The organism is Acetobacter sp. DmW_125128 (assembly GCF_008704325.1).
Taxonomy (GTDB): Bacteria; Pseudomonadota; Alphaproteobacteria; order Acetobacterales; family Acetobacteraceae; genus Acetobacter; species Acetobacter oryzifermentans.
On record NZ_VHOP01000012.1, the window covers coordinates 114,099 to 199,748 of the forward strand.

Here is an 85,650-nt window from a genome sequence, read left to right on the forward strand (position 1 = left end):
CCGCCTATTTCACGCCGCAAGACGTGGACTGTGATTTCCCGCAACGGCGAAGTCGTTGGTGCGGAAGCCGGTGCATCGGCCTAACGTAAGGATATTTAGGTTATGATCCATCCCGAGACCAACCTTGACGTCGCCGATAATTCTGGCGCACGTCAGGTGCAGTGCATCAAGGTGCTGGGCGGCTCCAAGCGGAAGTCCGCCTCGGTCGGCGACGTGATCGTCGTTTCCGTCAAAGAAGCTATCCCCCGCGGGAAAGTGAAGAAGGGCGACGTTCACCAGGCTGTTATCGTGCGGACTTCCTATCCAGTCCGTCGGCCTGATGGTAGCGCGATCCGTTTCGATAAAAACGCAGCTGTGCTGATTAACAAGCAGCAGGAACCGATTGGTACGCGTATTTTTGGACCGGTTGTGCGTGAATTGCGTGCGAAGAAGTTCATGAAGATCATCTCTCTCGCGCCGGAGGTGTTGTAATGGCTGCCCGTATTAAAAAAGGCGATACGGTTGTCGTCATCAGCGGTTCCTCCAAGGGGACGCAGGGAGAAGTTCTGGAGGTTCGTCCTTCCGGAAACCGTGCTGTTGTGCGTGGTGTGGCGCTAATTAAGCGTCATCAGCGTGCGCGCCGCATGGGTGAAGAAAGCGGGATTATTACCCGTGAAGCACCCATTCACCTTTCTAACCTGAAGCTGATTGATCCAGCCTCTAAAAAGCCGACACGAGTTGGTTTCCGAGTGCTGGAAAACGGCAAAAAAGTTCGCATCGCTAAGGCGACCGGCGAAGCTATTGAAGGTTGAGGGGCTACGAATGAGTGCGAAACAGGAAGGTCGTTCCCTGCCGCGCTTTCAGCAGCGGTATGAAAGCGAACTGCGTGCCAACCTGCGTAAGCAGTTTGGTTACAAAAATGAAATGCAGGTGCCTCACCTCGAAAAAATCGTCCTGAATATGGGCGTGGGTGAGGCTGCTGGCGATCAGAAGAAGCTAGATGCTGCTATTGCAGAAATGGCGCTTATTGCTGGTCAGAAGCCTGTTAAAACAGTGGCGAAGAAAGCTATCGCTGGCTTCAAGATTCGTGAAGGTCTGCCGATTGGCTGTAAGGTCACTTTGCGCCGTGCACGGATGTATGAATTCCTTGATCGTCTGGTAACTATTGCTATGCCACGCATCCGCGATTTCCGCGGTCTGCCGGCTACCAAAGGTTTTGACGGTCGTGGTAACTTTGCTCTGGGCTTGAAAGAACAGATCATCTTCCCCGAAATCGAATACGATAAGGTAGATGAAATCCGCGGTATGGACGTGGTGTTCGTAACCAGTGCAAAGACAGATGCAGAAGCCAAGGCCCTGCTGAAGGCGTTTGATCTTCCCTTCGTGGGGTGATACAGACCCCGCTGGGTGTTTTAATGTGTGATCTTGGAAAACCGTCGAAGGTTTTCGAAGGGTTCCGGAGGTAATTTGTATGGCTAAGACTTCTGCCATTCTGCGTAACGCAAAGCGCGCGCGCATGGCGGCACGGGATAAAGAGAAGCGGGTAGCTCTCAAAAATATCGTTATGGATCGTTCTCTTCCCGTGGAGGATCGGTTTGATGCGTCTTTGAAGTTGGCTGAACTGCCGCGCAATGGTTCTCGCGTGCGGGTTCGTCTGCGTTGCAAACTGACAGGTCGTTCTCGCGGTAACTACCGCAAGTTTGAGCTGTGCCGTATTGCTTTCCGTGATCTGGCATCTGAAGGTCAGATTCCGGGCGTGGTTAAAGCAAGCTGGTAAGGGCGCGAGATGTCACTTTCTGATCCTTTGGGTGATATGCTCACCCGTATTCGTAATGCTCAGCGCGCGCGTCACAATGCTTGTGTTGCTCCGGCCTCTAAGCTGCGCGTGAGTGTTTTAGAAGCTCTGCAGCGTGAAGGCTACATTCGTGGCTATAAGCGTGAAGACGTCCGTAAGGGTATTGCTCAGTTGCATATTGAGCTGAAATACACCGACGGTGAGCCGGTTATTCGCGAAATTCAGCGTGTTTCACGCCCTGGTCGTCGCGTATATTCCAAAATTAAGGAACTTCCTCGCGTTTGTGCAGGTTTGGGTGTTTCTATCCTTTCCACACCGCGTGGTGTTCTTTCCGATGTTGAGGCTCGTGCTGCCAATGTTGGCGGTGAAGTCCTCTGCCGTGTTTTCTAAGGAGGGGTAAATGTCACGCGTAGGCAAGTATCCTGTTGAAGTGCCGGCAGGGGTAACCATCGCTATTGCAGATGGTGTTCTGAAGGCCAAAGGAAAATTGGGGGAGCTGGCTCTGCCGCTTTCTTCACATGTTTCCGTTGATGTGCAGGATGGTAAGGTTGTTGTGCAGCCAGTGGGTACTGCTGCTGAGGCTCGTATGATGTGGGGCACAACACGTGCTCTGATCGCAACGGCTGTTAAAGGGGTTTCGGAAGGTTTTTCCAAAGCTCTGGAAATTAACGGCACAGGTTACCGTGCAGCTGTGCAGGGTTCTAATCTGGTGATGAACCTTGGGTTCTCCCATGATGTTGTGTATCCGATTCCTGCAGGTATCAAGATTTCTACGCCGCGTCCGACGGCTATTGTGGTGGAGGGGATCGATAAGCAGCGGGTAGGCCAGGTGGCTCTTGATATCCGCAGCTTCCGTAAGCCTGAACCTTACAAGGGCAAAGGTGTTCGGTACGAAACGGAAACCATTCGTCGTAAGGAAGGCAAGAAGAAATAATGAGCACTCAGCAGGAATTGCGGAACCGCCGTCGGGCGCGTCTCCGTTTTCAGCTGCGCCGCAAGGCAGGTGGGCGTCCGCGTCTGTCTGTTTTTCGGTCTGGCAAGAACATTTATGCTCAGGTGATCGACGATGCGCAGGGCCGTACTTTGGCCTCAGCGTCCTCCTTGGATAAGGAGCTGCAGACGGATCTGAAAAAAGGTTCCACGCAGGAAAGCGCTGGCGCTGTCGGTAAGCTGGTTGCACAGCGCGCCGTTGCTGCAGGTGTATCTCAGGTCGTGTTCGACAGGGGGTCTTATCTTTATCACGGGCGCGTCAAGGCCCTGGCAGAGGCGGCCCGTGAGGGCGGTCTCTCCTTCTGAGGAAAGGATCACGGAATGGCTCGTGAACCAAGAGAAGGCGGTCGAGGCGGCCGTGAGCGTGAACGCGAAGGGGATGAACTGGTCGATAAGCTGGTAACCATCAATCGCGTTGCGAAAGTGGTTAAGGGTGGTCGTCGGTTTGCTTTCGCTGCTCTGGTTGTTGTTGGTGACCAGAAGGGGCGTGTTGGCTACGGTGCAGGTAAGGCGCGTGAAGTTCCTGAAGCAATTCGTAAGGCTACGGAACGCGCCAAACGTGGCATGATCCGTGTCCCGATGAAGGAAGGCCGTACACTGCATCATGATGTTGCTGGTCACTTTGGTGCCGGTAAGGTTGTGCTGCGGTCTGCCGAAGCAGGGACGGGGATTATCGCTGGTGGTCCTATGCGTGCTGTATTCGAAAGCCTTGGTATTAACGATGTGGTTGCGAAGTCTCTGGGTACCCGGAACCCGCACAACATGGTTAAGGCAACTTTTGATGCGCTGGCACGTTGTGCAAGCCCACGTTCTGTAGCTAGCCGTCGCGGTAAGAAGGTTGCTGAAATCTTCGGTAAGCGTGAACAGGCTGTTGCTGCGGAGGCCGCTGATGTCTGATAAAAAAACCTTTAAGGTTGTGCAGATTGCGTCCGGTAACGGACGTAAGCCTGGACAGCAGGCAACTTTGATCGGTCTGGGTCTGAACAAGATTGGCCGTGAACGCGTTCTGGAAGATACTCCGTCTGTCCGGGGTATGGTGCGCAAAGTGGCCCACCTGGTGAAGGTGGAGGATTGAAATGAAGCTCAACGAACTTCGTGATAACGAAGGTTCCCGTTACCGGAAAAAGCGTCTTGGGCGCGGTATTGGTTCTGGTAAGGGTAAGACGTCTGGTAGGGGTGTAAAAGGCCAGAAAGCACGTGAAGGGGTTTCCCTGAACGGGTTTGAAGGTGGGCAGCTTCCTATCTATCGTCGTCTGCCTAAGCGTGGCTTCAAAAACATCTTCCGCAAGGTTTATGCTCCTGTAAACCTTGGTGCGGTGGAAAAAGCCTTGGCTGATGGCAAACTGGCAGCAGGCACACCTGTTACTGAAGAAGCTTTGAAAAAAGCTGGTCTGGTTGGCACTGGCAAATATGCTGGCGTGCGCATTCTGGCCGAAGGTGAGCTGACAAAAGCTGTTACGTTTGAAGTCTCTGGTGCATCAGCTTCTGCTGTTGCTGCAGTAGAAAAAGCCGGAGGTAGCGTTAAGCTGCTGCAGCCTAAAGCTGCTGAAGCCAGCGCTTCCTGATGTTGCAAAAAGGAGAGCAGTGTTCGCACTGTTCTCCTTTCTTGTTCCTTCTCAGAATGTTGTCTGAATTTTTCAGGCGATTGTGCCAGCGTCTCCACAGCCGTGGTGGCGCTGTTTGTATGAAAGGACGGATGCATGGCTTCCGCGGCCGAACAACTGGCTGCCAACTTTAATGTAGGCTCTTTTGCCAAAGCGACTGAACTTAAAAAGCGAATCTGGTTTACACTGGGTGCGCTGATTGTTTACCGCTTGGGCACATACATCCCGGTTCCGGGGGTGGATGCCACAGTTATGGGGCAGCTTCTGGCGCAGCATCAGGGTGGCATTCTGGGCATGTTCAATATGTTCACGGGGGGTGCGCTTGGGCGTATGACCGTGTTCGCGCTGAACATCATGCCATATATCTCTGCGTCTATTATTGTGCAGCTTATGTCTACTGCTGTGCCTTCTCTTGAGGCTCTCAAGAAGGAAGGTGAACAGGGGCGTAAAAAGCTTAATCAGTATACACGTTACCTGACTGTCCTTATTGCGCTGTTTCAGGCGTATGGGATAGCTGTGGGGCTGGAGAACGTGCATAGCGCTGCAGGCGCTGCCGTTGTTCATCCCGGTATGTTCTTTTTGCTTTCATGCGTAACCACGCTTGTTGGCGGAACCATGTTTCTGATGTGGCTGGGTGAGCAAATTACCGCGCGTGGTGTGGGTAATGGGATCTCGCTCATTATCTTTGCTGGTATTGTGGCAAACCTGCCGCATGCATTGGCAAGCCTCTTCCAGCTTGGTTACACGGGCGCGCTTTCGCCGTTCTTTGTGCTGCTTTTCTTGGTTCTTGCAGCGCTTACCATCATGTTTATTGTGTTCATGGAACAGGCGCAGCGTCGGGTTGTTATCCAGTATCCAAAGCGCCAGATGGGGCAGCGGATGTTTGGGGGGGACACAACCCATATGCCACTGAAAGTGAATACGGCTGGCGTTATTCCACCGATTTTTGCCTCTTCAGTGCTCCTGATTCCGGTAACGATTGCTGGTTTTATGAATGGCAAATCACTGCCGGGCTGGCTTTCCTTTCTGGGGCAGGAACTTGGGCAGGGGCAGCCACTGTATATGCTGTTCTATGCTGCCATGATTGTATTTTTCTCATACTTTTATGCGGCCGTTACCTTCAATCCGACGGAAACAGCCGATAATTTGAGAAAGCAGGGTGGTTTTATCCCTGGTGTGCGCCCAGGTGCTTCTACAGCATCGTATTTTGATAAAATTCTCACCCGTCTGACCACGATCGGTGCAGCGTATATGGTGGCAGTCTGTCTGTTGCCTCAGATCCTGATCAGTCACTACAACGTACCGTTCTATTTTGGTGGAACGAGTCTGATTATTATTGTGTCTGTAACTATTGATACGGTCACACAAATTCAGTCTCATTTGGTGGCGCATCAATATCAGGGGCTTATGCGTAAATCGCGCGGCGGTAGGAAGCAGAGGATCATCAGACGATGAATATTATTTTTCTGGGCCCTCCCGGCGCGGGAAAAGGTACACAGTCCAAACTTCTTGAAGAGCGGTATGGGCTGATTCAGATTTCTACGGGCGATATGCTACGCGCAGAAGTGGCTAAGGGATCTGAAACAGGAAAGCAGGCAAAAGCTCTTATGGATGCCGGGAAACTGGTTCCTGATGAGTTGATTATTGCGATGCTGAAAAGCCGGATTGCGCAGGCAGATTGCCAGAATGGTTTCATTCTGGATGGTTTTCCGCGCACGCTGGCGCAGGCTGAAGAGCTGGACAGCATGCTTTCTTCAGATGGGAAGAAAATTGATACTGTTCTCTTCCTGGATGTGGATGAAGAAATTCTGGCAGATCGGATTTCCGGTCGCTTTACTTGTGGCAACTGCGGCAAGACGTACAACGAGGTCTCTAACCCACCCAAGGTGGATGGGGTCTGTGATTCTTGCGGTAGCCATGAGTTCAAGCGCCGGGCGGACGATAAGCGGGAAACCGTTGTTGAACGGCTGAAAGAGTACCGGAAACTGACGGCACCGATTCTGCCGTTTTATGAAAAAACCGGACGGCTGCACAAAATTAACGGCATGCTGTCGGCCCCTGAAGTGACAGGCGAAATCGAAGATGCGCTTGCCAGCGAGGGGTTGATCACGAAAAAGTGATCCGTTTTCGTTGACTTGTGGCGGTGGCCGGTATATTTCGCGGCCACCAAGTGAAATCTGCCCCAAGGGCTATGAGCGTTCGTGGTTAAGGCGGGCGAACAGGAGTATAAGGCGTGGCACGTATTGCCGGCGTGAATGTCCCGACCAACAAACGGGTTGTTATCGGGCTTCAGTATATTTACGGGATTGGCGCAACTAAGGCTGCTGAAATCTGCAAAGCTCTGGAAATTCCAGAAGCAAAGCGGGTAAACGAGCTGAGCGACGACGAAATCCTGAAGGTGCGTGAACTGATCGACAGCAAGTATCGCGTTGAAGGCGATCTGCGTCGTGAAATCGCAATGAACATCAAGCGTCTGATGGATCTGGGCTGCTACCGCGGTCTGCGCCATCGTCGCGGTCTGCCTGTGCACGGTCAGCGCACACACACCAATGCTCGCACGCGCAAGGGCAAGGCTGTGGCGATTGCAGGCAAGAAAAAAGCAACGCGCTAATCCAACTGGTTAGGATGTCTAACCCTGCTGCGGCAGGCTCTGGGCAGGGACTGAGGTAGAAAAGACATGGCGAAAGCCGCAACTCCGCGTATTCGCAAAAAAGAGCGTAAGAACATTATTTCTGGCGTGGCGCATGTGCTCTCCACGTTCAACAACACCATGATCACCATCTCTGATGCACAGGGGAATGCCATTTCTTGGTCTTCCGCTGGCGCGCAGGGTTTTAAGGGGTCTCGGAAATCTACGCCTTATGCGGCGCAGGTTGCGGCGGAAGACGCAGGTCGCAAGGCTCGCGAACATGGTATGGAAACTCTGGAAATCGAAGTTTCCGGTCCTGGGTCAGGGCGTGAAAGCGCACTGCGTGCTTTGCAGGCTGTTGGTTTCACCATCACCTCCATCCGCGATATGACGCCGGTTCCGCATAATGGTTGCCGCCCGCGTAAGCGTCGCCGCGTCTAAGTCCTGAGCAGGAAGGCAGCTTACAATTTAAGCTGTCTTCCGGTTGTTGTGTCCACTTCAGAGAAATCGCTGCGATTGCAGTGGTTTTTCGTATTGAAAGGCCGGTACCTTGGTCCTTCAGAAAAACTGGCAATCTCTGATCAAGCCTGAAAAGCTTGAGGTCGAATCCGGTGTGGAGCCAGCACGCATCGCAACCGTGGTTGCAGAACCTCTGGAACGCGGGTTCGGGATGACACTGGGGAATGCGCTGCGGCGTGTTCTGCTGTCCTCGCTTCAGGGTGCGGCTGTTACTGCTGTGCAGATTGACGGCGTGCTGCATGAGTTCTCGTCTGTTGCGGGCGTTCGGGAAGATGTCACGGACATCGTGCTAAACATCAAGCAGCTGGCACTGCGTATGCATGGCGAAGGGCCAAAGCGTATGATGCTGACGGCCACGGGCCCCGGCGAAGTGCGCGCCCGCCAGATCCAGACCGGCCATGATATCGAGATCATGAACCCCGATCTTGTTATCTGCACGCTGGATGATGGCGTTAAGCTGGGCATGGAATTTATTGTTAACATGGGTAAAGGCTATGTGCCTGCCGCGGCTAACCGCCCGGAAGATGCACCAATTGGCCTGATTCCGGTGGATGCAATTTATTCCCCCGTAAAGCGCGTGTCTTATAAAGTTGAGCCTACCCGCGTGGGGCAGGTAACAGACTATGATAAGCTGCTGCTGACGGTTGAAACCAATGGTGCTGTAACACCTGAAGATGCTGTGGCTTTGGCTGCACGTATTCTGCAGGATCAGCTTCAGCTGTTCATTAACTTTGATGAGCCGCGCCCTGTGCAGGCTGAAGAGCCTGAAGATGATCTGCCGTTCAACCGTAATCTGCTGCGTAAGGTGGATGAACTTGAACTGTCTGTTCGTAGTGCAAACTGCCTGAAGAACGACAACATCATCTACATTGGGGATCTGGTGCAGAAGAGCGAGCAGGAAATGCTCCGTACTCCGAACTTTGGCCGGAAATCCCTGAACGAAATCAAGGAAGTTCTCACTTCTATGGGGCTGTCCTTGGGTATGAATGTGCCGGCTTGGCCGCCGGAAAATATTGAAGAGCTGGCAAAGCGGCTTGATGAGCCGTTTTGATCTGACTTTTCACACGATACGTAGGAACTGAACTATGCGTCACGGGATTGCCGGCAGAAAGCTCGGCGTTACTTCTTCTCACCGCGCAGCCATGTTTCGCAATATGGCTGTTGCACTGATCAAACACGAACAGATCACTACCACGCTGCCTAAAGCTAAGGAACTGCGTCCGGTTGTTGAAAAGCTGATTACGCTGGGTAAGCGTGGCGATCTGCATGCGCGCCGTCAGGCTTTTGCCATGCTGCGTGATGATGTGATCGTGAAAAAGCTGTTTGCTGCTATTGCAGAACGCTACAAGGCTCGTAACGGCGGTTACACGCGCGTTCTGCGTGCTGGCGTGCGTTATGGCGATGCCGCACCTATGGCTGTTATCGAACTGGTTGATCGCGATGTTTCTGCCAAAGGGCAGGACAGCGGCCCACGTCCGGAAGCAGAAGAAAAGCAGGATCTGGCTGCATAAGCCACGTATCTGGTTTTTAGAAAAAAGGCTGGCTCAGAAATGGGCTGGCCTTTTTTTTATGCTCTCATAATTGCATGAGTGGTGCGATTTTATATCGTGAAATTGGCTGGAAAATTTACACCATTTCAACATGGTATATTGACAATATAGCCTTCTGGCACGTTAGTAATTGCAAAATGAATGGCGCAAACAAACACGGTGGCATTATGAGGCAAGTTTTTCTGCGGATTATGCTGGTGGTCAGCCTGCTTTTTGTAGGGCTGACACAGCAGGCACGGGCCGGAACCCCGGTGCGTATTGGGTATATTCCTGTTCTGGGTTCATCCGCCCTGTTTGTTCTGGATGGTGAAGGCTGGGCCAAGCAGGCTGGTTTGGATCTGCAACTTGTGCGCTTTGGTTCTGGCCCTCAGGCTATTCAGGCTTTGGTGTCTGGGCGTATTGATGCCTACGTGGCAGGTGTGTTGCCGTTGTTGCAGGCGCGTGCGCATGGTGTGGATGTTAAGGTTGTGGCTTCTGGTTCGGTGGAGGAACTGGAGCTGGTGGCCCGTGGCCCGTTGGCTCAGATCGTGCCAGAAGGGCAGGAAGGTGGTCTGTCTGCTCAGATCATTAAGGATGGCTTTGCCAAGTTCAAGCAGGAACAGGGGCATTTGCCGCGTGTTGCCGCACAGCCAGCCGGTTCCGTGCCGGATATCATGCTCCGTTACTGGCTGCAAAAACGCCTTAATATTGCGCAGCCTGCCTCTGTTATCAATATTGCCGGTGTGGATATTGATGCCGCACAGCAGGCTTTTCTGGCTGGTGCGGTAGATGCCGCCGTATTGCGCGAACCTTCTTTAACAGTTGCAAAAATGCGTGTGCCGGAAGCCAGAATTCTGGCCACGGGGCATGATATGCTGCCCGATCAGCCGGGCTCTGTTCTGGCTATTGTAAAGCCAACAGAAGTGCCATGGGCAAAAACGCTTACAGGCCTGTTTGTTAAAGCCAACACTTTGGTGTCTCAGCATCCGGATGAAGCAGCTCCTTTCGTGCGCACGGCACTGGGTGGCGGTATGCTGAAGGAAGAAGTGTTGCAAAAAGCCCTTGCACGTTCTGCCCAGCATTTTGTGAGTGATCCTGCACGTATTGTAGAAGGCGTGCGCCAGTTACAGGATTTTGAGGTTGAACAGGGGCTTTTGCGTAAGGCCGAGCCAGTGGATAGCCTGTTTGATCTGGAGATGTGGAAGCAGAGCCAGCAGTGAGGGATAAAGTTTCGTTTTCAACAAAATGGGCGTTAGGTCTTATCGGGCTTATCGTCTTTTTTGGAGGGTGGGAGGCAGCAGTCCGAACAGGATTGCTGCCTTCTGGTATGGTGCCTGCTCCCAGTTCACTAGGGCCAGCCTGGCTGGATGAAGTGCGCGGGGGCTTTTGGCAGCAGGCCATTTTAGACAGTCTGCACCATTATCTGTTGGGCTTGCTTATTGGTTCCGTGCTGGGTGCTGGTTTAGGCATTCTGTGTGGCATGGCGGCTGTTGTGGATGGCTTGCTGGAAGGTATTGTCCGGCTGCTGCGGCCTGTGCCGGGCTTGGCGTGGGTGCCTTTTGCCATTTTGTGGTTTGGCCTGAACACATCGGGCGCCACCTTTGTGATTGCCATTTCAGTTTTCTGGATCAACTTTTACGCGGCCCACAGTGCCGTGCGCGGAGTGGACCCAGAACTGTATGAACTGGCAGCCGCTTTTGGGCATGGCAGTTTTTTGGGGCGTTTGTTCAAGGTGGTGCTGCCTGCGGCTTCTCCCGGTCTTATGTCTGGCTTGCGCACAGGTTTGGGGCAGGGCTGGATGTCTGTTGTGGCGGCGGAACTGTTTGGCGTTCCCGGTATTGGTGCGCGGATGATGCAGGCATCCAGCTTGTTGGCAACCGATGTTGTGGTTGTTTATATGCTCACCATGGCTTTGCTTTATGCGGTAACTGATTTTCTGTTCGGGTTTGTAAGAAAACGCGTGCTGAGGTGGCAACCATGAGCGACAAACACAGCGTTGCCAGCTTGGATAATGTCGGCCTCTCGCACGATGGCGGAGCTAATTTTGTGTTGCGCAATGTGAGCCTCACATTGGAGCAGGGTGAATTTGTTGCGCTTTTAGGCCCATCTGGTGTGGGGAAATCCACGCTTCTGCGCGTGTTTATGGGGCTCATGCAGCCTACGGAAGGCACAGTGGGTGGTTCGGCCTGCATAACAGATGCAGAGGAAACAGGCACCAAACGGCGTAGGCGGGCCTTGGTCTTTCAGGATGCGCGGCTGATGCCGTGGCGCTCTGTGCTGAAAAATGTTGAGTTCGGGCTGGAAGGCTTGGGCCTAACGCGTGAAGAAAAGCACACACGCGCCATGGATGCGCTTAAACTGGTAGGGCTGGAGGAAGCAGCAGATAGATGGCCCCGCCGTATGTCTGGTGGGCAGCGGCAGCGTGTAGGGGTTGCGCGTGCTTTTACAGTCAATCCTGATCTGCTGCTGATGGATGAGCCTTTTGGCGCCCTAGACCCTATTACACGCAGCAGCTTGCAAGAGGAGCTTCAACGTATCTGGCAACAAACGCATAAAACCGTGCTGTTTGTAACGCATGATATTGAGGAAGCCTTGCGCCTTGCTACCCGTGTAGTGGTGCTTGCGGGCGGCCCACCAGCAGGTATTACGGGTGAAATTGCCATTACGATGGATGAAAGAAACCCCGAAAGCACGGTGTTTAGAACCTATGCGGCCCGTTTGCGCGCCATGATTGCGGGGGAAAAAGACCCCGGTGGTGCTCCGTACTGGCGTTCTGCTGAAATTTAGTTGAAAAGCATATAAATAAAAGTCACACGCATCCTTTCTGGGGTGTCGTGCGTTCACATGCAACAAAATGGGGAGACATCGCATGAGCGATGACAACACAAAGGATTACGCGCTGGAAGAAGGTATTGGCCGTGTTCAGGATGGTGCGGAAGGCTTGTTCAGCCAGCTCCCCAGTTATGATGAAATGAACCCGGCCAAGCGTTGTGCTGCAACGGAAGCTGTTCGGGATGTGGTGATTGACCAGCCCTTCCTGATTCTGCCGGTTGTGGGAATTTTCAGCTTTATTGTTGGTGGCCTGCTCCGGCGGCGACGTTAAAATTTTGATAGATTTTCAGTCAGAAAACTCTGCCTGAAGGTGTGAAGGAGATGATTACATGCTGAAGCTGGCACTGTTTTTTCTAGTTATTTCCCTTATTGCGGGACTGTTCGGTTTTGGTGGTATTTCCTCCGCAGCCGCGGGAATGGCAAAAATCCTGTTCTTTATCGCAATTATTCTGTTCGTTGTTTTTCTGGTGGTGGCCCTGTTGGCTGGGCGTGCCATTACAAAATAACCGCTTCTGAATAACCAGAGCATGAAAAAACCCCCGGTCTAAAAAGGTCGGGGGTTTTTGTTTGTGCAGCTAAAAAGCAGGCCGCCCTAGTTTTTATCTTTTTGGATAAAGGACGGCAGAAGCGGGTTGTCTGTTTGCATGGAATCCTTGCTAGGCAGCGAGGATGCATCCCACCCACCACCAAGAGCTTCGATAAGCGTGACGGAATCCAGAATACGGCTTTGCTGAATTTGCAGTGCCGTTTCCGCATTGGAAAGAGCTGTTACTTCCGCCGTAATAACCGTGGTGTAAATCTGGGTGCCAGCCATGTACTGGTTGAAGGAAATCTGCACAGCCTTGTTGGCGGCTTCTACAGCAACAGCCTGTTGGTCTGCCTGGTCTGCTAGTACGCGCAGGTTGGCAAGCTGATCTTCTACTTGTTGCAGGGCTGTCAGCACGGTTTGGCGGTAGGCGGCTACGTAGTAATTATAATTGGTGTTGGCTTCACGCACAGCGGCGGTACGTGCGCCCCCCTCAAAGAGGGTTTCCGTAGCGGAAGCACCTAGCGCCCAGATACGGTTTGCTACCTGCACCAGTGCTCCCACCGGGTCACCACTGTAGGAGTAGCTGGCTGTTAATTTTACGTCCGGGTAAAATGCAGCAAGTGCTGCGCCAATCTGGGCGTTATATTCCTCCATCCTGCGTTCTGCGGCAGAAACATCTGGGCGGCGCTGCAAAAGCTCTGAGGGCACGGCAACAGGAATGGCCGGAATATCCCGCGTAAGCGCACCGTGGGGAATGGAAAGATCCGCCGGAGATTTGCCCATCAGAATGGCAATGGCATGTTCATACCCTGCGCGGGCGGCATCTGTTGCGGTGGCTTGGGCGCGTGTTTGCTCAAGCTGGGTTTTGGCCTGCATCAGTGTGGTGGGGTCAGCCGTGCCTGCATCATACTGGTTTTTGGTAATCTGGTAGGAGCGTTCGTAAAAATCTACGTTCTTTTGTAGCAGATCGTGCAAGCTATCCTGATACCGCAGGTTAAAATAAGCTGTTGCCAACTGCGCCTGATAGGAGAGTTTGGCATTGGCCAGATCAGCCGCAGAAGCCTGAGCCTCTGTTACCTGAGCCTGAATCTGACGGCGGATATTGCCCCACAAATCCAGATCCCACGAGGCGGAAGCACCCATTGCATAGGTATTTTCTGTGGTGTTGGAGGCAATGGAGGATGTTGTATCTCCGTAGTTAATAATCGTGCCTGATGAGCGCGAGCCACGGCCAGAACTCTGCCGGTTGAAGGAGAGGGCTCCGCTTAATGTAGGATACAGCTCTGCCCGTATGGCGTTAATGGCGGCGCGAGCATTGCGGTATCTGGCCTCATACTGTGCGACGTTCTGGTTGTTGATTTCCACCTGAGATTCAAGCTGGTTCAGTAGCGGGTCATTATAAAGTGTCCACCATGCGCCTTTGGGAATGGCCGCCAAGCTGGGCTGTGCATAGTTCCACCCAGCCGCAGGCCGTAGCTCCTTGAACTGCGGAGAGATAATGGCCGAAGGGCGTTTATAATTGGGGCCAACCATGCAGCCCATAAGCGCCAGTGGTGCCATAAGGCTGGCAGCGCGGCGGGACAGTTTTTTGTGTTTGAGCATCATGCTGGAAAAAGAAGGCGAAACCATCAGCTATCCTGCCGGGAGGTGCGAGAAAAGAAAGAGCGCAGGCGTATTTTCTGAACACGCAGCCGCCACGTATCAAGCGTAAGATAAATAACAGGGGTGGTGTAAAGTGTAAGAGCCTGACTGACGAGCAACCCGCCCACAATGGCAATGCCCAACGGGTGGCGTAGTTCTGCCCCATAGCCATTGGTGATCATTAGCGGGGCCGCCCCCAGCGCTGCGGCAGCGGATGTCATGATAATAGGGCGGAAGCGGAGCAGGCAGGCTGTACGGATGGCCTCAAGCGAAGACATGCCATGTTCACGCTCTGCCACAAGAGCAAAATCCACCAACATGATGGCGTTTTTCTTTACAATGCCAATCAGCAGAATCACCCCGATCATGGCGATAAGCGAGAATTCTTCCCCAGCCAGTTGCAGCGCCAACAGTGCTCCCACACCAGCAGAAGGAAGGGTGGAAAGAATGGTGAGCGGGTGCAGATAGCTTTCGTACAGAATACCCAGAACAATATACACGGCAGCCAAGGCGGCGAGTATCAGCAGGGGTTCATCATTCACGGCTTTCTGGAACTGTGCGGCATTTCCCGCAAAACTGCCGTGGATGGTGGATGGCATATGCAGCGTAACCTGTGCGGCGTTGATAATCTGCGTTGCCGTACTAAGCGAAACACCCTTGGCCAGATTGAAGGAGATAGTGGAAGCCACAGCCATACCCTGATGGTTGACCGAAAGGGGTGTACGTGTCTGCACAATCTGAGAAACCAGCGTAAGCGGCACCATGCTTTCTGACGATGTGCTGACAGCAGACCCGTTGGAAGCCCCGGCGCCTCCCGCCAGTGCGTTGGCAATCTGGTTTTTGAAGGATTCCGAACTTAGGGAAGATGCTGAACTGCTTCCGGCCTCATCCAGCCCACTGGTGTTGCGCACGCGTATGGTGTTGGATTGTGTGCCACCGCCCGCTGTGCCACCGGCCACACTGACCCACACCTGCATCAGGCTATGGGGGTTGGACCACAGCACCGGGTCAGCTTCCATCACCACGCGATACTGATTGAGCCTGTTGTAGATGACAGAGGCCGCACGTTGCCCGAAGGCATCGTACAGTGTGTTGGAAAGCAACTGCGGCGTGATGCTGACACGTGCGGAGGTATCACGGTCTATATCCACGCTCATGGCGGAACCACCCTGCTGCACGTCGGATGAAAGATCGGTCAACTGTGGGTGGCGGCGTAATTCACTTTGGAGCTTGTCTGTCCATGTATAAAGCTCAGATGCGTTTTCCCCTTCCAATGTGTACTGGTAGGAGGCGTTGCTCTGCCGGGCGCCCGCACGTACGGCGCCGGGTTCCATCAGAAAGAAATCAGCCCCCACCAGTTTGCTCAGCCGTGTGCTGATACGGTTGATAAGGTCTGTGGGGGTATCCGAACGCTCGCTTTTGTCCTGCAACTGCAAGAACAGATTGGCTTGGTTGGAAGAGCCGCGGCCACCAATAAAGGAGGAGACACTTTTAACTTCTGATTCCGCCAGAATAGCCTTTTGCACATCAGCCAGTTTTTTGCTGAGTGCGCCAAAAGAGATAGACTGATCCCCCTGCAAATGTCCCATCAACAGGCCCGTATCTTCTACCGGGAAGAAGCCCTTGGGCATGAGAATAAACAGCGCGACAATCAGCGCCAGCGTAAAGGGCAGGCTCAGCAACACCAGCTTGCTATGCCGCAGCGCAACATCGAGTGAATACGCATATCCAGCCTGAAGTTTATCTAGCGCACGGGTAATACGTGCCGCTACACGGGCAGAAAAAAGTGCGTGTTCCTGCGTTTCAAGCGCGGGCGCACGTGGGGCCAACAGGTAAGCAGCCATCATGGGGGTAAGCGTGAGAGATAGCACCATGGAAATAATGATGGTGATGCTGACCGTCATGGCGAATTCATGGAACAACCGGCCCGCAAGGCCACCCATGAGCAAAATGGGCAGAAAAACCGCAATCAGCGAAATGGAAATGGAGAAAACGGTAAAAGCTACCTCGCCGCTACCTTTTATGGCGGCTTCTCGCGGGGGAAGGCCCTGTTCTATGTAGCGGGCAATATTTTCCACCACCACAATGGCATCATCCACCACAAAGCCGGTGGAAACCGTAAGCGCCATAAGGGACATATTGTCCAGCGAATAGCCAAGCAGCGCCATCACCCCAAATGTGGCCACAATAGAAGCTGGCACCACAATGGCGGGAATAAGCGTCATTCTAACAGAGTGCAGAAACAGCCGCACCATTAGCACAACCAGCACCACGGAAATAACCAGTGTAAGCTGTGTATCGGCCAGAGAGGCGCGGATGGTAAGGGAACGATCCAGCCCAATATGCAAATCCACCCCGCCGGGCAGAGCGGCCTTGAGCATGGGCAGCTTAGCGTTGATCTGATCCACCGTATGGATCACGTTGGCCCCAGCCTGCGGGAACACGATGGCAATAACCGAGGGCTGGCCATTGTAATATCCGGCGTTGCGCAGGTCTTCCACGCTATCACGCACTTGGGCAATATCCGCCAGCCGCACGGGCCGATTATTGCGCCATGCGATAATCAGATCCCGATAATCCTGCGCTTTGCTTACCTGATCATTCGTATCCAGGGTAAAGCGCATGCCGCCTTGGTCAATAATACCTTTGGGGGTATGGGCATTGGCCGAGGCCAAGGCTGCGCGCACGTCTTCAAAGCTGATGCCGTAGCGGTAAAGCGGCAGAGGGTTTATTTCTGCACGGATAGCTGGCAGCGCACTCCCGCTGATTTCTACCTGACCAACACCTTCTACAGATGAAAGATGCTGCACCAGTACATTGGTGGCGTAATCATAAAGTTGTGGGCGCGTATGGGTGTCTGATGTCAGGGTTAAAATCAGAATAGGCGCGCCGTTAGGGTTGGCTTTGCGGTACGTCGGGTTTTGCCGCAGGGAGGACGGCATATCCGCATGGGCTGCCTGAAGGGCGGCTTCCACATCTCGCGCAGCGCCGTTGATATCGCGCGAGAGCGAGAATTGCAGCATGATGCGCGTGGTGTTTTGCGAGGATTGTGACGTCATTTCCGTCACATCCGCAATCTGCCCCAAATGTCGCTCCAGCGGGGCCGCTACAGAACTGGCAATTTCTTCCGGGCTGCCGCCAGCCTGCGTGGCCTGCACCATAATCACCGGAAAATCCACATTCGGCAGGTCAGATACCGGTAGGGTGCGGTAGCCTAAAATGCCCCCCAGCAACATGGCCACCGTAAGCAGAATGGTGGCCACGGGCCGGTCAATAAACAGCCGGCTTATGCTCATGGTGTGGAATGTCCATCAGCCGGAGGTGGGGCAGAAGGCTGGCTGTGCCGGTGCCGCATGGCGTTGAACTTGTGGGCCAGCGTATCCAGCGCCAGATAAATAACCGGCGTTGTAAACAGCGTAAGCAATTGGGAAAGTGCCAGCCCGCCAATAATGCTCAGCCCCAGAGGGTAACGCAGCTCGGACCCCGTGCCATGAGAGATGACCATGGGCACAGCACCCAACATGGCGGCAAGGGTTGTCATTAAAATAGGGCGAAAACGCAGTGTGGCGGCAGTGCGGATGGATTGAAGGGAGTCCATGCCATGCACGCGTTCGGCTTCCAGTGCGAAGTCGATCATCATGATGGCGTTTTTCTTAACAATGCCAATCAGCAGCACAATGCCGATAATGCCCATAATATCCAGATCCACACCCGCAATCATCAGCGTTAACAGCGCTCCAATGGCGGCGGAGGGCAGGGTGGAGAGAATGGTAACCGGATGCACAAAGCTTTCGTAAAGAATGCCCAGCACGATGTACACGGCAATCAACGCCGCAGCTACAAGGAACAACTCATTGCTGAGTGAGCCTTCAAACGCGGCTGCCGTGCCTTGGAATGATGTCTGGAAGGTGGAAGGCAGCCCAATTTCTTTTTCCACCTTGCGGATGGCGGCCGTGGCATCCCCCAGCGCATAGCCATCGCTCAGATTAAAGGAAATGGTGGTGGCGGGGAACTGCCCAAAATGTGTGAGAAGCAGGGGCGCTGTTTCCTGCGTAACGGTGGTAACGGCATCTAGCGGCACCATGCCGGAAGTGGGTGAACGCGTAGGGCCAGAAACACTTTCCCCCGAATTGCCGCTGATACCCGGCAGATAAAGTTGGGAGAGTGAGGAAAGGTTGGTCTGGAACTTGGGGTCTGCTTCCAGAATAACGCGATACTGGTTGGACTGCGTATAGATGGTAGAAATCTGCCGCTGACCAAAGCTGTCATACAACACGTTATCAACGGTTTGCGGCGTGATAGAATAACGTGCCCCGGTGGCTCTATCCAGCGTAACCTTTGCCACCAGCCCAGATGCCTGCAAATCCGATGTGACATCAGAAAGCGCAGGTTCCTGCTTCAGGCGATCCAGCAGCTTTGGCACCCATGTCTCAAAGGCACTGTATTCTGGGTTTTCAAGCAGGAACTGGTATTGCGTAGCCGTAACTGTTGTATCCAGAGAAAGATCCTGAATAGGCTGCATATACAGCTTGATACCGGCTACCTGTGAGGTTTCATCGGCCAGCCGCCGGGCAATTTGCGCCGCTGTGCTTGTGCGGTCATCATGCGGTTTCAGGTTGATAAGAAACCGGCCCTGATTAAGCGTGGCGTTCTGCCCATCCACCCCAATAAAGGAAGAAAGCGAGACCACATCCGGGTCTTTCAGCAGCACTTTGGCAAGTTCTTGCTGATGCTCTTTCATGCTCTCAAACGAGATGGTTTGTGAGGCAACAGAAATACCCTGAATCACCCCCGTATCCTGCGCGGGAAAGAACCCTTTGGGTATAACCCACGCCAGCACACCTGTAAGCAGCAGTGTACCTACGGCCACGCACAAGGTTAGCACGCGGTGGGCCAGCACCACATCCAGTATGCGGTCATATCCGGCAATCAGCTTTTCCGTGTAGTCTTCCATCCGGGCAGACCAGCGCTGGAATGCTGTTGTGGCAGAACTGGCATCATGCACACGTTCAGAAAGAATACGCGCACACATCATCGGCACCAGTGTAAGCGAAACCACAGCAGACAGAATGATGGTAACGGCCAGTGTAAGCGCAAATTCATGGAACAGGCGGCCCACAACATCGCCCATAAACAGCAGTGGAATGAGCACCGCAATCAGCGAGATGGTGAGCGAGATAATGGTAAAGCCAATTTCCCCGGCCCCTTTCAGGGCGGCTGTCATACGGTCTTCTCCCGCTTCCACGTAGCGGGAGATGTTCTCGATCATAACAATGGCATCATCCACCACAAAGCCGGTGGCGATGGTAAGCGCCATAAGCGAAAGATTATCCAGCGAGAAATCCAGCAGATACATCACTGCCAGCGTGCCGATAATGGAAAGCGGCACAGACAGGCTGGGAATAATGGTGGCAGGGATATTGCGCAGGAATACAAAAATAACCGCTACAACCAGCGCGAGGGATAAAAACAGTTCGCCCTGCACATCGGAAACAGAGGCGCGAATGGTGGTGGTGCGGTCTGTTAGCGGGGTAATATCAATACCCGGAGGCAGCGTTTCCCGCAGGGCAGGCAGGGTGGCTTTTACGTTGTCCACCACGGAAATTACGTTGGCGCCGGGCTGGCGCTGCACGTTCATGATCAGCGCGGGCGTAAGGTTGGACCACGCCGCAAGCTGCGTGTTTTCCGCACCGACAACCACCGTTGCGACATCACGCAGGCGGATAGGGCCGTTGTTCTGATAGGCGATAACCTGATTAAGCAGCACATCCGCACTGGTAATCTGCCCATCCACCTGCAACGTGGCGGCCTTTTGCGGGCCATCAAACGTACCGGTGGGGGAGTTTACGTTCACGTTGCCAATGGTGGTGCGCAACGTGTCCAGATCCATACCGTAGGATGTAAGCTTGGGAATGTTAACCCGCACCCGAATGGCTTTGCGGTTGCCACCAGAAAGCGTTACCAGCCCCACGCCGGAAATCTGGCTGATTTTTTGCGCCAGGCGCGTATCCACGTAGTCTTCCACTTCTGGCAGCGGAATGGTGGAAGATGTAATGCCCAGTGTTAGCACAGGTGTATCCGCCGGGTTTACCTTGGCGTAAACCGGAGGGGCTGGCAGATCTGTTGGCAGCAGGGAGTTGGCCTGGTTAATGGCTGCCTGAACTTCCTGCTCCGCCACATCTATGGAAGTATCCAGCGCAAAACGCAGGGTAATAACCGATGCCCCACCAGATGAGCGTGATGTCATCTGGTCCAGCCCCGGCATCTGGCCAAACTGGGTTTCCAGCGGGGCAGTTACAGAGGTGGACATGACATCTGGCCCAGCGCCGGGGTAGAATGTTTCAACCGTAATGGTTGGATAATCTACCTGCGGCAGGGCGGAAACGGGCAGAAAATGGTAGCCCAGCAGGCCAGCCATAAAAATGGCCAGCATAAGCAGAGTAGTGGCAACCGGCCTGCGAATAAAAAGGGCTGAGGGGTTCACTTTGCCGCGGAATCCGATGCTGGAGTGGTTTGTGCAGGAATGGTGACTTTAATGCCGGCACGCAGATGGTCTGTGCCATCTGTTACCACTCTGTCACCATCCTTCAGGCCAGAGGGAACAACAATGTTGGTGCCATCTGATGTGCCAGTGGTAACGGGCCGTACTTCAACGGTGTTATCGGCCTTTACAACGTAAACAAATAGGCCATTGGGGCCAGTTTGTACTGCTGTTGTGGGCAGTAGCAGCACATTGTTAAGTGTTTTAACCAACAGGCGGGCATTTACAAACTGGTTGGGGAATAGATGCTCATCCGTGTTGGGGAAGATGGCACGCAGGCGTACAGTGCCGGTGGAGGTATCTATTTCACTATCCAACGTGCTAACGGTGCCATCCGCAATTTTTTGCGTATTGGAACTGTTCCATGCCTCTACGGAAAGGGATTTTTGGGTGCGTAGCTCTTCCGCCACTTCAGGAAGCTGATCCTGCGGGAGTGTGAAGATAACAGAGATAGGCTGCATCTGCGTTAGAATAGCCAACCCGCCAGATTGACCCGCCGTAACGTAATTACCCTTATCCACAGCACGTATGCCAATACGGCCATCTACAGGTGCAATAATATGGCAGTAAGTGATCTGGAGCTTCTGGTTATCCACCAAAGCCTGATCGGATTTTACCGTGCCTTCCAGTTGCTGCACGATAAACTGCTGATCCTTGGCCGTTTTAGCATCAATACTGTCCTGTCGGATCAGGCGCTGGTAACGCGCGCTATCTACGCGTGCCTGTGCAAGCTGGGCTTTATCTGCGGCAAGCTGGCCTTCATATTGGGCTAGCAACACCTCATAAGGGCGGGTGTCTATCAGCGCCAGCAGATCACCTTTGTGTACGTGCTGCCCTTCCGTAAACAGCACGTTCATCAGGTAGCCTTCCACGCGGGTTTGCACGGTTACGTTGGTAATGGGGATAACCGTTCCCAGCTCGGTAAACACCACGGGCATGGAGCCACTATGTACCGTTTGTACGGCAACGGGCTGCGCCTGAGATGTATCAGCCGTGTGGTGTTTGCCCTTTTTATGCGTTCCGCTGCTGGTGTCTCCATGCGGGCGCAGGAAGGCAAAGGCCAGCACGCATGCACCTGCCAGAGCTATGCCTGCAAGTAACATCCGTTTTTTACGGGGAGGGCGCGGAGATGGTGAAGACGGAGAAACGGGAGAGGCTGGCTGATGTTCATCCATGTGGCGCGCTGCGTATTACCTAAAAATAAGGAATATTGGTTCAGACAGGAAAATAAAGGCCAGAATAAGGTTTTATAATCCATCTGAGAGAAGTGATGGGAGCCGGAAAGCAGGAAGTTCTGCTTTCACCGTAAAACGTACCACATGGATATGGGAAGGGGTTGTTACGTTTTTTAACGTTTGTTTCCGCTCATGGAGGCCCCGGCAGAAGGTGCAAGGCTTGCCGCAAATGGCACAGCCAGAAGAGATACAGCCCCAGTTGCCAGAAAACCTGCGGAAAAATCGCCCAAAGTGGGTGTTGTGTGGCCATATATTTGCCCCAGCACGGTAAGCGTGCCCGCAGCAATACATATGCCAGCAGAAAGCATGATCTGCTGCATGGTGGAATACAGGCTGGTTGCAGCGCTCATGTTACTTGCTGGCACATCAGCATAGGCAATGGTGTTGTAAGCGGAAAACTGGATAGCTTGCGCAGCCCCGGCACATGCCAAAATAAGCGAAAAAAGCCACAAGGCATGCGGCAGCCGAAAGCTCGCTACCAGTGTAAAAACGACAGCAGCGGAAATGCCATTGAACATCAGCACCTTCCGAAAGCCCCAGCGCCGCAAAATGGCGGGTACAAAGGGCCGCGTTATTAACGCCCCAATGGGGGCTGTAAATGTGACCAGCCCGCTTTGGGCAGCGTTGAGCCCCATGCCGATTTGCAGAAAGGATGGCATGAGAAAGGGCAGCGAGCCCACTGCCACGCGTGAGGCCGCGCCCGCTAAAACAGAAATCCGAAATGTGGGAATGCGCATAAGCCGGAAATCTAGCAATGGCGCGGGAATGCGGAAGGCATGGATGCAGTAAAGGGCCATCAGAAGGCTGCCTGCGCCTAGCATAACCACGCGCAAAGTTATTGAACCTTCTGCGTGGCTGAACAGTTCTGCAAAAATAGAAAGCAGCGCCAGCCCACCCCCGGCCAGCACCATGCCCTTTAAATCAAACGGCGCAGGTGAGGGCTCGCGAATTTGTGGAATAAAGCGCCACGTAAGCCCTAGCCCGACCAGCCCGATAGGAATGTTGAGGTAAAAATTCCACCGCCATGAAAACCATGTGGTGATAAATCCACCAACCACCGGGCCAAGCAAAGGGCCAAGTGTTGCGGGCAACATCATCCACGTCATGGTGCGCACAAGCTGATCACGCGGTGTGCTGCGGATAATCACAAGCCGCCCTATGGGCACCATAAGGGCGCCGCCAATACCTTGCAGCGTACGCATACAGGCCAGAAAGGGAAGGGAGTTTGCTTGAGCGCAAAACAGAGAGCTGGTGACAAAAATGCAAATGGCCACCATCAGCACAGAACGGCTGCCCAGCCTGTCTGCCAACGCACCAGAAGCCGGTATGAAAATAGCTAACCCAATAATATAGGATGTGAGTGCAACAGAGGTTGCAACTGTATCAACGTGTAAACTGTTAGCAATAGAAGGCAGAGCTGTTGCCAGAATGGTGCCATCAAGCTGTTCCATAAACATCATGGAGGCAACGATCAGGGCGGTGAACTGCGCTTTGGTCGGGCGTGGCATGCCTAGTCAGAAACGTGTTTTTGCGGTCTGATGCAACCTATGATCCTGCAAGCACTGTTTTGTTACGGCAAGCAGGCGGGTAGGATTGCACTCAAAGTTTAAGGAAAAAGTCATGGCTGAAGATAAAATCAAGAATGTTGAAAGCAAGGTTGAAGGCGCAGCAACAGATGCCAAAGGCCATGTTAAAGATGCCATCGGCGGTTTGACAGGTAATATTGGCATGCAGGCCGAAGGTAAGTTCGATCAGTTTGCTGGCCACATGCAGCAGGATTTTGCAGATCTGTACGAAGAAGGTGAAGGCGTGCTGGAAAAGGCAGCAACCTTTGTGCGGGATAAGCCCCTGCTTTCATTGGGTATTGTATCCGCTATTGGCCTTGTTCTGGGCTGGCTGATCTTCCCCCGTCGCAAGCGTTCTTGAAAAATTAGTTTACCGGGACTCTTGCGCTCCTAGGTAAAAAAATGCTTCTCCTTCCCTGCGGAGTCGCAGTTGATGCGACTCGGTTAATTTAGCCGAGTCGCATCAAATGGATGGAAAGAGAAGCAATGCCGGACTTTACGCGGGAACAGCAGCTGGGTGGCCGAGTGGCCGGGGTGGATGAAGTGGGCCGTGGCCCGCTGGCAGGCCCCGTGGTTGCTGCCGCCGTGGTGTTTGGGGCTGGTGTACCTGCTGATCTTGCCGCCGTTATTGATGATTCCAAAAAATTAAAACCAGCTGTGCGCGAAGCCATAGCGGAACGCCTGCCGCAAGTGCCGGGTATTGAAATCGGCATTGGGGCAGCTTCCACTGCGGAAATCGATAAGCTGAACATTCACCATGCAGCCCATCTGGCCATGCAAAGGGCGGTAGGCCGCCTGCCGCGCCTGCCAGACCACGTGCTGGTGGATGGCAACAAGCTGCCGGATTTTGGCTGCGCTGCACAGGCTATTGTGGGCGGAGACAGGGTAAGCCTGTCTATTGCTGCGGCATCTATTGTGGCCAAAGTGGTGCGAGACCGCGCTATGGCTCGGCTGGATGCGCGCTGGCCTGATTACGGCTGGGAGAAAAACGCGGGCTACGGCACGGCTGTTCATCGCAAGGCGCTGATCAGCGTGGGTATTACACCGCACCATAGAAAAACGTTCGGCACAGTGCGCCGGCAGCTAGAAGAACATTATTCGGCGGAGAAGCAGGTATGAGCGGCGCAAAATCAGCATCCATGGAACTCCCTATTGATCAGATCCTCCGTGGTGAATGCGTGGAAACCATGCGTTCCCTGCCTTCTGGTTCTGTGGATTGTGTGTTTGCAGATCCGCCATACAACCTCCAGTTGCGTGGGGAGCTGCGCCGCCCAGATGATACGCTGGTGGATGGCGTGGATGATGACTGGGACAAATTCTCTGATCTGGAAGAATATGACCGCTTCACCCGTGCATGGTTAGCAGAGGCTCGCCGTGTGCTGCATAAGGATGGCACAATTTGGGTGATTGGCTCCTATCATAACATCTACCGCATTGGTGCCATTTTGCAGGATCTGGGCTTCTGGATTCTCAATGACATTGTGTGGCGTAAATCCAACCCCATGCCCAATTTTCGTGGTCGGCGTTTTACCAATGCACATGAAACCCTTATCTGGGCCGCACGTGGGCAGGATAGCCGGTACCGCTTTAACTACCAGGCCATGAAGGCGCTGAATGATGATGTGCAGATGCGCTCAGACTGGTATCTGCCCCTGTGCACAGGCAATGAGCGCCTGCGGAATGAACACGGGTTGAAGCTACATCCGACCCAAAAACCAGAAAGCCTGCTGCACCGCGTGCTGCTGGCTTCCACCACGGTAAATGATGTTATTCTAGACCCATTCTCCGGCACAGGCACCACGGCTGCTATGGCGCGCCGTTTGCGGCGGCATTTCATCGGTATTGAACGCCACCCGGATTATGTAGAAGCTGCCATGGCGCGTGTGGCCGCTGAAACGCCGCTAGAAGCCGATGCCGTGCAGACCACACAGGATAAGCGTGAAGCCCCGCGTATTCCTTTCGGCTCATTGGTGGAGCAAGGGGTTATTGCTGCTGGTACGGTAGTGTGTGACAAAAAACGCCGTGTACATGCGACTGTTTCGCCTGATGGCACGTTGGTAAATGGCACCAAGCGTGGTTCTATCCACAAGTTGGGTGCGCAGCTTACAAATGCTCCTTCCTGCAATGGCTGGACATTCTGGTATTTTGAACGGGCAGGGGAATTGTTGCAGCTTGATGTGCTGCGGCAGGAAACGCTCCAGAAAACAGCGCAGGCATAACTGCGCTATTTTCTATAGTGTAAGAAAATACTTTAAAAACAGAATATAAAAAGGCAGCGTTTTAGCTGCCGCCAAAGCCCAAAAAGCCCACAGAAGGTTGTGCGGTGCCGCCTGTGCTATCGTACCGCCGTTCTTGTATTTGCTTCTGTTCGTCCTGCTCATAACGGGCATTATTGATACCGCCAGAAACAACAGGTTCCGAACCACCATCCATGCTGCCACCGTAAGAACGCAGGTTATCTGCCGGAGTGCGGAGGGACAGCAGAAGGAAGGTAATGGGGTTACGGTTAAGGTCGATAGACATATCCAGAGGTGTCTGACCCAGAATATTATGCCCGTTCAGATCCGCCCCACGGTTGATGGCATCTTTTGCAGCAGAAATGCTGCCACGGTTAATGGCATCAAACAGGGCGGCTGTGGGTTCCACATCCTTATTGGATTTATCCCCGTCATCTTCATCCAAGCCTGATGCACCGGGAATATTGGTGGGCGGGGCAGCCTGTTTGGCAGCCTGCGCGGCTTCCGCCTTTTTGGCGTCTTCAGCAGCAGCAGCTTCATCGCCCCCTTGTGCCTGCGCCCAGACAGGAGTGGTGGCAAAGCAGGCAAAACTGCCCATAAGCACGGCAGAAGAAGCAAGGCGGCAGAAACGGGTCATTGTCTGTCCATCATTACACGTATGCGTCATGCTATCACACCGCATAATGGTGTGAAAGTGGAGAGACCGCACACCCTACTCTTTCCCTGCTGTTATCAATTCCGGCCTTCACGCCACCATCCTGCAAAAAGGAAGGCGAGGGATACCAGCAGCATGCTCCATGTTGGCAATAAGGGTTCTGCGCTTTTGCCCGTTACAATATGCGCGCCACGTTGCGGGAAGGCCAGCCAATTTGCGCCGTGCAGGGTGGAGGATTCTGCCATCCGAATGGTGGGTATGGCCAAATGCCCGGGCGTACCCAGCCAGAACACACCACCGCCAGACTGCTGCACAATAGGTGCCAGCTTGGTGGCTGTGGCCCGTAAATCCGTCATTTCACGGATATCGCTTTGCACTGGGGCTGCATAGGCGGTGTGGGTGCCATCTGTTACCTGCCAGATTCCTGCTTCATTGGCGGGCATGGTTGCTGTCTGGCTGCCATCCTGTGGGGCAGCATGCAGGTGCAGGGATGTTTGCGTGCCCGAAGGCGCCGTGATGGTGACACCGGGCAGAGTGGCTTCGGTGCTGATACTGTGGCGCGTTACGGTTAACACGTTGTCTGTAATGCTGGCAGCCAGTTGTTCTTCTTCCAGCTCTGGCTCTTTCATCAGCCAATGGGAAATCCGGCGCAGCAATTCCGCCTGCGGTCCGCCACCACCTTCACCGCGAGACCAAAGCCAGATCTGGTCAGAAAGCAGGAGGGCCACACGGCCCTGATCCACCCGGTCTAGAACCAGCAGAGGGGCGGCATCTGGTCCGCTCATCAGCACTTCACCATGTGTGCTGTCTGGTTTGAGGGCGCGGTACCAAGGCCCCCATGCGCCTGCAACGGTTGTGGTGCTATCTGGCACGTTGGCATCGGGCGCACCAGAAAGAGCTGCTGTAACAGGGTGTTGGCGGCCTTGCGCAGTTAACCGAGGGCGGAACTGGCGCTCAACCATGCCTGTTTCTGGCGGCACATGCGCGGGCAGCACATCACCTACAGGGGTTTCCTGTAATGATCCGGGGCCTACAAATTCCGGCCCAGCGGTTAGCAACAATCCACCACCACGGCGCACAAAGTTGGCAATGTTTTCCAGGTAGCTGTGGGGCAGAATGCTGCGGTTTTCAAAACCATCCAGAATGATCAGGTCAAACTGGTTGATCTTGTCCTGAAACAGTTCCTTTACGGGAAAAGCAATGAGCGCCAGATCAGATAGCGGCGTGCCATCATCTTTTTCTGGTGGACGCAGAATGGTGAAGTGGATCAGATCCACTGCCGGGTCTGCTTTCAGCAACCGGCGCCAGACACGCTCCCCTTGGTTGGGGGTGCCGGAAATCAGCAAAACCCGCAGCCTGTCCCGAATACCCATAATATGGGTGATGTTTTGATTATTCAGTTGTGAGATTTCCCCCGACAGAGGGGAAACCGAAAGGCTGATAAGCATCTGCCCCGGCCGTGTAACAGGGATGCTGATATCTTGCGGCATGCCTGTAACAACAGGGATGACCACAGGCTCTTCCCCATTCACGCGTAAGGTAAGTTCCGCTGGTGTGCCAGTATGCGTGCCGGGGCCGGAATCTTCGGCCAATACGCGTAAATGTGCGGGTTGTCCGGCAATGGCGTAGGGCGGTGCTTCTAGTATCTGGAGCTTGCGGTCTGTTTCCTCACCTTTGGCGGTCAGCAACACATGCAGGGGTAGGGGAGTTTGTTCTCCCGCAGTAGTGTGCGGGCGCAGGCGATCTGGCAGGCTGGCCGGAATATCAGCAACCTGACCATCTGTAACCATCATGGCGCCAGCAAGCTGATCGGGCGGAATATCTGCTGCGGCCTGATCCAGGGCTTCAAACAGGCGGGTGCCGTCATGCCCGTTCTGCCGTACTGTAACGGTACGAATATTCAGCCCCTCCACCTGCATATGGGCCAATGCATCTGCCGCCTGCCGGGCAATAGCTGCCCGTTGTCCGATAGACATGGAAGGAGATTGATCTACCAGCATAAGGGCGGTTTGGGGCAGGCTATGCCAGCTTTCACGCAGATGCTGCGGGCCCGCCAGCCAGAACAGAAGCGAGGCAAGAGCAGCCAGGCGCAGCAAGGCCCCGCGTGCGCCGTTATACAGGCTCCACGCACAAAGTATCAGGCCCCCAATGCCCAGCAGAGCCAGCAGCCATAAAGGCAGAAGTGGCGCAAAACCAATGGATTGCATTAAATTGTTTATCATGGCCGGTCTTCCAGCCGTTTCAGCAGCATGGGCACGTGCACTTGGTCTGCCTTATAACTGCCGGTAAGCGCGTAAATGACAATATTTAGCCCAAAGCGATAAGCCAGTAACCGCTGCTCTGCGCCACCAGGAATAACCGCAAAGGGCGTATTGCCAGATGGATCAACCGCCCAAGCGTGTGCCCAGTCTGCCGAGCCGATAATAATGGGGCTGACTTCATCATTTCCGGCATCGCCTTCTCGCGCCACCCAGATGGGCTGGCCAGCGTAACGGCCCGGAAAGTCATGCAGCAGGTAAAAAGTATGCGCCAGTAGGTGGTGGTCATTCATGGTTACGAGGGGCGGCACTGTTAGCCCTGTTGTAGCGCGGCGCAGGGCGGCGCGCGTGCCCGGAGCATCTCCGGCAAAGCTGGCATCATCTGTGGTGCCGTCTGGCGTGTCCTGTCCTTGGGTATCAATGAGCAAAATGCCACCATGCGCCATAAAACGGTTGAGTGCGGCTATCATGGCGGGAGAGGTATGGGCATCTGGCGTAATCGGCCAGTATAGCAATGGATAGTAGGCCAGATCATCCGTTTCGGGGTGCACGCCATCAGGGTGGCCCAGCACGGCAGATGTGCGGGCATTCGTAAAATCCGCCAAACCCTGAAGCCCTTGGCGGGAGGCTTCATCTACATCTTCATGCCCGGTCAACACGTAGGCCAGACGTGTTTCAAGTGCTGCTCCGGGCACGGAGGGTAAAGTTTGTTGTGCAGGAACCGGCGGTTGTGTATCTGCTGCATGGGCCGGAGCGGCCATGCCGAACAGCAGCCCGCCTATAACCAATGCAGCCGTATGAGCGCGGTTGGTAACCAAAAGCCCTTTGCGCATCAGCATAACCACAGCGCCATCAAGCAACAGCAGAACAATGGCTGCCAGAAGGCAGAAGCGCCCCAGTGGCACATCCGGCTGTTGTCCTGCCGGATCTGTAATAAGACCCACGGCGCTTTCAGGGTGCAGCGTGGCAACGTGGTCCGCTGCATTTAAGGCGCGGCGGCCAGAACCGGGGCCATACAGGCCCGGAGGGTGCGCGGGGGAAACATCCGTGCTGGCAAAGGCAGAAGCTTTTAGGCCGCGCGCATAAGGTGGCGGAGGGCCAGCAATACCTGCACCATCCAGCGTAAGGGCTGGTTGCAATATGGCATCATCCGCTGGCACACTTACGCCGTTTGCGTGGTCTGTCAGCCTTTGCAGCATGGAGACAAACAACCCGGAAAGCGGCAGGTTAGACCAATCTGTTGTGCTGCTGACATGGAACAGCACAATTTCACCTTTGCCCAGCGCGGCATGTGTAACCAGCGGCGTGCCATCTGCCAGCCGTGCCCATGTATGCTCAGTAAGTGTGGCGGAGGGGCGTGCCAGAACCTGCCGAGAGACTGTGACATCATGAGGAGGCACTAAACCAGCGAATGGGGAGGTGGCATCAAACTTGGCAAGTTTTTGCGGGGTGCCCCATGTCATGGAGCCGCCGAGTTGGCGTGCACCATCCAGCAAAGCGACGGGAAGCAGATCTGGCATGGTCTGCTGGGTATTGTCGTTCTCGGTGGTTTCAGTCGCATCATCATGCTGGGCACCGGCAAGGGCTGGTCCTGCAAAGCGGATGAGTGTGCCGCCATTTTTAACCCATTCACGCACTTTTTCTCGTGTTTCCGGGTCTGCCAATGTGCCATCAGGCGCAATTAAAACAGAAAGCGGGCGGCTTAAAAGCGCCAATGGCGTGCCTTCATGCAATTCGGCAGAAGGGGCAAGAGCGCGGCGCAAATAGAACAAAGACCCCACTAAAGGTGTATCCGCCCCGCCGGAAGCCAGAAGCCCTACCGGATGCAGGCGGCTGCTTTCATCCATTAGCACTGTGGTGGCAGCGCTAGCTGTGCCTGCAAGCGTAAGCGTATCTATGCGGTTGCGCACGGCGGCAGGCAAGTTCACAGCAATATTGGCGTGGCCAGATTGTGCGGGCAGGGTTACGGGCACAACGGCCAGCGTGCCCCCATCTTGCGTATGCGCAATAACATTAAAACTACGTGGAGCCGCAGCAGGCATCGCCACCAGCCGTGCCATGACGTTATTGCCTTTATCGACCACCGGAGCCAGAGCCACAGCGTTTTGATGCGGAAAGCGCACTTCCCGCACGCGCCCCAAACGTTGCAGGGTGTGCGTAAACGCGCCATCGCCGGAGGTGGCAACACCATCCGCCAGATACAGAATACTGCCAAATGTTTGTGCCGCTAGATGTTCTAGTGTGTGGGCGGCAGCTAAGCGATCTACTTGCCAAGGTTCTGGGCGCAACGCGTTCAGGTGTTGCCGCACTTGAGCAACTGGCAAGGGGGCGAGGCTTTCTGCCACAGATGTTTCGGCTTCCGGCGCGGTGGTAAGCAACAGCACGGGGCGTTTGGCGCGTTCGGCATCATCTAGAAAATTCTGGGCAGCGGCCAAACGTTCGTTCCAGTCTGCGGCGCTGAACATGCCGTTATCTATAATAAGCAACACCGGGCCAGATCCTTGCTGGGCGGCATTGTGTCCCGGTAGCACTGGCCGGGCCAGGCCAAGAACCAACAAAGCAACAGCGAGCAGACGCAGGAGCAGCAACCACAGCGGAGAGCGTGCAGCCTCGGTCTGGCGTGGTTTCAGGCTGGCCAACAGTTTTACAGGCGGAAACACCTGTTGGCGTGGGCGCGGGGGTATTGCACGCACAAGCCACCACACCAACGGCAGCGTAAGCAGGCCCAGCAGGGCAAGGGGAGCCAGAAAAATCATACCCGGCGGCCCATCAAATTATGCAGGGCCAGCAAGGTGGGCGTGGCTGGAGTATCGGTAACATGGCAAATATAATCATGCCCAAGGCTTGTAGCCATTTGCTCAATCTGGCTGCTACGTGCAGATGCCAGATGGGTGTAATCTGCACGCAATGTTTGCACATGGGGCAGCTCAATGGGCGGTTCCTGCTCCAGCCCCGTAAACTCAATGCGCCCTTCATAGGGCAGGGAAAGCTCTGCCGGATCTGCGATATGGAGAATATGCGCACGCACGCCCCGCGCTGCACATTGATGAAGCAGGCCGCGCAGGGCCTCTGTTTCACACAGCAGATCACTGGTCAGCAGTAAATGTGCATGGCGCGGCAGCGCGACAGCGGCAGGCAGCGTATTTTTTTGCGGCGAGGAAGCCTGAAACACCAAAGCCAATGCCAGACGCTCCAGAAGGCTGCCTCCAGAGGGTAGATGCACCATACCGGATGAAGAAAGCAGCCGAATGCGCTCTCCCCCACGAGCAAGAGCGGCGGCCACTGCCAGCGTGAGCAGAATGGCGCTTTCCAGTTTGGTGGGCATGTTGGTGCGGGAATGCCAGTTCATGGAGCCAGAAAGATCACACCACAACAGAATGGTTTGCGCGCTTTCGGCTTCTGTTTCGCGCACATAAGCATGGGTGCTGCGGGCGGACTGTCGCCAGTCTATATGCGCAGCGGGCTCTCCCGGCTGGGCTGGGCGATATTGCCAGAAGGTATCTCCCCACCCCGCGCGATGTTGTGGGTGCTGCCCGGCCGCCAGTGTGGCGGCGGTGCGATTGGCCTGCACAATTAAATCGGACATGCGTGCCGCCAAGGCCTGTGCTTGTTGAGTAAGCGTGGCAGGTTGCCCGATGGCAGCAGAACTATCTGCCAGCGCGGCAAAATGCGGAGCCTGTGTGGTGCCAGCCTTATTGCGGCGGAATGCGGCGGTAAGAAAGGAGGGGCCGCGCAATGGCTTTAACCCAGTTGTTGCAGAAGGCGAGAGATTACATCCTGAATTTGCACACCTTCAGCACGGGCGGCAAAAGTAAGCGCCATACGGTGGGCCAGAACAGGCTGGGCCAATGCCGCAACATCATCCAGGCTGGGGGAAAGTCTGCCATCCAGCAAGGCGCATGCGCGGGTGGCCAGCATAAGCGTTTGTGCGGCCCGCGGGCCGGGGCCCCAAGCAATTTGTTTACGCAAGGTGGCATCCTGCGTGGTTTCTGGCCGGGCGTTGCGCACCAGGTTGAGAATGGCATCCAGCACTTTTTCACCTACCGGAATACGGCGCACCAGTGCCTGTGCTTCCAGCAGGCTTGCGGCATCCATAAGGGTTTGGGGCTGTTCTGTTTGTGCGCCGGTGGTGGCCAGCAGCATCTGCCGTTCCGCTGCTTCATCAGGGAAGGAGAGTGGAATTTGCAGCATAAAGCGGTCAAGCTGCGCTTCTGGCAGCGGGTAAGTGCCTTCCTGCTCCATAGGGTTCTGGGTGGCCAGAACATGAAAAGGGCGTGGCAAAGGGTATTCTGTTCCGGCTACGCTTACGCGGTGTTCCTGCATGGCTTGCAGCAGAGCGGACTGTGTACGGGGGCTGGCGCGGTTGATTTCATCTGCCATCAGCAACTGGCAGAATACCGGGCCGGGCACAAAGCGGAAGCTGCGGTGGCCAGAGGCATCTTCATCCAGAATTTCACTGCCCGTAATATCGGAGGGCATAAGGTCTGGCGTAAACTGCACGCGGCGCGAATCAAGCCCCAGCACTGTTCCCAAAGTTGTGACCAGCAATGTTTTGCCTAAACCGGGCGCCCCCACCAAAAGCGCGTGGCCACCAGCAAGAATGGTGGCAAGCGTTTGGCGGATAACCTGTTTTTGGCCAAAAACAATGCGAGAGGTTTCCTGCTGCACGGCTTGCAGCCGTTCGCAGATACGGTCTGCCTCCCGCACTTCGGGAGGAGAGGAGGGCTGTTGCGCGGGCTGCGATGCGTCTGATGCGGTCATGGTTCCAGTGTGAAGCACATACGGGGCTTACATCAAGCGGGGTATCATCCCTATATCATCAGGATGACGGTATGGACACGTATTACAGGATGATAGGCCAGTGAAAGGCGAACACGCAGTGAGTGGCGATAGTCTTGCCTGTTCGGGGCATCAGGAAAGCCCGGAAAGAAAAAGGCATGACTTGGGATACCTGCCTTTTCTGGTGCGGCGCGATGGCGTGTGGCTTTATAGGGGCACGCCCATAAAACGTAAGGCCATGCTGTGCATGTTTGGCTCCATGCTCACACGGGATGAAAAAGGGGCATACCTGCTACGCTCTCCTTTTGAGACCGGGTATATTGAAGTGGAAGACGTGCCTTTTCTGGCGGTAGAGCTGGATTGGACAGGCTGCGGCAGAATGCAGCGTCTGTGTTTTCGCACCAATATGGATGAAGTGGTGGTGGCTGGGCCAGAGCACCCGATTCGGACAGATTGGAACATGCCGCCAGAAGCGTGCCCGGAGAGTTGCCCACCCTATATCCGCTTGCGAGAGGGGGATGATAGGCGCTTTCCGTTAGAAGCGCGTCTGTCTCGCCCAGTGTGGTACGAGCTGGCGGCTTTGGCAGAACCAGGCATGTGCCAAGGTATTCCCTGCATGGGCGTGTGGAGCTGCGGGTGCTTTTTTCCGCTTGCCAGGCAATCATCCGGCACAGATTGCGACGCATGACCCGCACTTTATTGCACCGGCTGGCTCCTGCGCGTTTGCATGCGCTGGAGCAGATATGGACCGTGCTGCCTGAAGCACGGCTTGTTGGCGGTGTGGTGCGTGATTTGATGGTGGGGCGCGCCATTGCAGATGTTGATCTGGCAGTGCCGCAACCGCCCGAAGAGGTTATGCAAGGCCTGAAGGCGCAGGGCATTACAGTTGTGCCTACTGGGTTGGCGCATGGCACGGTGACAGCGGTTATCGATTCCGAGCCCTATGAAATCACCACCCTACGGCGCGATGTGGAAACAGATGGACGGCACGCCGTGGTGTGCTGGACAGACAACTGGCAGGAAGATGCCGCGCGCCGAGATTTTACAATCAACGCCATGTCCTGTGACAGCACAGGTGCTGTGCATGATTATTTTGGCGGCCAGCAAGATCTGGCAGAAGGAACTGTGCGTTTTGTAGGCGATGCCACGCTGCGGATACAGGAAGATGCGCTGCGTATTCTGCGGTTTTTTCGCTTTTGGGGGCGCTATGGGCAGGGGCGGGCAGATGCACAGGCCATGCAGGCCATTACTGCGCAGGCGGCGTTGCTGAACGGCCTGTCTGTTGAGCGGGTATGGTCTGAACTTAAACGTATTCTGGCTGGGCCGAAGGCGCAGGATGTTGTGTATTTGATGCAGCAGGCCGGTATTCTGCCTGTTCTGTTGCCAGAAGGTGCAAATGTGCCTTTGTTTGCACAGTTGATGGCGTTTAACCCGCCAGCAGATGCACTGCTGCGGCTTGCTGCTTTGGTGCCGAATAAAAGCGCAGATATGGCACGCCGCCTCAAATTTTCTCGCGTTGAAGCCGCACGTCTCAAAGTCATGCAGGCTGAACCGGTGCCTTTGCCCGAGATGTCCGATGCGCAATTACGCCATTTATTGGCAGATACTCCGCCAGATGTTCTGGCTGCACGCAGTTGGCTGCATCAGGCACGGTATGCTGATGTCTTGGGCGAAGAACTGCGGCAACGTTTAGCGCAGCTTGAAATCCCTGTGTTTCCGATAGCAGGGCGAGATTTGCTAGAGGCAGGCTGCCAGCCGGGGCCGCACGTTGGGCAGGTGCTGAAAGATGTGCGCAACTGGTGGCAACAAGGCGGTTGCAGCGCAGATAAACAGGCTTGTCTGGCCTATGCGTTAGAGCTGGCGAAAGCGTTGCCATAATAAAACCATGCGTCAGCCTCTTACGCGAAAGGGGGGGAGGCTGTTAGAGAAGACGCATGACGTCACAAGCATCTGCTTCCTCTACCCGTTCGTCCCGTTCTTCCCGCGATTTATTGCCGGATGATACCCGCGTGCTTCTGAGGCGGTTATGGCGGCAGCAGGTGCGCCATTTTCCCGGTAACCTTACGGCTGTTGTGCTGCTTACGGTATTAACAGCCGGGCTTACTGCATTGTACCCGCTGGTTATTCAGCGTGCGCTGGATATGTTTTCCAGCCATGATTCCCGCATTCTGTATCAGGTGCCGCTGTTGGTGGTGCTGATTACGGTTGCCAAATCCATTTCTCAATACGCGCAAACGCTGGCGTCTCAGGGGTTGGTGCTTAAGGTTATTCGTGGTCTGCAAAGCGAGATGTTTGCGCATCTGATGCAGGCGGATATTACCGATGTAGAGCGTGAAGCTCCGGCCAAACTGGCAGCACGTTTTACCACGGATGCCGTTTCTATCCGTGAAGCCATGATCCGCGCAGTAAACTCGCTGGGGGATGTTGTGACTGTGGTGGGGCTGATTGCCTCCATGTTTTACATGGATTGGGAACTCAGCCTGATAGCCGGTCTGCTTTACCCCATTGCCGCAGTGCCTATTCAAAAGCTGGGCAAACGCGTGCGGCGCGCTTCTGGCGGTATGCAGGAACGGATTGGGGAAACCGCTGCTTTTCTAACAGAAAGCTTTAGTCAGGCTCGTACTGTGCGCGTGTATCGGCTTGAACAGCGCGAGGAAGAACGCGCGGCCATTTCCTTCGATCATCTGCATCAGGCCATGCTGCGTATTACGCGCGGTCGTGCACGTGTTGACCCCTTGTTAGAAGCGCTAGGTGGTTCTGCCGTGGCTGCGGTATTAGGTTTTGCAGGGTGGCGGGCCGCTATGGGCGGGGCCACATTGGGGGATTTTTCCGGCTTTGTGGCGGCTTTGTTGCTGGCAGCACGCCCCTTACGTGCATTAGGGGCCTTGAACGCCGCTTTGCAGGAAGGGTTGGCCGGACTTGTACGTATTTTTGAAATTATTGATGAAAAACCCGCCGTGGCAGATAGCCCCAATGCTGTGCTTCTTGGTGCCGGGCAGGGTGATCTGGTTTTTAAAGATGTCGGCTTTGTTTACCCAGATGGTCGCGTTGGTCTTTCCGGCCTTAATTTTGAGGCCAAGCCGGGCTTTACCGTAGCGCTGGTGGGGCCATCTGGTGCAGGTAAGTCCACAGCGCTTTCCCTCGTGCCGCGGCTGCATGATGTCACATCGGGCTGTATTTTACTGGATGGGCAAGATCTGCGGGATCTCACACTGGCCAGCTTGCGAGATGCCATCGCTTATGTCAGCCAAGATCCGCTGCTGTTTGACCTTTCTGTGCGCGACAACATTCTGATAGGCCGCCCCACCGCCACGGAAGAAGAGGTTCAGGCAGCGGCCAAGGCAGCCGCAGCCGAAAAGTTTATTCTGGCCTTGCCCGCAGGGTATGAAACCATAGTGGGGCCGGGTGGGCAGCGTCTTTCTGGCGGCCAGAGGCAGCGTGTGGCCTTGGCGCGCGCTCTACTGCGCAACCCACGCCTTCTGTTGCTGGACGAAGCGACAAGCGCGCTGGATAGTGAGAACGAAGCCGCAGTGCAGGACGCTTTGGTGACCCTGCGTAAAGGGCGTACAACGCTTGTGGTGGCGCATCGTCTTTCCACCGTACGGTCGGCAGATCTGGTGGTGGTCATGCAGGAAGGCCATGCTGTGGAATGCGGAAACCATGATGAACTCATGGCGCAAAACGGTCTATATGCGCGGCTGGTTAGAACACAGGGGTTGGAACGTTAAGGCCAGCGCAGCAGATTGGACGTGGCAAACTGCGTCTTTTTTACAGCAAAACATTAAAAACCCAGGTTGCATGTGTGCTGAATGCCATGTGCGACTTGAATGCCTGCTTGTGAACATGCCACAAAACTGACCGACCAGTTCGGTCAGAGATGAATTGACCGAAAAAGCAGGGTATGCGCCGTGCGTTTGAGATGGCAGGGAACAGTATGACAGACGACCACAACGACCAGTCTTCCGCAAATACCGGCGCACCAGCCAAGCCAGAAGAAAAGAAAAAAGAGAATCCTCGCCGCAAGATTATTCTCACTGGTGTTATTGCCGTGCTGGCTGTGGGGGCCGGTGTTTACTGGTTTATGACTCGCAATGAAGTTGAAACCGATGATGCTTTTACCGCCGGGCGCGCCATTACCATTGCGCCGCATGTTAGCGGGTATGTGACAGAACTGCTGGTGAACGATAACCAGTTTGTACGCAAAGGGCAGCTTCTGGCGCGTATAGACCCGCGAGACTGGAAAGCCGCGCGAGATCAGGCTGCTGCACAGGTTGAAAGCGCGCAGGCATCTAAGAACGCCAGTGACATGATGCACATGGTGGCTATGCTGGAGTTTCCCGGTAAGCTGTTGCAGGCAAAAGGCCAGCTAGAAGCCGCCAAGGCTCAGGAATTTAAGGCACAAACAGATTTCCGCCGCCAGCATGTGGTGGAACGTGCAGCAACTTCGCAGCAGGATATAGATTCAGCCCGTGCTGCGTTGGATGCTGCCAAGGCTCGTGTGATAGCCGCACAGGGTGCCGTGCAGATGGCCATGCCTGTGCAACCCAATATTCAGAACACCGCTATCCAGATCAATCAGGAAGAGGCCGCAGTTAAAACCGCACAGGCCCGGCTGGAAACGGCAAACCTGAATCTGGAATGGACAGAAATTCGTGCCCCGCATGATGGCTGGATTTCCCAACGTAATCTGGAACAGGGCAACTATGTGCAGCAGGGGCAGAATATACTGTCCATTGTGGAGCCGGAAGTATGGGTAGTGGCCAACTACAAGGAAACCCAGATTACCCGTATGAAGCCCGGCCAGAAGGTGGATATCAAGGTAGATGCCTATCCATCCCTTAAGGTGCATGGGCATATTGATTCACTGCAAAAAGGCACAGGCGCGCAGTTCAGTGCCTTTCCGCCAGAAAACGCAACTGGCAACTACGTAAAAATTGTGCAGCGCGTGCCAGTTAAAATCCTGATTGATGATGGGCTGGACCCCAACCAGCCGTTGGCACTTGGTATGTCCGTGGTGCCCACCGTGCATGTTGATACAGAAGGGCACTCTGATGCGCCGCCGCGTGATGGGGCAGAACCAGCAACCCCGGTTGCGCAATGAGCACACAGGCCGAAGTAGCCCCCGGCGGGTGGAAGCCGAAGCATAATCCGTGGACAGTCGCCTTTGTTGTGACCATGGCGGCGTTCATGGAAATTCTGGATACAACCATTGTGAACGTCTCCCTGCCACATATCGCAGGGAGCCTGTCCAGCACGTATGATGACGCTACATGGACATTGACCGCCTATCTGGTGGCCAACGGGATTGTGCTGACAATTTCCGGTTGGCTGGGTAAGGTTTTTGGCCGTAAAAACTACTTTCTTATCTGCATTGTTATGTTCACCGTATCGTCGTTTTTGTGCGGTACGGCCACCAGCCTTGCAGAGCTGGTTGTTTTTCGTCTGTTACAGGGCTTTTTTGGCGGAGGGCTCCAGCCTAATCAGCAGTCCATTATTTTGGATAGTTTTCCGCCCGAAAAACGTGCCGCAGCGTTTGGCCTTACCGCCATTGCAGCCGTTGTGGGGCCGGTTATTGGCCCAACGCTGGGTGGGTGGATTACCGATAACTTCTCTTGGCGCTGGATTTTCTTCATCAACGTGCCATTCGGGTTTTTAACAACCGTTGGCGTTATGGCGTTGGTGGAAGATCCACCATGGGCGCGCAAACAAAAAGCCCCAGTGGATGCTATTGGTATCAGCCTGATTACCATTGGGTTTGCCAGCCTTGAAGTGATGGTAGACCGTGGTGAAGATGCAGACTGGTTTGGCTCCACCTTCATCCGCATTATGGGTGTGCTGGCGTTTTTGGGCATTGGTGGCGCTGTTTTGTGGCTGTTGCACGCCAAAAACCCGGCAGTGGATTTGCGCGTGTTCAAGGATCGTAATTTTGCGGTGGGCACAGCACTTATGGGGGCAATGGGGGCGCTGCTTTATGCATCCGCTATTATTGTTCCGCAGTTTGCCCAGCAGGTTATGGGGTACACGGCCACTATTTCCGGTTTGCTGCTTTCTCCGGGGGGGATTGCCGTTATCTTCCTGATCCCCATAGTGGGTAAGCTTATGACGCTCATGCCTGTGCGGAATGTGATTGCGCTTGGTTTTGGGCTTATGGGCATTGCTCTGTTTTGGTCAGCCCATTTGCTGCCATTGCTGGACTTCCATCATCTCATGCTGTTCCGCATGAGCCAGACGGCCTGTTTGGCTTTTCTGTTTGTGCCGCTTTCCACTATTGCGTATTCCACCATTCCGGAAAAACTGAATGCAGATGCTTCGGCATTATTCAGTATGGCGCGTAACGTGTTGGGGTCTTTGGCTATTTCTGGTGCCACGGCACTGCTTACAGAGCGGCGGCAGGCGCATCAGTCCTACATGGTGCAGTGGATGACGCCCTACCATCAGCCGTATAATGATTATCTGGCGCAGGCCAAGGGTGTTGCCACAGCCCACGGATACGCCCCCGGCGCGGCACAGGCCATTGCACAGCACACCCTGTTTCAGGAATTCACCCGGCAGGTGGCTATGTTGTCTTATAATGAAGTGTTCATGATCTTGGGTATAGGTTCGTTTCTTTGTGTGCCGTTCTGCTTCCTGTTTTCTGCCATTACAGGCAGTGGCAAGACGACTGGCGCACACTAAAAAGCGCAGAAAAAAGCCAATACAAAAAAGCTCCCTGACTATAGGCGGTCAGGGAGCTTTTTTGTATTGCGCGTTATTTTTTATGAGCGCGGTTTTGTAAACTGTGCGAAATCCTGCACCAAGCGTTCATAAATTGGTTTTTTAAACCCCACATTCTGCTGGGGTAGGGTGGCAAGATCTATCCATTGCCATGCGTCAAATTCCGCAGGGGTTTGGGCATCTAGCCGGATATCGGCATCTGTGCCTTCAAAAGCCAGAGCAAACCATTTTTGGGTCTGCCCCCGATACTTGCCACCCAATGCGCGCCCTATAAGGTGCTGGGGCAGATCATACGTAATCCATTCAGGATGTTCGGCCAAAATACGCACTTTGTCTGTGCCAATTTCTTCTGCCACTTCGCGCAGCACAGCTTTTTCTGGTGCTTCTCCGGTATCAATACCACCTTGAGGGCATTGCCATGTGCCTTCATTCAAGGGGCCGCCAGCGCCGGGCATATCCGTACGCCGAGCAATAAAAACGCGCCCATCAGCATGAAAAATCATGGCCCCAACATTAGGGCGATACGGAAGGGGCGTGGCGCTTGCATCTCTCATTGTTGCGGTTGGCCTTGCTGCTGCACCCGTGGGTTGGAGAGGTTGACATGCATGCTGCCATCTGCGGCGGCAGGGCCATAGGCGGACATATCCGGCGGTAGAACAATCTGGCTAACTGGGACCAAGGCAATGCCCATATCTTTCAGGTGTGGTAACCATGCGCGCAGGCAGGCCATGGCCACTGGCCGTAATGGCCCCAGAATGCCAATAGCGCGCCCATTCTGCCGTGCCATTTGCTGAAGCTTCAGCAACTGGATATCAATATTTACAATATCGGTATCCGTGTTCACCACAACATCAGCGGTAGCAGCGCTACTGGCGCCTTCGGTTTGTGTGCCCGGTGTAGCATCCAGATAAAGCAGGCCGCGCTGATCTATGGCTTTTACCAAAGATTTAAAGCTTTCAGATTGCGGGAAGCTACCGCCATTTTGCCCTGCAAAGGCATTGGTAACCCCCACATATCCCGCCAGATGAGAAAGCGCCCAGTTCAGATTATCCATGTTTTGTTGGGGGGAAAGTAGCAGCCCAAGCGCTTTGGGCCCGGCATCTGTATTCTTGCTGGCGTTATCCTGAATGGGGAGAGAAAGCAGCGTTTCATGCCGATGTTGGCGTGCTGCGTTCATCAGTTCTTCAGGGTTGGCGGCATAGGGTGAAATACCCAGAGAAACCGGACCGGGCAGGGAGTTTATGGCTTCTGTTGTCAGATCATCTGTCTGATCTATGCCATCAATCAGCAAAGCCACCATGGGGGTGCCGGGCGGCACATCCACAGCAGGTGCGGCATAAACCTTTTTAGGTGTGCGATCATGTGCACCCACTTTGGGAAGCGGAAAGCCCCCCGGGCCATTCTTGCTTTCTAGTAGATCAGCTTGCGGGCCGGGAATGGTGGTACGCTGGATGGGGGAGGATTGTTTGGCAGCGGAATCTGCCGAAACATCAATATCCTGCCCCTCAATGGAAAGGCCGGGCGGCCCCATAACCTCCAACCCTATGGCCAGCGCCACGGCGGCTGTAGCGCACCCGCCCCAAAAGCGAATAAAGGTGCGCCCGTTAGAGGGCAGTTGCTGCCAGAGCGATGGAGTGTGCATGGCCTTTCCCTTTCGCGCCCTTAGTGGTGCGTTGCACTATCCGTTTTAGCGGGTTGCTTGGCAGGCGGCAGAGATGCAGCCGGATCTGGAGAAGGCAGGCCAGCCATAAAGCGCACAATACGCAGGCCTTCCTGAAGCTGGAAGTCTGTTGCAGGCTTATCGTATTCAAACTCCGGCCAGTTTGCCGGTGGTTCGTTTGGAATATCCTTGGCAATGGCTGGCAGATCCGTGCGCGGCTGTGCCTTGGTCTGGTTGCCGCCCTGATTTTTCAGAATATGCTCCAGATCAGCTTCGCGCAGGCTGAAGGCCGGATCTTCCCGCGTTTCCTTCACCACAATATCCGGTGTGATGCCCAGTGCCTGAATAGAACGGCCAGAAGGCGTATAGTAACGCGCAGTGGTTAGGCGTACGGCACCATTACCCGGAATGGGGATAATAGACTGCACAGAGCCCTTACCAAAGGAGCGCGTGCCAATCAGCACTGCACGGTGATGATCCTGCAATGCGCCAGAAACAATTTCGGAAGCCGAGGCGGAGCCACCGTTAATCAGCACGACCAGAGGTAGGCCATCTGTAATGTCGGTGCCGTGCGCATCCCAACGCTGGCTGTCTTTGGGGTTGCGCGAGCGGGTGGAAACAATCTCACCCGAACGGATGAAGTTGGAAGAAACATCCACAGCCTGATCCAGCAGGCCACCCGGATCGTTCCGCAGATCCAGCACCAGCCCGGCCAGCTTACCGCCAGCCTGCTGCTTGAGGCTGTTATAAGCTTTCAGCAGCTCTTTTTCCGTGGTTTCGTTAAACTGTGCTACGCGGATGTAACCTACCCGATCATACAGTGCAGATTTCACAACATCGATGTGAATCACTTCACGCGTTAGCGTTACCACAATGGGTTTAGGTGTTTTTTCGCGCACCAGTGTCAGGGTAATTTTAGTGTTGGCCTTGCCGCGCATTTTCTTCACGGCTTCATCTAGCGGGGTGCCGTCAATCGGGTGGCCATCTACGGCAATAATGTAATCACCCGGCTTGATACCAGCCCTAAAGCCCGGCGTGCCATCAATAGGGGAAACAACGCGGATATGCCCATCCTGCTGCTGAAGTTCCAGACCAAGGCCGCCAAATTCGCCCTTCATCTGTACCATCATGTCATCATACTGTTTTTGCGTCATGTAGGAGCTGTGCGGGTCTAGCCCGCTCAGCATACCGTTTAGCGCATTGGTAATCAGATCACGGTCTGAAACAGGTTCCACATACTGTTGGCGGATCATGTCCATAACCGTGCCAAACAGCGTTAGCAGTCGGTATGTTTCAGCGTGGTTTGTGGTGGGCGTGGCATCTGGCGCCGTGGCAGCCTGCGCAGGGGCTGCAACAAGGGCGGAGCCAGAAAAATGGCCCGGATGAAAAGCCAGGGCAAGGCCGGTTAAGGCAGTGGCGCCGAACATCAGACCTGTGCGGAACTTCATGCGATCGTCTCTCCTGTCGCAGGGCTGTATGTGGCCCGTGCGTGTTCTTCCTGTCTTTTCAGCCAGCACAATAGGGGTGCGGCCAAGGTTTTACGCGCATAACCAGATGTTCTGGCGCTGGTTGGGCAGAGTAACCTTTGTGATCCTGCTTGGCAAAGAGCCAGCGTGTTTTCTGCCATTACAGAAAAGGAGCGGGATTGATGGTTTTCTGCCCATGGCGCAACTGAATGAACAGCGTGCCAGAGCCTCCGGAACTGCTCATCTGTCCTATAGGTGCGCCCTTTGTCAAACTCTGGCCCATATCTACGGCCAGTCCGCTTAGGCCCGCCATGATAAAGCGGTAATGGCGGCCGCAATTCAGAATAAGCATTTGCCCATAAGTGCGGAAAGGGGCTGCAAAATCTACCGTGCCAGCACAGGGGGCGCGCACACTGGCACCGGGGGGCGTGCGGTATGTCATGCCTGTGGCGGGGCCAGATTCGGTAGCAGAGCCCCAGGTAGAAATAAGTGTGCCTGCAACGGGCCGCAGGCCAGATCCAGCAGAAGGATGCTCTGTAAGCCCCGGCCCTTGTGTTTTTACCATAGCGGCCATTTTACGGCGTGCAGCTTCAGCCCGCGCGGCCTCATGCGCGCGTTCTGCGGCAGCTATTTCTTTTTGCAGGGCAGATTCGGCCTGTGCCTGTAGGGCATCCAGTTTAGAAACAGCATCTTGCAAACTGGCAGCCCGCTGTGTTGCAGTTTGCAGTTGATGGTTGGTGTTTATGGCAGTGGCAGACGCCTGCTTCTGGGCTTCTCGCGCAAGGGCGGCCTGTTGGCGCACGGTATCGCGCTGGTGGCTTTGGGCTTGTTCAAGCTGGTTCAGTTCAGCCAGCTTGTTTGTTAGCGTGGCGTTGAGTGCCGTCAGCCGGGTTTGACGGGCGCGCATGCCTTTGGCTTCCTGCTCCATTTGGCGGGAAAGCCCGCGCAAAACCAAAAAGCCGGTAATGGCATCACCCTGCGGCATGGGCGCAGCCAGTAAAGTATCAGACGGATAAAGAGAAAGACGTTCTGCCAAGGGAAGGATAGGGGCAAGCGCGTGGGCATCTTGCACTAAGGCGGCTTGAAGCGAAGCCTGCTCTTTTTTTACATCTGAGATCTGATCTTGCAGATCAGAAAGCTGCTGTTCTGTGCTTTGAAGTTGCGATGTGGCGCTCACTGTTGCAGCAGAAAGCGCAAGTGCGCGGTTTTTGGCTTCTGCCGCTGCAGCCTGCGCAGCCTCATTCTGGCTACGGGATTGTGCAACAGCAGCGGCTTGCCGGGCTTTTTCCTGCTCCATGGCCTCGTGCTGCGCATGGGCTGCGTTGACGGCAGCCTGAGCTTCTCGCACAGAACGATCCGACATCACGGAAGGTTCTGCGGCCTTTTTGCTTTTGCGCGTATGTGTGCTGCGGGGCTTGCTTTCCCGCACAGAGGTTTTGGCCGCAGTTTGCGTGGAATGATGTGCTGTTGCTATTTTTTTATGATGTGTGGTTGCAGCCTGCAAAGGCATTGCCGGATAGCCCACCAGCAAAGCAGGTGCTGCAACCAGAACCGCCGTATATCCGGCCAGTTTCCCCCAATGGAAAGACGGGCAGATAGAAGAAGAAAAAGGCCGGATACGTTTCATTCAGCGTTCAAGCAGGGAAAAGCCTGTCATTTCCGCAGGTTTGGGTAAGTTGAGGAGAGCCAGTAGCGTGGGGGCAATATCTGCCAGCCTGCCACCATCACGCAGGGCAGATGCGCCCGAGCCATAGGCAATAAAGGGCACAAGGTTAAGTGTGTGTGATGTATGCGGCCCGCCGGTTTTGGGGTCTTTCATGGTTTCGCAGTTACCATGATCTGCCGTTACCAGCAGCGCACCATGTTGTTCTGCTATAGCCTGTGCAATACGGCCCAAGCCGGTATCTACGGCTTCTACCGCTTTTACGGCAGCATCCAGCTTGCCCGTGTGGCCGACCATGTCCGGGTTGGCAAAGTTGAGAACAAGCAAATCATATTCACCACTTTTAATGGCGGCTACGGCTTTGTCTGTTAATTCCGGGGCGGACATTTCGGGTTGAAGATCATAGGTGGCTACTTTGGGGGATGGCACCAGAATACGATCTTCCCCTTCAAACAGTGTTTCGCGTCCACCGTTCATGAAGTAGGTGACATGCGGATATTTTTCCGTTTCCGCCATGCGCATCTGTTTAAGGCCAGCGCGGGAGACAACCTCGCCCAACAGGTTTGTCAGTTCCTCTGGCGGGAACAGAATGGACATGCGTTTGGAAAGCGTATCGCTGTAATGTGTCATGGCCACAGCGGCAGCAAACTGCACAACCTTGCCACGTGCAAAGCCGTTGAAATCAGGCTCCAGCAAGGCATCCATCAGTTGGCGGATACGGTCTGCACGGAAGTTGAAGGAGAGAATGCCATCTCCATCCTTCATGCCGGTGTAGCCTTCCAACACGGTGGGGACAATAAATTCATCTGAAATATCGGCCTGATAGGCGTTGTTCACCGTATCTTCTGGTGTTGCAGCCGTTGGGCCTCCTGCGCTTACAATAGCGTTGTAGGCTTTTTCCACCCGGTCCCATCGTTTGTCACGATCCATGGCGTAGTAGCGACCAGAAATAGTGGCGAGCGTTGTGGAAGAAGGCAGATCAGCCCGTAGTTTTTTCAAAAACTCCAGCGCAGAGCGCGGGGCGGTATCGCGCCCATCGGTAAACAGGTGAAATGCCACCGGCACGCCAGCTTGCGCAACAATGTGTGCAAGAGCTGCGGCATGATCCTGATGAGAATGTACGCCACCGGGAGAAACAAGGCCCATCAGGTGGCAGGTGCCACCGGTTTTTTTTAGCGTGGCAATAAAGTTTTCTATCACCGGGTTGCGGGCAAGGCTACCATCCCGAATGGCGGTGAAAATGCGCGGCAGTTCCTGCATGACCACACGGCCAGCCCCAATATTTAAATGACCAACTTCGGAGTTGCCCATTTGCCCTTCAGGCAAGCCCACATCTTCGCCACTGGTGCGTACAAAGTTGTGCGGGTTGTTCTGCCACAGCTTGTCAAAATTGGGGGTGCGGGCAATTTGTACCGCGTTGTCTGATTGATCCTCTCGCCATCCAAACCCATCAAGGATGACAAGCATAACTGGTCTCTTTTGTGGATGGGATGTGGAAGTCATAGGTTTAAACCTTTTTATGTTTTTGTTTATGCGTGAATAATGCCACCAAATTGCATGAAGACAAAGAGGGCAAGTGCAGCAGGTGCGCGCATGCCCAAACACAAAGGGCAGCCCCCATACAGAAGCTGCCCTTGTAAAAGCCTTAACGCCTAAAAGTTTTCAGGCGCGGCGCACAATGTAAGATTTACCCAGTTCCTGCGTGATAAGGGCAGCGTGTTCCGGGTCTCGCGCTTCTATCATCACTTCCAACTGAGCAGCCTGCACGGAAGGGGCAGCAAACAGGCGCTGGTGCGAAACTTCGATAATATTGCCGCCAGCCTCCCCAATGCTTTTGGAAATATCGGCCAGAACGCCCGGGCGGTCTGGAATTTCCATAATCAGGCGCAAAATGCGGCCATCACGCAGCATGGCGCGCAGCAGCGTGTTGGCCAGAATACGGCTATCAATGTTTCCGCCAGAAATAGGTAGGGCAACTTTTTTACCGCGGAACATATCCGGGTAAGTCAGCAGGGCGGCAAGCCCAGCAGCACCTGCGCCTTCACTTACCTGTTTGGCGCCCTCAGCCAGCAGGGTAATGGCGTTTTCAATAGCAGATTCAGAAACAACCAGAACCTGATCAACCAGCTTGCGGATAACCTCATCCGTTTGGCGGCCAATTTGCAGAACGGCAATACCTTCTGCAATGGTGGCGCCACCATTAGGGCGCGTGGCCGGGCCGGGGAAAGCACACAGAGAATCATACTTTTCCACCTGTACGCCAATCAGCTTAATATCCGGGCGCATGGCGCGGGCTGCCACGGCACAGCCAGAAAGCAAGCCACCACCACCAATTGGCACTACCAGCGCATCCAGCGGCCCGGCGTCTTGAAAAAGTTCCAGCGCACAGGTGCCTTGGCCCGCCATAACTGCGGGATCATCATACGGATGGATAAAGGTGCGGCCTTCACGCGCTTGCAGGTCTTCTGCAAACATCAGGGCTTCTGCAAAGCTTTCGCCTTCCAGAATAACACGTGCCCCCCAATTGCGGGTGCGCACCACTTTGCCTGCCGGTGTAAACTTGGGCATGACAATAACGGCATCAATACCCAGCAGGCTGGCATGGCGCGCCACGCCCTGCGCATGGTTGCCAGCAGATACGGCAATGACACCACGGCTGCGTTCTTCGGGGGAAAGCAGTGCCAGCTTGTTGGCGGCACCACGTTCCTTGAACGACCCAACAGCCTGAAGATTTTCAAGCTTAAGGGTAATATCAGCCCCAGTTGCCTTGGAAAGCGCGTGGGAAGCAATGGTGGGCGTACGGATCACATTGCCGCGGATACGATCTGCCGCGACTGTGACATCCTGAAACGTGATCATATTAGATGAATTTGACGGAAAGGATTTCGTAAGTCCGATCTCCACCCGGTGCGGGCACAGAAACGGTATCGCCTTCTTCCTTGCCAATCAGTGCCTTGGCAAGTGGGGAGGAAATGGAAATGCGGTGCTGTTTGATGTCTGCTTCGTGCAGGCCAACAATCTGGTACGTAATTTCCTTGTCCGTATCTTCGTCCACAAGGCACACAGTGGCCCCGAACTTGACCTGCTTGCCGGAAAGAGAGGTGGGCTCAATAACTTCTGCGGTGGAAATAAGTTCTTCCAGCTCCAGAATACGGCCTTCAATAAAGGACTGTCGTTCTCGTGCTGCGTGATATTCCGCATTTTCAGAAAGATCGCCGTGGCTACGGGCTTCCGCAATGGCGCGGATAACTGCCGGACGTTCTTCTGCTTTCAGCTTGCGCAGCTCATCTTCTAGCTGCAGCAGGCCCTTGCCCGTCATTGGAGTTTTCTGCAAGACGCATCCCCAGACTTAAAAAAGCAGCCGGAACCAGCGGGTTCCGGCGCAAAAGTTAAACAGTTACACGGGCAAGGCATAACCCGCAAAAGCAGGCTGCCACCCGAACATGGCTAAGGGGGTGCAGGCAGGTTATGCCTGCACCTTTAGCTTAGAATGTTCCACTAAAGTATGACTGAAGTGGCGCAACATCAAGCGGTCCTTCACGCATTGCCGCAATTGCATGAATTGCAGCCCGCGCGCCAGCCATGGTGGTGTAGTGCGGAATACCCAGCACAAGGGCAGAGCGGCGGATATCAAAACTGTCCGCTACAGACTGCGCACCCTGCGCCGTGTTGATAACCATCTGCACCTCACCAGAGCGAATGGCATCCACACAATGTGGGCGTCCTTCCAGCACCTTGTTTACAAGGTTTACCTCAATGCCGGAATCGCGCAGCTTTTTGGCTGTGCCGCGGGTGGCCATAATACGGAAACCCATGGAAGCCAGCAGGCGGCCTAGCGGCGGCAGTTGGGGCTTGTCACTTTCACGCACGGAAAGAAACACCGTGCCGGAGGTTGGCAGCTTAACACCTGCCCCAAGCTGGGATTTGGCAAAAGCGCGCTCGAAGGATGTATCCAGCCCCATGACTTCACCCGTGGAGCGCATTTCTGGCCCCAGAATGGTGTCTACTTCCGCAAAGCGGTTGAAGGGGAATACAGCTTCCTTTACCGCAACATGCGGCACCACGGCCCGATCATCCAGATTAAAGCCCGAAAGCTTGGCGCCAGCCATAACGCGCGCACCAATTTTAGCTACCGGCACGCCTGTGGCCTTGGCTACAAACGGCACGGTGCGGGATGCGCGTGGGTTTACCTCAAGAACAAAGATTTCCTGATCCTTGATGGCGTACTGCACGTTCATCAGGCCCACAATGCCCAGTTCCCGCGCCATGGCTTCTGTCTGGGCTTTTAGCTCAGTTACAATAGCGGGGGAGAGGGTATAGGGCGGCAGAGCGCAGGCGCTATCACCAGAGTGGATGCCTGCTTCTTCAATGTGTTCCATCACGCCAGCCACATACACATCTGTGCCGTCTGCAATGCAGTCCACATCAGCTTCAATGGCTTCGTTCAGGTAACGATCAAGCAGGATCGGGCCGGAAGAAATATCGTGCCCGGCCATTGTCAGCACATCGCGCATGTAGCGCTGTAGGCCGTTACGGTCGTACACAATTTCCATGGCGCGGCCACCCAGCACGTAGGAAGGGCGCACCACAACCGGATAGCCAACCTTTTCGGCCACGGCTTCGGCTTCTTCCGGCGTACGGGCAATGCCGTTTTCTGGCTGACGCAGGCCAAGTTTGTGCAACATGGTCTGGAAGCGTTCACGGTCTTCTGCCCGGTCAATGGCATCAGCCGGAGTGCCTAGCAGCGGAATGCCTGCGACTTCCAGAGCGCGGGAAAGTTTAAGAGGTGTTTGCCCGCCATACTGCACAATGCAGCCCTTAACCGTGCCTTTTTGCTGTTCGCAACGGATAAGGGAAATGACATCCTCAGCCGTGAGCGGTTCAAAATACAAACGGTCGGAAGTGTCATAGTCGGTAGAAACCGTTTCTGGGTTGCAGTTGACCATGATGGTTTCATAACCGGCTTCACGCAGGGCGTAAGCGGCATGAACGCAGCAGTAATCGAACTCAATACCCTGCCCGATACGGTTGGGGCCACCACCCAGAATAACAATCTTTTCCCGGTCTGTTGGGTTGGATTCACAGGTTGGCGGGGCAAACTGCCCTTCGTAGGTGGAATACATATACGGGGTGGAGGATGCGAACTCACCCGCGCAGGTATCAATACGCTTGTAAACCGGTGTTACACCAGCTTCTGCCCGCAATTTGGCCACTTCTTCAGGCTGCGTGCCGGACAGGCGAGAAAGCTGTACATCTGAAAAGCCGAGGGCTTTCAGGCGGCGCAGGCTTTGGGCATCCTTGGGCAGGCCGTGGTTTTCCACTTCCCGTTCTGCGTGAATGATTTTTTCCATTTCACGCAGGAACCAAGGCTCAAACTTGCAGGCTTCGTGAATGTCTTCAACCGAAAGACCAGCCCGCAGCGCCTGCGCGGCCATAAGGATACGTTCCGGCTTGGGCTGGGAAAGAGCCGCACGAAAGGCATCTTCTCCACCATCGCCGGGCTGTTCTACAGGGTCCAGCCCATGCAGGCCGGTTTCCATAGAGCGCAGGCCCTTTTGCAGCGCTTCGGGGAAGGAGCGGCCAATGGCCATGGCTTCCCCAACAGATTTCATGGAGGTGGACAACAGAGCCGGTGCGCCGGGGAATTTTTCAAACGTAAAGCGCGGGATCTTCACCACCACGTAGTCAATGGTGGGTTCGAAGGAAGCCGGAGTGGTGCGCGTGATGTCGTTTTTCAGCTCATCCAGCGTATAACCAACGGCCAGTTTGGCAGCCACTTTGGCAATGGGGAAGCCCGTTGCCTTAGAGGCCAGCGCAGAAGAGCGGGACACGCGGGGGTTCATTTCAATAACCACCATGCGGCCATCTTTGGGGTTAATCCCAAACTGCACGTTGGACCCACCGGTTTCCACGCCAATGGCCCGCAGGCAGGCAATGGAGGCATCACGCATGCGCTGATATTCTTTGTCTGTCAGCGTTAATGCGGGGGCAACGGTGATGGAATCACCCGTATGCACACCCATTGGATCAATGTTTTCAATGGAGCAGATGATAATGCAGTTGTCCGCCTTATCGCGCACAACTTCCATTTCATATTCTTTCCAGCCCAGAACGGATTCTTCCACCAGCACTTCCGTAGTGGGGGAGGCATCCAGCCCGGAAAGCACGATCTGGTCGAATTCTTCACGGTTATAGGCAATGCCACCGCCGGAACCGCCCATAGTGAAGGAGGGGCGGATAATGGATGGAAAGCCAATCTGCTTAAGCGCATCGTGCGCTTCTGCCAGCGTGTGGGCAATAAAGCTACGGGGGCTTTCAATGCCAATGGCATCCATGGTTTCACGGAACTTCTGGCGGTCTTCGGCTCGGTCAATCACCTCGGCGTCTGCGCCAATCAGTTCCACATTATGCTTGGTCAAAAAGCCCGATGCATGCAGCGCCATAGCGGTGTTCAGCGCTGTCTGTCCGCCCATGGTGGGCAGCACGGCATCTGGCTTTTCCTTAAGAATAATGCGTTCCACCACTTCCGGCGTAATGGGTTCCACATAAGTGGCGTCCGCAAGACCGGGGTCTGTCATGATAGTGGCCGGGTTGGAGTTTACCAGAATAACCCGGTAGCCTTCTTCCCGCAGGGCCTTACAGGCCTGTGCGCCAGAGTAATCGAACTCGCACGCCTGCCCGATAACAATAGGGCCAGCGCCGATGATGAGGATGGAGCGGATGTCTGTCCGTTTGGGCATGATACGTTCGTTCCCGTTATTTCTTGGCGCTGTTAAGGTCGATCAGGGTGACAAAGCGTTTGAACAGATAGAAGCTGTCAGACGGGCCGGGGCTGGCTTCGGGATGATACTGGACGGAAAACGCCGGATACTTGTCTGATGCCAAGCCTTCGTTTGATTCATCAAACAAGCTGATATGTGTGACGTGCGCATCGGCAGGCAGGGTATCGGCATCCACAGCAAAGCCGTGGTTCTGGCTGGTAATTTCCACGCGCTTGGTGGCCAAATCCTGCACCGGCTGGTTGGCTCCGCGGTGGCCGCGTTCCATTTTGTAGGTTTTGGCGCCCAGTGCACGGGCCAGAAGCTGATGACCAAGGCAGATGCCAAACAACGGCACGCCAGCATCCAGCACGGCTTTAATAGCGGGCACAGCATATGTGGCCGTAGCCGCCGGATCACCGGGGCCATTGGAGAGAAACACGCCTTCTGGCTTAAGGGCCAGAATTTCTTCACCCGTGGTGGTGGCGGGCACAACGGTTACGTCACACCCGGCAGCAACAAGGCAGCGCAAGATGTTGCGTTTTGCACCATAATCTACAGCAACAACCTTGCGCCGGTTTGTGGGGGCTTCCTTGCTGCCATTGGGCCATTCCCACACGCTTTTTGTCCATGCGTAAGGGGCGGCGCATGTTACTTCCTTGGCAAGATCCATGCCTTCAAGGCCCGGCCATGCTTTGGCTTCTGCCAAAATGGCATCCAGATCAAACTTGCCATCCTGCGGGAAAACCAGCGCAGCCGTTTGGGCACCCTTGTCTCGGATTTTTAAGGTGAGGGAGCGGGTATCCACACCGGCAATACCGGAAACACCGCGTTCCTTCAGCCACGCATCAAAGCTTTCCGTTGCGCGCCAGTTGGCTGGTGCTGTGGGGTCTTCCTTCACCACAAGGCCGCGGGCAAACACTTTTGTAGCTTCATCATCTTCTGCATTCGCGCCCACATTGCCGATATGGGGGAAGGTGAAGGTAATAATCTGCCCGGCAAAAGATGGATCAGTAAGTGTTTCCTGATACCCGGTCATACCGGTTGAAAAGCAAATTTCGCCAATGGAGGGTTTGGAGGTGAAAGCGCCAAAGCCTTTCCCCCACAATACGGTTCCATCTGCGAGAACAAGCGCGGCGGTGGCGCCATCGGGGCGGGCGTCGGGCATGGATGATCCTGTCTTGCTGTCTCCCGCATGGGGGGAGGGTCGGTCTGTCGGAATGGGTTGGAGGTCTTCCAGGGAAAGGCCTGTGGCCTGCGCAATAACGGGCCAGTGGCGGGGCGGAATGGCCTGCGCCTGCCGCCATTTGCGGATGGCTTCCGTGCCAACGCCTGTCAGCTTGGCTGTGGCGTCTGGGCCGCCAATCCGGGCGATAATGGTATCTATGGACAAGGGCATGTGCGTGCTTGTGCCTCCCGAAGCCGTCTTCTAGCACTCGATTTCCAAGGTGGGAAGAAATTTCCCACCTACAAGATGCTATGTTGTAAAGAGGTGGGAAGTTTTTTCCCGTAGTGTTGCATGCGTGCCGCGCAGGGGCGGAGAGGTTCTTTATTTTCCGTATGATGTTTTTTTGTGAATCTGGATGATATGGTGCGCCCGATTGCAGCACAGAAAGAGCGGAGCATATGGAAATGACATTACGTGAACGCCTGATGGCAGACCTGAAAACAGCCATGAAAGCAGGAGAAAGCGCCCGCGTGGCCACAATTCGGATGATTACGGCTAAGCTGAAAGACGTGGAAATTGCAGGCCGCGCCAAAGGGCAGGAGGGCTTGAATGAAAACGAAGCCATTGCGGCCCTGCGTGGGATGGTAAAGTCCCGCACGGAATCTGCTGGCATGTACAGAGAGGGCGGCCGCCCCGAGTTGGCGGAAAAGGAAGAAGCAGAAATCGAAGTGATCCGTGGCTATCTGCCGCCAGAAATGGATGAAGCTTCCTTGAAAGCTGCTGTGGATGAAGCTGTTGCCACCGTAAAGGCAGAAAGCCTGAAGGACATGGGCAAGGTGATGGCTGAACTGAAAAACAAGTTTGGCGTGGCGCTGGATATGGGCAAGGCCAGTGCTGCTGTAAAAGCGCGTCTGGGCTAAGCGTTTTTTAAACATCATATCTGCTGAAATAAGTATCAGCCCGATCTGAGGTGGTTTATGCCGCCTAATCGGGCTGCTTGATGAAACGGACAGTCAATGGCGATTGATTCAGCTTTTCTGGATGAATTGCGGGCCCGCACGCCCATTGCGTCCGTTGTCGGGCGCAGGGTCAAACTGGCCCGCTCCGGGCGGAACTGGAAAGGGTGTTGCCCTTTCCATGGTGAAAAAACGCCTTCCTTTTATGTGTATGATGATCACTTCCACTGCTTTGGCTGCGGTGTGCATGGAGATGTCATCTCCTTTGTCATGCAGATGGAAGGCAAAAACTTCCCCGAAGCTGTAGAGGAGTTAGCCTCCAGCGCAGGCATGGAAGTGCCAAAGGATACGCGCCGCACGCAGGAAGAAGTGGCGCATGTGCGCTCGCTGGAAGATGTGCTGGCGGCGACGCAGGAAATCTGGTCTCGCGCCTTATACAAGCCAGAAGGGCGCGCTGGACTGGATTATCTGCTGGGGCGCGGCCTCACGCGGGAAACGCTGGAAACGTTCGGCTTAGGCTGGGCAAGTGAGAAGCGGGGAGATCTGGTTTCTGCCCTCGCACTCAAAGGCATTACACCCGACATGATGGCCGAAGCAGGCCTGATGCGGGTGGATGAGCAAGGCCACCCCAAGGGTGAGTTGTTCTGGGGGCGTGTCACTTTTCCCATCCGGGATCGCAAAGGGCGTCTGGTTTCCTTTGGTGGGCGTATTCTGGGTGATGGGCAGCCGAAATACCTCAATGGCCCGGAAACCCCAGTTTTTTCCAAACGGCGGCTTTTGTTTGGGTTGGATCGTGCCCGCGCTGCTGTGCGTGCACCACGCCCCAAAGGTGTGGTGGCGCCGGATCTGGTGGTGGTGGAAGGGTATATGGATGTTATTGCCCTGCATCAGGCCGGTTTTACAGGGGCAGTTGCCCCACTGGGCACGGCGCTCACGCCTGAGCAGTTAGAGGCGTTGTGGCAGGTCGATCGTGCGCCCATTCTGTGTTTTGATGGTGACGCAGCAGGGCGGAGGGCAGCGGTTAAAGCGGCGGAAACGGGTCTGCCGTTGCTCAAGCAGGATTATTCCCTGCGTATCTGTTTGCTGCCTGATGGAGAAGACCCAGACAGCTTGGTGCGCACACGAGGGCGGCAGGCTGTAGCGGAAATGTTTGCCGCAGCGCAGCCTTTATCCGAAGTGCTGTTTGATTTGCTCAGCACTGGCGCCAATAATCCGGGGCCAGAAGAACGTGCAGCCTTGCGGCGTAGGCTGACGGAAGTTGCAGGCCTTATCCCAGATAAAACGCTGGCGTCTGAATATCGCTCCACGTTGCTGGATCGGTTTTTTACGACATTCCGGCGCGGTGGCGGCAAATGGAACGGGCCGCAGAGCCGTAAAGCCAACGCGCCTGCTTCTGTGCCCGGTGCTGTGCCAGTAAATATGGATCAAACGCGCGAACGCCAGCGCCTGATGCTGGAGTTGCTGCTGTTGCATCCTGTTCTGGTGCCGGAGGTGGAAGAGGCACTATGTCGGCTTGATTTACCAGAAGAATTTGCCGAGGTGCGCGCCCTTTTGCTTGATCTTTCTGCCGAGGGTGAGTTGCCAGATAATGCTGCGGCATTATATGCATGGTTGCAGGCACAAGGGGCGGAGGAAACCATTCGCGCTGTTGTGCGTGAAAGCTACTCTGCGATGTCGGAAAGTGATGCAGAAGACCCGGCACACACTGTTGCATCAAGAACACAGTGGTGGCATTTTTATGGTTTGCTCTACGGGCCGCAATTTATTCAGGAAGTAAATCGTGAGATTGCGCGTTTTGTTGAAAAAGGCGGAGATTCCGCTGAATGGCAACGGTTACAGGCGCGGCTAGAGGCAATGGAGCGCCTGAAACGCGGCGGTGTGGACGACACCGAGCTATAAGACAACGAATGTGTTCAGGGCGTGTTCCCCTTGACTTCACGCGCAGGATATCCCACGTCCTGCCCGCCCTGAAAAGAGAGCAGTACATAGTAAACTGGTCGTTCTGCATTCTGTTCGGATGCGGGCGGGGAGGAGCAGGTCTGGCATGGCGACAAAAACGGCATCAACCAACGCAGCGCAGGAACAGGATGGGGATACCACCCTGCTTGATACGCGGTCTTCTGCAGTCAAAAAACTGATTGCCAAAGGGCGTGAGCGCGGGTGCATTACGTTTGATGAGCTGAATGCCGTTCTCCCGCAGGACAAGATGTCTTCTGAACAGATTGAAGACATTATGGCTGTGCTGTCTGAAATGGGTATTCAGGTTGTCGAAAACGAAGATAACGACAACGAAGAAGCTGAACCCAAAAAAGCCGCCGCTGAAAGCGAAGATGCAGATGCGGAGGAAGAGGCTGAGACCGAAGCTGAAGCCGAAAGCCCAACCGGCAATGTAAATGCTGAAAGCGTAGGCCGCACGGATGACCCGGTGCGGATGTATCTGCGCGAAATGGGCACGGTGGAACTGCTCTCCCGCGAGGGCGAAATTGCTATTGCCAAGCGGATTGAGGCTGGCCGCGATGAAATGATTGGCGGCTTGTGTGAAAGCCCGCTGACATTCCGCGCCATCATCTCCTGGCATGAGATGATCCGTAACAATGAAATGCTGCTGCGTGACATTGTGGATCTGGAAGCCATGCAAAGCGGGGGCAACCCGCTAGAAGAAGGCGGAGACGGCACGTTTAACGAAGCCGAATCCGATTCGGACTCGGAAGAGGCAGAAGAGCCAGAAACCGAGGGCGAGGGTGATATTGAAAGCGAAGGCAGCGGCCTTTCCCTTTCTGCGCTGGAAGAAAAGCTTAAGCCGGAGATTCTGGCGCATTTTGATGAGATCGAACCGCTTTATGCAGCTCTGCGCAAGTTGCAGGTGCAGCGGATTGAAGCCCTGACATCTGGTGAAGATGTTGATGGGAATTTTGAAGAAAACTACGTTGCCCTGCGTGAAAAACTGGTGGGCAAGGTAGAGCAGGTACACCTGCACAATAACCGGATTGAAGATCTGGTTGCCCAGCTTAAACAGATGTTCCAGAAGCTAAACATGCTGGAAGGGCGCATGCTGCGTCTGGCAGAAAGCTGCCGTGTCTCGCGTGAAGATTTCTTGCTGAAATACCGTGGGCGTGAGCTTGATCCGGGCTGGATGGACATGGTTTCCGCCCTGTCTGGCCGTTCATGGAAAAACTTTGTGGCCAAGCACGCCAACACAGTGGTTGACCTGCGTGATCAGGTTGCGCAACTGGCGCAGGAAACGGGTTTGCCGATTGGTGAATTCCGTCGTGTGTATGCAACGGTTGCACGTGGTGAGCGTGATTCTGCCCGCGCTAAAAAGGAAATGATCGAAGCTAACCTGCGGCTGGTTATTTCCATTGCCAAAAAATACACCAACCGCGGCCTTCAGTTCCTTGATCTGATTCAGGAAGGCAATATCGGCTTGATGAAGGCGGTGGATAAGTTTGAATACCGCCGTGGCTACAAGTTCTCTACTTATGCAACGTGGTGGATCAGGCAGGCTATTACGCGCTCCATTGCGGATCAGGCGCGTACCATCCGTATTCCTGTGCATATGATCGAAACGATCAACAAACTGGTGCGCACATCCCGCCAGATGCTGCATGAAATCGGGCGTGAACCTGCTCCGGAAGAACTGGCTGAAAAGCTGGGTATGCCGCTGGAAAAAGTGCGCAAGGTGCTAAAAATTGCCAAGGAGCCCATCTCCCTCGAAACCCCGATTGGGGATGAGGAAGATAGCCATCTTGGTGATTTTATCGAGGATAAAACGGCTATTATCCCGCTGGATGCCGCTATCCAGACCAACCTGCGTGAGGCCACAACCCGCGTTCTGGCCTCTCTCACCCCGCGTGAAGAACGCGTGCTGCGTATGCGCTTTGGTATCGGCATGAACACCGATCACACGCTGGAAGAAGTTGGCCAGCAGTTTAACGTGACGCGTGAACGTATCCGCCAGATTGAAGCCAAGGCCCTGCGTAAGCTTAAACATCCAAGCCGTAGCCGTAAGCTGCGTTCCTTCTTGGATGATAACTGATCTAAACTTTAACGCCGAATCCACAACGCGCATGAAGGTGGTTGTTACCTTCATGCGCATGTTTTCTCCGCCGCAACACACACCTTTGGCTTTGCCTGAAGGATGGCACGTGCAGGAGCGTATTCAGCCCGATGTAGCTGGGTATCGGCTTTTGCAGGATCGGGTGGGGCGGGAATATTGTTGGTGGATGCGGCAGGCGGCATCAGATGCCACTCTGGCCCGTTTTTTGGAAACTGCACCCGTAAACATTGGCCTTCTACGGCAAGAACAGCAGATCCGTGGTTTTTTTGAGCTGGATCTGGCAGATCCGCAATCTGTAAACCTTTCTTATTTCGGGTTGTTTCCCGAGGCGATTGGCCAAGGGGTCGGGCGCGCTTTTCTGGATAACGTGCTGCGTTTGGCGTGGCGTGGCAGGCCGCATTCTGTGCGCGTAAACACCTGCACGGCAGATCATCCACGTGCATTGGCTTTGTATCAGCAGGCAGGCTTCAAGGTTATGCGGCGTGTAGAAGAGGTATGGGATGTGCCAGATCGGCTTGGTATTCCCGTTCCACAGCATCTGCGCGTGTGAATCTTTCTTGCTTTTGCCGCGTAAATATGATTGAGACTGCTCTTTCCCTGCCGGGTTCATGGCATTGGCCCGGCTATACCCGCAGCTTCAGATTTTAAAACTCTGTAGCACCGTAGGCCGGAAGGGTTCGGCACGGGTGGGTTGATTGTATCCGAAGGGAGTCAACATGCCACTTTATGAAACCGTGCTGATTGCGCGGAATGATATTTCCCAGCAGCAGGTGGATGCCATTCTTGATGGTATTGCCGCCCAGATTGAAGCCGATGGCGGTGCCGTGCGCAAGCGCGAGTACTGGGGCCTGCGTAGCCTTGCCTATCGTATCAAAAAGAACCGCAAGGGCCACTACGCTCTTCTGGGTCTGGAAGCACGTTCTGAACTGGTGAAAGAAATTGAACGCCAGCTAGCTCTGAACGAAGACGTTCTGCGTCTGCTGACACTGCGCGTTGAAGAAATCGACGAAGCTCCGTCTCCGGTTCTGTCCCGCAAGGGCGATGACCGTGGTGACCGTGGCGGCTTCCGTGGCCCCAAGCAGGCCGGTGGTCGTTTTGAAAGTGGCCGTGGCCGTCGCAGCGGTGGTGAAGACCGCAGCAACGCCGAACAGCCAGCTGACAACGCAGCAGCGGAGTAATCCAGAATGTCTGATACAATGGAAGTAAACCCCGCCGCCCGTCGCCCGGCTGTGGGTGCGCGTCGTCCGTTCTACCGTCGTCGCAAGTCTTGCCCGTTCTCCGGCCCCAACGCGCCGAAGATCGATTATAAAGACGTGCGTCTGCTCAGCCGCTTCCTGTCCGAACGTGGCAAGATCGTGCCGAGCCGCATCACGGCGGTTTCCGCAAAGAAGCAGCGTGAACTGGCACAGGCTATCAAGCGTGCCCGCTTCCTGGCTCTGCTTCCCTACGTTGTAAGCTGAGGGAGCGATCAATGGCTGCTACAGAAGTAATCCTGCTTCAGCGCGTCGAACATCTGGGTCAGATGGGCGATGTGGTGAAGGTGCGTCCGGGTTTTGCCCGTAACTATCTGCTGCCACAGGGCAAGGCTATTCGTGCAAACGATGATAACCGTGCCCGTTTTGAGCGTGAACGCGCTCAGTTGGAAGCACAGAACATCAAGCGTCGTGAAGAAGCTGAACGTCTGTCCGAACGGATGGAAGGTCTGGCTGTCATCCTGATCCGTCAGGCTGGTGATAGCGGCAGCCTGTATGGTTCCGTCAGCACGCGCGATGTTGCGCAGGCTGTTACGGAAGCAGGCTTTACCATTTCCCGTCAGCAGGTTTTCCTTGCGCACCCCATTAAGTCTTTGGGGCTGTATGAAGTGAAAATTGCGCTGCATCCGGAAGTGGTTGTGCCGGTCATCATCAACGTGGCGCGTTCTGAAGAAGAAGCAGAACGTCAGGCTCGTGGTGAAGCTGCTTCTCTTGAAGAAGAAGCTGAAATTGCTGGTGATGATGCCGTTGTTGAAGGCGAACTCATTACCGACCCAGCAGAAATTGCTGAAGCAGAAGCTGCACCGGCAGAAGCTAACGCTTAATTGCTGTTTGCATTTTCATGCGGAAGAAGCCCGGAAAATTCTTTTCCGGGCTTTTTTTTTGCGCGTATGCTGCAATTAATTTTCTGAAGGAGACGCGGGATGAAGCAAGTTCTTGATCGCATTCTGCAACACTTTATCGCAGATGGTCAGTTGCAGGTGCGCTGGCCAGATGGAAGCGCAAGCCTTTATAAAGGCCGCAATCCCGGCCCTTCAGCTGGCGTAGTACTGCATAATCAGGCTGCCGTGCGGGCTATGGTGATGAACCCGGGGCTGGGTTTTGGTGAAGCTTATATGGAGTCTCACCTCGATCCGTTGGAGTGCACGCTTTACAATCTGCTGGATGTGCTCATGCTTAACGCCATGCGTCCGGGTGGCCATGTGGCGGAACGTCTGGCATCGGCTCTGCGGTATGTGCGCCGGGGGTGGATACAGTTTAACCCAATCAAGCGTGCACAGCAGAATGTGGCGCATCATTATGATTTGGATAACCGCCTGTATTCTTTGTTTTTAGATAAAGATTGGCAATATTCCTGCGCTTATTTCCGGCATGGCACAGAAACGCTGGATGAGGCACAGGCCGCCAAAAAACACCATATTGCCGCCAAGCTGCTGTTAGATCGGCCGGATTTGGAAGTGCTGGATATTGGGTGCGGTTGGGGGGGGATGGCCCTTACACTGGCCAAGGATTACGGCGCTATTGTTACAGGCATTACTCTTTCTCAGGAGCAGTTGGCTTTTGCACGCCAGCGCGCCAAGGATGAAGGGCTGGAAGGACGTGTGCGGTTTGAGTTGCTGGATTACCGCAACCTACATCGGCGGTTTGACCGCATTGTCTCAGTTGGCATGTTCGAGCATGTCGGTGTAGGGCATTACCGGCAGTTTTTTGATGTCATCAAAAACGCACTGGTGGATGATGGCGTGGCACTTGTGCATTCTATTGGCCGGAGTGATGGGCCGGGCACAACAAACCCGTGGGTTAACAAATACATTTTCCCCGGTGGGTATTCTCCAGCGTTAAGCGAGGTTTTTGCCGCTGTTGAGCCTACAGGCTTGTGGGTGACTGATTGTGAAATCTTGCGTCTGCATTACGCAAAAACAATTGCCATCTGGCGTGAGCGTTTTGCGGCCAAACGGGCAGAAGCGGTTGCGTTGTATGATGAACGCTTTGCCCGGATGTTTGAGTTTTATCTCAACGCCGCAGAACTGGCTTTCCGTGTGCAGGGGCACATGAACTTTCAGCTCCAGCTTTCTCGTTCTATTTCTGCCGTGCCGTTTACGCGGGATTACATTGCCGCAGCAGAAAAAGAATAAGGCGCTTTATTGAGCCGATAGCGCAAAATGCGCACGTGCCAAGCGGTCAAACTCTGCAATATCCAGAGTTTCCGCGCGGCGCGTGCCATCTATTTCTGCTGCTGCCAAAAGCTTATCACCGTTCAGGCCTTTTAAGGCTCCGCGTAGCATTTTGCGCCGCTGCCCAAAGGCTGCTGCCGTTACGCGTTCCATTGCTTTAAAAAGAGCAGGCGCGGGTTGTTGGGCATGAGGCGTAATGCTGGCAACCGCAGACCATACGGCTGGGGGCGGTGAAAACGCACCCGGCGGCAGCTTCATAACAATCGCACACTCTGCACACCATTGGGCCAGCACAGCCAAGCGTCCGTAATGTTGGCTGTTGGGCGCGGCGCAAATACGTTCAGCCACTTCCCACTGGAACATGAGTGTCAGCCGTTCCCACGCGTTGCCTTGTCGTAGCCAGCCAATAAGCAAAGGTGTGGCCACATTATAGGGCAGATTGGCAATAATCTGCCGTGGTGCGGCGCAAAGCTCTGTAAGGTCACACTTTAGCGCATCGGCTTCCACCACCTTGAGGCGGTTGGGGTAAAAACCTGCCAGTTCCTGAATAACCAGCACGGCGCGGCTATCCAGTTCCACTGCGGTTACAGATTCCGCAGGGCTATTCAGTAAAGCGCGTGTTAAACCACCGGGGCCGGGGCCAACTTCCACAACGTGGCGGCCTTTTAAGTTACCTGCCAGTGTTGCAATGCGTTCTGTAACACTCGGATCAAGCAGAAAGTGCTGGCCGAGGGCTTTGCGTGCATCCAGCCCATGCCGATGGATAACATCGCGCAGGCTTTCCAGAGGGGCAGACAGGGCCTTATACCCCCTTTAGCTTAATGTGCTTGTCAATAATAGCGCGGCGGTGCAGGTCACTATCCAACTGGCGGGCGGCCTGTTCCACGCGTTCATTCATCAACTGGTCAGCAATTTCGCTGGGTGAGCGGTTGGAAAAGTTCTTTTCCTTTTTGGTGCAAACCATCAGCAGATCAATCCCATCGCGCGAGACCAGAGGGCGGGAGACCTTGCCTTCGGGCAAATCAGCCAGCAGAGATTGCATTTGTGGGTTCAGGCGTTCCAGCGGCATTTCACCCGGATCTGTGGGGCGCTTTTCGCCTTCGGCCTTGTTAAGGGCCTCCATTTCCGTGCAGCTATGAGTGTTTTGAATAACCTGCATGGCTTTTTGCAGGGTAGATTCCTGCTGCGGCGTAATGTGCTGCGGGTCTAGCGGTGTATCAAAGGAAAGGAATACCTGCCGAATGGTAATCAGGTGGCCCATTTCGTGCCCAATAACACGCTTGCCATTAAGGGTGATGATAACATACCCGCCCGGCACTTTGATGGGGTTAGAAATAGCCCCAACGCCCACGGGCATTTGCCGTACCACCTGCACAACGGCCGGGTCTAGCTCATCTTCCTGTACCCAGCCCATGGAACCACCATCCAGCGCTGTCTGACTTTGGGAAAACTGAGCTGCTACAATGGGGAAGGGCGCACCCTTACGCAGTTCCTGAATAACGGTGTTGGTAAAGTCCAGCTCTTCCTGATCGTGCCGGGGATCTTCCACTTTTACAAAAATTTCGGCCAGTTCGTATTCTGTGCGGCCTTCTTCGCGCTTGAGCGCAGCCTGACGTTGGGCAATATCCTGTGCAGATACGCGTGAGCGCGCACCAAGCTCCTGCCGTAGTACCTGAATCCAGCCAATCTGCACCCGGATCTGGTCGATCAATGTGGTAAGAGACACGCCATCTTGTGCCAGATGCTCGCGCAGGGTGCCTTCGGGCATGCCGTTGCGCCGCTCAATATTGGTAATGGCGCCTGCAATCTGTTCGGGCGGCACATTGATATGGCGGCTAAGAATTTCCTGCGTGCGCAGGCGTTCATCAATAAGCTGGCGGATAATTTGGGGCCGCAGCCGCGCCATCAGATCTGGCGTAAGGGGCAGGCCGGTAGAAAGGGCAAACAGTTTGCCGCGGTTATCAACATCGCGCTTGGTAAGCGGAATACTGTTGATAACAGCAAGAATCATATCATCTGGTTCAGGCTGGGCAGGCGTTGCTGTTTGCTGCGTTGCCGCGCTGGAGGTGTGCCGTGTTGCTGCCTGCGCATACGGTGCGCCAGCAATGGCCGGAACGCTAAGCGCGGCAAGGGAGCAACAGGCCAGTGCAAGGGAACGCAGGCGCATACGGAACAGTCTTTCAGCTTTCTGCCAGATCGGGAACTCTGTTCCCTGATACCGGAGCGCGAGGCATTTTTGAAGCAGTTCTTACTTAAGGCCGAAAGACCCAAGCGTTTTCAGGCTAAGGGTGAACAGGAAGGTAGAGTTACGCTGCTGCCCACCAATGGTGGTGTACTGCTTGAGATACATGAAATCGAGGCCGAAGCAGTCATTCGTATATCCAATATCTCCACCCAGAGAGACAAATTCACGGCGGGAGAGGCTGCGGCGCGCAAACCCGGAAAGATGCCAGTTATCCCAGTCGGAGGAGAAACCGCCGCTGATTTCGTTTGTGCGTACAGTGTAAAGCTGGTTCGGGCTATAGGAGCGATAGTTGGTGGCAAAGTAGTAATAGGGGGTAACGGGTTCATACACATACCCGCCACGGATACGGAAATGCGGCACCCCGGCGCTGAACAGGGCATCACCAAAGTTGAATTTGCCGGTATAGGGATCAAGCCGCATACGGGCGTTGAAATCAAAATACTCGTTTGGTGCTACACGGGCACGCGCCACAATGTCTGAGGCATGATGGTCTAGCCCAGAATAGGGCAGGCGGTCATGTTCGATATGTTCCTGGAAGCTTTCACCGGCCAGAAGATCCACTTCGTGGCCATCCCATGTCCAGTTGGCATGCACCCCGATATTGCCGCGCAGGCCGCCATCCAGCCTGTCTGTGCCCTGATAGCGGTTAAGAGAAAACAGGGTTGAATCCGTAAATTCATAGGACATGCTATCTTCGTTCGGAATCATGTCCGTTGCGCCCATGCCAGTATTGGGGGCGTAAATGGCTTGCACAATGGGTTCTATCAACTGCGTGCCGCGGCCATGTTCAAAGCTGCGGACAAACGGCCAGTTGGTTTTTAACGCAATGGTAGGCAGAACTTGCCCGCTTACAACTGTACGGGCTGTTTTGTAGTAGTTGGGCTGCTGGTACAGCTTGCGGGCGCGGTAGACCATGGAATCAAGCCGCAATGTCAGCAGGAATTGCTGCCCTTGGCGGGAACGCCACAGCCTATCCCAGTTTAATTGCAATTCACCGCGCTGATCGGCAGACCCGTTTTCACGATATACGTAAAAATCGGTGGTGTTTACGCTGGTGCGGCCGCCCAACGCATCTGGCTGGCCAACAAAGCTATATGTATAACGCGGCAGCGCCCACGGCAGATCGGTGTTGTGAATGACACCTTTGTTCAGGCCCTGATAGTACTGCCCATCAATACGGGAGTAAGAACCTGTGCCAAAGCCTTCAATATAGGCGTTGGAGTTTAGGGTATCAGACCCATAACCCTGCACACGGTAATCGCGCATATAGTCAGCAGAGGTGGCCAGATTGATGTTGGCTCCGGCGCGCCAGTGCTTGTTTATGGAGAACTGGCCACGGGCAAACAGATAGCCCTGCACACCATGGTTACCGCCACGGCCTACATCATCACCAAAGCCGTTGGTGTAGCTGTTACTGCGATGCGTATCGTAAGCCAGACCGCCCTGAATGTTGATCTTGCCGAAGTTAAAGAAGTTTCGGTACTGCGCGCTGATCTGTGGTCCTGTTTTGGTGGAGAACAGGCCCTGCACGGTCATGTCGGACTGATCATCAATCACCCAGTAATACGGGATAGTGAAATACGTGCCCAGATAACGGTCATGCGGTGTAATGCCGGGCATAAGGAACCCGCTGTGCCGCTTGGCTGAGGGGTCCGTCATGGAGAAGTAGGGCAGGTAGATGACCGGAATACCCAGAATATCCAGATACGCATCACGGAAGTCGATTTTCTGGTGTTCCAGATCCTGCGTGGCGTCATAAGCGCGGAACTGCCAGAAAGGCGCGCGGGTTTTATCTTTTTCGCAGATTTCACAGGCCGTATAAACGGCGCGGCTCATGACGTTAATCTTGCCTGCTGTACGCCGCAGGCCGTTGGCTGCCAGCTTGGCGTTGTCCTGCATGGTGGCATTCACGTGCATCATGATACCATCCTTCATGCCGCCCGAAAGCTCGGCATAATGGGTGTACAGCACGGAACCATCTGGCTGAATGGTGGCTACATTTCCACGTGCGGCTATAACACCGGTATCGCGGTCATATACAATGCGGTCTGCTCGCAGCACATGGTCGCCCTGCCAGACCTGGACATTGCCAGTCCAGGTAACGGTGTGCTCAACATCGTTGTAGTCAACCTTATCGGCCTGAAAGGTTGCCGGTTCATCGGGAGATGTCGGGCGGCCGGTATCAAGGTGCATCACCTGCGGGCGGAACTGCGCGTGGGCATGTTTGGGCAGGTTGAAAAGAAGGCACGCGGCCATGCTCCCCAATGCGGTGGCCGCACTGAGGGTGGAACGACGGCGCAACAAAGGGTTGCGGAAAGGCCGGCGAGCCACGGTCAATCAGCCATCCTCCAAATGAAGCAGTAACGAAACAGCCAGACATAACCCGGCCAGCGTAGGGGCCCATGCAGCTAGCATCGGCGGAAGTGCCCCCGAATTCCCGAACTGCTCTGCAACCTTGGATACGGTGAAAAGCAGAAAACCCGCCGCAACGCCAGACCCGATCATGCGGGCAACGCCCCCGCGCCGAGATGGACGCATGGAAAACCCCGCCGCAACCAGTGCCATCGTGCCCGCTAGCATGGGCAATGCCAGCAGGGACTGAAAATGAATACGATGGCGAATAGATGAGAAACCTGAGCGATCAAGCAAGGAAATAAAGCCCGGCAGCGCCCAGACAGAAAGCGTTTCGGGGGAAGAAAAACTTTCCTGCACGCGGTTAACCGTTAAATCTGTAGGCAGATCAATCTGGCCAACGTGGTGCAACAAATCATTGGGCCGCACCACAGAGGCATCACTTAAAATCCATTTCAATGTTCCCAGATAGCCTTCGGGAGCTTCGATTCGCATCATCAGCTTGTCCTGATGATCAAGACGGAACACGCTCACATTACGGATACGGAGCAAGCCATCCTTAAGCTGCACGCCACGCGCATGTAGCATGGCAACGCCGTGCGGATCGTACTGACTATCTGATTGCCGTAGCCATAAAGACCCGCTGGACAGGCTGAGCGGCCCACCACCAGTACGCAGGTATTGCTGATCCAGCTCTTCCGCCCGGCGATACATGGATGAAGACACCGGAGAAATCAGGGTGGTGAAAAGAGCACCAATCAGCATGGCGCAGGCTACCGGAGCGGTAAGAAACTGCCATGCGGAAATACCAGCAGCGCGCGCCACAATCAGTTCGGAAGAACGCGTAAGCCGCCAGAAGCAGACAATCCCGCCCAGCAGCATGCCAAAAGGTAGGATTTCCGTGGCAAAATAAGGCACATGAAGCGCTGCAATTTCTGTTACCACATTGGTGGAAACATCTGGCTTGGTGGCGACACGGCGCAACAGGTCAATAAAATCAAACAGGCAGACAATGCCGGTTAGGGAGGCAATCATCGCCACAACGGAAAACACAAACTGCCGCGCAATATAGCGGGAGAGGGTAACGGCAACAATCATCAGGCCGGAAGCCCCTTCAGTTCTGTGTCAGGCGGGCAGAGGCGCGGTCTGCCAGCATTTCCGGAATGAATAGTATGCCTGCGCATATCAGCCCCGGCAGTAATGCCACAAGCGGAATAAGCGGGATAAGGGCCATGTTTCGGCTGGCCAGGTTTTGCAGCAACAGGTTAATGGCCAACAGCCCCACAACAGTCAGCACCGCAGCAAGGGGCCGCTTGATATTGCCGTAGCGCGAAAAAGCTCCACGCAGCACGGCAACCAGCCCCACCATGGCAAAGGAAAAGCAGGTAAGAGGGGATGTAAGGCGGCGCCAGCCTTCTACCTTGAACTTGCCTGTATCGCGCACAGAAACCTGTTGTGGATCTGGGTGCAGCAGTTCCCCCAAAGACATTTCAGCAGCATCCCGAAAGCGGGCATCTTCCTGATGTGCGGAAGACAAATCCATGGAATCCTGCTTGAAAACCAGCATGTTCAGGCGACCTGTCTTATGGTCGATCACCTGTCTGGAACCATCGTACAGGATCACGCGGGGGGTATCATTCACGATCATCATGGACCCATGATTGGCCAGAATTGTGGCCTGATTCCCCGGTTGCCGATCATCCTCCACCATAATGCCGTGCAGCGTGCCATCGTGGCTGCGCGAACGGATATAGACCGTCATGGCATCCGAAACCTTGGTGAACACGCCCTCTTGCAGCATGAAGGCCGCCATCTTGTTGCGGATATCAAATTCGTATTGCCGGAAGGCGTGGTAGGATGTGGGCACAATCCACAGGTTCAGCAAAAAGCCCATTATGGTGGCCATAAGCGCACAGCCCAGCCCGGCCTTTGCCAGCGCAAACTGTGAAAGCCCCGCCGCCTGCATAACCGTAAGTTCGCGGTCTCCCGCCAGCCGTTGATACACAAACAGGCTGACCACAAAAGTGGTAATGGGCAGCACCACCGCCACAAAGGAAGGGATGAGCAGGCTTGTGAGTTCAATAAACACACGCAGGGAAAGCCCTCTGTCCACCACCAGAGAGACAAAGCGCAAAGACTGCATAAGCCAGATGAGCGCGGCCAACCCCCCGGTGGTTGCCAGCAGTGCCACCAGAAGCTGGTGGAACACATACCTGTCCAGCGTGAGGAAACGCGATTTCAGCCAAGACTGAAGTGAACGGACGGTCATACGTCTGTTATCTACTTCACCTGTGCGGGAGGCAACAGCCTTATCATGCATAAAGCAGGTGCAAGCATGTTGCTCCGGTGTGGTTTTTCTTGAAAACTGACAGTTTTATTGGCGCAAACTCTCAAAATTCCGCAATTTCTTTTTTCGCTTTTCGCGGAATTTCTAGAATAGAAGAATCACACCACCAGCAGCCGTGTTGTCGCTTTCCTTGTAAGGGCCGTGGGCGGCAGACGATGTATGTGTGTATTCACCCACCAGATTCAGCCAATCTGTCAGCTTGTAAAAAACAGCCCCAACTTCAGACTGGTTGCGCCGCACAAGAGTAGGGCTGTTTTCTCCCGGAGCCTGATACAGGTTGCTTACGCCGTAACTGCCCACCAGCTTGAGCCTTTTGGTAACGTGGTAGGCCCCCTGCACGTAATACCCTTCGGATGCACGTTTGCGGCCATTTTGCCCCACGCCATCAAAGAACAGCCCGGTGGTACCCAAGCCGCTGCCGCGATAGTAGTAGGCGACACCTTCAAGCGGACCATAGGTAACTTTGGTGCCAATATCGCCCGCTTCTGCCATTGCGCCCTTGCGGCTGTCTGTATTCAGCAAAGTGCTTTGCAGGCCCTGCTGATGCTGAATAAGGAAGCTGGCCCAGATGCGTGTCTGCACCTCGCCAACCTTGAAATCATACGTAACCTTGCCCTGCACCATGGGGGAGGAATGATGCTCGGATGAGGCAGACAGATCGCCCCCGGCAAAATTAAATTCATCCAGCGGCTGGAAGATACCGACAGTGCCTTGAAAACCGTGAATGGTGGGTGAGGCGTAGGAAATCTGCGGAATCCAGTCTGCGTACACATAACCCACACCAATGCGGCCCAGAGATGTGTTGCCCGGAGCTGCGTTGTTGCCGGAAGCACCGACGCTGAGCAGCGTGGCATCGTTCAGAATAGCGTCGGAGCCAAACAGCGCCAGATCACGCCCGACCTTGAATGTGCCGATATTCTTGTTGCCAAACGTAACGTAAACCTGACGCAGATCGATACCAGCAGTGCCAAGCCCAACGGGGCTGCCGCCTGTGTTGGCGTTAAAGGCCCCGTTTTTGGCGTTATCAATACCCGGATACATGCCCAGAACGGCAGAAATATCCATACCGCGCTGCACGGTGCTAAGCTTGAGCACAAAGCCAGCAGGGAGCAGACCGTTACGCACAGCAGAAGAATCAAACCCGCTGGAACCGGTGGAAACACCCCCAGCCACGGCTTGCCCGCCAGCGGGGCTGTTGTAGGTGTAAAAGCCGTTCACAAAGCCAGAAAGGTTGATGTTGATGGGGCCTGCCATAAAGGTAAGCCCTTTGCCGGGCACGTATTTTGCCACCCGCACCACATCGTCGCCTTTAAGGGATTTGGCAGCTTCTTCGGCAGAACGGGCGCTGGCTTCTGCGCGTTCTGCGGCACTTTCGGCCCGCATGCCGGAATCTTCTGCACCGGGGTCAAACTTGATGCCGGGTTCGTATTCATCACCGCCAGCCCCATGCCCGGCATGGGCCACCATGCGGTGCCGTGTGCCCGAAGCCGCTGCCGTGCGGCCAGAGCCTGAACCACCTCTGCCGCCTGAAGATGCACGCTCGGTTTGTGCTGGAGCGGCGTGGCGCACGTGTTTGGCGAGCAGCGTATCGTATTCATGCTTGGTTAGGCTGCCTTTGGCGCGCAGCACATCCAGCAGATCGCTATAATCATCAGCCAGAGCAGCTTTGGGCAGCATGGCAGGCGAACCAGCAACCGATGCGGCCATAACCGTGGCAACCAGCGCCTTTTTTCCCGATGCCATAAAACCGTGCTCCCCTAAAAACCTGCTCTCTCTTACTGTGGATCAGATTTCCTGCCGTCAATACGGCGTAAAAAGGCAGCAGCTTTGTGAGCCAAGAGGGCAACGATGCAGCAAAACCGAACGCATTGGTAGGAAAATCCCCATTCTACACTGCTGCGTAAACAGCAAAACGTATTGGTTCCATAATGGAATGGGATAAATATAATTCTTTAATATCAAGGAAATAGACGATTATTTTTTGCGTTCGAAGCAGAATGAAAAACAGTATGAATTAAAAATGACGTAAGCAGTTTTGACGATAAAATGCTATATATACAGCACAAAAAGTGAAGAAAAGTGTGCTTGCAAAAGTTCCACTCATCACGGAATTTTTATTGTTATAACAATAATTTACGTCATTTCTTGAGGGTGTTTTTGATTGGCGACGTAAAAGGGTGCGAAAATTTCCCCGTAATTGCAGTACTTTGCATCATAATTTGCCATTATGCCGCCGTGTTCGCGCCGCACAGCACATTTTGGTGTCTTGAATTTAAACTTAGCTGGGCAGGGCAAGTGGTTCTGCCAAATCAGTAACGAAAGCAAACACAGTGTCGGCGGAAAAAGAAAAACACAGTCAGGCTTGGCCACACAGCGCTCAGCAGCAAGCTTTTTCTGCTGAGCCCATTATAACGGTGCCGGATGAGGAACTGCCACATTATGCCGGGCGGCCCGTGGCGTTTTTAGTGCGTTACATGCGGCATAGGCCTGTGGGGCATGCGTTGGTATTTGGCTCTGTTGGATTGGCTATTGGCTGCATTGTGCTTTCATCTAACGGTATCCGCCGCCTGGTGGATCTCATGACAGGCACATCCCCTACAGGGGATGTTATGGCCGTATGGTCTGCCGTTGGGGTGCTGATTGGCCTGATTGTGGCAGACAATATCTCGTGGCGTATTGCCGGGTGGTTTGCTGCCCGCACTTTTGTAGCGGTTACGGGGGATATCCGGCAGGATCTGTTCCGTTTTCTAACAGGCCATTCTCCCGCCTATTTTGCAGACCGTATGCCCACATCGCTTGCTGCACGTATCGCTACCGCTGGCAATGTGAGTTTCACCATAGAAAACTTGCTGGCATGGAGCGTATTGCCCCCTAGTCTAAATGTTCTGCTTTCTGTTGTGCTGATGTTGTCTGTCAGCACCATTATGGGCAGCGTGACAGTAGTGCTGGCCATTGGGCTATGTTTGCTGATGTTCCGTCTGGCCGTAAGGGGCCGCACTCTGCACGGAGATTACGCAGCCGCAGCCGCCGGGCTGGAAGGTGAAACGCTGGATGTTATGGGCAATATTGCACTGGTGCGGGCCTTTGGCATGCGCAACCGTGAGCGCGAGCGTTTTAATGCCCTCACGCAACGGGAAATGGGCGAACGCCTGAAGTCTCTGCGTTACATGGAAAAGCTGCGCATGATCCATGCGTTGCTGACTGCGGTGCTCACTACGGGTTTGCTCATTTGGGCCGTGTTGCTGTGGCAATGGCAGCAGGCAACCGTTGGGCAGGTGGTCATGATTATTACGTTGGGCTTTGCCATTCTGCACGGCACGCGGGATCTGGCTTTGTCTATGGTGGAAACCATCCAGCATAACGCACGGTTGTCCGAAGTGCTTTCCTCGCTACTTGTGCCGCATGATATGCCAGATGCTGAAAATGCCGTGCCGATGAAAGGCCCAGTGTTGGGCGATGTGCAGTTTCAGGATGTGGTGTTTGCGTATCCTGGTGGCGCCGCAGTGCTGGACCACTTCAATCTGCATATTCAGGCAGGCACCCGCGTAGGGTTGGTGGGGCGTTCGGGCTCAGGCAAAAGCACGGTGCTGGCCCTGTTGCAGCGCATGCGCTTTGTGCAGTCTGGTAGTGTGTTGATAGACGGGCAGGATATTCGCGATCTTACAGAAGATGCACTGCGGGCCTGCCTTTCCATTGTGCCGCAGGATGTCTCCTTGTTGCATCGCTCTGTTATGGAAAATATTCGCTACGGCAGGCCAGATGCCACAGATGCAGAAGTGCGTGCCGCAGCAGCCGCTGCCGGGTGTGCCGCATTTATCGACGAATTGTCTGAAGGGTTTGCTACCATTGTAGGAGATAGGGGCGTAAAACTGTCTGGCGGGCAGCGCCAGCGTATTGCCATTGCACGCGCCTTTTTACGCAATGCCCCTATTCTTATTTTAGATGAAGCCACAAGCGCGCTGGACACAGAAAGCGAACAACACGTACAGCAAGCACTAGACAGGCTGATGGTTGGGCGCACGGTTATTGCTGTAGCGCACCGGCTTTCCACCTTACAAAACTTTGACAGAATCGTTGTGATGCAGGAAGGCAGGATTATCGAGGATGGTTCTCCTGCGCAGCTTGAACAGCAGGATGGCCCGTATCGGCAGTTTCTTAACAGGCAGATGACACACGCATAATGACAATCATACAAACACCACAGGCGTGGAAAAACCTGCGACCCGAAGGGCGGGGCGAAGCACGAGGTGCCCTTGCAGCCTATGCTTACCAGCAGATACGCGACAGGCTGATTTACTGTCATTATCAAGGTGGTGAGCGCTTGGTTTTGCGCCCGCTTGCGGCTTCATTGGAGTTAAGCCCAACTCCAGTGCGCGAGGCGCTGTTGCGCTTGGTTTCAGAACAGGCGCTGGAACTGGATGAACGCAATACAGCCCGTGTGCCGACCACCACGCGCGCACTGTTTTTAGAAATTCATGGTGTGCGGGGAGATCTGGAGGGCCGTCTTACCCGAGATCTGGTTACGCACATTACCCAAGAACAGATTGCGGTGCTGCGCGAAAAGCATCGGGACTTTATTGTGGCATATGAAAACGCAGACCCGCATAAGACCGCTGTGGCCAATGCTATTTTCCATAGCACGGCAGCAGGTTTTTCCCGCTTGCTGTTTACCGTAGGGATTATTCGCGGGCTGTGGGCACGTATGGGGCCAATTTATGCAGCAGCTAACAGCTTGCCTACAATGAGCCCAGCAGACCCAAACCATCCGCATCTGCAAATTCTGGCCGCGTTTGAAAAGCGCGATGTTGAGGCCGCAACAGATGCATTGCAGCGTGATTTTCTGCAAGCCAGAGAATGGCTGGAACCTTTGTTGCCAGAAGAACAGCCAGTAACAGTTTGAATTTGAAGTAAAAATACACAAGCCTGCCAGACCGGCAAGGGTCAGGCAGGCTTGTGTATCTGTGTGCGGCGTAAAGCCCCGCAGTCAGGCAGGTTTAGGCTGGTTTGGTTTTGCCACCAGCCGGAGGTTTGCCAGATGCCGCAGTTTTGGCTTTGTTATCCGCTTTGTCTTTGTCTGACAGGCCCGGAACTTCCACATCAATTTCCAGCATGGAACAATGCGCGCCACGATCCAGCTTGATCTGAACCTTGTCCTGATCAACCGCAACGTGCCGTTTAATAACTTCCATGATCTCGCGGTGTAGCTGAGCCAGCAGGTCATCCTTGCCGTCACCTACACTGATGCGTTCATGCGCCAGCAAAATCTGCAACCGATCCCGCGCAACGGGGGCGGAGGAGCGGCGTTTAAAGAGGTTGGAGAGGAAGGTCATGAGACTCTCCGTTTGAACAGCCAGTCAAACAGGCCTTTGCGTTCAGTTGGAATGGTAACTTCCACTTTTTCACCCAACAGGCGGCGCGCTGCTTCTGCATAGGCGCGGGCTGGAGCGCTTTCCGGTTCGGCAATCGTAACAGGGGCGCCCACGTTGGATGCTTTCAGAACATCCGGGCTTTCTGGAATAATGCCAAGCAGTGGAATGGAAAGAATTTCAAGCACATCATCCGTAGCCAGCATGTCACCGCGTGCGGCGCGCTGCGGGTCATAACGTGTCAGCAGCAGGTGCTTATCAATTTTCTTGCCGCTTTTGGCCTTTTCCGTTGTGCTATCCAGCATCCCGATCATGCGGTCACTGTCTCGCACAGAGGAAACTTCCGGGTTGGTGACAATAACAGCCATATCAGCATGGTGCATGGCCATTTGTGCGCCACGCTCAATACCGGCGGGGCTATCACAGATGACCCAGTCAAACTTTTTACGAAGTTCTTCAATAACCTTGGCAACGCCCTCTGTGGTCAGGGCATCTTTATCCCGCGTCTGGGAGGCTGGTAGAAGGGAGAGGGTATCAATCCGCTTATCCTTGATAAGCGCCTGCGCCAGATTGGCGTCACCCTGAATAACGTTAATCAGGTCAAACACCACGCGGCGTTCCGCCCCCATAACCAGATCAAGATTACGCAGCCCGACGTCAAAATCTACCAGCACGACTTTCTGGCCGGTTTTGGCCAGTGCGGCTCCCAAGGCTGCGGAGGTTGTGGTTTTACCCACACCACCCTTGCCTGACGTGACGACCAGAACCTTTGCCATCAGTATTCCTTTTTATATCTCTGCGGGGTCATACGGATGAAGCCATGATGACCTTGTATGGCGATAACATGACAAGCTGCACCTAAAAAGAAAACTGCCAATATCTATTTAGTCTTAGTTTTCTTTTTATTTATTTTCTTACGGCAGCGGACGGAACAAAAGTGCCTCCCCCGAAAGCAGAACCTGTGCGGGCTTTTCTGTGCAGGCGGGGTCCATTTCTTCCGCCGTGGCATAGAATCCATCTATGGCCACAAGTTCGGCGGCCAGATTGCGGGTGTAAATCCGGGCATTGCCGTGCCCGCCAATACCTGCAATGGCCCGCCCGCGTAAGGCGCCATAAATATGGATAGACCCCCCGGCAGAAACTTCCGCCCCAGAGGCCACAGCCCCCAGAATAACCACATCGCCATCTGGCCAGACAATATGCTGGCCGGAGCGTACGGGGTCTTCTATCAGCAGGGTTGTGGGGGGGGGTGGGCCTTCGGGTTCTTCTTCTGGTGCGGTAATTGGGCCCGAAGAGCGACCCCCCACCGGGCTTTCAGGCCATTCCCAATCTGCTACGGCAGGCCATGAGCGATCACCGTTTTCTATGCCCAGCACACGTATGCCACGTTCTTTGAGTGCAGGCAGCAAAAAGGCAAGGTTGGGTGTATCGGCCTGCATCATGCTCAGATCAAGAATAACAGGTTTGCCAGCAAAAAAGCCAACAGACCGCGTGATCTGATGATCCAGCGCCACCAGCCAATCTTCCAGTGGGGCTTCCGGCGTGAGGGTGAGCGCCAGAAAAGAGCGCCCGGACATACGGATACGAGGGAGTGGGGGATGTGTGCCGGACAAGAACAGCCGCTCTCGAAATAAAGATCAGGAATAACAGATGCACAGGATAATGGCGTTACAGTGCAGTTGGGAAGTGTCTGTTACGCATTGGATGCATGAAGGCAAGGGGATGGTGGGAATTTGATGTGCTTTCATGCTGTTTTCCCTCTGGCGTTGGGGCAGGCAATGGCATAAATCATCGGGTATGCGTACCCTCTTTCATTTTCCCCTCTCTCCTGCCAGCCGTAATGTTCGGCTTGTACTGGCGGAAAAGCGCCTGCCGTTTGAGGCCATTATTGAACGGGCATGGGAACACCGGCCCGAATTTTTGGCCATGAACCCAGCAGGTGATGTGCCGGTTCTGGTGGAAGATAATGGGCTGATTGTGCCGGATTCGTATGTGATCTGCGAATATCTGGAAGAAGCATATTCCGATACGCCGCTGCTGGGGCGCACGCTGGCAGAACGTGTGGAAGTGCGCCGCGTAATGGCGTGGTTTGATACGCTGTTTGCGCGCGAAGTTTCTGGCCGGTTTATTGATGAGCGGGTGATGAAGCGCCTAAGCGGCCGCGGCAACCCAGATGGCACCGCGCTGCGTGAGGCCTATGCCGCCATGCGCCCGCTTATGAAATACGTGAATGATCTGGCAGAAAACCGGAACTGGCTTGCTGGTAATTTTCTGTCTCTGGCAGATTTTACGGCCGCTGGGCATCTGTCCTGCCTGGATTTTATTGGCGATATTGATTGGAGCAAGGTGCCAGCTGTGCGGGACTGGTACGCACGCATGAAGTCTCGCCCCTGTTTCCGTCCGCTTCTGGCTGATCGGGTTTCTGGCATAACGCCGCCTGAATATTACACCAATCTGGATTTCTGATCTTTTGAAACACCAAACGGCGTGGCACGCGCCAGATGTGCTGGTTATTGGCGGCGGTGCCGCAGGGCTTATGGCTGCCATAACGGCAGGCCAGCATGGGTGCAGCGTTGTTGTGGTGGAACACGGGCCGGAAGTGGGGCGTAAAATCCTTATTTCCGGTGGTGGGCGCTGTAATTTCACCAATACAGAAATACGGGCAGACCGGTTTTTGTCTGCCAACCGGCATTTTGTAAAATCAGCGCTCAGCCGCTATAAGCCGGAAGATTTTCTGGCCCTGTTGGCCAAACATGCCATTGCATGGCACGAGAAAAAGCTGGGCCAGCTTTTTTGCGATCATTCAGCGCGGGATATTGTTTCCATGCTGTTGGCAGAATGTGGCGCAGCAGGCGTGCGTATTCTTACAGATACACGCATTCGCCACGTCAGCCGCTCTGGTGATGCCTTTCGGGTAGAAAGCTCTGCCGGTGAGTTTCAGCCAAAAGCCGTTATCTTGGCCACGGGTGGGCTTTCCATTCCCAAATTGGGGGCCAGCAGCTTTGCGTATGATGTGGCGCGGCAATTTGATGTGCCCGTTATCAAACCAGAGCCGGCCCTTGTACCACTGGTGTTTGATCAGCCGCAGGATGGGTGGTTGAAAACGCTGGCTGGTGTTTCTCTGCCCGTGCGTGTGACGTGTGGCAAAACAGCGTTTGATGAAGCTTTGCTGTTCACGCATCGGGGGCTTTCTGGCCCAGCCTTGTTGCAGATTTCTTCCTATTGGCAGGCGGGGCAGGCTGTAAAGGTGGATATGCTGCCGGGGCAGAATTTGGCGGCATTGCTGATGGGGCTAAAAAAAGCTGGTTCCAAAGCTAAGGCACCAGCAGCTTTGGCCAGATGGCTGCCGCAGCGTTTGGCCGCAGCCTTGGCAGCGCAAAAGGCATCTGAGCGGCCTATGGCGGAATGGGCCGATAAAGATATTCAAGCCTTGGCGCAGCGTGCGCAGAACATGCAACTTTACCCCACAGGCACAGAAGGCTTTGCCAAAGCAGAGGTGACGCGTGGTGGGGTGGATACACGCGCACTGTCTTCTCGCACCATGCAGGTAGAAGCTGTACCCGGGCTGTTTATGGTGGGTGAGGCTGTGGATGTTACGGGCTGGCTGGGCGGCTATAACTTCCACTGGGCATGGGCCAGCGGCCACGCTGCGGGGGAAGCCGCAGCGCAGTTTCGTGCTGTATAGGTTTTAGCTTTTTGCAGCTTTAATTTCGGCAGCCAGCTCCAGAGCGCGCGTATAAACGGTGCGCTTTGGCAAACCCGCTGCTGTTGCCGCCAGTGCTGAGGCATCCTTAACAGAATGTGTTTCCAACAGGCTGCGCAAGGTGGTGTCCAGATCATCTTCAGATGTCTGCTCCGGCTCGGCCGGGCCAAGGAGCACGGTTATTTCTCCGCGCGGGGGTGTGGTGGCGTAAAAGGCGGCTAGGTCACCCACAGTATCACGCCGCACTTCCTCAAATTTTTTGGTCAGTTCCCGCGCTACAGCACAGGGGCGTGTGGGGCCAAAAATTTCCGCCATATCAGCCAAAGTTTCAGCCAGCCTATGCGGGGCCTCGTGCCAGATTAGGGTTGCGCTCAGGCCCGCACGTTCCGCCGCATGTAGCTTGGCAAAGCTTTCCTTGCGGGCTGATGAGCGCGGCGGCGGAAAGCCAATAAACATAAACGGATGTGGTGGCAGGCCAGAAAGTACAAGTGCTGTTAATGCCGCGTTTGGGCCGGGTACGACTGTAACGGGCACATTGGCTTCTATGGCCGCGCGCACAAGGCGGAAGCCGGGGTCTGATAGCAGGGGCATGCCGGCATCAGAAACCAGCGCAATGTTGGCGCCATCTTGCAAGCGGGCAATCAGGCCGGGAATACGCTGGCGCTCATTATGTTCATGCAGTGCTTCTGTGCGGGCAGAAATACTGCGTTCTGTTAGTAGCCGGGCGGTGGTGCGCGTATCTTCACACAGAATCAGGTCTGCACTGGCCAGTGCTTCGGCACCACGCGGGCTGAAGTCCCCCAGATTGCCAATGGGGGTGGCAACCAACGTAAGACCGGGGCAAGAAGGCGCATGACTTGGCGGCTTTCCTTCGCTATGGAGGGGGGAAGTCCGGTCGCGGTGTTCATCAGGCCGGTTGTTTGTGGAGGACGATCTTGATGATGACGCGTGCATGTTCGCTCCTGTCTGGACTTTCCAGCCAAGGTCTGGCGGGAAAACAGACATGGCGCAAGGCCGGTCTGGCTGCTTTGGGCATAACCGGCATGGCTTTGGCTGGCTGTGCAGACCAATCTCCCTCTGCTGGTGGTGGGGTTTCTAAGCCTGTAGCCAGCCACAAAATTGGGGTTCTGCTGCCTCTTAGTGGCCCAAATGCCGGGCTGGGACATGAACTGCTGGCGGGTGCGCAGCTTGCAGTTGGCAACACAGCACCCACGGACCCAACAGGGTTGCAGTTAGATGTGCATGATACAGCCGCAGCCGGTGGGGCATCTGGCGCGGCTACTGCTGCTGTAAGTGCCGGGGATGGCCTGCTGCTTGGCCCGCTTACCAGTGGTGATACCGCAGTTGCGGCACCCGCCGCACAGTCTGCCGGTATTCCGGTTCTAGCTTTCACCAGTGATATTTCCCAGGCTCGTTCTGGTGTGTGGATTATGGGTATCACGCCAGAAGATCAGGTGCAGCGTCTGGTAGAACAGGCACGCCAGGATGGGCGGCGTAAGTTTGCGGCGCTTTTGCCCAACAACCCGCTAGGCCATGCGCTGGGGAATGGCTTGCAGTCTGCTTGCCATGATCAGGGTTTGCCAGAGCCCACAATTGTGTATCACTCCGGCACGGCGGCCAGTATTTCGCAAAGCCTGCGTGATATTTCCAATTACGATACACGCTTGCAGGCTGCAAAAGGCAACAGCAGTGAGCCAGCGCCTTATACGCCAGATGCCGCCACAGCCGATGCAGATGCCGCCAAAACGGCAGACAAGCTGCCTTCTAATCTGGCGGCAGCATTGGGCACAGATGGTAGCGCACCAGCAGCGCCAACAGATACGCCCAAGGCAGAGACTCCCAAGTTAGAAGCGCCACCTTTTGATGCGCTACTGCTGGGTGATACCGGCCTGAATCTGAGAAACGTGATTGTGGCGTTGAACGAAACCCAGATCAGCCTGCCATCCGTGCGTATTATGGGGCCGGGCCTGTGGGCTGCTTTTGCCACTAAGCTGGGGGCCATTAAAGGCGCATGGTATGCCGCGCCAGATCCTACGTCTCGTCAGGCTTTTATTACGCGTTTTATGGCGGTTAACCACCATATGCCCAAGCCACTGGCCGATTTGTCTTACGATGCTGCCAATGTGGCCAAAACCGTGGCGCAGAGTGGTGCTTCTGGGTATCCGGCCAGCGCACTTACGCGGTCTGAAGGGTTCTCTGGCGTCAATGGTCCGTTTACGCTGCTGCCTGATGGGCGTGTTCGTCGTGCTTTGGGTGTGTTTGAAGTGATTGGCGGCGGTAGCCCTGCCAAAATGCAGAGTGCTCCAGCAAAGGCCAACGCAATATCTGGTTGATCTGGTTGTATTTGTAGTAAAAGCTAAAAAGGGCTGCCTGATATATTTTCAGGCAGCCCTTTTTATTTGCTGTGCATAAAAGAAATTATTTTTTGTGCTGTGCCAGAATGGTTAAAACCTGCGCAACACGTTCCACCACATCATCCCACTTTCGCGGGGTGGTCTGGCGAATAATCTGCAACGTAGGGTACCATGGGCTATCTGTGCGCCCACTCAGCCAGCGCCAGCAGTTATCATACCGATCCATCAGCAAAACCGGCTTACCTAATCCGCCAGCCAGATGCACTACAGAGGTATCTACCGTGACCACAACATCCAAAGACATGATGAAGGCCGCTGTATCATCCATATTGTGGAGGAGATGTGTGGGGTCATACAATACCATGTTGGGCGGTGGGTCATTCATCTGCTCGGCATAAGGGCCTTTTTGCAAGCTGATGAGATTAACGCCTTCCACATCTCCCAATGGAGAGAGAGTGTGCAGGTTTATGGAGCGCCTGCGGTCTACAATATGGGCTGAAATTGTATTGGGCCGTGGTGCACCGCCCCATACCAGCCCCACATTCAGGTTATCATTTTCAGGCAGAAATTTTGCCAGTTCGCGCACTTTTATGGTGTCTGCCCGCAAATAGGGCACGGGCGCACCCATGGCATCTGGCGTGGCAGAAAAAACGCGGGGCAGGCTGATAAACGGGCAATGCCAATCAAACGGCGGGGTAGTGCCACCTACCTGCACAATTTGTGCGCCAACAACCCGATTACAGAGTTCGCCCAGTGTTTCTGGTACCCATAAATGTGGGATGGCCCCCCGGTCTGAAAGTGGCTTGATGTAACGCAGATACATTAAAGTATCTCCAAGCCCTTCTTCCTGCGTAATCAGGATACGCTTACCCCGGATATCCGTATTCGGCCCAAGCGAAGGCATAAGAGTGCTTGGCGGCAGGCTGGTATGGCCGGGCAGGCGCAAGCGCCATTCATGTTCTGCCCAACCTTGTGCATAACGCCCTGCTTTAAGCAGTGTAATGGAGTGGTTCAGGCGGATTTGCGGTTCTGTAGGACGCAGAGAAATGGCACGCCGATAGTAATCCAGCGCTTCATCCAGCAGCCCTTTGCCTGCCAGCATACATCCGATGTTTGAAAGTGTGCCTGCATGATCTGGCTGCGTTTCCAAAACATTTTGGAGGTGTGCCAAAGCTTCATCAAAACGGCCTTGTTCAAGAAGCGCCATGGCCAGCAGGTTGTGGGAGTGCATGCTGTTGGGCCGTAGGTCAACAGCATGGCGTAACAGACTGATAGCTTCATCAAACTGTCCGCATTGCACCAGCAAATTGCCCAGAATATCATAAATACGGGCATCCTGCGGCGTGCGCTCCAGAGCAGCACGGCATACAGCTTCGGCTAAGGGGCGTTTGTCCAGTTCCGCTAGCAGATCACTCAGTGCCTGTAGCGGATGCTCCGTGCCAGCATGGCGGGATGCAATATCGCATAGAATTTCTGCGGCTTCTTCCGGCTGGTTAGTGCCTGCAAGACAATATGCATACAGGGTTTTGGCCAGATCATTATTGCTGGTGCTCAATGGTTCCAGAACAGCAAGCATTGCGTTGAAGTGGCCCGCAATAATTTCTGTACGTGCGCGCCGCAACGTCAGTTGATCGGGCATGGTAGGGGCAGAAGCAGCAGGAGTATTCATGATGGCATTAGGTATCGTTTAAAACAGATGAATGAATAACACGAGGCAGGCAATGTGTAGGCAAGAAAAAACCCGACACGATAGTGTATCATGCCGGGCGATGAACCTGAATGTCTAAAGTAACGGAATGTAAAAGGTTCAGGCAGCTTTCATAACTGCTGTCAGGGATTCCAGAACTTCAGTCGGGTCTTTCTTTTCCAAAACGGCCACTTCGGCCACAAAACGTTCCTGCGCGGCTTCAAACAGCTTGCGTTCGCTAAAGCTGCCATCCAAGCTATCTACGTTGCGGCGTAGATCACGCAGCACTTCGGCAATCTGTACCAAATCACCCGAGTTGATTTTTTCCTGATATGCCACGGCGCGGCGGGCCCACATGCCTTTGCTAACATGCGGCTTACCCTTGATAATGGCCATGGCTTTATCTACAATCTCGCGCGAGACAATTTTGCGCAGGCCAGCCTTACGGGCCTTGCTGAGCGGGATGCGCAGTGTCATCTGGTTGCCGGGGAAGGAAATCTGGATTACTTCCAGCTTCGTTCCGGCAATTTCATCAACCCCTATCCGGTCTACCCGCCCCACGCCATGGGCGGCATAGACAATGGCATCGCCTTCCTCAAAAGGATCTTCATCCTTTACTTTTGTTTTTGCTTGGGCTGCCGTAGCAGCTGCAGCGGTGCGTGCCATGGCGTCTGTCACGCCGCCTTTAGGAGGTGCTCTGAACGTGTTCATAGCTATAGCTTATAGCATAAAACCGCAGCGTTGTCTTGTAAAAGAGAAAACTGCGGTTCTGCTATTCAGTATTGTACGCCGTTTACAGCGCCAAGTGGTGGGGCTGTTGGGTCTCCGGTAGGCTGGGTGACGTCAATTTCAATATTTCGTGCCATTGTTGCCATGGGCAGCGCATGCGGTGTGCCAGAAAAAGGTTCCTGCAGGTCATTCGCACTTTTATCCAGCACCAGAAACAGGCAGCCCACCAGTGATGAACCCAGCGGCGTAATCCATTCCAGCGTCTGCACCATGGAAAGGGGCAGCACGATACAAAAGATATTTACCAATGTGCGCGGCAAGGCTGAAAACTGCATGGGCAAAGGTGTATTGCGGATACGCTCCAAACCACCCTGCGCGTTGGCAATGTCGGACAAAATGCGGTCAATCTGTCCATGCACCGCGCCATCAATGCCCTTTTTATTAACTTCTTCCGTAACGCCCAGCCCAATCTGATACAAAATAGCATTGGGCTTGTTGCGATAATGAACAATCGCATCCTGCATATAAGGCGGAAGCAGGCGCTGGATATCGGCCGAGGCATCTTCCTTTCCCAATGCCATGCGCAGGGCGTGGGGATAGGCGGCAATGGCGTACATCAGATCATGCCGGTCTCCCAGCAATGTGCCCGCCTGTCGGCCAAAGGAGCGGCAGTTATTGGTAATAGCGCCCCATAACGTGCGGGCCTCCCACCAGCGGGCATAGGCGCTGTTGCTGCGGAACCCCATGAACAACGCCAGTGCAGAACCAATAAGGGAAACCGGCAGGCTGGGCTGTTCCATCCACTCCTGATGGAACACCTGAAAAAGCACAACTACAATTAAATCCCACCCTGCCATAAGCAGGATAACACCTAGAATTTCTTTTCCGATAATGCGTAGCCCGACCCTTTGGTCAACAATCATTCACAAATCCTCGCGTGTCACAAAAGCGTTCTTGCCTGAACCTATATCAACATGGCACGAAAAAAGGAGTTTCTTAACAATACAGATATTTATTTCATATTTTTCAGCATGAGTGCGGATTTTTGAAGGATCAGGAGGGCAGAAATGGATACGCAACCGACCAGCTTGCAACTGCGTGAGGAGCATGAATGCCACGGTGGTAAAGTGCAGTTTTATGAGCACTTTTCCCATACTCTGGGGCTTGCTGCCCGGTTTGGTGTATTCTTGCCGCCCGCTGCATGTCTGGGGCAGAAGGTACCGGTTGTCTATGCACTGGCTGGACTAACCTGCACGGAAGAAACATTCCTGATCAAATCCACTGCACTGGCAGAGGCTGCGCATTTGGGGCTGGCATTGGTGGCTCCGGATACATCACCACGCGGTGCAGGCGTGCCGGAAGAAGATAAGGACTGGGATTTAGGCACCGGCGCTGGTTTTTATCTGGATGCCACGCAAGCGCCTTGGTGCAAACATTACCGTATGGGCAGTTACATCGCGCAGGAACTGCCAGAAATTGTGGAGCAGGCGTTACCGTTGGATAGTGCGCGGCGTGGCATTATGGGCCATTCCATGGGTGGGCATGGTGCGTTGATACATGGTTTGCGTGCGCCGACCTTCTGGAAATCCATATCTGCTTTTGCGCCTATTGTGCATCCGGCGGCTGTGCCATGGGGGAAAAAGGTATTTACCGCGTATTTGGGGCCAGATCCGGCCATGTGGCGGGCATATGATGCGGTGTGCTTGTTGGAAGATGGCTACAAACACCCCAATGCCATTCTGGTTGATCAGGGTAAGGCAGACCAATTTCTGCAACGCGAACTTCAGCCGTGGCACTTGCAACAGGTGGCGGAACAGGTGGGGCAAAAATTGAACCTACGCCAGCACGCGGGGTACGATCATTCCTATTGGTTTGTACAAAGTTTTGCAGCAGACCATTTGCGCCACCATGCAGAAAACCTGAAAGTGGGTTAAATTTTTCAGGAATGGAGGGTGCGGCTCAGGCTGGGAGAGGTAAATCCCCCCAGTGCGCCCAACCATTTGAGATACTCCAAAGCCAGAAGCCGTAAAGATGAACGACGCAGAGGATGTTCCATGGCTGGAGGCAACACAGGGTAGGGGTACAGGGTGACATCAGGCAGTGTGCGGCTGAGTTCCAGCAATGCGCGGCGCATGTGGTAACTGGCTGTAACAACAATGAGCGAAGTAATATGGTTATCAGCAACCCAAACGGCTGTTTCCGTTGCGTTGCCAATGGTGGAGCGTGCCTGATAGCCAAGAGTAATACGTTCTGCCAAAGCCGGAGGTGCGGTGGAGGGTAAAAGTGCGCCCAGTGTGGTTTGGGTGTCCACGCCGGAAATCAGCAGTCTTTCACCCTGATTACGCGCTAGCAGATTAAGCGATGTATCAATGCGGCCCGCGCCACCTGTAAGCGCAACAATGCCATCTGCATGGGGCAAATAGCTTGGGGGGCGCAGGGCATCATTTACAAACCAGCCAAATCCACCAGCAAATGCAAAACAGGCCAGCAATGCCAGCCGAAGTAAAAGCCGCACAAAAAGCATGATCGGGCCAGAAGGGCGTGGCCCGGATGGTTTGTGGTGAGGGATTAAGGGAGCCGCCGTAGCCATAGGCGTACCATGCTTTGTGTTGTAACCCAGCAGATAAAGGCCGCAACAAATGGCAGTGCAGCAAAGGCAACCAGCATATCTGTTGGAATAACACTTTGCAGAGTGTGCCAATCTGGCAGCAACAGCGTGTCAGACTGGAGTGAGATATTGGCAAAAGGTGCTGCCATTCTGAACAGAACCAGCAAAGGCACCATAGCCAAAACAGTGCCTGCCAAGCTGCCACCTAGCCCCAACATAGCTGTGCGCCAAGCAAAACGACCGGCAATATAGCCATCGGATGCACCCAGCCCATGCAGGATTTTAATAATATCGCGCCGGGTTGAAAGGCCTGCTCGTGTCGCAAGGCCGGTTACAAGCGTGGCAATGCCACCAACGGTTAGCAATGCCAAACCAGCACAGGCCAAAAGGCTGTTTGCCAGTGCCCTCAGACGTTCTCCCCAGCTTGCATTATGCTCAACAATGGTGCCGGGCACATGCGCGGTAAGGGTTTGCTCCAGATCATTAGGGAGCTGCGCATTGTCTGGCAGACGAATGCGGATAATGGCTGGCAGAGGAAGGGCCGAATTATCCGCTTCACCCAACCAAGGTTCTAAAAGCCGTGCCAGTTCCTCTTTATCCAGACGGTGCATCACCGAGCCGGGGGGCAAGGTGTTGAGGTCTGCCAAAACGGCTTCTGCGCGGGTGGGGCCTGCGGGTTCTTTTTTGCTGGTAGGGGTAAGAGGTTGATCTGGATCTGGCACCTGCACGGTAACAAGCTGGGCAGCACCTCCGGCCCAGCGGGCAGAAAGCGCACGCGCACCTGTTGCTCCAGCAAGAGTTAAGGCTGCCAAAAAACTCATCATGGCTACAAGCGCAAACAGGCTGCGGTCTGGTAGGGCTTCGGAAACAGATAGGCCATCCTTGCGGCCAGAAAAGGGCAAAATCATATATCTGCCCCTTCATCCTGCACCAGTCTGCCACGTTCCAGATAGAGGGCAGGGCGTTGCAGCCTGCGTATCAGGGCCTCGTTATGCGTGGCCACAACCATGGTGGTACCCATGTCGCTGAGTTCAGCAAACATATCCAGCAACCGGTGGGCTTGGCTTTCTTCC

Annotated in this window: 78 protein-coding genes and 1 pseudogene (1 of these 79 cut by a window edge); 44 read left to right on the top strand and 35 right to left on the bottom strand. The window is 54.6% G+C overall.

Annotation, left to right across the window (positions count from 1 at the left end; genetic code table 11):
* The 22 genes from rpsQ to FKW19_RS05470 form a co-directional block, all read left to right on the top strand.
* Positions 1-84, top strand: the 3' portion of a protein-coding gene (gene rpsQ / locus FKW19_RS05365; protein ID WP_006116046.1) for a 30S ribosomal protein S17. 186 nt of this gene lie to the left of the window's left edge; 84 of the gene's 270 nt are visible here — the last part of the coding sequence; its start codon lies off the left edge, out of view; it ends in the stop codon at positions 82-84.
* Between the two features lie 18 nt (positions 85-102).
* Positions 103-471, top strand: a complete 369-nt coding sequence (gene rplN / locus FKW19_RS05370; protein ID WP_012812770.1) for a 50S ribosomal protein L14 — start codon at positions 103-105, stop codon at positions 469-471.
* A complete protein-coding gene (gene rplX / locus FKW19_RS05375; RefSeq protein ID WP_089178838.1) occupies positions 471-791 on the top strand; it encodes a 50S ribosomal protein L24 in 321 nt (106 codons plus the stop codon). The genes rplN and rplX overlap by 1 nt, the downstream gene beginning before the upstream one ends.
* A 10-nt stretch (positions 792-801) precedes the next feature.
* The gene (rplE, locus tag FKW19_RS05380; protein ID WP_089178839.1) at positions 802-1,371 is read left to right on the top strand and encodes a 50S ribosomal protein L5; all 570 of its coding nucleotides are present in this window, start codon (positions 802-804) and stop codon (positions 1,369-1,371) included.
* A gap of 79 nt (positions 1,372-1,450) precedes the next feature.
* Entirely contained in the window at positions 1,451-1,756 is a 306-nt protein-coding gene (gene rpsN / locus FKW19_RS05385) for a 30S ribosomal protein S14 (protein WP_003622728.1), read from the top strand.
* 9 nt (positions 1,757-1,765) lie between these two features.
* Positions 1,766-2,164: a 30S ribosomal protein S8 gene (gene rpsH, locus FKW19_RS05390; protein WP_003622730.1), complete on the top strand. Its 399-nt coding sequence runs from the start codon at positions 1,766-1,768 to the stop codon at positions 2,162-2,164.
* A 10-nt stretch (positions 2,165-2,174) separates the two neighbouring features.
* On the top strand, positions 2,175-2,708 hold the full coding sequence (rplF, locus tag FKW19_RS05395) for a 50S ribosomal protein L6 (RefSeq protein WP_089178840.1): 534 nt from the start codon (positions 2,175-2,177) through the stop codon (positions 2,706-2,708).
* Positions 2,708-3,070 (top strand): 50S ribosomal protein L18, encoded by a 363-nt coding sequence (rplR, locus tag FKW19_RS05400; RefSeq protein WP_019090051.1) that lies wholly within the window; start codon positions 2,708-2,710, stop codon positions 3,068-3,070. The genes rplF and rplR overlap by 1 nt, the downstream gene beginning before the upstream one ends.
* 15 nt (positions 3,071-3,085) lie before the next feature.
* Positions 3,086-3,661: a 30S ribosomal protein S5 gene (gene rpsE / locus FKW19_RS05405; protein ID WP_006116042.1), complete on the top strand. Its 576-nt coding sequence runs from the start codon at positions 3,086-3,088 to the stop codon at positions 3,659-3,661.
* The gene (rpmD, locus tag FKW19_RS05410; protein WP_003622738.1) at positions 3,654-3,839 is read left to right on the top strand and encodes a 50S ribosomal protein L30; all 186 of its coding nucleotides are present in this window, start codon (positions 3,654-3,656) and stop codon (positions 3,837-3,839) included. Before rpsE ends, rpmD begins: the two co-directional genes overlap by 8 nt.
* Position 3,840: 1 nt before the next feature.
* Positions 3,841-4,329, top strand: a complete 489-nt coding sequence (gene rplO, locus FKW19_RS05415) for a 50S ribosomal protein L15 (protein ID WP_006116040.1) — start codon at positions 3,841-3,843, stop codon at positions 4,327-4,329.
* A 135-nt stretch (positions 4,330-4,464) separates the two neighbouring features.
* Complete coding sequence (gene secY / locus FKW19_RS05420; RefSeq protein ID WP_003628215.1) at positions 4,465-5,823, top strand: preprotein translocase subunit SecY; 1,359 nt, start codon at positions 4,465-4,467, stop codon at positions 5,821-5,823.
* On the top strand, positions 5,820-6,488 hold the full coding sequence (locus FKW19_RS05425; RefSeq protein WP_063353862.1) for an adenylate kinase: 669 nt from the start codon (positions 5,820-5,822) through the stop codon (positions 6,486-6,488). The genes secY and FKW19_RS05425 overlap by 4 nt, the downstream gene beginning before the upstream one ends.
* A 113-nt stretch (positions 6,489-6,601) precedes the next feature.
* Positions 6,602-6,979: a 30S ribosomal protein S13 gene (gene rpsM, locus FKW19_RS05430; protein WP_006116037.1), complete on the top strand. Its 378-nt coding sequence runs from the start codon at positions 6,602-6,604 to the stop codon at positions 6,977-6,979.
* A 66-nt stretch (positions 6,980-7,045) separates the two neighbouring features.
* The gene (rpsK, locus tag FKW19_RS05435) at positions 7,046-7,438 is read left to right on the top strand and encodes a 30S ribosomal protein S11 (RefSeq protein ID WP_003622750.1); all 393 of its coding nucleotides are present in this window, start codon (positions 7,046-7,048) and stop codon (positions 7,436-7,438) included.
* Between the two features lie 109 nt (positions 7,439-7,547).
* On the top strand, positions 7,548-8,567 hold the full coding sequence (locus tag FKW19_RS05440) for a DNA-directed RNA polymerase subunit alpha (protein WP_003622752.1): 1,020 nt from the start codon (positions 7,548-7,550) through the stop codon (positions 8,565-8,567).
* Positions 8,568-8,601: 34 nt separating this feature from the next.
* Positions 8,602-9,027, top strand: coding sequence for a 50S ribosomal protein L17 (gene rplQ / locus FKW19_RS05445; RefSeq protein ID WP_006116036.1), 426 nt, complete (start codon positions 8,602-8,604; stop codon positions 9,025-9,027).
* Positions 9,028-9,203: 176 nt separating this feature from the next.
* Positions 9,204-10,265 (top strand): ABC transporter substrate-binding protein, encoded by a 1,062-nt coding sequence (locus tag FKW19_RS05450; RefSeq protein ID WP_089179902.1) that lies wholly within the window; start codon positions 9,204-9,206, stop codon positions 10,263-10,265.
* Positions 10,262-11,026, top strand: coding sequence for an ABC transporter permease (locus FKW19_RS05455; protein ID WP_035351599.1), 765 nt, complete (start codon positions 10,262-10,264; stop codon positions 11,024-11,026). The genes FKW19_RS05450 and FKW19_RS05455 overlap by 4 nt, the downstream gene beginning before the upstream one ends.
* On the top strand, positions 11,014-11,832 hold the full coding sequence (locus FKW19_RS05460) for an ABC transporter ATP-binding protein (protein ID WP_006116033.1): 819 nt from the start codon (positions 11,014-11,016) through the stop codon (positions 11,830-11,832). The genes FKW19_RS05455 and FKW19_RS05460 overlap by 13 nt, the downstream gene beginning before the upstream one ends.
* An 82-nt stretch (positions 11,833-11,914) precedes the next feature.
* On the top strand, positions 11,915-12,148 hold the full coding sequence (locus FKW19_RS05465; protein WP_035351594.1) for a hypothetical protein: 234 nt from the start codon (positions 11,915-11,917) through the stop codon (positions 12,146-12,148).
* A gap of 58 nt (positions 12,149-12,206) precedes the next feature.
* Complete coding sequence (locus FKW19_RS05470; protein WP_006116031.1) at positions 12,207-12,383, top strand: DUF1328 domain-containing protein; 177 nt, start codon at positions 12,207-12,209, stop codon at positions 12,381-12,383.
* An 86-nt stretch (positions 12,384-12,469) separates the two neighbouring features.
* On the opposite strand, the gene FKW19_RS05475 is transcribed toward FKW19_RS05470, so the two are convergent.
* The 5 genes from FKW19_RS05475 to FKW19_RS05495 form a co-directional block, all read right to left on the bottom strand.
* The gene (locus FKW19_RS05475; RefSeq protein WP_006116030.1) at positions 12,470-14,035 is read right to left on the bottom strand and encodes an efflux transporter outer membrane subunit; all 1,566 of its coding nucleotides are present in this window, start codon (positions 14,033-14,035) and stop codon (positions 12,470-12,472) included.
* Complete coding sequence (locus tag FKW19_RS05480) at positions 14,035-17,343, bottom strand: efflux RND transporter permease subunit (protein ID WP_150150549.1); 3,309 nt, start codon at positions 17,341-17,343, stop codon at positions 14,035-14,037. The genes FKW19_RS05475 and FKW19_RS05480 overlap by 1 nt, the downstream gene beginning before the upstream one ends.
* On the bottom strand, positions 17,340-20,531 hold the full coding sequence (locus FKW19_RS05485; RefSeq protein ID WP_089178842.1) for an efflux RND transporter permease subunit: 3,192 nt from the start codon (positions 20,529-20,531) through the stop codon (positions 17,340-17,342). Before FKW19_RS05485 ends, FKW19_RS05480 begins: the two co-directional genes overlap by 4 nt.
* The gene (locus tag FKW19_RS05490) at positions 20,528-21,763 is read right to left on the bottom strand and encodes an efflux RND transporter periplasmic adaptor subunit (protein ID WP_006116027.1); all 1,236 of its coding nucleotides are present in this window, start codon (positions 21,761-21,763) and stop codon (positions 20,528-20,530) included. The genes FKW19_RS05485 and FKW19_RS05490 overlap by 4 nt, the downstream gene beginning before the upstream one ends.
* A 173-nt stretch (positions 21,764-21,936) precedes the next feature.
* Positions 21,937-23,331, bottom strand: coding sequence for an MFS transporter (locus FKW19_RS05495; protein ID WP_089178843.1), 1,395 nt, complete (start codon positions 23,329-23,331; stop codon positions 21,937-21,939).
* A 112-nt stretch (positions 23,332-23,443) separates the two neighbouring features.
* Here FKW19_RS05495 and FKW19_RS05500 point away from each other — a divergent pair, with 112 nt between their 5' ends.
* The 3 genes from FKW19_RS05500 to FKW19_RS05510 all read left to right on the top strand — a co-directional run bounded on the left by FKW19_RS05500 (position 23,444) and on the right by FKW19_RS05510 (position 25,607).
* Positions 23,444-23,749, top strand: a complete 306-nt coding sequence (locus FKW19_RS05500; protein WP_035351587.1) for a CsbD family protein — start codon at positions 23,444-23,446, stop codon at positions 23,747-23,749.
* Positions 23,750-23,859: 110 nt separating this feature from the next.
* Positions 23,860-24,507 (top strand): ribonuclease HII, encoded by a 648-nt coding sequence (locus FKW19_RS05505; protein ID WP_006116024.1) that lies wholly within the window; start codon positions 23,860-23,862, stop codon positions 24,505-24,507.
* Complete coding sequence (locus FKW19_RS05510; RefSeq protein ID WP_006116023.1) at positions 24,504-25,607, top strand: site-specific DNA-methyltransferase; 1,104 nt, start codon at positions 24,504-24,506, stop codon at positions 25,605-25,607. Before FKW19_RS05505 ends, FKW19_RS05510 begins: the two co-directional genes overlap by 4 nt.
* 61 nt (positions 25,608-25,668) lie before the next feature.
* On the opposite strand, the gene FKW19_RS05515 is transcribed toward FKW19_RS05510, so the two are convergent.
* Genes FKW19_RS05515 through FKW19_RS05535 form a run of 5 tightly spaced genes read right to left on the bottom strand, consistent with a single transcriptional unit; the run spans position 25,669 to position 33,317 of the window.
* Entirely contained in the window at positions 25,669-26,334 is a 666-nt protein-coding gene (locus FKW19_RS05515; protein WP_089178844.1) for an ankyrin repeat domain-containing protein, read from the bottom strand.
* A gap of 23 nt (positions 26,335-26,357) precedes the next feature.
* Positions 26,358-28,502: a hypothetical protein gene (locus tag FKW19_RS05520; RefSeq protein ID WP_089178845.1), complete on the bottom strand. Its 2,145-nt coding sequence runs from the start codon at positions 28,500-28,502 to the stop codon at positions 26,358-26,360.
* Positions 28,499-31,294: a DUF4159 domain-containing protein gene (locus FKW19_RS05525; protein WP_089178846.1), complete on the bottom strand. Its 2,796-nt coding sequence runs from the start codon at positions 31,292-31,294 to the stop codon at positions 28,499-28,501. Before FKW19_RS05525 ends, FKW19_RS05520 begins: the two co-directional genes overlap by 4 nt.
* The gene (locus FKW19_RS05530; RefSeq protein ID WP_089178847.1) at positions 31,291-32,274 is read right to left on the bottom strand and encodes a DUF58 domain-containing protein; all 984 of its coding nucleotides are present in this window, start codon (positions 32,272-32,274) and stop codon (positions 31,291-31,293) included. The genes FKW19_RS05525 and FKW19_RS05530 overlap by 4 nt, the downstream gene beginning before the upstream one ends.
* A gap of 5 nt (positions 32,275-32,279) precedes the next feature.
* Positions 32,280-33,317, bottom strand: coding sequence for a MoxR family ATPase (locus FKW19_RS05535; protein ID WP_089178848.1), 1,038 nt, complete (start codon positions 33,315-33,317; stop codon positions 32,280-32,282).
* An 82-nt stretch (positions 33,318-33,399) separates the two neighbouring features.
* On the opposite strand from FKW19_RS05535, the gene FKW19_RS05540 reads away from it, so the two are divergent.
* The 5 genes from FKW19_RS05540 to FKW19_RS05560 all read left to right on the top strand — a co-directional run bounded on the left by FKW19_RS05540 (position 33,400) and on the right by FKW19_RS05560 (position 39,992).
* A complete protein-coding gene (locus FKW19_RS05540; RefSeq protein WP_035351577.1) occupies positions 33,400-34,005 on the top strand; it encodes a DUF1285 domain-containing protein in 606 nt (201 codons plus the stop codon).
* On the top strand, positions 34,002-35,195 hold the full coding sequence (locus FKW19_RS05545; RefSeq protein ID WP_089178849.1) for a CCA tRNA nucleotidyltransferase: 1,194 nt from the start codon (positions 34,002-34,004) through the stop codon (positions 35,193-35,195). Before FKW19_RS05540 ends, FKW19_RS05545 begins: the two co-directional genes overlap by 4 nt.
* Before the next feature lie 56 nt (positions 35,196-35,251).
* The gene (locus FKW19_RS05550; protein ID WP_006116016.1) at positions 35,252-37,045 is read left to right on the top strand and encodes an ABC transporter ATP-binding protein; all 1,794 of its coding nucleotides are present in this window, start codon (positions 35,252-35,254) and stop codon (positions 37,043-37,045) included.
* Between the two features lie 173 nt (positions 37,046-37,218).
* Positions 37,219-38,418 (top strand): HlyD family secretion protein, encoded by a 1,200-nt coding sequence (locus tag FKW19_RS05555; RefSeq protein WP_089178850.1) that lies wholly within the window; start codon positions 37,219-37,221, stop codon positions 38,416-38,418.
* Positions 38,415-39,992 carry a DHA2 family efflux MFS transporter permease subunit gene (locus tag FKW19_RS05560; RefSeq protein ID WP_063353877.1) on the top strand — a complete coding sequence of 526 codons (1,578 nt, stop codon included), beginning with the start codon at positions 38,415-38,417 and terminating at the stop codon, positions 39,990-39,992. Before FKW19_RS05555 ends, FKW19_RS05560 begins: the two co-directional genes overlap by 4 nt.
* An 80-nt stretch (positions 39,993-40,072) precedes the next feature.
* Here the strand turns inward: FKW19_RS05560 and FKW19_RS05565 are convergent, their stop codons facing one another.
* From FKW19_RS05565 to carA, 9 genes are all read right to left on the bottom strand, one after another.
* Positions 40,073-40,585, bottom strand: coding sequence for an RNA pyrophosphohydrolase (locus FKW19_RS05565; protein WP_006116013.1), 513 nt, complete (start codon positions 40,583-40,585; stop codon positions 40,073-40,075).
* Positions 40,582-41,673 carry a divergent polysaccharide deacetylase family protein gene (locus FKW19_RS05570; RefSeq protein WP_035351571.1) on the bottom strand — a complete coding sequence of 364 codons (1,092 nt, stop codon included), beginning with the start codon at positions 41,671-41,673 and terminating at the stop codon, positions 40,582-40,584. The genes FKW19_RS05565 and FKW19_RS05570 overlap by 4 nt, the downstream gene beginning before the upstream one ends.
* Before the next feature lie 20 nt (positions 41,674-41,693).
* Complete coding sequence (locus tag FKW19_RS05575) at positions 41,694-43,139, bottom strand: S41 family peptidase (protein ID WP_035351569.1); 1,446 nt, start codon at positions 43,137-43,139, stop codon at positions 41,694-41,696.
* 178 nt (positions 43,140-43,317) lie between these two features.
* Entirely contained in the window at positions 43,318-44,784 is a 1,467-nt protein-coding gene (locus FKW19_RS05580; RefSeq protein WP_089178851.1) for a murein hydrolase activator EnvC, read from the bottom strand.
* Positions 44,785-46,323, bottom strand: coding sequence for a 2,3-bisphosphoglycerate-independent phosphoglycerate mutase (gene gpmI / locus FKW19_RS05585; protein WP_089178852.1), 1,539 nt, complete (start codon positions 46,321-46,323; stop codon positions 44,785-44,787). It lies immediately after the preceding gene.
* Between the two features lie 159 nt (positions 46,324-46,482).
* Positions 46,483-47,679 carry a threonine ammonia-lyase gene (locus FKW19_RS05590; RefSeq protein WP_035351562.1) on the bottom strand — a complete coding sequence of 399 codons (1,197 nt, stop codon included), beginning with the start codon at positions 47,677-47,679 and terminating at the stop codon, positions 46,483-46,485.
* 1 nt (position 47,680) lies between these two features.
* Positions 47,681-48,154: a transcription elongation factor GreA gene (gene greA, locus FKW19_RS05595; RefSeq protein ID WP_006116008.1), complete on the bottom strand. Its 474-nt coding sequence runs from the start codon at positions 48,152-48,154 to the stop codon at positions 47,681-47,683.
* 151 nt (positions 48,155-48,305) lie between these two features.
* Positions 48,306-51,560, bottom strand: coding sequence for a carbamoyl-phosphate synthase large subunit (gene carB / locus FKW19_RS05600; RefSeq protein ID WP_116100291.1), 3,255 nt, complete (start codon positions 51,558-51,560; stop codon positions 48,306-48,308).
* Positions 51,561-51,576: 16 nt separating this feature from the next.
* Positions 51,577-52,977, bottom strand: a complete 1,401-nt coding sequence (gene carA / locus FKW19_RS05605; RefSeq protein WP_006116006.1) for a glutamine-hydrolyzing carbamoyl-phosphate synthase small subunit — start codon at positions 52,975-52,977, stop codon at positions 51,577-51,579.
* A gap of 233 nt (positions 52,978-53,210) precedes the next feature.
* Between carA and FKW19_RS05610 the strand changes: the two genes are divergently transcribed.
* From FKW19_RS05610 to FKW19_RS05645, 8 genes are all read left to right on the top strand, one after another.
* A complete protein-coding gene (locus tag FKW19_RS05610; RefSeq protein ID WP_035351772.1) occupies positions 53,211-53,666 on the top strand; it encodes a GatB/YqeY domain-containing protein in 456 nt (151 codons plus the stop codon).
* A gap of 96 nt (positions 53,667-53,762) precedes the next feature.
* Positions 53,763-55,601: a DNA primase gene (gene dnaG, locus FKW19_RS05615; RefSeq protein ID WP_089178854.1), complete on the top strand. Its 1,839-nt coding sequence runs from the start codon at positions 53,763-53,765 to the stop codon at positions 55,599-55,601.
* Between the two features lie 145 nt (positions 55,602-55,746).
* Positions 55,747-57,738 carry an RNA polymerase sigma factor RpoD gene (gene rpoD, locus FKW19_RS05620; RefSeq protein WP_035351559.1) on the top strand — a complete coding sequence of 664 codons (1,992 nt, stop codon included), beginning with the start codon at positions 55,747-55,749 and terminating at the stop codon, positions 57,736-57,738.
* Positions 57,728-58,309 (top strand): N-acetyltransferase, encoded by a 582-nt coding sequence (locus tag FKW19_RS05625; RefSeq protein ID WP_089178855.1) that lies wholly within the window; start codon positions 57,728-57,730, stop codon positions 58,307-58,309. Before rpoD ends, FKW19_RS05625 begins: the two co-directional genes overlap by 11 nt.
* Before the next feature lie 166 nt (positions 58,310-58,475).
* Positions 58,476-58,937: a 30S ribosomal protein S6 gene (gene rpsF / locus FKW19_RS05630; protein WP_035351555.1), complete on the top strand. Its 462-nt coding sequence runs from the start codon at positions 58,476-58,478 to the stop codon at positions 58,935-58,937.
* 6 nt (positions 58,938-58,943) lie between these two features.
* Positions 58,944-59,219 (top strand): 30S ribosomal protein S18, encoded by a 276-nt coding sequence (gene rpsR / locus FKW19_RS05635; RefSeq protein ID WP_003622836.1) that lies wholly within the window; start codon positions 58,944-58,946, stop codon positions 59,217-59,219.
* Positions 59,220-59,230: 11 nt separating this feature from the next.
* Positions 59,231-59,836 carry a 50S ribosomal protein L9 gene (gene rplI, locus FKW19_RS05640; RefSeq protein WP_006116000.1) on the top strand — a complete coding sequence of 202 codons (606 nt, stop codon included), beginning with the start codon at positions 59,231-59,233 and terminating at the stop codon, positions 59,834-59,836.
* Between the two features lie 99 nt (positions 59,837-59,935).
* On the top strand, positions 59,936-61,147 hold the full coding sequence (locus tag FKW19_RS05645) for a cyclopropane-fatty-acyl-phospholipid synthase family protein (RefSeq protein WP_089178856.1): 1,212 nt from the start codon (positions 59,936-59,938) through the stop codon (positions 61,145-61,147).
* A gap of 6 nt (positions 61,148-61,153) precedes the next feature.
* Here the strand turns inward: FKW19_RS05645 and rsmA are convergent, their stop codons facing one another.
* The 6 genes from rsmA to FKW19_RS05675 all read right to left on the bottom strand — a co-directional run bounded on the left by rsmA (position 61,154) and on the right by FKW19_RS05675 (position 69,873).
* Positions 61,154-61,984 (bottom strand): 16S rRNA (adenine(1518)-N(6)/adenine(1519)-N(6))-dimethyltransferase RsmA, encoded by an 831-nt coding sequence (gene rsmA / locus FKW19_RS05650; RefSeq protein WP_089178857.1) that lies wholly within the window; start codon positions 61,982-61,984, stop codon positions 61,154-61,156.
* Positions 61,985-61,988: 4 nt separating this feature from the next.
* Positions 61,989-63,353: a peptidylprolyl isomerase gene (locus FKW19_RS05655; protein WP_006115997.1), complete on the bottom strand. Its 1,365-nt coding sequence runs from the start codon at positions 63,351-63,353 to the stop codon at positions 61,989-61,991.
* A gap of 81 nt (positions 63,354-63,434) precedes the next feature.
* Positions 63,435-65,762, bottom strand: a complete 2,328-nt coding sequence (locus FKW19_RS05660) for an LPS-assembly protein LptD (protein WP_081461441.1) — start codon at positions 65,760-65,762, stop codon at positions 63,435-63,437.
* Positions 65,763-65,768: 6 nt separating this feature from the next.
* Entirely contained in the window at positions 65,769-66,881 is a 1,113-nt protein-coding gene (gene lptG / locus FKW19_RS05665) for an LPS export ABC transporter permease LptG (protein ID WP_006115995.1), read from the bottom strand.
* A gap of 16 nt (positions 66,882-66,897) precedes the next feature.
* The gene (lptF, locus tag FKW19_RS05670) at positions 66,898-68,103 is read right to left on the bottom strand and encodes an LPS export ABC transporter permease LptF (RefSeq protein ID WP_006115994.1); all 1,206 of its coding nucleotides are present in this window, start codon (positions 68,101-68,103) and stop codon (positions 66,898-66,900) included.
* Positions 68,104-68,214: 111 nt separating this feature from the next.
* A complete protein-coding gene (locus FKW19_RS05675; protein ID WP_063353887.1) occupies positions 68,215-69,873 on the bottom strand; it encodes a hypothetical protein in 1,659 nt (552 codons plus the stop codon).
* A gap of 587 nt (positions 69,874-70,460) precedes the next feature.
* Here FKW19_RS05675 and FKW19_RS05680 point away from each other — a divergent pair.
* Together FKW19_RS05680 and FKW19_RS05685 are read left to right on the top strand one after the other, a co-directional pair.
* Positions 70,461-72,311, top strand: coding sequence for an ABC transporter ATP-binding protein (locus tag FKW19_RS05680; protein ID WP_089178858.1), 1,851 nt, complete (start codon positions 70,461-70,463; stop codon positions 72,309-72,311).
* Positions 72,311-73,030, top strand: coding sequence for a GntR family transcriptional regulator (locus FKW19_RS05685; protein ID WP_006115991.1), 720 nt, complete (start codon positions 72,311-72,313; stop codon positions 73,028-73,030). Before FKW19_RS05680 ends, FKW19_RS05685 begins: the two co-directional genes overlap by 1 nt.
* Positions 73,031-73,124: 94 nt before the next feature.
* On the opposite strand, the gene minE is transcribed toward FKW19_RS05685, so the two are convergent.
* The 3 genes from minE to minC all read right to left on the bottom strand — a co-directional run bounded on the left by minE (position 73,125) and on the right by minC (position 75,109).
* On the bottom strand, positions 73,125-73,460 hold the full coding sequence (minE, locus tag FKW19_RS05690) for a cell division topological specificity factor MinE (RefSeq protein WP_089178859.1): 336 nt from the start codon (positions 73,458-73,460) through the stop codon (positions 73,125-73,127).
* Entirely contained in the window at positions 73,457-74,272 is an 816-nt protein-coding gene (gene minD / locus FKW19_RS05695) for a septum site-determining protein MinD (protein WP_006115989.1), read from the bottom strand. Before minD ends, minE begins: the two co-directional genes overlap by 4 nt.
* A gap of 138 nt (positions 74,273-74,410) precedes the next feature.
* Positions 74,411-75,109, bottom strand: a complete 699-nt coding sequence (gene minC / locus FKW19_RS05700; protein ID WP_006115988.1) for a septum site-determining protein MinC — start codon at positions 75,107-75,109, stop codon at positions 74,411-74,413.
* 133 nt (positions 75,110-75,242) lie between these two features.
* On the opposite strand from minC, the gene FKW19_RS05705 reads away from it, so the two are divergent.
* Together FKW19_RS05705 and FKW19_RS05710 are read left to right on the top strand one after the other, a co-directional pair.
* Entirely contained in the window at positions 75,243-75,962 is a 720-nt protein-coding gene (locus FKW19_RS05705; protein ID WP_193561066.1) for a glutathione S-transferase family protein, read from the top strand.
* 4 nt (positions 75,963-75,966) lie between these two features.
* On the top strand, positions 75,967-77,181 hold the full coding sequence (locus FKW19_RS05710) for an NAD(P)/FAD-dependent oxidoreductase (protein ID WP_089178861.1): 1,215 nt from the start codon (positions 75,967-75,969) through the stop codon (positions 77,179-77,181).
* Between the two features lie 3 nt (positions 77,182-77,184).
* Here FKW19_RS05710 and rsmI read toward each other — a convergent pair whose 3' ends face one another.
* Positions 77,185-78,153 (bottom strand): 16S rRNA (cytidine(1402)-2'-O)-methyltransferase, encoded by a 969-nt coding sequence (gene rsmI, locus FKW19_RS05715; protein ID WP_089178862.1) that lies wholly within the window; start codon positions 78,151-78,153, stop codon positions 77,185-77,187.
* On the opposite strand from rsmI, the gene FKW19_RS05720 reads away from it, so the two are divergent.
* Positions 78,141-79,532, top strand: a complete 1,392-nt coding sequence (locus FKW19_RS05720) for a penicillin-binding protein activator (protein ID WP_089178863.1) — start codon at positions 78,141-78,143, stop codon at positions 79,530-79,532. The genes rsmI and FKW19_RS05720 overlap by 13 nt on opposite strands.
* An 85-nt stretch (positions 79,533-79,617) precedes the next feature.
* Here the strand turns inward: FKW19_RS05720 and FKW19_RS05725 are convergent, their stop codons facing one another.
* From FKW19_RS05725 to FKW19_RS05735, 3 genes are all read right to left on the bottom strand, one after another.
* On the bottom strand, positions 79,618-81,222 hold the full coding sequence (locus FKW19_RS05725) for a tetratricopeptide repeat protein (RefSeq protein WP_089178864.1): 1,605 nt from the start codon (positions 81,220-81,222) through the stop codon (positions 79,618-79,620).
* Between the two features lie 138 nt (positions 81,223-81,360).
* The gene (locus FKW19_RS05730; protein ID WP_006115983.1) at positions 81,361-81,951 is read right to left on the bottom strand and encodes a CarD family transcriptional regulator; all 591 of its coding nucleotides are present in this window, start codon (positions 81,949-81,951) and stop codon (positions 81,361-81,363) included.
* Between the two features lie 65 nt (positions 81,952-82,016).
* A complete protein-coding gene (locus tag FKW19_RS05735) occupies positions 82,017-82,892 on the bottom strand; it encodes a bestrophin family protein (protein ID WP_006115982.1) in 876 nt (291 codons plus the stop codon).
* Between the two features lie 144 nt (positions 82,893-83,036).
* On the opposite strand from FKW19_RS05735, the gene fghA reads away from it, so the two are divergent.
* Complete coding sequence (gene fghA / locus FKW19_RS05740; protein ID WP_089178865.1) at positions 83,037-83,903, top strand: S-formylglutathione hydrolase; 867 nt, start codon at positions 83,037-83,039, stop codon at positions 83,901-83,903.
* Positions 83,904-83,908: 5 nt separating this feature from the next.
* Here fghA and FKW19_RS05745 read toward each other — a convergent pair whose 3' ends face one another.
* The 3 genes and pseudogenes from FKW19_RS05745 to FKW19_RS05755 form a co-directional block, all read right to left on the bottom strand.
* Positions 83,909-84,493 (bottom strand): YdcF family protein, encoded by a 585-nt coding sequence (locus FKW19_RS05745; RefSeq protein ID WP_089179903.1) that lies wholly within the window; start codon positions 84,491-84,493, stop codon positions 83,909-83,911.
* Between the two features lie 44 nt (positions 84,494-84,537).
* Positions 84,538-85,485, bottom strand: a complete 948-nt coding sequence (locus tag FKW19_RS05750; protein WP_035351539.1) for an ABC transporter permease — start codon at positions 85,483-85,485, stop codon at positions 84,538-84,540.
* A pseudogene (locus FKW19_RS05755) lies at positions 85,482-85,650 on the bottom strand (cell division ATP-binding protein FtsE); the annotation flags it as partial. The gene FKW19_RS05750 and the pseudogene FKW19_RS05755, both read right to left, overlap by 4 nt.

What these genes read in the sequence shown, in the direction of transcription:
- FKW19_RS05720 (WP_089178863.1), top strand. Translation starts at nt 78,141, where the DNA reads ATGACGCGTGCATGTTCGCTCCTGTCTGGACTTTCCAGCCAAGGTCTG.
- FKW19_RS05520 (WP_089178845.1), bottom strand. Translation starts at nt 28,502, where the DNA reads ATGATAAACAATTTAATGCAATCCATTGGTTTTGCGCCACTTCTGCCT.
- FKW19_RS05750 (WP_035351539.1), bottom strand. Translation starts at nt 85,485, where the DNA reads ATGATTTTGCCCTTTTCTGGCCGCAAGGATGGCCTATCTGTTTCCGAA.
- FKW19_RS05525 (WP_089178846.1), bottom strand. Translation starts at nt 31,294, where the DNA reads ATGATTTTTCTGGCTCCCCTTGCCCTGCTGGGCCTGCTTACGCTGCCG.
- FKW19_RS05470 (WP_006116031.1), top strand. Translation starts at nt 12,207, where the DNA reads ATGCTGAAGCTGGCACTGTTTTTTCTAGTTATTTCCCTTATTGCGGGA.
- gpmI (WP_089178852.1), bottom strand. Translation starts at nt 46,323, where the DNA reads ATGACTTCCACATCCCATCCACAAAAGAGACCAGTTATGCTTGTCATC.
- carB (WP_116100291.1), bottom strand. Translation starts at nt 51,560, where the DNA reads ATGCCCAAACGGACAGACATCCGCTCCATCCTCATCATCGGCGCTGGC.
- rpsK (WP_003622750.1), top strand. Translation starts at nt 7,046, where the DNA reads ATGGCGAAAGCCGCAACTCCGCGTATTCGCAAAAAAGAGCGTAAGAAC.
- FKW19_RS05550 (WP_006116016.1), top strand. Translation starts at nt 35,252, where the DNA reads ATGACGTCACAAGCATCTGCTTCCTCTACCCGTTCGTCCCGTTCTTCC.
- rplF (WP_089178840.1), top strand. Translation starts at nt 2,175, where the DNA reads ATGTCACGCGTAGGCAAGTATCCTGTTGAAGTGCCGGCAGGGGTAACC.
- rplN (WP_012812770.1), top strand. Translation starts at nt 103, where the DNA reads ATGATCCATCCCGAGACCAACCTTGACGTCGCCGATAATTCTGGCGCA.
- rpsH (WP_003622730.1), top strand. Translation starts at nt 1,766, where the DNA reads ATGTCACTTTCTGATCCTTTGGGTGATATGCTCACCCGTATTCGTAAT.
- FKW19_RS05465 (WP_035351594.1), top strand. Translation starts at nt 11,915, where the DNA reads ATGAGCGATGACAACACAAAGGATTACGCGCTGGAAGAAGGTATTGGC.
- FKW19_RS05705 (WP_193561066.1), top strand. Translation starts at nt 75,243, where the DNA reads ATGCTGTTTTCCCTCTGGCGTTGGGGCAGGCAATGGCATAAATCATCG.
- rplI (WP_006116000.1), top strand. Translation starts at nt 59,231, where the DNA reads ATGGCTGCTACAGAAGTAATCCTGCTTCAGCGCGTCGAACATCTGGGT.
- rplR (WP_019090051.1), top strand. Translation starts at nt 2,708, where the DNA reads ATGAGCACTCAGCAGGAATTGCGGAACCGCCGTCGGGCGCGTCTCCGT.
- FKW19_RS05725 (WP_089178864.1), bottom strand. Translation starts at nt 81,222, where the DNA reads ATGAATACTCCTGCTGCTTCTGCCCCTACCATGCCCGATCAACTGACG.
- lptG (WP_006115995.1), bottom strand. Translation starts at nt 66,881, where the DNA reads ATGATTGTTGCCGTTACCCTCTCCCGCTATATTGCGCGGCAGTTTGTG.
- rpoD (WP_035351559.1), top strand. Translation starts at nt 55,747, where the DNA reads ATGGCGACAAAAACGGCATCAACCAACGCAGCGCAGGAACAGGATGGG.
- FKW19_RS05545 (WP_089178849.1), top strand. Translation starts at nt 34,002, where the DNA reads ATGACCCGCACTTTATTGCACCGGCTGGCTCCTGCGCGTTTGCATGCG.
- FKW19_RS05500 (WP_035351587.1), top strand. Translation starts at nt 23,444, where the DNA reads ATGGCTGAAGATAAAATCAAGAATGTTGAAAGCAAGGTTGAAGGCGCA.
- FKW19_RS05490 (WP_006116027.1), bottom strand. Translation starts at nt 21,763, where the DNA reads ATGGATGAACATCAGCCAGCCTCTCCCGTTTCTCCGTCTTCACCATCT.
- rplX (WP_089178838.1), top strand. Translation starts at nt 471, where the DNA reads ATGGCTGCCCGTATTAAAAAAGGCGATACGGTTGTCGTCATCAGCGGT.
- FKW19_RS05745 (WP_089179903.1), bottom strand. Translation starts at nt 84,493, where the DNA reads ATGCTTTTTGTGCGGCTTTTACTTCGGCTGGCATTGCTGGCCTGTTTT.
- FKW19_RS05590 (WP_035351562.1), bottom strand. Translation starts at nt 47,679, where the DNA reads ATGATCACGTTTCAGGATGTCACAGTCGCGGCAGATCGTATCCGCGGC.
- FKW19_RS05580 (WP_089178851.1), bottom strand. Translation starts at nt 44,784, where the DNA reads ATGAAACGTATCCGGCCTTTTTCTTCTTCTATCTGCCCGTCTTTCCAT.
- FKW19_RS05675 (WP_063353887.1), bottom strand. Translation starts at nt 69,873, where the DNA reads ATGGCATCGGGAAAAAAGGCGCTGGTTGCCACGGTTATGGCCGCATCG.
- FKW19_RS05505 (WP_006116024.1), top strand. Translation starts at nt 23,860, where the DNA reads ATGGAAAGAGAAGCAATGCCGGACTTTACGCGGGAACAGCAGCTGGGT.
- FKW19_RS05560 (WP_063353877.1), top strand. Translation starts at nt 38,415, where the DNA reads ATGAGCACACAGGCCGAAGTAGCCCCCGGCGGGTGGAAGCCGAAGCAT.
- rpsE (WP_006116042.1), top strand. Translation starts at nt 3,086, where the DNA reads ATGGCTCGTGAACCAAGAGAAGGCGGTCGAGGCGGCCGTGAGCGTGAA.
- rpsR (WP_003622836.1), top strand. Translation starts at nt 58,944, where the DNA reads ATGTCTGATACAATGGAAGTAAACCCCGCCGCCCGTCGCCCGGCTGTG.
- FKW19_RS05575 (WP_035351569.1), bottom strand. Translation starts at nt 43,139, where the DNA reads ATGAAGTTCCGCACAGGTCTGATGTTCGGCGCCACTGCCTTAACCGGC.
- minD (WP_006115989.1), bottom strand. Translation starts at nt 74,272, where the DNA reads ATGGCAAAGGTTCTGGTCGTCACGTCAGGCAAGGGTGGTGTGGGTAAA.
- lptF (WP_006115994.1), bottom strand. Translation starts at nt 68,103, where the DNA reads ATGCATGATAAGGCTGTTGCCTCCCGCACAGGTGAAGTAGATAACAGA.
- rpmD (WP_003622738.1), top strand. Translation starts at nt 3,654, where the DNA reads ATGTCTGATAAAAAAACCTTTAAGGTTGTGCAGATTGCGTCCGGTAAC.
- FKW19_RS05655 (WP_006115997.1), bottom strand. Translation starts at nt 63,353, where the DNA reads ATGCGCCTGCGTTCCCTTGCACTGGCCTGTTGCTCCCTTGCCGCGCTT.
- FKW19_RS05645 (WP_089178856.1), top strand. Translation starts at nt 59,936, where the DNA reads ATGAAGCAAGTTCTTGATCGCATTCTGCAACACTTTATCGCAGATGGT.
- FKW19_RS05450 (WP_089179902.1), top strand. Translation starts at nt 9,204, where the DNA reads ATGAATGGCGCAAACAAACACGGTGGCATTATGAGGCAAGTTTTTCTG.
- FKW19_RS05570 (WP_035351571.1), bottom strand. Translation starts at nt 41,673, where the DNA reads ATGCACACTCCATCGCTCTGGCAGCAACTGCCCTCTAACGGGCGCACC.
- FKW19_RS05475 (WP_006116030.1), bottom strand. Translation starts at nt 14,035, where the DNA reads ATGGTTTCGCCTTCTTTTTCCAGCATGATGCTCAAACACAAAAAACTG.
- rplE (WP_089178839.1), top strand. Translation starts at nt 802, where the DNA reads ATGAGTGCGAAACAGGAAGGTCGTTCCCTGCCGCGCTTTCAGCAGCGG.
- fghA (WP_089178865.1), top strand. Translation starts at nt 83,037, where the DNA reads ATGGATACGCAACCGACCAGCTTGCAACTGCGTGAGGAGCATGAATGC.
- rplQ (WP_006116036.1), top strand. Translation starts at nt 8,602, where the DNA reads ATGCGTCACGGGATTGCCGGCAGAAAGCTCGGCGTTACTTCTTCTCAC.
- FKW19_RS05555 (WP_089178850.1), top strand. Translation starts at nt 37,219, where the DNA reads ATGCGCCGTGCGTTTGAGATGGCAGGGAACAGTATGACAGACGACCAC.
- rpsN (WP_003622728.1), top strand. Translation starts at nt 1,451, where the DNA reads ATGGCTAAGACTTCTGCCATTCTGCGTAACGCAAAGCGCGCGCGCATG.
- rsmI (WP_089178862.1), bottom strand. Translation starts at nt 78,153, where the DNA reads ATGCACGCGTCATCATCAAGATCGTCCTCCACAAACAACCGGCCTGAT.
- minE (WP_089178859.1), bottom strand. Translation starts at nt 73,460, where the DNA reads ATGACCTTCCTCTCCAACCTCTTTAAACGCCGCTCCTCCGCCCCCGTT.
- FKW19_RS05625 (WP_089178855.1), top strand. Translation starts at nt 57,728, where the DNA reads ATGATAACTGATCTAAACTTTAACGCCGAATCCACAACGCGCATGAAG.
- rpsF (WP_035351555.1), top strand. Translation starts at nt 58,476, where the DNA reads ATGCCACTTTATGAAACCGTGCTGATTGCGCGGAATGATATTTCCCAG.
- FKW19_RS05425 (WP_063353862.1), top strand. Translation starts at nt 5,820, where the DNA reads ATGAATATTATTTTTCTGGGCCCTCCCGGCGCGGGAAAAGGTACACAG.
- FKW19_RS05495 (WP_089178843.1), bottom strand. Translation starts at nt 23,331, where the DNA reads ATGCCACGCCCGACCAAAGCGCAGTTCACCGCCCTGATCGTTGCCTCC.
- FKW19_RS05510 (WP_006116023.1), top strand. Translation starts at nt 24,504, where the DNA reads ATGAGCGGCGCAAAATCAGCATCCATGGAACTCCCTATTGATCAGATC.
- FKW19_RS05730 (WP_006115983.1), bottom strand. Translation starts at nt 81,951, where the DNA reads ATGAACACGTTCAGAGCACCTCCTAAAGGCGGCGTGACAGACGCCATG.
- secY (WP_003628215.1), top strand. Translation starts at nt 4,465, where the DNA reads ATGGCTTCCGCGGCCGAACAACTGGCTGCCAACTTTAATGTAGGCTCT.
- FKW19_RS05685 (WP_006115991.1), top strand. Translation starts at nt 72,311, where the DNA reads ATGACAATCATACAAACACCACAGGCGTGGAAAAACCTGCGACCCGAA.
- FKW19_RS05735 (WP_006115982.1), bottom strand. Translation starts at nt 82,892, where the DNA reads ATGATTGTTGACCAAAGGGTCGGGCTACGCATTATCGGAAAAGAAATT.
- FKW19_RS05480 (WP_150150549.1), bottom strand. Translation starts at nt 17,343, where the DNA reads ATGAGCATAAGCCGGCTGTTTATTGACCGGCCCGTGGCCACCATTCTG.
- carA (WP_006116006.1), bottom strand. Translation starts at nt 52,977, where the DNA reads ATGCCCTTGTCCATAGATACCATTATCGCCCGGATTGGCGGCCCAGAC.
- FKW19_RS05565 (WP_006116013.1), bottom strand. Translation starts at nt 40,585, where the DNA reads ATGAGAGATGCAAGCGCCACGCCCCTTCCGTATCGCCCTAATGTTGGG.
- dnaG (WP_089178854.1), top strand. Translation starts at nt 53,763, where the DNA reads ATGGCGATTGATTCAGCTTTTCTGGATGAATTGCGGGCCCGCACGCCC.
- rplO (WP_006116040.1), top strand. Translation starts at nt 3,841, where the DNA reads ATGAAGCTCAACGAACTTCGTGATAACGAAGGTTCCCGTTACCGGAAA.
- FKW19_RS05610 (WP_035351772.1), top strand. Translation starts at nt 53,211, where the DNA reads ATGACATTACGTGAACGCCTGATGGCAGACCTGAAAACAGCCATGAAA.